Raw genomic sequence first — 115,343 nt, forward strand, 5'->3', positions numbered from 1 at the left:
TTATGGACAATGCAAGAATAGTACTAGAATTATTAACTACTGGTGATAAAGATAGAGCAGATCAGATTGTTAAATATTTATATAGTTCAAAGAAAAATGAACTTTTAAAATAAAAAGTTATTGAATCTAAAATAACATTTTTGGAGGAGTAAACATGGATTTAAAAGAAAAAATAAGAATAATTGATGGATTTCCTAAGGAAGGCATAAGCTTTAAAGATATAACTACATTAATAGGAGACGGTGAAGGTCTAAAAGTTTCAATCGATATGTTTGTAGAATATTTAAAAGATAAGAATATTGATTTAATCGTTGGGCCAGAAGCAAGAGGATTTATATTTGGCGTTCCAGTTGCATATGCATTAGGTGCTGGTTTTGTTCCAGTTAGAAAACCAGGTAAGCTACCAGGAGAAACTATATCTGTTAACTATGATTTAGAATATGGTAGTGACTCACTTCAAATTCACAAAGATTCTATAAAAAAAGGTCAAAGAGTTGCTATAGTAGATGATTTATTAGCAACTGGTGGAACAGTTGAAGGCGTTGCTAAATTAGTTGAACAAGCTGGGGGAGAAGTAGTTTCACTTGCATTTTTAATAGAATTAATTGATCTTAAAGGAAGAGATAAGTTAAAAGGATATGATGTAATGTCATTAACTAAATATGACATTTAATTTTATTGAAAATACTTATAAAATAATATATAATTAGAAGAAAAAGGCTGGTTACATAACCAGCCTTTGAATTTACAGAAATTTAGCAAAAGGAGAGAGCCATCCTTATGATTGATAATTTATTAAAAAAGATTCATACTAATTGTCATAATATAGATGTAGAAATGATAAAAAAAGCATATTTCTTTGCAGAAGATGCACATAAGGAGCAAAAAAGGGAATCGGGGGAGCCATATATAATTCATCCAATAGATGTAGCAGAAATTCTTGCAGAACTTGGAATGGATACAAGTACAATTGTAGCAGGTTTACTTCATGATGTTATTGAAGATACAACATGTTCTTATGAGAGTATGAAAACTATTTTTAATGAAGAAATAGCCAATTTAGTTAATGGGGTAACTAAACTTGGAAAAATACAATATAAAACAAAAGAAGAACAACAAGCCGATAATGTTAGAAAAATGTTACTTGCCATGGCTAAAGATATAAGAGTAATAATTATAAAATTAGCAGATAGGCTTCATAACATGAGAACACTTAAATTTATGCCTAAAGAGAAGCAAAAATTAAAAGCAAAGGAAACATTGGATATTTATGCCCCTTTAGCTCATAGACTTGGTATGTCTAAGATAAAATGGGAATTGGAAGATCTCTCTTTTAGGTATTTACATGAAGATGAATATTATAAATTAGTAGAAGAAATAGCGGAAAAAAGAGTAGAACGAGAAACATATATAAATGAAGTGGTATGTTATTTAAAAGAAAAATTAGATGAATCAGGAATAGATTCTGATATTGAAGGCAGACCAAAGCATTTTTATAGTATTTATAAAAAAATGACAAATAAAAATAAAAGCATAGAACAAATTTTTGATTTAACAGCTATCAGAATATTGGTAAACTCAGTAAAAGATTGTTATGGAGTTTTAGGGATAGTACATACAATATATAAACCAATACCAGGTAGATTTAAAGATTATATAGCTATGCCAAAACCTAATATGTATCAATCATTACATACAACAGTAATTGGAAATCAAGGAAAAACTTTTGAAATCCAAATAAGAACTTTTGAAATGCATAAGACAGCAGAATATGGAATCGCAGCTCACTGGAAATATAAAGAGGGCGATAAAAATGAAGAAGATAAAGCAAAAGAATTTGAAAAAAAATTGGTATGGCTTAGAGATATGCTAGAATGGCAAAAAGAAACTTCAGATGCAGAAGAATTTATAGAGGGATTTAAAATAGATCTATTTTCTGATGAGGTTTTTGTTTTTACACCAAAGGGTGTTGTAATAAACTTATGTGCCAAAGCAACACCAATAGATTTTGCTTATAGGATACATACTGATATTGGAAATAAATGTGTAGGTGCTAAAGTAAATGGAAGGATAGTACCACTTGACTATACTTTAAAAACTGGAGAAATAGTTGAAATATTAACATCATCTAATTCTAAAGGCCCTAATATGGATTGGTTAAATATCGCTAAGAGTAATCAATCAAAAAGTAAAATAAAACAGTGGTTTAAAAAAGCTAAAAAAGAAGAAAACATATTAAAAGGTAAAGATCTTCTAGAAAAAGAATTAAAAAAACAAGGGGTTAATTTTGCTGATATAGCTAAGGGTGAAAGTTATGATAAATTAATTAAGAGATATAATATTCACTCAATTGAAGATTTACATGTTTTAATTGGTGTTGGAGGAATTTCCCCATCTTCTTTTGTTTCAAGAATGAAAGAAGAAAATGAGCCACATAAAGATAAGGAAAATCAATATACATTAAATAAAACTATAGAAGAGCAGATAGCTAAAAATCATAGGGTAAAACTAGCTGATAGCTATGGAATAACAGTAAAAGGTGAAAGTAATCTTATGGTTAGATTTGCTAGATGTTGTAATCCAGTTCCAGGTGATGATATATTAGGATATGTAACTAAGGGAAGAGGAGTCTCTGTTCATAGAACTGATTGTAGTAATTTAAAAAATTTAATAAAAACAGATGCGGATAAAGTTGTAGATGTATCATGGGGAATAGCTAAGGGAAATGCATATTTTGCTGAAATACAAGTTAAATCAGAAGATAAGCTTGGAATTTTATCTGATATAATGAGTATTATAACTGATTTAAAAGTGAATTTAAGTGCATTAAATGCAAATCCAGCTAAAGATGGCGTAGCACTTATAAATATAAAGATAAAAATTACTTCTATTGATGAATTAAAAAATCTTATGAAAAAGATAAAATCATTAAAAGGTATAATGGATGTTTATAGAATGAATAGTTAGGAAGGATAATTATGAGAGCAGTAGTACAGAGAGTAACATCATCAAATGTTAAGGTTGATGGCAATATAGTTGGTTCAATAGGGGAAGGATTAAATGTATTAATTGGAATCTCTAAGAATGATACATTAGAAGATTTAAAATATATAAGAGATAAAGTAATTAATTTAAGAATTTTCCATGATGAAAATGATAAAATGAATTTATCTATATTAGATTTAAAAGGACAATTATTAGTTATTTCTCAATTTACATTGTATGGAGATTGTAGAAAGGGTAGAAGACCAAATTTCATGGAAGCTAAAGGTGGCGAAGAAGCAAAAGAACTTTATGAAGAATTTATAAAGCTTTTAAATGAATCAGGTTTAAAGGTTGAAACTGGTGAATTTGGAGCAGATATGAAAGTGGAAATTAATAATGATGGTCCTGTAACAATACTTTTAGATAGTACTAAAAGCTTTTAAATAAATTTTATTTTAGGTGGTGTATATAATGATTATAAAAACAATTCCAGCAGGAATGTATGAAGCAAATTGTTATTTAGTAATAGATGAAGATACAAAGGATTGTGGAATAATTGATCCAGGTGGAGATGGGAGCAGAATCAAAAGTATAATTAAATCTTTAGATATTAATGTGAAATATATTTTATTAACTCATGGTCATATGGATCATGTAGGTGCAGTGGTAGAATTAAGTGAAGAATTTAATATACCATTTTATATAAGCAAAATAGATGAAGAGTATATGGAAAAAGATAATTTCGTTTTTGGAACATTACCAAAAGCCTCAGGTTACTTGCAAGAAGGTGATAAAATAAAATTAGGAAATAAAGAATTTAAAGTAATAGAAACACCGGGACATACAAAAGGTGGACTTTGTTTTTTAATTGAAGACAAACTATTTACAGGAGATACGCTTTTCCAGGCATCTATTGGAAGAACTGATTTTGCAGGTGGTAATTTTGAAGAAATTATAAAAAGTATAAAAGAAAAACTATTAATACTTGGAGATGATATAGAAGTACATCCAGGGCATGGTCCAATGTCTACAATAGGATATGAAAAAAGAGGAAATAGTTTTTTAATATGCTAGGGAGAAGATATGGAGATCAAAATTAATTTAAATAATTTAAAGTATAGATATGATGTATACCAACTATTTAATATATATTTTCCTTTAAGTGAAATTAAATTTGTAGATGATGAATTTAACTATTCTTTTTATATTGATGAAAAAGTAATGAAATTTTCACATAAGGAATATATAAAAGAAGAATCTTTAGGAGAGAATGTTAAATATTCTCTCAGAAGATTCATTTTTTCCTGTCTAAAGGAAATAACAAAAGATGAATATCCATGGGGAACTTTAATTGGAATTAGGCCTTCTAAAATAGCATTAAAATTATTAAGAGAAGGAAAAAGCGAAAAAGAAATAATAGATATATTTAAAAAAGATTATTTAGCATATGAGGATAAGGCAAAGATATGTGTAGAGATTGCTAAATCAGAAGAAAGATTTGTAAATAATGAGCAAAATAAAATTTCTATTTATATAGGTATGGCTTTTTGTCCAACTAAATGTTTATATTGTTCATTTACATCAAATTCTATAGTAGGAAACAAGAAATTAGTTAATCCATACTTACAAGCGTTAATAAAGGAAATCAAAGGAATTAGCTCGTATGTAAATGAAAAAAACTTAGAAATAGAAACGGTTTATTTTGGTGGTGGAACACCAACCTCGGTAAATGATGAACAGTTTAAATCTGTTATGAATGAAATATATAATGGGTTTATAAAAGAAAAAGCTGTAAAAGAATTTACAGTTGAATGTGGAAGACCAGATACTATAACTTTAGATAAATTAAAAACCATGAAAGAATATGATGTTACTAGAATAAGTATAAATCCACAGACAATGAATGATAAGACCTTAAAATTAATAGGAAGAAATCATACTGTAGATGATATAAAAGAAAAGTTTAAAGTGGCTAGAAGTCTTGGGTTTGATGATATAAATATGGATATAATAATAGGGTTACCTGGAGAAGGTCATAAGGAACTTATAAAAACAAAAGATGATTTGATAGAATTAAATCCAGATAGCGTTACAGTTCATGGGCTATGTTTAAAAAGAGGCTCTAGAATGTATGAAAACTTTATTTTGAAAAAGGGACTTGACATTCCTAAACAAGAAGAGATAATGAAAATGTATGAAGAAAGTAGGAATTTAGCAAAACAACTAAAAATTTCACCATATTATATGTATAGGCAAAAAAATATGGTTGGAAATATGGAAAATGTGGGTTATGCTAGAAAAGGAAAAGAATGCATCTATAATATAGAAATGATTGAAGAAAAACAAACAGTTATTGCTTTAGGTGCAGATGCTGTTAGCAAAATAATTTTCTTAAATGAAAATAGAATAGAAAGATTTGCTAACTTAAAAGATATTAGAGAATATATTAACAGGGTAGATGAAATGATTGATAAAAAGATAAAATTATTAAATACATTATATTAGGTAGAATTTTATTTTAATGAATTAATAAAGTTATGATTTTATATCATGAAGTTTAGTTTATTCTTGTAAGGAGGAAGAATAATGGCAATGGAAATGCAAGCACCAAAGGGTACTAAAGACATGCTACCACAGGATGCGTATAAATGGCATTATGTAGAAAATACATTTAGAGATGTAGTAAAGACTTATGGAATAAGAGAAATTAGAACACCTATATTTGAACATACAGAGTTGTTTTTAAGAGGAGTTGGAGATACTACTGATATAGTTCAAAAAGAAATGTATACTTTTAATGATAAAGGAAATAGAAGTGTAACTTTAAAGCCAGAGGGAACTGCACCAGCAGTTAGAGCATTTATTGAAAATAGATTATTTAATGAAGCCCAACCTACAAAATTGTTTTACATAACTCCCACTTTTAGATATGAAAATGTTCAAAAAGGAAGACTTAGACAATTTCATCAATGTGGAATTGAAATTTTTGGATCTAAAGAACCTACAATGGATGTTGAAGCAATAAAAGTTGCTATGGATACATTAAGTAAATTAGGTTTAAAAAGTTTAAGTTTACACATTAATAATTTGGGATGTCCAACTTGTAGATCAAAATATAATGAAGCACTAAGAAAATTCTTAGAGGAAAATTATAATAATCTTTGCAATACTTGTAAGAGTAGATTTGAAAAAAATCCTATGAGAATTTTAGATTGTAAAGAAAGAAAATGTAAGGAAATTACTAAAAGTGCTCCAATAATATTAGATTATGTTTGTGAAGAGTGTAAAGATCATTTTGATAAAGTTAAAGAATATTTAGATATTTTAGGACTTCCTTATACAGTAGATCCAGGAATTGTTAGAGGATTAGATTATTATACAAAGACAATCTTTGAAATAATAAATGATGATTTCACTGTATGTGGTGGTGGAAGATATGATAAACTTATAGAGGAACTTGGTGGGCCAGAAATGCCAGCAGTAGGATTTGCTATAGGTGAAGAAAGAATAATAATGACTCTTGAAAATGAAGGTATTGAAATTCCTAATGAAAATATGGTTGATTTATACATAGGAGCAAGAGGAGACTCAGAAAAGAAATATGCTTTTAAGCTGGCTCATGACTTGAGATTTTTAGGAGTAAAATGTGAAATTAATCATATGGGAAGAAGCATAAAAGCAGAGATGAAATATGCTAATAAAATTGGAGCTAAGTTTACAACAATATTAGGTGAAGATGAATTACAAACTAATAAGATTAATCTAAAGAGAATGGAAGATGGAGAAATTTTTACTCTTGCATTAGATAATATAGAAGAAATACAAAAAATAGTTAAATAATTGCTATGTTTTAAAGGATTGTATTTATTGTAATGTAAGTAAGAAAATAAATTATAACCTTATATTACAATATGTACAGTTAATTGAAACAAAGCTTAAACATAATCTTTAATGAGATTTATATAAATATTGGCACAAGATAATTATGTGCAAAAAGAATATATACAATATATTTAGTTTTATATTGTATATTGGAAAAGTGTTAGGAGGAAAAGAAAATGGGTGAAGCTTTAAATGGCTTAAAGCGTACAATGATGTGTGGCGAACCTAGAGAAGAACATGTAGGTCAAAAGATTACATTAATGGGATGGGTTCAAAGAAATAGAAAACTTGGAGGACTTGATTTTATTGATTTAAGAGATAAAACAGGTATTATGCAAGTTGTTTTTGGTGAAGAAATAAATGTTGAAGCTTTTGAAAAAGCAAAAAGTGTAAGACCAGAATATTGTATAGCAGTAACTGGAGAAGTTGTAAAAAGAGAAAGTGTTAATGAAAATATGCCTACTGGTTTTGTGGAATTAAAATGTGAATCATTAAAAATTCTTTCAGAATCAGAAACACCACCAATATATATAAAAGAAAATTTAGATGCAGCTGAAAATATTAGATTAAAATATAGATATTTAGATTTAAGAAGACCAGATATGCACAGAATTTTTGAAATAAGAAGCAAAACTACTAAGGCTATTCGTGATTATTTAGAACAACATGATTTCTTAGATGTAGAAACTCCAATGCTTACAAAGAGTACACCAGAAGGAGCCAGAGATTATTTAGTACCTTCAAGAAATTATCCAGGTATGTTCTATGCACTTCCACAATCACCACAAATATTTAAACAATTATTAATGGTATCTGGATTTGATAAGTATTATCAAATAGCTAAATGTTTTAGAGATGAAGATTTAAGAGCTAATAGACAACCAGAATTTACTCAAGTTGATATGGAATTAAGCTTTGTAGAACAAGATGATATAATGGCATTAAATGAAGGTTTAATAGCTCACGTATTTAAAAAGGTAGCAGGAGTTGATGTTAAACTTCCAATTAAGAGAATGACATTTAAAGATGCTATGGAAAAATACGGTTCAGATAAGCCAGATTTAAGATTTGGGATGGAAATAACTAATATAACAGAAGATGTTAAAGATATGGATTTTGTAGTATTTAAATCTGCAATAGAAGCTGGCGGAAGCGTTAGAGCATTATGCTTAAAAGGTGGAGCTACATTAGGTAGAAAGCCACTTGATAAATTAGGTGAATTCGTTAAAACTTATAAGGCAAAAGGTCTTGCATGGATTCAACTTAAAGAAGATGGAGTTAAATCTTCAATAGCTAAATTCTTAACTGATGATGTTACAAACTCAATTATAAAAACTATGGGAGCAGAAACTGGAGATGCTATATTAATAGTAGCAGATAAAGATTCTGTAGCATTCCAAAGCTTAGGAGCTTTAAGATTAGAGCTTGCGAAGCAATTTGATTTAATAAAAGATAAAAATGAATTTAACTTTACATGGATTACTGAATTCCCATTATTTGAGTATAGTGAAGAAGAAGAAAGATATACAGCTTGCCATCATCCATTTACTGCACCAATGGAAGAAGATTTAGAATTCATTGAATCAGATCCAGGTATAGTAAGATCTAAAGCATATGATTTAGTATTAAATGGAGAAGAATTAGGTGGAGGTTCTATAAGAATTCATGATATGGAACTTCAACAAAGAATGTTTAAGGCATTAGGATTTACTGAAGAACAAGCTTGGGAAAGATTTGGATTCTTATTACAAGCATTTAAATTTGGACCACCACCACATGGCGGTTTAGCATTTGGTCTTGATAGAATGATAATGTTCTTAGCTGGAACAGAAAATATTAAAGATGTTATAGCATTCCCTAAAAATCAAAATGCTTATTGTTATTTAAGTGAAGCTCCTAATATAGCTGATGAAAAACAATTAACAGAACTTGGAATTTCAATACTTCCAAAAGAAGATAAAAAAGAAGAAGAATAAAATTCGTTAAATAAAAAAAGCTCAAAGTCTATCATAATAAAAAATATTATTATGATAGACTTTTTGTTATAAAGAAAATTTATAAATTTTGTTTAATAATCCAAAATTAAGGGAAAAATATAATATATACATATATATGAAGTGAGGAATAAATAATATGTCATTTAATTCAATACATTTTTTCGTATTTTTCCCTATAGTAACTATATTATATTTTCTTATTCCATTTAAGATAAGATGGATATGGTTATTATTTTCTAGTTATTATTTTTACATGTGTTGGAATCCTAAATATGCAATTTTAATAGGTATATCAACTATAGTTACATACTTAAGTGGAATATTAATTGAGAGAACAAATAATACAGTAAAAAATACAGAAAAAGCTAAAAATATAAAAAAATTATGGGTTATATTAAGTTTTATTATTAATTTAGGAATACTATTTTTATTTAAATATTATAATTTTTTTACCTATATAATAGTTAGATTAGGAGGCACCATTAATTTTACAATTAATTTTCCTAAATTTGATGCACTATTACCTGTTGGAATATCTTTTTATACTTTTCAAGCTTTAAGTTATACAATAGATGTATATAGAGGAGATGTTAAAGCAGAAAAAAATCTAGGTATATATGCATTATTTGTGTCATTTTTTCCTCAATTGGTAGCAGGTCCTATAGAGAAATCGAAAAAATTACTTCCACAGTTTAACAAAGAGTATAAATTTGATTATTATAGAGTGAAAAATGGTTTGATAAAAATGTTGTGGGGATTTTTTAAGAAAATATTTATTGCGGATAGATTATCAATTTTAGTTGATACAGTTTATAATTCACCAAAAGATTATTTTGGATTTGAAATTATATTTGCAACTTTATTTTTTACATTTGAAATATACTATGACTTTTCGTCTTATTCTGATATAGCAATAGGATCAGCACAGGTAATGGGATTTGAACTTTCAGAAAATTTTAGGCAACCATATTTAGCAAAATCCATAAAAGACTTTTGGAAAAGGTGGCATATAACTTTAAGTTCATGGTTTAGAGATTATTTATATATACCTCTAGGTGGAAATAGAAAAGGTAAGTTTAGAACATATTTAAATATTATGATTGTATTTTTGGCAAGTGGATTATGGCATGGAGCATCACTAAATTTTGTAATATGGGGTGGGCTACATGGTTTTTATCATGTTATAGGCGAAATAACTAAACCAATAAAAAATAAAATAATACATAAATATAAAATAAAAACAGATGTATTTAGTTTTAAATTATCACAAATAGTAACAACATTTATATTAGTAAGTTTTGCATGGATATTTTTTAGAGCTAATTCATTCAGTAATATAAAGATGATAATAAATAATCTATTTGTATATAATCCTTGGGTATTAAGTGATAAAAGTTTATATAATTTAGGTTTAAATTCATCGGAATTTATTATAGCTATTATAGGAATAGTTATAGTAATGTTTATAGATAATTTACAAAAAAAAGAAAATTTGATAGAGATTTTTAATACACAGAATTTTGTATTTAGATGGGCTGTATATGTTTTTACAATTATAATAATTTGTATATTTGGTATTTATGGTTCAGGTTATAGTGCACAGCAATTTATATATTTTCAATTCTAGGAGGTTAATATGATTAAAAAGTTTTTAGTAAAAGGATTTACATTAATTTTTATAATTGTTTTTATATTAAGTATATTATCTCCAATATTTAAACATCCTGGGCACTTAGAAAAATTAACAGAAGGATTGTATAATAAAGAGAAACAGTATGATGTATTATTACTTGGTTCTAGTCATATGAATGGATCTGTAGATCCAAAAGTTTTATATGATGAATGTGGTATAACTAGTTTCAATTATGCCACTGGAGGTCAACCAATAGATGTTACATATTATTTATTAAAAGAAGCATTAAAAACACAAAAAAATGTTGATATAGTAATACTAGATTTATATTATTTAGGATTAGAAAATGAGTATGGAGAAGAAGCATATATTAGAAATGTTTTAGATAATATGAAATTTTCTTATAATAAGTTACAAGCAATTTTCAATTGCACACCACCTCAAGAGTACATATATTATATATTTCCAATTTTTAAATACCATAATAGATGGGGAGATTTAAAAGAGTATGATTTTACAAAGTATAATATACAAGACAACTCTGATATAAATGGATTTGACGCAGGAAATAAAAAATATGGATATGATATAGAGGGAATACAAAAAAATAATATAATAGGAGAAATACCAGATAAAACTAAATATTATTTATATAAATTTATTGAATTATCAAAAGAAAAAAAATTTAGTCTTATATTTACCAATGCTCCTTATGATTATTCAAGCAATGATTTTAAGGGATGGTATAAGGATGATGCTGCTATGTTTAACAAAGTAGCTACTATAAGTAAAGAAAATAATATACCATTTATAAATTATTCTTTGCCAGAAAAAATGCATGAAATTAATTTTGATTTTAAAGAGGATATGAACAATATAGGTCACACCAATATATGGGGAGCTAATAAAGTTAGCTTACATTTAGCAAAATTTTTGAAAGAAAATTATAAGAATATAATAAAGAACAGAGATATTAGAAATAGCTCTTAATTTCTAATATCTCTATAGAAATATATTCCTTAAGGTATTAATGTTTTTGAGAATTATTTAACCAATAACTCCATTTTGTATCAAGATTTCCGTCGATATCTTTACAATATGTATAAAATTCATTTAGAAAATTAATTGTATCAGTTGATGAAAATTCATCGATTTTCTTCTCATTAAAATTAGTTAAAGCCAATTGTCTTTTTATAATTTCATCAGCACTAGCATTTTTATAATTTTTCATCATATCATACATACACATAAAAGTAGTTGTTCTTCCAAAACCATCTTTACAATGAAAGTGTAACCAGCTATCTTTTGAACATTCTTTTACTATATTAACAAAGTAATCGACAATTTCATTTGTAGGTAAGTTTTTATCCGTTACTGGTACTCTTGTATAATTTAAAGAATTAGATTTTATAAGTTGTTTTTCTGATAAAATTTTTTGGGGAGTTATACTTAGTTCGGGATTTTTGAAAAAAGTTAAAGGAGTATTTAAGTCTACACTTTTTAATTGTCTTTTTTCCTTAAAAAAAATAGCATTTTTGCTAAGACCTAAATTAGCATCGTTTTTTTCATTGGAAAAACTAATAGGATATTCATTAATAAATCCATGAGATTCTTGTCTTAAATCAACAATTAAGATAGGTAATTTAGTTTTTATAGATTCTATTAATATATTTAGATTATCTTTTGAAAATTGTTCACTTCCAGACATGTTTAATGTTTCTAATCCTTTTAAATTTAAAGAAGATTTTTTTTGTATATTGGTTAGATTTGAAGTTGTTCTGAAATTATTGGGTATTTTATCATTTTTAAAATTATCAACTATAATATTTACGTTGCTTTTAATATTTGATTCATTAAATGCTAAAGCTATATTAAAATTAAGAAAGAATGAAGAACAAATGGTAATTAATAATAACATAGGAATATAAAATTTGAGTTTTGCTTTTTTGTACATTAAAAAATCACCTCATCTTGTAATAAAAATTTCTGTATAAGTTTAATATGTCTCATAAAAATAATTTATATTCAAGATATTAGATTAGAAAAATCAATTATACTATGTAAACTCAATATTAAAATATAATTTTGTGATATAAGATTTTAATAAATTCATAAATATTAATGGGGGAGAGCTAGATATTTAGACTTTTTCCAAAATATATAGTATTATTAAATAATAATTATTGATTAGTAATACTATATATTTAATTATATTAATTTTGTGTTAACATAACTAAGACGTTAAGAAGGAGAAGATATTATGTTTGAAAATATTAATAAAAGAAGAACTACTATAGATGTAAGTGAAATAGATGATTTATTAGATAAGATAGAGTTGATAGATATAAGAGAACCTTTTGAATATAAAATGGGAAATATTAGAACGTCTAAAAATATACCCATGAATGATTTATTAGACAATGCAAATGAATATTTGAAAAAAAGTAAAGAGTATTACTTAATATGTAGATCAGGTTCTAGAACAGCTAGTGCATGTCTTGAGTTAAGGGAAAAGGGATTTAATGTTATAAATGTATATGGGGGAATGATTTCTTATGAAGGTAATCAGTTAAATAAATAGAATAAAAAATAAGTTGTTTCAAAAAATAAGTGAGATAACTTATTTTTTTATAGTTGAAAAATATTTACAATAGTTATACAATTTACAATAGTTATACAAATTAAATAAGTAGATGCTTAATTAATTTCTATAAGAGGTCATTATGAATAATTTTATAAATTTACTTAAATAAATAGCTGATGAAACAAGGGGCAATATTTAATATTGTTATTTTTTAAGCTTAGATGTTAGATATGCAGATTATAGACTGAGATCTTATATTTGTTTATTAAATTTTAAAAATAAAAAGATTATAAAAAGCATTAATTAAGGAGGAGTTAACAATGAAAGTATGTTTTCCAGCAAAATCAAATGAAGGTATAAATAGTATTCCATATAATCATTTTGGAACTGCACCCCTATTTATAATATGCAATACTGAAACTAATGAAGTAAAATCATTAAATAATGGAGATTTAGGTCATGAACATGGAAAGTGTCAACCAATAAAAGCATTATCAGGTGAAGTTGTAGATGCAGTAATAGTAGGTGGAATAGGAGCTGGAGCAATTACTAAACTTAATTCTATGGGAATTAAAGTTTATAGAGCGATAGAAGGAAATGTTAATGAAAATTTAGAAGCATATAAAAAAGGTGAATTGACAGAATTTCCATCAAATCATACATGTAGCCATGATGGTTGTAGTCACTAATAATATTTTAAATCAATAATATTAATTATAGTTTATTTAAAAGTGATTTTTAATAAAAAAGTATTGGTGAGTAAAATCATTAATACTTTTTTATTATATAAGTTTATGTATAAAAAAGTATATATAATTAAAACCTAAAAAGAACAAATGTAAGTTTATTATAGGATAAAAAAATTTTAATAATAGTATTATTAAATAGGAAAATTCCCTTATATATGATCTTTATAAATATAAAAATTATATATAAGTAAACTAAAAATAATATGGTAAAAGTTATATATAAACATTATAATGAAAGAGAATAATAATACTAGCAATTATTGCAATAAGGGGGAATATACATGAAAAAGGTTAGAATAGCACTACTAGGATTGGGGAATGTTGGACGTGGTGTTTGCATGATTTTAAATTCTAATAAAGAGGAAATAATAAAGCGTTCAGGATATGAAGTAGAAATTGCTAAAATTCTTGTAAGAGATAAGAACAAGTCTAGGGGTGTTGAGATTTCAGAAGATCTAATAACTACAGAGTTTAGTGACATATTAAATGATGATTCCATTAAGATAGTTCTTGAGGTTATGGGTGGAATAAATCCTGCTAAAGAATATATAATAAAATGTATGAATACAGGAAAACATATTGTAACAGCAAATAAAATGCTCATTGCAACACATGGAGATGAACTTTTCGAAAAAGCTGATAACAGCAATGTCATGTTTAAATATGAAGCAAGTGTTGCTGGAGGGATTCCGATAATAAATGGTATAGATGAAAGTTTAACTGCAAATAAGATAAAAGAACTATATGGAATCATAAATGGTACAACTAATTATATATTAACTAAAATGGAATGTGATGGATTAGGATTTGATGAAGTATTGAAAGAAGCACAAGATAAAGGCTATGCAGAAGCAGATCCTACATCTGACATAGAAGGATATGATGCTCAATATAAGCTAGCAATACTTTCATCATTAGCTTTTGGAACAAAGGTTGACGTAGATAATGTTTATAGAGAAGGAATAACTAATATAAATCCTATAGATATGGAATATGCAAAAGAGTTTGAAATGGTTATTAAGTTGCTTGCAATTGTAAAGGAAGTTAAAGGAAAACTTGAATTAAGAGTTCATCCAACTATGATACCAAAGAAGCATCCTTTAGCTAATGTATATGATTCATTTAATGCTGTTTTTGTAAAGGGAAATGCTGTTGGAGATTTAATGTTTTATGGTAGAGGTGCAGGAGATTTACCAACAGGTAGTGCTGTAGTTAGTGATGTTATCTCTATGTTAAGAAGTAATGTAGATTTGGAAAACTATAATTCCGTAGTAAAAAATAATTTATGGGATAGAGAAATATCAGATATTAAAGATGTAGAAAGTAAATTTTATATTAGAGCAACTGTATTAGATGAATCAGGAGTACTTGGAGAAATTACTGCTATTTTAGGAAAATATGATGTGAGCTTGAGATCAGTAATTCAAAAAGGTAAAGAAAATGAAAAAGGTCAAGTTACAATAGTCTTAATTACCCATAAAACAACACAAGCTCAAATATATGATTCTTGTAGTGAAATATCAAATTTAAATTCTGTAAGTAAAATAGATAATATAATACGAATAGAAGATTTTAAATAATAAATAAAAATTTTTATTATTTATTACTAAATATAAAAAATTAGACATATTAATAAATATAAAGAAATTAATAACAATATAGTTAAAATAATAACAATGTTGACAAGTTTATACAAGTATGCAATAATAAAAACATCAAAAAGAAAACGTTTATATAGAGGGTGGACAATGAATAATATTAAAGAATTACTAGAACAAAATCCAATCATAGCAGCAGTAAAAGATATGAACCAATTAGAAGTAGCATTAGAATCCTCAGCAGAAATAATTTTTGTATTATTTGGAGACGTAATGAATGTTAAATCACTTGGTGAGTTAATAGTTTCTAAAGGTAAGGTAGGCATAATTCATATTGATTTAGTTGAAGGATTTACAAATAAAGAAGTTGTAATAAAATTCTTAAAGCAAGAGACTAATTTTAGAGGTATAATTAGTACAAAACCTCAAGTTGTAAAAGCAGCAAAAAATTATGGCTTAGTGGCAATACAAAGGGTATTTATATTTGATACATTATCATTAAAAAATGCAGAAAATCATTTGGTATTAAATTGTGATGCATTAGAAGTATTACCAGGAGTTATTCCAAAAGTTATAAAAATTATCTCAAAAAAATCAAATATACCAGTTGTTGCAGGTGGTCTTATTGAAACTAAAGAAGATATTATGTTAGCATTAAGTTCAGGTGCAACATGTGTTTCAACAACTAAAAATCAAATATGGAATATGTAGGCTACAGATTTAGTTAATATAGCTATATAAATGAAAAAAAATTTATTTGGCTTTATTTATAAAATTTATTTATTTATTGAGAGGATTGGTGAACTAAATGGGTAAATATATTGTAGCGTTAGATCAAGGAACTACAAGTTCAAGAGCTATTATTTTTGATAAGGAGCAAAATATAATTGGTGTAAGTCAAAAGGAATTTACACAAATATATCCACATGAAGGATGGGTAGAACATAATCCATTAGAAATATGGTCAAGCCAATATGGAGTGCTTCAAGAAGTATTAGCAAAAACTAACATTACAGCTGATGAAATAGCAGCTATAGGTATAACAAATCAAAGAGAGACTACAATAGTATGGGATAAAAATACAGGGGAGCCAGTTTACAATGCTATAGTATGGCAATGTAGGAGAACTGCTGGAATAGTAGAAGAATTAAAGAAAGATAAAGAATTTGCTGAATATGTAAAAGCAAATACAGGATTGTTATTAGATGCTTACTTCTCAGGAACTAAGATTAAATGGATTTTAGATAATGTTGAAGGAGCAAGAGAAAGAGCTGAAAAAGGCGATTTATTGTTTGGTACAGTTGATACATGGTTAGTATGGAAGTTAACAAATGGTAAGGTTCATGTAACCGACTACACTAATGCTTCTAGAACTATGTTATACAATATAAAAGATTTAAAATGGGATGAAAAAATCATAAATAAATTAGGAATACCAACTTCGATGTTACCAGAAGTTAAAAATTCTTCAGAAGTTTATGGACATACTAACCTTGGCGGCGTTGGTGGCGTTAGAGTTCCAATAGCTGGTATGGCCGGAGACCAACAATGTGCATTATTTGGACAAACTTGTTTCGAAAAAGGTAGTGCTAAAAATACTTACGGAACAGGATGTTTCTTATTAATGAATACTGGAGAAGATATGGTTCTTAGTAAGAATGGTCTTGTAACTACAATTGCTGTTGGTATAGATAATAAAGTAGAATATGCCTTAGAAGGTTCAGTGTTTGTTGGTGGAGCTGTAATTCAATGGGTAAGAGATGAACTTAGATTTATTCATGATGCGGCTGATTCTGAATACTTTGCTAAAAAAGTAGATGATAATGGTGGAGTTTATGTAGTACCAGCATTTGTTGGACTAGGTGCACCGTATTGGGATATGTATGCTAGAGGAGCTATCTTTGGTTTAACTAGAGGAGCTAATAGAAATCATATAATTAGAGCAGCTTTAGAATCTATCGCTTATCAAACTAATGATTTATTAGTATCTATGGCAGAAGATGCTGGATGTAAATTAGCATCACTTAGAGTTGATGGTGGAGCTAGTAGAAATAATTTATTAATGCAATTCCAAGCTGATATTTCAAATACTCAAGTTCTTAGACCAATTATTACTGAAACTACAGCTTTAGGAGCAGCTTATTTAGCAGGTCTTGCAGTTGGATTTTGGGAATCAAAAGAAGAAATCGCAACTAAATGGGCTGTTAGTCAAAGCTATGATCCAACTTTTGATGATGCAAAAAGAGAAAAGCTATACAAGGGATGGAAAAATGCTGTTTCAAGAGTTGAAGGTTGGATAGAAGAGTAGACAAACTTAAACATTTATGTTATAATATAAATATAAAATAAATAAAAGTGCTTAGAGAATTAGAGTCAAGCACAAAGACAGGTTACTTAATTATTTTTTGTAATTTGTGTTTGTGATTGGCTCTTTTGTTATATAAAAGGAGGATAAAATATGTATGATGTAGCAATAATTGGAGCTGGTGTCATTGGAGCTTCTATATTTAGAGAATTAACTAAATATAACTTAAAAGTAGCTGTTTTAGAAAAAGAAAAGGATGTATCTATGGGTACTTCAAAAGCTAACTCAGCAATAGTACATGCTGGATATGATCCAAAAGAAGGTACTTTAATGGCTAAGTACAATGTAAGAGGAAATGAAATGTATGAAGATCTTTGCAAAGAGTTAGATGTTCCATTTAAGAGAAATGGTTCATTAGTTGTAGCTCATTCAGAAGAAGAAATGCAAACAGTAAGAGATCTTTGTGAAAATGGTACTAAAATAGGAGTTAAAAACCTAAGAGTTATAGATAAAGAAGAATTATTAAAAATGGAACCAAATCTTACAGATGAAGTTCGTGGAGCTTTATATGCACCAACTGGTGGTATTGTAGGACCATTTGAATTTACAATTGCACTATGTGAAAACGGTGTAACTAATGGTGGAGAGATTAAACTTAAAAAAGAAGTTGTTGGAATTAAGAAAGAAAATGGAATCTTTACAATAGAAACAGCTGATGGAGATAAAATAGAAACTAAATATATAGTTAATGCTTCAGGTTTATATGCAGATAAAATACACAATATGATTTGTAAAGAAAAATTCACTATTACACCAAGAACAGGCGAATATTATGTAATGGATAAATCACAAGGCAATATAGTATCTCATACAATTTTCCCTTGTCCTTCTAAAATGGGAAAAGGCATCTTAGTTAGTCCAACAGTACATGGAAATCTTATTGTAGGACCAGATGCTATAGATATAGAAGATAAAGAAGATTTAGGAACAAATGCAGAAGGATTAGAAAAAATAAGAGAATCTTCTATGCATACTACTACAAAAATTAATTTCAGAGAAAGTATAAGAAACTTTGCTGGATTAAGAGCAACTCCAAGTACAGGAGATTTTATAGTTGAAGAAAACGATGAAGTTAAAGGATTTGTTGATGCCGCAGGTATGAAATCACCAGGATTATCTTCTGCACCAGCTGTAGCTGAAGCTGTAGTGGAGATATTAGGAAATTCAGGTCTTGAATTAACTAAGAAAGATAATTTCATTTCCAAGAGACATCAAATTCACTTTATGGAATTATCAGCTGAAGAAAAAGCTGAAATGATCAAGAGAAATCCACAATATGGTAGAATGATTTGTAGATGTGAAAGCATTACTGAAGGAGAAATTGTTGATGCTATAAACAGATCATTTGGAACACTTTCTTTAGATGGTGTTAAGAAAAGATGTAGACCAGGAATGGGAAGATGTCAAGGTGGATTCTGTGGACCAAGAGTTCAAGAAATAATAGCAAGAGAATCTGGTGTTAAATTAGAAGAAGTAGTACAAGAAAAAGATGGTTCTTACATTTTAACAGGAAAAACTAAGTAGGAGGCTTTAATTATGAGTTATGAATTAATAGTAATTGGTGGAGGTCCAGCAGGACTTGCAGCAGCACACGAAGCATATACTAATGGAATTAAGAAGATATTAATATTAGAAAGAGATAAAGAACTTGGAGGAATCCTAAATCAATGCATACATAATGGTTTTGGACTTCATACTTTTAAAGAAGAACTAACAGGACCTGAGTATGCAAGCAGATTTATTGATATGTTAAAAGATACTAATGTAGAAGTTAAATTGGATACAATGGTATTAAATATAGATACAGATAAAACTGTTCATGCAATTAACTCAGAAGAAGGTTATATGACTTTAAAAACAGAAGCAGTAATTCTTGCAATGGGCTGTAGAGAAAGAACTAGAGGAGCTATTAATACTCCAGGAGATAGACCAGCAGGTGTATTTACAGCAGGTGCTGCTCAAAGATATATAAATATGGAAGGATATATGCCTGGTAAGGAAGTATTAATACTTGGATCTGGAGATATTGGATTAATAATGGCTAGAAGAATGACATTAGAAGGTGCTAAAGTTAAAGCTGTTGTTGAATTATGTCCATATTCTAATGGATTAAACAGAAACATTGTTCAATGTTTAAATGATTATGATATACCTCTATATTTATCACATACTATAATTGATATTATAGGAGATAAGAGAGTAGAAAAAGTTGTAATTGCTGAAGTAGGTCCAGATAGAAAACCAATTAAAGGAACTGAAAAAGAATTTGATGTTGATACATTATTATTATCAGTAGGTCTTATCCCTGAAAATGAATTATCAACAAATGCTGGTATTCAAAAGGATAACAGAACTAATGGATTAGTAGTAACTGAGAATATGGAAACTTCAATGGATGGAGTATTTGCTTGTGGTAATGTAGTACATGTTCATGACTTAGTTGATTTTGTTACCCAAGAATCAAAGCATGCGGGACAAGCGGCTGCTAAATATATCAAAAAACAACTTAAGAAAGGTGAATATGTAAATATAATCAACGGACAAAACGTTAATTATACAGTACCTCAAAAACTTGATATAGAAGCAGTAGATGATAAATTAACTATATTCATGAGAGTTAACAATATCTATCATAATAAGGCTTTAGTTGTAAGATGTAATGGTGAACAAATTGCTAAGTTTAAGAGAGCTCACTTAGCACCATCAGAAATGGAAAAGGTTATTTTAAGTAAGCCTTTATTAGAAAAAGTTAAAGGTGATATTACAATATCATTAGAGGATGGTGAATAAGATGATAAAAGAATTAATTTGTATAAGCTGCCCAATGGGTTGTCATTTAAAAGTAGATGTTGAAAATAATACTGTAACAGGTAACACTTGTAAAAGAGGTGCTGAATATGGTATAAATGAAGTTACTCATCCAGTTAGAGTTATAACTTCAACTGTTAAAATAAAAGGTGGACAACATTCAGTTATCCCTGTAAAGACTAATGGAGCAATTCCAAAGGATCTTAACTTCAAATGTATGGAAGTTTTAGCTGGAGTAGAATTACAAGCACCAGTTAAAATAGGAGATGTTGTAGTTAAAGATGTATTAGGAACAGGAATTGATATTATAGCAACTAGAAACATGGATGCAATTTAATATGTATATAAATAGTGCGCTAAGGTTTTAGCGTGCTATTTTAGTTGATGTACTTAAATTAGATTTATTTTTATTAAATTTTATAGAGTAGAAAATGGATTCGTGTAAATTGCGAATCCATTTTTTATAGATTTATTTTTAAATTTTTAGTATTACTTTTAAATACTCCATAATTGTAATGTTGCAAATATATATTCTAAATAACACTTAATACTAATTAAATGAATTATAAATTGCAGTTATAGCTTTTTCGAAATTATTATTTTCAATACCAACTAATATATTTATTTCACTAGAACCCTGATCAATCATTCTTATATTTACATCAGCTTCTGATAATGCAGTAAAAATTTTCGAAGCTACACCTTTTTGCTTAGCCATGCCTTTACCAACGGTGGCTATTAATGCCATGTTTGGATGAACTTCTATAGTATCTGGATTACAAGTTCTTTTAATTTCTTCTACAATTAAAGAAGTCTTATTTTTTAATTGAGAATCTGAAATTACTAAGCACACAGTATCTATGCCAGAAGGCATATTTTCAAATGAAATGTTATGTTGTTCAAGTATTGAAAGTATTTTTCTACAAAAACCTAATTCAGAATTCATTAAAGCTTTTGTAATTGAAATTACTGTGAAATTTTTTTTACCAGCTATACCAGTTATAGTTTGTGAATCATCATTTAAAGGATCTTTTATTATAAAAGTTCCTTTATCTTTAGGCCTATTTGTATTTCTTATATTTATTGGAATTCCAGCATTTCTTACTGGAAAAATTGCTTCTTCATGTAAAACAGAAGCTCCCATATAAGAAAGTTCTCTAAGTTCAGTATAAGTTATTGTACTTATAGGTTTAGGATTAGAAATAATTCTAGGATCAGCCATTAAAAATCCAGAAACATCAGTCCAATTTTCATAAAGATCAGCATTTAAACTTGCAGTAACTAAAGCGCCTGTAACATCAGAACCACCTCTTGAGAAAGTGATTATATTACCATCTTTATCAGAACCATAAAATCCTGGAATAACAACTCTGTCAAATGATGAGAGTTTTTCTTTTAATAATTTTAATGTTTCATCATAGTTTAAGCAACTATCATTATTAAATATTATCACATCCTTAGCATCAATAAATTCAAAACCTAAATAATTGCTAAGGATTATGGCATTTAAATATTCACCTCTACTAGCTGCATAATCACTAGAAGCCCCATTTTCCAAATCTCTTTTTATAGTATCTAAATATGGTCGTATATCAAGATTTAATTTTAAATCAGTTACAATATCAATATACCTGTTTTTAATGTGATCAAAAACATCATCTAATGATATTCCTGTATTGATATGAGCATAACAAAGATACAATAAATCTGTTATTTTAGAGTCTTTAGAAGTTCTTTTTCCAGGTGCTGAAGGTATAACATATTTTCTAGCATTATTAGATATAATTATATTTTTTACTTTTCTAAATTGTTCAGCATCAGCTAGTGAACTTCCACCAAATTTTGTTACAATAGTATTCATTTTTATAGCCCCCAAAAAAAATATATATTTTGATAAATTGTTTATTATACTACATATAATTACCAAAGATATATTTATTTATATAATTTTATACATAATAAATTGTAACAATATTTTATGTAATATTCAATTATTTATAGATGTATTTTTAAGTTTATTTTAATAAATATTAGTATTCTTAATTGAAGTAAGATTTTAATTAATATCATTATTTATTATATAACTAATAATCATATTTTCATAATAAATGATTGGCTTAATAATAAGTCTATAATTTTATGTGATTAATAGTTTTTAATTTATATTCAGTATAATTATATTTAAAATTGTTAAATATAATAGAGAAGAAGAGTTAAATGCAAAGGAAATATCCTCTAAAAGAAATAAAATTTCTGGTAAATGTCTAGTTCTTTAAATTAACTAATTACGAAAAAAATCAGAAAAAAAATAAAAAAAGCTCAAAAAAAACTTGAGTTGTATGAAAATATGATATATAATAATATCAATAAATTGGTTGGACAAAGGCGTTCAATGGATGTATGTATTATGTATATATCCATTGTGCGCCTTTTTTAGATTAAGGGGGAATTTGAAATGGCAAAGTACACTAGAGAAGACATCATAAATTTAGTAAAAGAAAATGGTGTTAGATTTATAAGATTACAGTTTACTGATATGTTTGGGACATTAAAAAATGTAGCAATAACTGATAGGCAATTAGAAAAAGCATTAAATAATGAATGTATGTTTGATGGATCATCTATTGATGGATTTGTTAGAATTGAAGAATCTGATATGAACTTAAGACCTAATTTAGATAGTTTTGTAATATTCCCATGGAGACCTCAACAAGGTAAAGTTGCAAGATTAATATGTGATGTGTATAAACCAGATGGTACACCGTTTGAAGGAGATCCAAGATATATTTTAAAGAGAGCTATTTCTGAAGCAGCTAAACTTGGATATGAGATGAATGTCGGTCCAGAATGTGAATTCTTTTTGTTTGAAACTGATGAGAATGGAAAGCCAACAACAAAAACACAAGATAGTGCAGGATATTTTGATTTAGCACCTACAGACTTAGGAGAGAATGCAAGAAGAGATATGACTTTAGTTTTAGAAGACATGGGATTTGAAATAGAGGCTTCTCATCATGAAGTTGCAGAAGGACAAAATGAAATAGATTTTAAATATGGAGATGCATTAAGTACTGCGGATAATATAATGACATTTAAATTAGTGGTTAAGGCAATCGCACAAAGGCATGGATTACATGCATCCTTTATGCCTAAACCTGTTTTCGGAATTAATGGTTCAGGAATGCACGTTAACATGTCATTATTTAAAGATGGTAAAAATGCATTTGTTGACGAGAACGATCCAAATGGATTAAGCAAAATAGCATATAATTTTATTGCTGGCCTATTAAAAAATATAAAAGGGCTTGCGGCAATAACAAATCCATTAGTTAATTCATATAAAAGATTAGTACCAGGATATGAAGCGCCTGTTTATTTAGCTTGGTCATGTAAAAATAGAACAGCATTGATTAGAGTTCCAGCGGCAAGGGGAGCAGGAACTAGAGTAGAATTAAGATGTCCAGACCCAAGTTCAAATCCATACTTAGTATTAGCATGTCTTTTACAAGCAGGATTAGATGGTATAAAGAATAATTTACAACCACCAGCAGGAATAGAAACAAACATCTTTGCTATGAATGAAGAGGAAAGAAAAACTGAAAAAATAGATAATTTACCAAATAATCTATATGAGGCTGTTAATTTTATGAAAGAAAGTAATCTTGCAAAAGAAGCTTTAGGAGAACATGTGTATAACAAATATATTTCAGCTAAAGCTGTTGAATGGAATGATTATAGAACTAAAGTTCATGATTGGGAAATAGAAAATTATCTTAATAAGTATTAGGAAAATTTAAGGTGGGGTTGCTATTATGGAATCTCGAGGCAAAATAATAATAGCATTAAGCAATAAGGATACTAATAATAAGTTAAAATCTCTATTGATACAAGAAGGATACGAAATTTTAGCTTTATGCACATCGGGAAACGAATTAATAAGAATGGTTATGCAATATTCACCAGATTTAGTTTTAGTAGGTTATAAATTTAAAGATATGAGTTTACTGGATGTATATGAGAAATTATATGATTTTACAAGCTTTTTGGCATTAGTTAATGATTCTTATCGTTCTTTTATAGAAGATAGTGATATATATTGTATAGGAACTAAAGTAACTGGTATTCTTTTGAAAAATTCTATTGATATTATATTTCAAGGTAAAAAGAGAATATTAAAATTACAACAACAAGTACAAAATCTAGAACACACATTAGAAGATAGAAAAATAATTGAAAAAGCTAAAGGTAAAATTATGGATGATAAGAATATCACTGAAGATGAGGCATTTAGATACATTCAAAAATTTAGTATGAATTTAGGAAAAAAGATGAGTGAAGTAGCTAAGCTAATATTATATGACAAATTATAAAAAAATTAGTTAAGATGCATAAAATCATTTTTTATAGTGAAATATACGAGTAATAATATCAAAAAGGTATTTTTACTCGTTATTTTGCTACTTATAAATCTATTATTTTAAGGGGGAATATGAATGAATAAAGTTATTCCAAAAAAACAAGGGCTTTATGATCCATGTTTTGAGCATGATGCTTGTGGAATTGGTACAATTGTAAATATTGACGGAGAGAAATCTCATGATGTTTTAAGTGATTGTTTAACAATATTAGAAAAATTAAAACACAGAGGTGGGACTGGTGCTGATGAAAATACTGGTGATGGTGCAGGTGTTTTATTAAATATACCACACAAATTTTTTACTGAAGAATTAAAATCAAAAGGGATTACTTTAGGCAATGAAGGTGATTACGCTGTTGGTATGATTTTTTTACCACAAGATGATAAGGCAAGAAAAGAAGCAGAAACGCTTGTTGAAGATATATGTAAAGAAGGTGGTTTGGAAATATTAGGATGGAGGCAAGTTCCCAATAATCCATCAATTTTAGGAAAGGCATCTTTAGAAGCAATGCCTATAATAAAACAAATTTTTGTAAGAAGAAGTGGAATAAAGAAGGGTATTGCTTTTGAAAGAAAGTTATATATTATTCGAAGAAATATAGAAAAAAGAGCTACATGGATAAGTAAATTTTTAAATGAAATATTTTACATTGCTTCTTTTTCATCAAAGACAATAGTATACAAGGGCATGCTACTTTCAACTCAATTAAGAGAATTTTATAAAGATTTAAAAGATGAGAGAGTAGAAACATCACTTGCATTAGTTCATTCTAGATATAGTACTAATACATTTCCAAGCTGGGAAAGAGCTCATCCAAATAGATTTATGATTCATAATGGTGAAATAAATACATTAAGAGGAAATGTAAATAAGGTATATTCAAGAGAGACTAATGTAAGGTCAAGAGTACTTGGAAAAGATTTAAACAGAGTATTACCAATTATAAATAAAGAAGGATCTGATTCAGCAATATTAGATAATAATTTAGAATTTCTATATATGAATGGAATAGATTTAACCAGAGCTGTAATGATGACTATTCCAGAACCATGGCAAAAAAGCAAAACTATGAGTAAGGAAAAAAGAGCATTTTATGAATACAATGCTACATTAATGGAACCGTGGGATGGACCAGCAGCAATAGTATTTACTGATGGTGAAAAAGTAGGAGCTGTATTAGATAGAAATGGATTAAGACCATCTAGATATTACATAACTAAGGATAGAAGATTAATTTTATCTTCAGAAGTTGGTGCTTTAGATATTCCAGCAGAAAATGTTGAGAAGAAAGATAGATTAAGACCGGGAAGAATGCTTATTGTTGATACTGTCAAAAAGGAAGTTATTGATGATGAAGAATTAAAACATAAATATGCTACAAAGTATCCTTATAAAAAATGGCTTGAGGAAAATTTGGTTACTCTAGACAAGATTAATGAAGGAAAGAGTTTTAAAATAGAATATGATAAATATACACGAAAAAGATTAGAAAAAACTTTTGGATATACATACGAAGAAATAAAAACAACTATTCTTCCTATGGCTGAAAAGGGTGTAGAGCCACTTGCAGCAATGGGAATAGATGTACCAATAGCACCTTTGTCTAAAGATGCACAATTATTATTTAATTATTTTAAACAATTATTTGCTCAAGTAACAAACCCACCTATAGATGCAATAAGAGAAGAAATCGTTACAGCATCTAATGTTTATTTAGGACCAGAAGGTAATATTTTGGAAGACAAAGCTTCAAATTGTGAACTATTAAAACTTGAAGCTCCAATAATAAATAATGAAGAATTATCTAAAATAAAATCACTTAATAAAGGAGAATTAAGATCAAAAATTATAGATATAGTTTTTGATAAGGGTACTTCTCTAGAAGATGCTTTAGAGGAAATGTTTGATAAGGCACAAGAAGCTTATGAAAAAGGATATACATTGCTTATATTATCTGATAGAAGTGTTTCAGCAAACAAAGTTCCAATACCATCATTACTTGCTGTTTCAGGACTTCATCAGTATCTAGTTCAAAAAGGAACTAGAACATCAGTAGGATTAATTCTTGAAAGTGGAGAACCAAGAGAAATTCATCATTTTGCAACGTTAATTGGATTCGGAGCATCAGCTATAAATCCTTATATGGCTTATGAATCATTAAGGGGTCTTATTGAAGAGGAACTACTAGAAATTTCATATGAAAAAGCCGTAGCAAATTATAATAAAGCAGTAATTAAGGGAATAATTAAAATACTTTCTAAAATGGGAATATCAACAATTCAATCATATCAGGGAGCACAAATTTTTGAAGCTATAGGAATTGGAAAGAAAGTTATAGATAAATATTTTACTAATACAATAAGTAGAATTGGTGGAATAGGATTATCAGAAATTCAAAGAGAAGCGGAAATAAATCATGAAAAAGGATTTAATGATAAAACGTATTCAGCAGATTTTGAATTAGACTCACCTGGATATGAAAAATTAAGATCAGGAGAAGAAAAGGAAGAACATTTATATAATCCACAAACAATTAATAAATTGCAACGAGCTACTAAAGATGGTAATTATGAGTTATTTAAGGAATATTCTTCTTTAATTAATTCAGAAGAGTCAGAAATAACATTAAGAGGATTATTAGACTTTAATTATAATTCAGCAGAAATTCCATTAGATGAAGTGGAACCAGTATCAGAAATAGTTAAAAGATTCAAAACTGGAGCTATGTCATATGGATCGATTTCTAAAGAAGCTCATGAAGCACTAGCTATTGCCATGAATAGAATTGGTGGAAAATCCAATTCAGGTGAAGGTGGAGAAAATAGAGAAAGATGGATTGTAAATGAAAATGGAGATTCACGAAGATCTTCAATAAAACAAGTTGCTTCAGGAAGATTTGGGGTTACTTCTGAATACTTAGTAAATGCAGATGAGCTTCAAATAAAACTTGCACAAGGAGCAAAACCAGGTGAAGGTGGTCAGCTTCCAGCAACTAAGGTTTATCCATGGATTGCAGAAACCAGACATTCAACAACTGGAGTTGGACTTATATCACCACCACCACATCATGATATATATTCAATAGAAGATTTAGCACAATTAATTTATGATTTAAAAAATGCAAATATGGATGCAAGAATATCTGTGAAATTAGTTTCAGAATGTGGTGTTGGAACTGTTGCAGCTGGAGTTGCTAAAGGTGGAGCAGATGTAATATTAATATCAGGATATGATGGAGGTACGGGGGCATCACCTAAAAATTCAATTAAAAATGCAGGATTGCCTTGGGAACTTGGCCTTGCAGAAGCTCATCAAACATTATTAATTAATGAGCTTCGAGAAAGAGTAAGATTGGAAGTTGATGGAAAACTTATGACAGGAAGGGATGTTGCAATTGCAGCACTTCTTGGAGCTGAAGAATTTGGGTTTGCAACAGCACCGTTAGTATCACTTGGTTGTGTTATGATGAGAGTATGTAACTTAGATACTTGTCCAGTAGGAATAGCCACTCAAAATGAAGAACTTAGAAAGAGATTTAAGGGAAAGCCAGAATATGTAGTTAATTTTATGTATTTTATTGCGAAAGAATTAAGAGAAATAATGGCTAAACTTGGATATAGAAAAATTGACGAGATGATTGGTAGAACTGATAGACTTAAGCAAAAGAAAAATATACATGGTTGGAAGACTAAAAATATTGATTTAAGCTCAGTACTTTATACTCCTGATAAATTTAAGGGAAGAGTTGTTAGATTTGATGAAACAAAAAAATATGATCATAAATTAAATGAAGTAATAGATGAACAAGTATTTATTAAAAAATGTAAAGATGCTATAAATGGTAAGGAAAAAATAAGATTAGAAGTAGATGTAACTAATATAAATAGAACTCTTGGAACAATACTAGGTTCAAAGATAACAAAAGTAAACGGAAATAATAGATTGCCAGAAGATTCTATTATTATTAAATGTAATGGTGGGGCAGGTCAAAGTTTTGGTTCATTTATTCCAAAGGGATTAACATTTGAAGTTGAAGGGGATGCTAATGACTACTTTGGTAAAGGGTTATCGGGTGGTAAGCTTATAGTGTATCCTCCAAAGAAATCTACTTTTGTAGCAGATGAAAATATACTTATTGGAAATGTAGCGTTATATGGTGCTACATCAGGTAAAGTATTTATAAATGGTATTGCAGGGGAAAGATTTTGTGTAAGAAATTCAGGTGCTACTGCTGTTGTCGAAGGTGTTGGGGCACATGGGTGTGAATATATGACAGGTGGAAAAGTTATTGTGTTAGGAAAGACTGGAATTAATTTTGCAGCTGGAATGAGTGGAGGAATAGCTTATCTTTATAAAGAAGATGATAGTTTTAAAGCAAATATAAATGATGAGATGGTATTTTTAGAAGAATTAAGTTTAGAAGATGAAGAAGAACTACAGACTTTAATAGAAGAACATGTTAAGGCAACTGAATCTGTTAAAGGAAATAAAATATTAAATGATTTTGAAAATGAAAAATATAATTTTATAAAGATAATTCCTAAAGATTATAAGAAGATATTAGAAACTGTTGAAAAATACACAAATCTTGGATTTGAAAAAGAAGAGGCATTAATTAGGACATTTCAAGAAATTAAGAGAAGATAGGGGGATTAAATAATGGGTAAACCAACTGGATTTTTAGAATATAAAAGAGAGATAGGCTTAAACAGATCTCCTAAAGAAAGAATAAAGGACTATAATGAGTTTCATAATAGCCTTTCATTAGAAAAACAATCTATTCAAGGTGCTAGGTGTATGGATTGTGGCGTGCCATTTTGTCAATCTGGTACAGTATTTTCAGGAATGGTTTCAGGATGTCCTCTTCACAATCTGATTCCTGAATGGAATGATCTTATATATAGAGGAAAATGGGATTTAGCATACAATAGATTAAATAAAACAAATCCTTTTCCAGAATTCACTGGTAGAGTTTGTCCAGCACCTTGCGAAGCAGGTTGTACAGTAGGATTAAATGGCCCATCGGTAAGTATTAAAGAAAATGAAAGAGCTATTATAGATACAGCTTTTAAAAATAATAAAGTTGTAGCTAATCCACCATTAAAAAGAACTGGTAAAAAAATAGCTATAATTGGATCAGGACCAGCAGGACTTGCTGCAGCTGATACTTTGAATAAATGTGGTCATAAGGTTACTGTATATGAAAGAAATGATAGACCAGGTGGATTATTAATGTATGGAATTCCTAATATGAAACTTGATAAAGAAATTATATTAAGAAGAATTAGACTTATGGCAGAAGAGGGCATAAAGTTTGTAACTAATGCTGATATTGGAAAAGACTATAAAGCTAGTGAGTTAATTGAAGAATATGATGCTATTATTTTAGCTACAGGAGCATCTAAACCTAGGGATTTAAGCATAGAGGGAAAAGAGAAGGCAAAGGGAATATATTTTGCAGTAGATTTTCTAAAATCTAATACAAAAAGTCTTCTAGATTCTAATCATGAAGATAATAATTATATATCAGCAAAAGATAAAAATGTAATTGTAATAGGTGGTGGGGATACTGGGACAGATTGTGTTGGAACTTGTCTTAGACATGGATGTAAGTCACTAGTTCAACTTGAAATAATGCCTAAACCTTTAGGTTATAGATCAGAGAATAATCCGTGGCCAGAATGGCCAAAAGTATTGAAAATTGACTATGGTCAAGAAGAATTTATTGATATATATGGTAAAGATCCAAGAGAATATCTAACTACAGTTACAGGAATAAATACAGATAATGAAGGAAATATAAAAAGTGTTGATACTGCAAAGGTAGAATGGAAAAAGAATAATGATGGTAGAATGGTTTCATTAAATGTAACTGGATCAGAAAAAACTTATGAAGCAGATCTAATTTTAATTGCTATGGGATTTGTAGGTTCACAATCTTACATAAAGGAAGGGTTTGGAATAGAATTTAATTCGAAAAATAATATTAATGCTAATTCATTAAATTTTAAAACTAATGTTCCTAAAGTATTTGCAACTGGAGATGCTAGAATAGGTCAATCATTGGTTGTTACAGCTATTAATGAAGGGATAAATTGTGGGTTAAGTGTAAATAAGTTTTTAAGAAAATAATTTGATGTATTAAAATTATAAGTGATATTAGTTTCATTTATTAAAACTAATATCACTTATAATATATTTTTTTATTTATGTTGATATTATAAGAGTAGAAATCTATTTATCTACATAAATATTTATACTTATTAATAATATAAATGATATACTTAGATTATTATGTCTTGATTTAATATTATCAAAGATATCAAGAAAGAAGAAATAAACATTAGCACATAATAAGTTTTTAAAAAACTTTTAATAAAATAAATAATATCTCTTATTGCATTGCATATATAGTTAATGTATTATATAATATAAATTAAATTAAAGCTTGCAAAGGAGTATACTATGAGAGGCGATTTTAGAAATATATTATATTTTATTGGTGGTACATGTATATTAGTATTAGTAATATCATTATTTTTAAGTATATTGCCATATATATTATTCGTTGGAGTAATTGCCTATCTTTTAATAAAATTAATATCATTTATTAAAAGAAAAAAAGGTAAATTAAATGAGAATATAAAACAAGATAAAAATGTATATGAGAATAATAATAATTTTACATATGACTCAAATGATGAATTCGTTGGTGAGATAATTGATGTTGATTATGAAGAAGTAGATAAAGATAAAGATAAAAATAATGCATAAAGTTGTTACATTAGTTAAAAAATAAATTTCATATTGAATATAAGAAAGAGATAATAAATCTTAAGTTATAGATTCTTTTTATCTCTTTTTATTTTTAGAAAAAGAATAAATGAAAGTAGTATTTAAAAACTTATTATGATATAATATTAACTACAATAAATAGTTGAGGTGAAGAAGTGATATGGAAAATAAGCAATCAATCAGTTTCTTAAAATTGTTATTAGGAGCATATTTATGTATAGGTTTAGTGCTTTTATTAACTAGTAATTTAATTTTTGATTTAAGTCTAAATTCAGTGTTAATTGCTGGAATATTTGTGTTGTGTGCAGTAATATATGGAATACTTAATAGAAAGAAAAAATATATTATGGTAGGTGGAACAGTAGCTGTAGCATATATTGTTTTATTAGTAGTATGCAGTCCGATAATTAATTATAGTTCTCATAGAAATTTAATAGGAAATATTAATGAAGTTGATTTTTCAAGTGAAATACAATACATAGATTTAAATCAATTACCAACTATAGATAAACAATTAGCCGAAAAATTAGCAGATAAAAAATTAGGAGAAATTGCAAGTCTTGGTAGTCAAGTTTATGTTGGAACATTAGATTTACAAAGTATAGATGGTGAATTATATTATGTAGCACCATTAGAGCATTCTTCATTATTTAAATGGTTTACTAACAGAAAGGGTACAGCAGGATATATAAAGGTAAGTGCAACAAATCAAAATGACGTTCAATTAGTAACACAATTAAATGGAAAAGATCTTAATATAAAATATTTAGATTCATCTTATTTATTTAGTAATTTAAAAAGAGCAGCATTTCTTAGAGATATGAAGGCTGGGCATACGGATTATACATTTGAATTAGATGATTCTGGAAAACCATACTGGGTTATAACTAGATATGATAATGCTATTGGAATAGCAGAAAAAAAGGCGGTAGGTGCTTTAGTAATGGATGCACAAACAGGAGAAGCACAAGCATACAATATAGATAATTTACCTAAATGGGTAGATAGGATTCAACCAGCGACATATATAAAGAGGTATATAGATAAATGGGGAGAGCTGGTTCATGGAATTCTAAATTTTAGTGATAAAGACAAATTAAAATCAACTTCTGGTATGAATGTTATTTATAATAATGATACATGTTATTATTATACAGGAATAACTTCTGTTGGTAATGATGAAAGTTTAGTTGGATTTACTTTAACTAATACAAGAAACGGAGAAACTAAACTATATAAAACAGCAGGAGCTACAGAATATGCAAGTATGGAATCGGCAGAAGGTAAAGTACAACAATATGGTTATACAGCAACATTTCCTTATTTAATAAATATTCAAAATGAGCCAACATATTTTATGACATTAAAGGATTCTAGTGGATTAGTAAAACAATATGCTATGGTTAATGTAAAAAATTATAATACAGTTGGTGTTGGAGATACCCTTCAATCAACTCTTAATAAATATTTAGAAGTATTAACTAATACTAATATTTCTTTAGAAGGTGGTAATAAGGAAGAAACTGTTTTAGGTGAGGTTGAAAGGATAGGTGTTGTTATTAAAGAAGGAGCAAGTATATATGATGTTAAATTAAAAGGCATAGATAACATATTTTCAATTTCTACTGAAACATCTAGAGAAGTAGCATTAACCAATATAGGTGATTCAGTATCAATAAAGTATATTAATGTTGGAAATAGTAACTATGTAATAACTAACAATTTTGAAAATGTATCATTAAATGGTACTAAAGTAAATAAAGAATCAGAAGCTAATTAAAAATTGAGCTATATTGCTAAGTTAAGCAATATAGCTTATTTATTACATGTAAGATATGAAATATTTTTATGTAATTTAATATTTACAAATAAAAATAATATAATTAATAAGTTGATAAAAATTATTTGTATAAGATTAATAAACAAAGATAGTTTAATTAATACTAGACTTTAATAGTTTAGTAGCTTCATTTTCGCTTATATCCTTAACAACTCTTATTTCATCTATAAGTAATTTGCGTGCTGTATTTAATATTTGTTTTTCTGTAGAATTAAGTGCTTTTATTTTATTTATAACAGTTAGATTATAAAAGACATCAACGCTATCTTGTAATAAACCTGATTTTATTTTATTTAAATTTATTTCATATCTTTGTTTAGATGGAAGATTTATCTCCTCAGGATTAGATGTGTCTTGGATATGGTTTAAGATATCTTCTAAAGTATTAATATTATTAACCATACGTAATTTAGAATTAGAAATTCTGTCTATAGGTATCATTATTTCTAAACTATTTTTTAACATTTGTATTATACAATATTTTTTTTTCTTACCACAGAAAAATTTTTCTTCTATTTTTTCCACTATTCCTATTCCTTGCATGGGATAAACAACTTTATCACCAACTTTAAACAAAAAAACACCTCCTAACATAAGTATATATATTTATAGTATAACACTTATTCAAAAATTTAATCCAAATTTGTAATAAATATGGAATAAGTTAAATTTAAATATTAATATAATAAGTTACCGTTATATTAATATTTTGTAATATATTAATATTTAATATGTATATATGTAGCAAATAAAAATAAATTTATTATTAAAAACAACAGATTAATAAATAAGGTATATTCTCTTGATTATTTTAAAGGTATAGTGTAAAATTAAGGTAAATAATTACAGAAATTTACATTTATTATTGGATTAAAGCCTGAAATATTATAGGGAAAAGGTGGCCATTAGAATGAGAATTAAATATAAAAAAATTTTTAGATTAGGAAAGAATATAAAAATTAAAATATCTACAAATGGTGATATAACTATTATAACAAAGTATAAAGACGATAATATCTCAGTAAATAAAAATAGATTAATAGTATATGGAAAAAATGGAATTATAAAAAAGCAAAAGAAGCTATGGTTGTTTAAGAAGAAAAAGTTAAATCTAAAATCTTTTATAATAGGGATTAAAGAAAGAAAAAATAAATTAATAAATAAACAAATAATAAGAAAAAAAATGATAGATTCAGATATAGAATTAAGTAAGGGCATAAAAAAATATAAAATTTCAAGATTATGTTTTTGGTGCTTTTTAATTTTAACTTTTATTTTGAGTAAGAAATTAGAATTTGCAATTCCTAGTATAATATTATCAATTTATTTTAGTATACAAGCTTTTAATAATATAAGGTATAAAAAAGCATATTTAGTAACCAATAGCATAAGTAAAGATTTATCATTTATGAATTTATATAATAAAGAAAAAGTAAACGAATTATTAAATATATTTAGAAAACATTATGGTAGTGATGCCAAAGAATATATTCAATTAAAAAATGCTATTAATAAGTTCCAAGAATATGGTATTAATTTAGCTAATGATTTAAGCAATCTAGAGATAGAAGATGTATCATATTATTTAAAAAACATTAATTTAAAAAAAGAAGAACTTAGAAATAAGGCATATGTAAAAAATAATGATGAGAATATAAAAAATAATTTAAAAATAAAAAGAGATAGAAATAGAACGATAAATTATATATCATCATTCGATAATAATTTTAGTAATAAGTTGGCAATTTTATGCAGAAAGAATGTACAAAATAATATAGATGTAAAATTAATAAATAGGGCAATAGAATTTTTTGAAGATGATGAAAATTTGAATCAAAAAAATAAGAAAAAGGCAGTTGTATCTAAAGAAAATAATAATTTAACTGTCTATTTTTATAAAAAATCTTCTATACTTTAAAATAATGTATTGATTTTAATTACTAATATAAAATTTTCAAAGAAAGTAGCTTTTACAATAAGCTGCTTTTCTTATTTAAGTAAAGAAATAATTTAATATAGATAAATAATAATAGCTATGCTATTATTATATAGGAAAAAAATATATATATAACAATAATTTATATTAAATATAAGTTAAACATAAGTGATATGGAGGAATTTATATTATGCAAGATATAATGGTAATAGGTATAGCTGGAGGAACAGGATCAGGGAAAACTACTCTATCATTAAATATTAAAGAAGAATTTGATGATGATGTGGTTATACTTTCCCATGATTATTACTATAAATCTAACGATAATATATCATTAGAAGAACGTAAAAAATTAAATTATGATCATCCTAATTCTTTTGAAACTGATCTTTTAATAGAGCATCTTAAAAAATTAAAAAATGGAGAGACTATTAATCATCCAGTATACTCTTTTGTTGAGCATACTAGAACAAATGAAACAGTAATGGTTAAACCAGCAAGAGTAATAATAGTTGAAGGTATATTAATTTTTGAAAATCAAGAATTATGTGACTTAATGGATATAAAAGTATTTGTAGATACAGATGCTGATGTTAGAATTATTAGAAGACTATTAAGAGATGTTCAAGAAAGAGGACGAGACCTTGATTCCGTTATTGATCAATATCTTACCACTGTAAAACCAATGCATGAAGAATTTGTAGATCCTAGTAAGAAAAGAGCTGATATTATAATTCCAGAAGGTGGATGCAATATAGTTGCACTTAGTATGTTATTAGAAAGAATACGTAGCTTTATATAAAAATATTAATTAAGTAATTTATAATACATATATTATGAGCAGATATCAATAATAAATTGATATCTGCTCTTTGAAATTAATTATTTAAAAAATGTTATGTATATCAAAATATATAATTTAATATTAGACTCAGTTTTATTTTATAAAAAGTATTATTATAGATTGAATTATTCCAATAAATCCACCTAAAATAAATCCTAGTATTTCAATATGTTTAAGTTCTTTTTTGGCAACAGATATTATTATACTTTCTAATTTATATAAATCAAGAAGATTGATTTTTTCTTCAATAATTTTTTCAATATCTATTCTTTCTTTAGCCTTTGTTAAAGTAATGTTATGTATATCATCTATTATAGGATCTAATTCATTATTAATCATTTCATCAACATAGTTTTTAATCATAGAATTAAAAGGAGCAGGAATAAAATTAAATTTTTCTGAAATTAAATTTCCTATTTTATTTTTTATGTATTCATTAAAGCTCTCTTTATCTTCTTCTTTTATTAATTCTGAAAATAAATCTTCGACAGACAATAATTCATTTGCAATAACTTGACCAATATTTTTAGCTATTTCTTTTTGTCTTTTTGGAATAAGTCCTATTATTTCTATATTAAATATAGGTATTTTTATAGGGTTTATTGGCCTAAATAATAATTTAATAGCTAATATATTAGTAATCCAACCTATAAGACCACCAATTAAAGTTAAAAATAATATTGTTAATAAAATATGTGTCATAGTTAAAAGAATTCCCCCTTATTTAATAATAAAAATACTTAAATAGTATATCATATTGTAAATAAAACTAAAAGAATATAAAAAGGGGAAAGTATCTTTATTAATATTTAAAGTACTCTTTCTGCAATATTAGTAGAATGATCACCAATTCGTTCAAGATTACTTATTAAATCTAAAAATATAGTACTAGAACTAGCTGAGCATTTCTTTTGATTCAATCTTTTTATATTGCTTTCCCTAAGTTTTTTTTCATATGCATCAACCTTTAATTCAATTTCTTTAACATGCTTAGCATTGTTATAATCACTATGTTCATAACATTTTAAAGCTAAAGTTAAAGCATTAAGAGTTTGCTCATACATACTCATGAGTTCTTCAACAGCATCTGATGGAATTGTTATACTATTATTAATTTTTTGACTAGCTAATTCTACTATGTTTTTTGCATGATCACCGATTCTCTCTATGTCATTAATTATATGAAAACTTGTACTTAAAATTTTACTATCAGGATCAGGCAATTCATAACTTGACAACAAAACTAAATAATCTGTTATTTCTTTTTCTAAAGTATTGATTATTTTTTCATTACTATATACTTGCTTTATGTATTCTTCATTTTCAATTAAAAAAGATTTCATAGCTAGTTCTATATTTTTTTGTGCAATTTTTCCCATTCTAACAGTTTCATTAAAAACTTGTCCAGTTGCAACAATTGGTGTATCCAATAAATTTTTATCTAAATATATTGCTCCTTCAGTCTCTAAACAATCATTACCTGGTAATATTTTGTTTGCTAATAAAACAAGGTGTTTTGATAAAGGTAATAAAATTATTGTACTAGTAATATTAAAAATAGTATGAGCGTTTGCAACTTGTCTAGCAACATCTGTAGGATTAATATATTTTATGAATGAAGTCAATGGATTTATAAAGGGAACAAATATTAATACGCCTATAACATTAAAAAAGAGATGTATTAACCCAGCTTTTTTTGCAGTTTTATTTCCACTAGCAGATGCTAAAAGTGCTGTAACGCATGTCCCAATATTGCATCCAAATATAACTGGTAATGCTACATTCATATCAATAGATCCAGTTGTAGCAAGTGCTATTAATATACCAGTTGTTGCTGAAGAACTTTGAACTAGTGCAGTCATTAAAAGTCCACAAAAAACACCTAAAAGTTTATTGTTTCCAACTAGGATTAAAGTTTGTGAGAAAATAGATGATTCAGTTAATGGCTTCATAGCATTAGACATAAAATTCATTCCTAAAAACAATATACCAAAACCTAATATTATAGAAGATATATCTCTATGCTTTTTTTTATTTGCGATTAATAGAGATATTGAACCTATACCCACAAATAAAGGTGCAATATTATCTAATTTGCAAGAAATTAATTGCGCTGTTATAGTTGTTCCAACATTTGCTCCCATAATAATACCAGCTGCTTGTATAAGATTTATAAGCCCAGCATTAACAAAGCTAACAACCATTACTGTTGTAGCTGAAGAACTTTGAATTAGAGCAGTTACGAGAGCTCCGATGAACACTCCCATATATTTATTATTAGTTACTTTTTCTAAAATACTTTTTAGTTTTTCACCTGCAACGTTTTCAAGTCCGTCTCCCATAAGCTTCATACCAAAGAGAAATAGCCCTAATCCCCCAATTAATTCGATAAGCATATTTATAGCATTCACACGTATCTCTCCTTTGAAATAAAAAAGTAATTAAGTTTTTATATTTACATATTATAACTTTTAATAAAGCAAAAGTAAAATTAAAAGTTATAATATGTAAATTTATAAATTATTTATTTAAACCTAATCTATAAATTTTAAGTTTTTTATTAAACCATCATAACCTATTTTAGTATTAGTTAAAATATTAGTTGCATTTTCTAGGAAAATTTCAGGATTAGCTAATGCTGGACTAAAATGAGTCAAAATTAACTCTTTACATTCACTTTTTTTAGCTAATGTAGCACTTTCTCTAAATGTCATATGTTTATTTTTTATAGCTTTTTCTATATCATCATCACTACCATAAGTACCTTCACAAATAAATAAATCACTATATTTGATAAACTCTGGAATAGCTTCAGTAGGTCTTGTATCAGTTACATAAGATAGTTTAATGCCTTTACGCAGATTGTCTAAAACTAAATCAGGAGTATATATTTTATTATCATAATTTACAATTTCCCCATTTTGTAGTCTATTCCATAAAGATTTAGGGACGTTATTTTTAGAAGCTTTATCTACAGAAAATCTTGGACGCCTTTTTATATAAAAACTATAACTTAAACATGTAGCAGAATGGTCAACTTCTAATGATGATAAAACAAGATTACATTTATCTTCATTTTTACATAAAGAAATATTATTTTTATTTACTAATAAGTTTAACTTGTTGTTTTCTAATTCTATAACTTCTAATTCATATGGAAGATATGGATTTATAACATTTAATCCAGTAACAACTTCATTTATTCCCTTTGGTCCAACTATTGTGACTTTTTCAGTTCTTCCAGAATTACCCATTGTAGAAAGTAGACCAGGTAACCCTATTATATGATCGCCATGTGAATGGGTTATACAAATTAAATCTAAGGATTTAAATCCCCAGCCTATTTTTCTCATAGCAACTTGTGTTCCTTCACCACAATCAATCAAAATTTTTCTTCCATTTATATTTATTAAGGTTGAAGATAAAAATTTATCAACCATTGGCATACCACCAGTTGTACCTAAAATACATAAATCAATCATAAAAAGTCTCCTATCTATACTATGATAAAATTTGTCTATATTATTATAATAAGGATAAAATATAAATAATTCTAGTTTTATTTTGTGTTATTAATAAAATTTTTATATAATATTTTTAGATAAAGTATTGCTTTTAGGGGATGGCTTTGAATAAAAAATATGAATATATTTTTATGGATTTATATGGTGCAATAACTACTTCAATGATTGGAATAACCAAATCAATATAATATTTGCTAAAACATTTTGGGATCAATATTTAAGATATTAATTAGTTTAATAAGAATTTTATTGAAAGCTATCTATAAAGAATTTATAATAAGTAATAATAGTATTATTTAAATAACTATTGTAAAGAGAGGTAAAAATGAAAATCAATTGGAATGAGAAATATAACACAATATCAATGTATACATTTATAGTTGTAAGCGCTATTATTGTATTTTATTTATCTATATCTGAATTTGGAATATTATTAGGTAAAATAAGTGGAATAATAGTTATATTGCAACCATTTATAATAGGTTTTTCAATGGCGTATATATTAAATTTTATTTTAAAATTTTATGAGAAAAGATTAAATAGATATAATAAATTAAAATCTCTTAGTTTTAGAGCTAAGAGAGGATTAGGATTATTTATTACATATGTTACAGCTATATTATTAATTGGTGTTTTTATGCAATTTGTATTACCGCAACTAATAGAAAGTATAATAGGTTTAGTAAATGATGTTCCAAAATTTATTAGTGAATCAACAAAGTTTATTAATAATTTAATGTTAGATTTAAATATTTCAGAACAGTATCTGCCATTAATAAATAATAATTTTAATAAATTTATTGATTACATAATAGAAATTGCAACAAATTTATTACCTGTTTTAGGAAGCTTAGTTACTAAAATAGCATCTAGTATTTGGAATATCGCATTAGGAATGATAATATCAATTTATTTATTAATAGATAAAGAAAAATTCTGTGCTATGAGCAAAAAAATAACATATGCTATTTTTCGTAAAAATGCTGCTGAGAAAGTTATAGAGATAACTCACAGAAGTAATGATACTTTTGGAAAATTTTTAATTGGAAAAATATTGGATTCTTTTATTATAGGGGTATTAACATTTATAATATTAACTATATGTAAGATGCCGTATGTTATATTGATATCAGTAATCGTTGGTATAACTAATATTATTCCATTTTTTGGACCTTTCATTGGAGCTGTTCCGTCGGTAATAATAATTTTATTTCTATCTCCAGTAAAGGCATTATGGTTTTTAATTATAATATTAGTAATTCAACAGATTGATGGAAATATTATTGGACCTAAAATATTAGGAGATTCTATTGGAATATCTGCTTTTTGGATATTATTTTCAATATTATTTGCAGGAAAATTCCTTGGACTAATAGGAATGATTATAGGAGTGCCTTTATTTGCAGTAGTATATTCTATTATAAAAGAGATAATAGAAGCAAATCTAAAGAAAAAGGGTTTAAAAATAAAAACTAAGGACTACATATAGAATTAAAATGTAAAACCTTGATTTTAAAATGAAAATGTTGATGTATAAATAATATTGAGTTAAAAAAATATAGGATATATTCTAATATATCCTATATTTTTTTATTATTAATAATTTAGAGGATTTATTATATATAATGTATAATATGTTTGGAATATTATAATTATGATTTGAGAGAAAGGTAAAGATTCACATATATTAAACAGTTAACGATGATTTAAAGATAAATTTATAGAGGTTTTAGATGGCGAAATTAATAACTTATATAATGGACTTGTAGTAGTTGATACATGAATAGGTGATAAAAATTATAGGCAAGTATTATCCACTAAAAGTAATTTTTAAGATTTTGTTTTTAATATATAATTTACTTAACATATAAATTAAAGTAAAATTAAAATTCAACTATGTAAAATTAGGAATTAAAATTTTGTTGTATGTAAAGTTTTTCAATATAATAACGAGTATTTTTATAATAGATTAATTTAAATAATATGCATAACTTATTTTTTATAAAATTTATTATATAAAAATATATTATCTAGGAGGAAATATGAAAAAAATATCAGCAAAGATAATCACAGCTATTTTATTTTTCTGTTTAATAACATCAGTTATAATAACTACATTTAATGCAATATTAAGTAAAAAAACTTTAAGAGTAGAAGCAGAAAACACTTTGATGGAAATGTCAAAAAATAATGCACAAAATGTAAATGAAGGACTTATTTCAACTAAGAATTATACAGAAAATATAGCTGATTTAGTATCTACAACTTTCAATAGTGATGTACTTTATGCAGATGATAATTATGTAGATAATTATATGAATATGCTTAATCCATTTGTACAAAAGCTAATGTCAAATAATGATAAAATATTAGGTGTCGCACTTATAATAAATCCGGAACTTACACAAAATATGCATCAATTAATTTTAGAAAGAAAAATAGGGGAAAAGGATATAACTAAAATTGATAAATTCAAAAAAGAAGAGTTTTATAGTTCTAATCCTGATATGAAATGGTACTATGACCCAGTAAATGCAAAAGAAGCTGTGTGGAGTGATCCACATACTGATAGAAGCTCAGATAGCATGAGAATTGCATATACAAAACCAATATACATAAATAATAAATTAATAGGTGTTATAGCATTAGATTTATTTTTTGATAATTATAAGAATATGATTAATGATGTTACTGTATATAATAATGGACATGCATTTTTACTTAATAAAGATGGGAATTATTTGGTAGATAAAAATTATACAGAAAATGATAATATAAAATCTACTTTAGGGAATAATATAGATATTGCTTCTAAAACAAGTGGGATACAGTATTATAAAAAAGGCAATAAGGATTCAATAATGGCATATTCAAAGTTGCTTAATGGAAATATAATGGTGATAACTGCTGATGAGCATGATATATTTATGAAAATAAATAATAGTATCAGATTATCAACATTAATTACTTTTATAGTATGTATTATAATTTCAGGAATAGCATTAATTATTGGTAGAAGAATAAGTAATCCTATAATTTTTATAACAAAACTAGTAAATATTACATCTACACTTGATTTTAGTGATGATAATAAATTTTCAAAAATTGATAAATTTAAAGATGAAACTGGAATAATAGGTAAAGCGGTGTTGAATTTACGTAAAATAATAAAAAATACTTTAATTGATATAAAATCTTGTTCAGATGATACATCTATTCAATCCAATAATTTAAGAATGATTACAGAAAAATTAGAAGAATCAGTTAGTTCTATAAATGAAACTGTATTAGAATTATCAAAGGGTGCAGAAGAACAAGCTATGGAAGCTCAAGTGGGATCAGAAAAGTTAGGTGAGTTATCTCAAAAAGTAGAGAATATAATTGAAATAACAAAAGAATTTAATAAACATTTCTTTAAATCAAAAGATTATAATGATAAAGCAGTTAATTCAATTGACAAATTAATAGAAAAAATAGAAGTAACAACTGAAATAGGTAATAAAACTAATGAAAATGTTAATGAATTATCAAATAAATCATTACTTATAGGTGAGATTGTTTCAACTATAGATAACATATCTGAACAAACTAATTTATTAGCTTTAAATGCTGCTATAGAAGCTGCAAGAGCAGGAGAAGCTGGAAAAGGATTTGGAGTAGTTGCAGAGGAGATAAGAAAATTATCTGAGAAAACAGCAGAGGCAACAAAGAAGATAGAAAGTATAATTAATGAAATTAGATTTGAGATTGAAAGTACTAAAGATAATATAAATAAATCTACGGAAAATATTTTTGAAGTAAATGAGTTTATGAATGATTCTAAAAAATCTTTTAATGATATAAAAGTATCATTTGAAGTTATGACAGAACAAACAAATAAACTAATAGAAAATATTAACAATGTTGATGAAAGTAAAGAAACAGTGGTTAATGCTATACAAGGAATAACAGCTATATGTGAAGAATCAGCTGCATCGACAGAAGAAGTTTCAGCTACAATACATGATCAATTAAGTTCAGTAAATCATGTTAAGGATGCTTCAGAAGATTTAAATAAGTTAGTAGAAAAACTTGAAACTATGGTATCAAAATTTAAGATATAATTTAGAATTAGATTTTTTAAAAAGAATATTTATAATTTTTATAAAAAACCGTGTATTTAATAAGAGATATTTCTTTTATAATACATGGTTTTATATTTAATGTTTATAAATTATGTGTTGTTATTTTATTTGATAAATTAGATATATATGTTCAATTCTCAATGATTAATCAATAAAGAAGTTTCAATGAAGTTTTTAATACTATGAATATTAATTATTAGAACTTATATATTAAATTATTTTTTATGAATTAATTTTAAAACTAATATAAAAAGAATAATAAGATATTTATAAAGTATAATTAAGAATTGGTAATTAAATAAAAAAATTGAAAATCAAAATAGAAGTTAAAATTAAATTATTATTAATGTAAGCTAACAACTAACATGATACAATGGTAGTTGAAATTTTAGAGTGAATTTGTATATTTAGTTTATATTGATAGTGTAAAATACGCTATGAAAAAATATCTTTGAAAATTAAATAAAGAAATAATCAATATAAGCTAAAATTTATGAAATTATGTTTATATTAAAAGGGAGATTTTTATGAAAAAAGATATATTTACTATAACTGAAGTAATAGCAATTGTTATGGATTTAGCAGATAAGCTAAAAGTTTATGAATTATATGGATTTGAAGATGAAAGCGAACTACATATTACTAGACATTTAAATGATAAATTGGAAAGTTTATATTCTGTTGAATATGATGATTTTTTATGTAGGTGTTCTGAAATTGCAGAAGATATTTTATCTATAAAAACAGGAGAATTAAATGAATTAAATCAATGTCATGAAGAAATAGGATTTTTAGCGAAGAAAAAGCTTAAAGAGTTTTTAATTGATATTTAATATTCTTGTAATAAAATTAGGTTTATTAATAAAGAATTTAATTATTGAATTTTACATCAATTAATATAAAAGTATAATATATATTATACTAAAAGTTTATACTATATTTAACTATATTTAACTATAAAATAATAGTAGGTTATTTTGTATATATACTATACTAAATAACCTACTATAACTATACTCTATTTAATAATATAAAAGATTATCCTATATCTTATATCTTTTATAAAATATTGTTAATGAAAGTAAAAAAGATTATTATAAAATGATCTAGCTTTTGGAATTACTTATTGTATTCTTTGGTATTGTTATTTGAATTTTTCTAATGTTATCATATTTTATATAGCCGTCTTTTTTATGTAAAATTACAAAACATGGTATTTGATATTTTTATAATAACATTCAATAATTTGATATTAAGTGAAAAAAAAATTACTTTTTTATTAATATAATAATAAAAAAAGTATATTTAATTTTAAATTATATAAAATTAAATATACAAAAATATAAGTATTGTAATTTAAATATTTACTTATATCATGAGAAAATACTTTATGTTATAATACTTTCAACAGTTAATTTTTAAAAAGAATAAATATAATTTACTAGATTTAAATGGGTATAATAGAATGTATAATAATTTTTATAAGAGGGTATAAAAATGGATTTAAATAAAGTACTTCAAGTATCTACATTTGCAGGAAAAATAATGTTAGAAAGTGGAGCAGAAACCTATAGGGTTGAAGAAACCATTTGTAAAATTTGTACTTCTTTTGGAGCAGAACAAGCAGATAGTTTTGTTATTCCAACAGGAATTATGGTATCTATTTCAAACGAAGATGAAGCTGTTTCATTAGTTAAAAGGGTTACATCTAGAGGTGTAGATTTAAATAAGATAGATAAAATTAATGATTTAGCCAGAAAGACGCAAATGGAATCTTTAAGTATAAATGATTTTTATAAACAACTTGTAGAAATATCTAAAGGAGAAAGATATTCAGATTTATACACTCTTTTTTGGGCTGCTATTTCTGGAGGATCTTTTGCATTATTATTTGGAGCTGATGGGAAAGATTTTATATCTGCTACTTTAATTGGTTTAGCCATAAAGATAGTAGGTATTATTTGTAGAAGATTTAATATTAATGAATTTTTTATAAATTCATTATGTGGTGCTATATGTGCGTTTTTGGCAATAATATTTATTAAAATTGATATAGGATCTAATTTAGATAAAATAATAATAGGTTCGATCATGTTACTTGTACCGGGATTAACTATTACTAATGCTATTAGAGACACAATTGCAGGTGATTTACTGTCTGGTATGACAAAAGCTCTTGAGGCATTTTTAGTAGCTGTTTCTATAGCTATTGGAACAGGTGGTATTTTAAGTATTTTTATAAATGCATTGGGAGGAGTGTAGATGATTAAAGAAATTATAATTTCTTTCATAGCTTCATTTGGTTTTGGAATTATGTTTAATATAAAAGGTAAGAAATTATTTTTTGCAGCAGTTGGTGGAGGAATAAGTTGGTTTGTTTATTCTTTATTATTAAAACTAAATTTAAGTAATGTTTTATCATTATTTGTTTCATCAGTTGTTTTTAGTATATATTCTGAAATATGTGCAAGAATATTAAAAACTCCTGTCACAACTATAGTTGTTTGTGCTTTAATCCCATTAGTTCCAGGTGCAGGAATGTATTATACAATGTATGAGATAATTACAGGCAATATTCTTCGTTCATTAGAAGTTGGAATGAATACTTTAGCTAGTGCAGGAATGTTAGCACTAGGAGTAATTTTTGTATCGACTATAACACGTCAAATTACTAACTTTAGAAGAATAAAAAAATTGCGTTTAGAAAATAAAAAAATAATTAAAAATTCTTAAGTTATTTAATATTTAGTCTATGGAGAAGTAAGATTAATATAATTAATGTCATAACTATTAAAAATATTTATATAAGAGTATAAGTTAATTAATCTAAAAATATAAATAATTCGTCAAAACAAAATATGGCAGGAATTAATGGTATTGAAAATATGATAGTATTAATTCTTGTCATGTTTTATTTCTTTTAATTATTAAAATGTGATTGTGCTATTGATTATCAATTGATAATTAATTAATTACTTAGATAAATAATTAACATTTGCATATATTTTAGCGTACTATATATTAATTCGAATAAATAAGACATTTATTTTATTTTCAATTGAAAATATTGGAGGATTTTTTATGAAAGAAGTAAATAGTGAAGAACGCTTAAAAATAGGGTATAGAGTAAGTATAATTACCATAATTGCAAATTTATTTTTATCTATTATTAAGATAGTAATTGGAATAGTGGCCTATAGTAAGGCTATATTGGCAGATGGTGTACATTCTTTATCTGATGTGTTTAGCACAATTGGAGTTATAATAGGATTAAAGTTATCAAGTAAAAAGGCTGATAAAGAGCATCCTTATGGACATGAAAAATTTGAAAGTTTAACTTCTGTTTTTTTAGGAATAATGCTTTTATTAGTTTCATTAGGAATTGGATTTTCAGGCGTAAAAAACTTGATATATGGTACTTATTCTATTCCAGGAAGTTTAGCGATATTTGCAGCGATAATATCTATTTTATTTAAAGAAGCAATGTACTGGTATACATTAAAATATGCAGAAAAAATAAATAGTACATCATTAAAAGCAGATGCTTGGCATCATAGAAGTGATTCATTATCTTCAATTGGTGCTTTAATAGGTATAATAGGGGCAAGAATGGGATTCACTATGTTAGATCCACTAATTGCAATAGTAATAAGTATTATAATAATAAAGGTAAGTTATGATATTTTAAAACAAAGTATAAACCAACTTATGGACACATCAGTTAATGATGACATGATAAGAGAAATGAGAGAAGCTATATATTCTATTTATGGAGTAAAAAATATAGATAATTTAAAAACAAGACTACATGCTAATAAAATATATGTAGATGTTGAAATTTCTGTAGAATCTGAAATTTCAGTTGAAGAAGGACATAATATTGCAATGAATGTTCATAACATAATTGAAGAAAATAAAGACGTAAAACACTGTATGGTTCATGTTAATCCTTTTATAAAAAAGAAAGTTTTATAAAAAACTATTTTAGTAGTGTGTTGATATATGCTACTTTGATTATATTAACATATATTAAAAACAGAGTTTATAAAAAAATAAAGTTCATGATTTTAATGTAATATTTAGAAATCATGAACTTTTTACTTTAATTTCTTATTATTATGTACGCCATATAACCTATGTATAATCCGATTAATAAAAACCCTTCAAGTCGAGTTAATGTCTTTTCTTTTGATTTGTTAAAGAAAACCAGTCCTACCATTAATATATTGACAAATATCAAATAAATAAAGTCTGTCAGTAGAGTTTGTGAAACTGATATCGGATTTATTAAAGAAGATAATCCTAATATAAGTAGTATGTTAAATATATTTGAACCTAAAACATTACCTAATGCTATATCATTTTCTCCTTTTAATGCAGCAACAATAGAAGTAACAAGTTCAGGAAGGGATGTACCAATAGCTACAATGGTTAATCCAACTAATTTTTCACTCATTCCAAGTGAGAAAGCAATATTAGTAGCTGAATCTACTACTAAATTTCCACCAATTATTATTCCAGCCACACCTATTATCATAAGTATTACTTTATGTAGAATATTAATTTTATTATTAGAATTATCTAGTTCATTACTTATTTCTAAATCATCTTTATTAGAAATATTTTTGCTTTTCTTTATTAAAAATATTATGTAAGCAACACATATTAATACTAGTATAAAACCATCTAATCTTGATATAATATTACTATTAAACATAAATAAACTATCAAATGTAAATATGAACAATAATAAAGTTACTAAAGTATTTACGAAAAAATCACTTTTTACTGTTGATTTTTTTATCATAAGTGGTAAGACTACAGAAGTAGTTCCAAGGACCATAAGAGTATTAAAAATGTTAGAGCCCATAACATTTCCTATTGTAATTTCATTACTTCCATTAATACCTGAAATTAAGCTTATTGCAAGTTCAGGAGCGCTTGTTCCTAAAGAAACAATTGTAAGTCCAACTATAACAGCTGGTATTCCAAGTTTTTTAGCTATTGTCGATGCTCCATCTACAAAAATATCAGCACCTTTTATTAATAATATAAAACCAATTAATAATATAAAATAATTCATTTTTTTTGTTCCTTCCTTTTTATATAAGTATTTATATTGTAATACAGATATTATAATATAAATATTTTAATATCAAAATTTTCAAGTTTATTTTCTTTAAAATAGGAATTAGGAATTTAGATATTTAATCATCATAAATTTCATAGTATTTCTTAATAATCTACAAAGGAATATATAAAGATACATAAAATAGTATACTAATTTTTACTTACATACACAATTATACTTATAGAATTAAATATAATTTCCTTTGACATAAAGGGTTTGTATCACTTAAACTATTTAAAGATATTAAATTGAACAACTAAAAAGATAACGTAGGTTACATCGTTAAGTATAAATGAATATTTAGTAAATAAGAAAGGAGAAAATTGCTGAAAATAGGTAACATTATAAAAATATAAATTAGATATTATGTCTTAATTATATCTTACATATTTTATGTTTTAATATATATTAGAAGCATAGTAAAGAAATTTTATAAGTTTTTAGCAATTAAATACAAATGAGCGTACTTATTGTAAAAGATATGAATCATGGCTTTGGAGACAGAGCCATATTTGAAGATGTATCATTTAGATTATTAAAAGGAGAGCATGTTGGCCTTATTGGTGCTAATGGTGAGGGTAAATCAACTTTCATGAACATAGTAACAGGAAAACTTCAACCAGATGAAGGTAAAGTAAGTTGGTCAAATAATGTTAGAGTAGGATACATGGATCAACATGCAGCATTAACTAAAGGTCAAACTATAAGAGATGCTTTAAGAGATGCATTCAAATATCTTTTTGACTTAGAAGCAGAAATGAATTCATTATATGAAAAAATGGGTGATTGTACTGAAGATGAATTAAATAAAATGCTTGAAAGAACTGCAGTAATACAAGATATGCTTGATCATAATGGTTTTTATGTTATTGATCCAAAAGTTGAAGAAGTTGCAAAGGGGCTTGGTCTTTTAGATTTAGGTCTTGATAGAGATGTAGATGATTTATCAGGAGGACAAAGAACTAAGATACTTCTAGGTAAATTATTATTACAAACTCCAGATATACTACTTTTAGATGAGCCTACTAACTATCTTGATGAAGAACATATAGAGTGGCTTAAAAGATACCTTCAATCATATGAAAATGCTTTTATATTAATTTCACATGATATTCCATTTTTAAACTCTGTAGTTAATTTAATTTATCATGTAGAAGATAGAAAATTAACTAGATATGTTGGAGACTATAATGAATTCCAAAGACTTTATGAAGAAAATAAGAGAAAATTAGAAGCAGCATACGAAAAACAACAAAAAGAAATAGCAAGACTAGAGGATTTTGTTGCTAGAAATAAGGCTAATGTTGCTACTGCTAATATGGCTAAATCTAGACAAAAGAAATTAGATAAGATGGAAAAGATTGAACTTTCAGCAGAAAAGCCAAAACCAGAATTTAATTTTAAAGCTGCTAGAGCTTCTGGTAAAGCTATTTTTGAAACTAAGGATTTAGTTATAGGATATGATTCACCTCTTACAAAACCATTAAATATATATATGGAAAGGGGACAAAAAGTTGCTTTAGTAGGAGCTAACGGGCTTGGTAAATCAACATTATTAAAAAGCTTACTAGGAAAAATAAAACCTTTAAGTGGTGAAGTTCACCTTGGTGATTATCAATACATAGGGTATTTTGAACAAGAAGATAGAAGTGATAATAAAAATACATGTATAGATGAAGTATGGCAAGAATTCCCTGGCTTTACACAATACCAAATAAGAGCAGCACTTGCTAAATGTGGACTTACAACAAAGCAGCTTGAATCTCAAATAAGAGTATTGTCAGGTGGAGAAGCTGCAAAAGTTAGACTTTGTAAAATAATAAATAATGAAACAAATATATTAATATTAGATGAGCCTACTAACCACTTAGATGTGGATGCTAAAGATGAATTAAAGAGAGCATTAAAAGAGTATAAAGGTTCAATATTACTAGTATCCCATGAACCAGAATTTTATAGAGATGTTGTAACAGAAATATGGAATTGTGAAGATTGGACAACGAAAATATGTGGTTCCACAAAAAAAGATTACTAAGAATTAAAATAGCTCAAGCTAAAGTTCCTGTTTATGGGAGCAACACTATTAATGCCATTAATGTGACCAATAGAATAACTAAAATTAGAAATGTTCATCCATATAGTATAATAGTGGCTATTGATGCTGCTATTTGCGACAAGGATAAAATAGGAAAGACTAATATAAGAAAAGGATAATTGAGGCCAGGTAGTGGTGATGATAAAAAATTACCAGAGACAGGTGATATTTCTATCATAACTTTTGTCGCACCTGAAGGAATTAGAGTGGTAGAATATCAGGCGGATTTAAATTTTATTAGTTATATGGCATATGCTATTGCTAAAGGGCTAAAAGAAGCTTTAAGATAAAAGTTCTCTTCTAGAATACATTAAAAACCTGTAGTTGTTAAAATTACAGGTTTTTAGCATTTGTTAAGAGAGTAATGCTATGTGTTTTCAAACTCTTCAAAATAAGAAAAAGTACCTCACCACAGATACTTTTAGCAGAACTTTGCAGTGTTATTTATGGATTAGAACATGTTAGAGAATCTATTTATGGGAATGAAGAAGTAAGAAGTGACTTACAGCAAATAGTAGAATTTATAAATGATAGAATATATGATGAATGGGACAAGGTAGCTTGGAGAAAAGGTAGAAAACCAATAAGAAGGATACTGAACACTGGTATAAGCTTATGCTTCTTATTAAATTTTTTTTTGTGAAGATAATATAACAGCTGCAAAAGTAAAAACAAAAGAAGACAAAGTACATAGAATTGTAGATAAGGTAGCTCATTTTATGTTAGATGCAAACTGCATAAAGGCCAGACATTTTTACAAATTACCTGTCAAAGATACTATAAGTTTACACATTCTAGTTAAAAAATCTGAAAAAATTACAATTCCTGAATTTGGCTTAGATATATCTAAATCTAAAATGCTTTGGTGTATAAAACAGAAAAAGAGAGAAAAAACAGAAAAAAGAAATGATTTTATGGCCTAATAATATAAACATAAATGATAATGTTATAAATATACCAACAAAAGATATTGTATTAGAAGAAGAAATACATTTAAGCTGCACTAAAATTAACTTTAATGGAAAACTAAAAGTATATTATGAACAAAGAAAGATAGAAACACCAATAGCTGTTATAAAAGTATCTGATAGTAAATATGTTCTAGTTGTGGGTGTACAGATGCAGGAACTAATTAATAGGTAGGAAAGAAAATGAAAGAAAAGAGAGTAGCTCAGCACAGACACCCTTTGAATAAATAACTATATAAACAACTAAGCCCGAAAGCTTCTTACCTTTGTTATATTACAAAGTAAAAAATTAGACAGAAGTAATCCTGTCTTTTTATATACCTTCATCGAGCGAATCGATGGAAAATATAACAATAATAGCACTATCCAGTGTAGCACAAATTTTAAAAAATTAATACTCTTATAAGCAATTATTATACAAGAATTTACATGTATTATTTGCTTCTCTTGTATTATAGAATTCGACCATTAAAGCATTAAATTTCAACTTGTCTTTTGCTTTTATATTTAGGATTCCTTGGCCATTGGATATTAAGATTACATTAGCTACCAGCCTAGAAGTCCTGTTATTTCCGTCATAATAAAATTTATTTAATGAGCCCCAAAGAAATATTTCGAATACTAACTCTGTTTTACTGTGGCATCTCTCTATTAGTATAGGCAATTCGCTTTCAAATATTTTTTAAATAATGATTTTCAGTAACATTTTTAATGTGATATAAAGAATAAATAAGATTTCAATTTATGTAAAAAAGGATATAACGAGGAATTAAAGAATACATAATAGATATTATAGTTTTTGACGTACATAGGAGATTGACATATTTTTTTAGAGGACTTTATAGATTGTCATAAGGGATTGCTTTGTGAAAGTATGATACCGACATTATAAGACATTGTCGTATTAAGTGTGATTTATTTATGGATAAATCAGTATAAAGTTGTTTACTTGAATAAAATAAATTAACACATACTTAACGGTAAAGAGGTGTAAGAATGAAGAAGATATTAATAGTTGAGGATAATAAAGAGTTAAACATATTACTTTCAAATATAATAAAAGAAGCGGGATATCTTACCAAATCGTTATATGATGGATTAGATGTAATTAAAGAATTCAAAGAAAATAAATATGATATGATTATTTTGGATATAATGCTTCCATATAAAAGTGGAGATATGATTTTAAAAGAAATTAGAAAAGATTACGATGTTCCTGTTATTATTATTTCAGCTAAGGATTTGACGGGAACAAAAGTATATATGTTAAAGAATGGTGCTGATGATTATATTACTAAACCATTTAATATTGATGAAGTTATCGCAAGAATAGAGACAAATCTTAGAAGATATAAAAATAGTAAAACAGTAAATGAAATGTTATATTATAAAGATATAAAACTTGATACCAGATTAAAAAGAGTAATAGTTGATAAGAATGAAGTTAATCTTACAGTTAAAGAATATCACATTCTTGAATTATTGATGAAAAATCAGGAGAGAGTATATTCAAAAGCAAATTTATATGAAATTATATGGGAAAGTGAGTTTTTAGGTGATGATAAAACTATTAAAACCCATATAAGTAGATTGAGAAATAAATTAAAAGAAGCAAATAAAGATGAAGAGTATATTGAAACTGTATGGGGAATAGGATATAGGTTAATTAAACAATAAAGGATTATTGCTTTGAGTATAATCTTAATAGCTGAGATAGATAAGTATTTTTATTATCTCAGCTTATTTTATTAGTATACATGTAATTTATGATACTTAGGTCTATTTTTTATCTCTTTTGTAACATTTTATTACTTAATTGTTACTTTTATGTAACCTTCTAAATTTATAATTTATTATGATGAAAGGGGAAGAAAAATGAATAATAAAATTTTAGAAATTATCAAAGTAACAAAAGTATATAAAACTAACAGTATCATAAGAAAAATAACAAATAAAAATAGCAATGGAATTGTTTTAGAAAATGTGAACTTTTCTTTAGAGAAGGGAAAAATTTATGGACTTATTGGAAGAAATGGCTCTGGAAAAAGTACTCTTATTAAAATAATATCTGGTCTATCTAATACTACAGAAGGAAAAATAAGAATCTTTGGAGAAGACGATGAAGATAATTTAAGACAAGCAAGAAAAACTATAGGATTTTTAGTTGAAGAACCAGCGTTACATTTAGGAATGACAGCGAAAGAAAATATGCAATTATTTCAAAAGATAAAAGGTATATCTGACAATAGCAGTATTGATGAAATATTAAAAATGGTAAATTTACATGATTGTAATAAAAAGAAAGTACGTAATTTTTCATTAGGAATGAAGCAAAGATTGGGAGTTGCGTTAGCACTTGTAGGTAATCCGGAAATTTTAATATTAGATGAGCCTATGAATAGTATTGATCCTTATGGAGTTGTAGAAATAAGAAATATTCTAAAAAAAATATGTTCAGAAAGAAATATTACTATGCTTGTAACTGAACATGATTTAAATAATTTGTATTTATTAGCAACGGATTATATTATTATAGATAAAGGACATATAAAGGATGAAATTACTTTAGAACAATTAAAGGAAAAGTGTAAAAAATATATATTATTACATACAGATGAACCAGAGAGAATGGCTTGTATTTTAGAGGATGTTTTAAAAACAACAAATTATAGAGTCATGCCAGATAAGTCGATTAGATTATATGATTATATTGATGATGCTAAATTGTTAGCAAGAACTTTTTTAGATAAGAAGATTTTAGTTACAAATTTATCATATGAGTGTGGTACTTTAGAAGATTATTTTCTTAGTGTTGTAAGGAGGGCGTAATGTATAATTTATTAATCGCAGAATGTATGAAAATAAAAAAGAATATTGCTCTAAAAATGTTAATTATAGGAATATGTGTTATAAGCGTTACATTATCATTAAATAATATTTATTCAATAAAATTATGTTATGAAGATTTATCTCAAATTGAAAGTTATTCAGGAGCAGGCCAATTTTGCGCTGCTCTAGCAATGAGGCATAATTTTATAAATATTAGTATACTCCTTAGTGTGTTTGGAGCAATATATATATGTTATGATTTTGAAAGAAAGTTATGTCAAAGTGCTGTTTATGCAGGATGTAATAAATTGGATATATTTTTTAGCAAAACGATTATATATTTTATTATATCAGCGGTATTATTATTAATATATTCAGTTATTTCTACATTAATACCAAGTATTATTTTCTCTGATTATATTAAATATAATAGTAGTATGATTTTACAAATGATAAAAATATATTTTGTAAGTATTATATATCATTTTGCTCGGTTATCACCTATAATTTTAATAGCATATTTTATGAGAAAAACAGGAATCACAATAATATTATGGGGGATAGTTTATATAGCGGTTGATAAATTCTGGCAAGGAAGCGTTGAATTATTTCCTGTAATAGATAAAGTATATGTTAATACTATTTGGCAAATTAATAAATGTATAACTCCAAATATGACATATTTAAGCGCATTTAGAGTTGTTGGGGTTAGTTTAATGTATATAATCGCTTTTGTTGGTATAGCTTATATGCTTTTTAAAAGAGAAGAATTAAAATAATTTATTTACAATATATATAATTCTGATAAATATAATTTAGGTAGTTGAGGTATTAGAAAGGAGGTATTCATAAAATTATTACATTAATTATAGTTATAAGTTCTATAACAATATTAATATTAATTTTATATATTTATTTTTTAAATAGAACAATAAAAGATATTAATAAGCAGATTGCTTTTAGAATAAATAAAAAAATAGAATCATTTATTAGCATATCTATGTTCAATAAAAATTTAACTGATCTTACTGGAAATTTAAATAAGCTACTAATTTTTGAAGAAAAATCAAGAATTCAGAGTGCTCGTCAGGAAAAAAAGATTAAAGAAATGATTACTAATATATCTCATGATTTAAGAACTCCACTTACTGCTGTCAAAGGATATATGGAACTCTTAGTTAGGAATTTACAAGAAGAAAAACAAAAGAAAACTGCTGAAACTATAATAAAACATATAGATCAATTGAACAAGCTTATAAATTGTTTTTTCGAACTTTCGTACCTTGAAATATCTGATGATAATATTGAACTTTCTAAAGTTAATTTAACCAATACTTTATGTAATAGTATTGTGAATTATATATATGAATTTGAAAAGAAAGATATAAAGGTTGAAATAAATACTGAACAGCCTCTTTATGTTGTTGGGAATGAAGAAATGATAAAACGTATAATTGAAAATCTTATAAAGAACTGCTTAGTTCATTCGTATGGAAATGTAAAAGTTAATATTAGTGAAGAAGATGAAAATATAGTATTATCATTTGCAAATAAAGTGAAAGAAACAGAAAAAATAGATACGGATAATTTATTTGATAAATTTTATGTGGCTGATAAGTCTAGAAATAAAATAACAACTGGACTTGGATTGTCTATAGTAAAAAAACTTTGTGAGAAAATGAATGGTAGTGTTAAAGCTATGCTTAATGGAAGTATATTGGATATCAAGGTTATATTATTAAAATCAGATAAATGAAGTAATCTAGCAAATTAAGAAGTTCTTTAATGGGCTTAAATATTGTAAACCTACTAAATAAAATTAAGTAAAAATTTAATAAAAATAATTATATTTTTTATTTAAAAATGGGTATAACAAATAGAGGTTAGGAGACCTAATCTCTATTTGTAAAAAAATATGTAAAATATACTTATTTTCTATGATAGTGCATTTTAACTTGAATAATTTTACAGTTAAATAACCAAATAGATCTCTAAGCTATTAGAATACAATTTACAATAGGTATAATTGTAAGATATCTGTTGATGCTCTTTTCACTTCTTACTTGATATCCATTAAGACCTAAATAAGATTTACAACCTCTAAAAAATGGCTCAATCGCCCATCGGTCAGTATATTGAGTTAAGATATCTAAAGGATTTAGTGGTGTATCTAAAGAAATAATGTTTTTAATGCTCCTTCTTTTTAAAATGAATCTTTAGGATAGCTAAGAACAATTGAAACATTTTGTCTATCTTTTAAATCACCAAAATAGTTATAAATATAGTATTGTTTATTTTTAACGGTGACAAGGTTAAAATCATCTATATTTAAAGTTGTTGCAAATTTGTGAAGTTTGATTCCTAATCTTTTATGTCCTTCAGGATAAATAACTATATTAGTTTTTAAAGCTCCTATATGGCTGTAATCAGCTTTTAAGGAACTATTAAAATAGCTTTACAACTATAACCAGCTATCGCACAAAATATAACCTTTATTTTCAGGTTTAGGTAGTGATTCAACTAAATTTTCAGCCAATTCTATTTTACTCATAGAATTTTTATCATAAATATATATTGAATAAGGAAGTATTAACCTATCACAAGAAAGTAATGAAACTAAAATTTTATGACCATATACTGTTTTACCTTTTAAATGAGAATTATGAACTGAACACTTTTCAATAATATTTTTAGCCTTTGACGAGGGCTTAGTTTTCTCTGAAATAGTATCATCAATAATAAAATATATTGGTTTCTTAGTTTCTTTTGATTTATTCCATATTAGTTCTAAAACTAGTGATTTCAATGATTTGCAGTTCTAGATTCTAATTATAATATTATTAGGAAAAAGAATTAAATAAAGAATAAAGTGGGCATTTGGGAATTGAAATAAATTGTAATGATAAGTATATTACAGAATATAAAGATTTTGGGGTTAGATAAATTGTATATATTAAAATTTTTAATATAGATTTTAAATAGGAGTGTGTTATAAAAAGTGATTAGTAAATTAAGAATTTCAGGAGTTATATTACTAACAATAGTTATTTGTTACTCAGGATTGTTTATGGCAAAAAAATTTGGAATAACTGAAGGGATAATTACAAATATAATATTATATGGTTCTATGCTTATAAGCACATTTATATTTTTAAAAATAATAGATAAAAAAAGTTTTGAAAGTATAGGTTTAAGAAGCCAAAAAGGATTAAAAAAATATTGTATAGCATTAGCTATTATTGCAATAATACCTATAGGAATTAGTTTTTTATTTAATGGTACAATTAATTTTAAGAAAATGTTTCCTTTAGAACTAATAAAAATTGCTTTATTTAACTTTATGGTAGGTTTTTCAGAAGAGTTTTTTGTTAGGGGATATATATATTCAGCTATAAATAATGAAAAGTTAAAAATTCCACTTTCAGCAGCATTATTTTCATTACTTCATATAATAAGTCCTGAGTTTAATTTTATGTTATTTATACTTTTATTTTTAATAGGAATTTTTTTTGCATTAGCCTTTTATTTTATTAAAAATTTATGGCCATTAATAATTTTTCATTCAGTTTGGAATATTTTCACCAATATAACAGATTCTTATCAAAATATATTAATATCATTAACAACATATATTATTATGATAGGTGTAATAATAATTTTGAATAAAAAAGATTTTATTATAAAATCTCTTTAGCGGAAAAAGTAATAATAATTATAATAAAAATAAACTCTTACAAATGTAAGAGTTTATTTTTTATGGTTGCGGGAGCAGGACTTGAACCTACGACCTTTGGGTTATGAGCCCAACGAGCTACCAGCTGCTCCATCCCGCGATATTATGTTTTACAAGCAATTCAATTAACTTATGTATTTAGTATAATTCTATTAATAAATAATGTCAAAATATAATTATGCTAAATTCAGTCATATAAGTTAATGAAGTCTTTTAGAATATAGTATATTATTAAATGCTAAATAATTCTCTCGATATAGAAATAAAATATAAAATTTTAATTTATGTAAAAATAAGGGTATAATAATGTTTAATAATTTAGATAGATTTGGGGGAGAATTATGAGTAATGAACACAGTAGTGTTAAGAAAATGTGGAGAGATTATTTAAATTTAATTGGAGAAGATGAGGGTATTACAAATTTAAAATATAATTTATGGAGTTTCGGTGACAATGAAATTTTAGCTAATGAATTGGTAGAATTGGTTATAAAAGGAGAAAAAACGGCTACTACATCACTTTATTATTTATATGAAGTAGAAAATGAGGAGTTACCTAAAAAAGGACAATTAAATATTATTACAGATTTTCATGGTAGTGCAAAGTGTATAACAAAGACTAAATCTGTTAATGTATTACCTTTTTGTGGTGTTAAAGCTGAGTTTGCTTTTAAGGAAGGGGAAGGAGATAAATCTTTAGAATATTGGAAAACAGGACATATAGATTTTTTTAATAGAAGTTTGCAAAAATATACTAAAGAATTTTCAGAAGATATGATGGTAGTATGTGAAGAATTTGAAGTGATTTATAATTAAAAGAAAAAATAGTTGATAAATTTGGTGAGAGAACTTATAATTTAATATAATAATAATCAACCATATTAAAATGTGTTAGATTATAAGAAAACTTTGCAAAAAAATATTGGGGTGATAAAATGAACTTTGAACACATAAGCAGAGAAGATAATGAAATTTATGCTTTAATTGAAAAGGAATTAGAAAGACAACAAAATGGAATTGAGCTAATAGCTTCAGAAAATGTCGCAAGTGAAGCAGTAATGGAGGCTATGGGTTCCTATTTAACAAATAAATATGCTGAAGGATATCCAGGAAAAAGATATTATGGAGGATGTCACGTAGTAGATGGTGTTGAAGAAATAGCACGTGAGAGAGCTAAGAAATTATTTGGAGCAGAGCATGCAAATGTTCAACCACATTCTGGTTCACAAGCCAATATGGCTGTTTATTTTACAGTATTAGAACATGGTGACACTGTATTAGGTATGAATTTAAGCCATGGAGGTCATTTAACTCATGGTTCACCAGTTAATTTCTCAGGAAAATTATTTAACTTTGTATCATATGGAGTAGATAAAGAAACAGAAGAAATAAATTACGATACGGTAAGAGAATTAGCTATAAAACATAAACCTAAGCTAATAGTTGCAGGTGCAAGTGCATATTCAAGAGTAATAAATTTTGAAAAGTTTAGACAAATTGCTGATGAAGTTGGAGCATATTTAATGGTTGATATGGCTCATATTGCTGGTCTTGTAGCAGCAGGATTACATCCATCACCAGTACCATATGCAGATTTTGTTACATCTACAACTCACAAAACATTAAGAGGACCAAGAGGTGGATTAATACTTTGTAAAGAAGAGTATGCTAAAAATTTAGATAAAAACATATTCCCAGGAATGCAAGGTGGTCCATTAATGCATATTATAGCAGCAAAAGCAGTATGTTTTAAAGAAGCTTTAGATCCAAGTTTCAAAGAATATATGATAAAAGTTGTTGAAAACTGTAAAGAATTAGGAGAACAACTAGTTAAGAGAGGTTTTAAATTAGTATCTAATGGAACTGATAATCATTTAATTCTTGTAGATTTAAATAATAAAGATATTACAGGAAAAGATGCTGAAAAATTATTAGATGAAGTTGGAATAACTCTTAATAAAAATACTGTACCAAATGAAACTAGGAGTCCTTTTGTAACTTCAGGAGTTAGAATAGGTACAGCAGCTATTACAACTAGAGGATTTGCAAAAGAAGATATGGAAGAAATAGCAGATATAATCAATGAAACTATTGTTAATAGAGACAAAGATTTAGCACCGTATAAGCAAAGAGTAGAAACTTTATGCAAAAAGTATCCTTTATATAAATAGTATAATCTAATTATTTAAAAAGCTGTTTAAAATAGAAATACATTTTCTATTTTGAGCAGCTTTATTTATTTGCATGAAATTATAGAATTCTTAAAGTTTAAAAGCTTGATGAAATCTAGTTTTAGGTAAATATTGATTGAGAATTAATGAAAAAATCCGTAATTGAATTAAAAATAATAATATGCTGCACTATTATTCCTGTACTATGTTTGGAAAGGATATATGGCTAAAAAAATCGACGCTATATAGTGGCTTAGCGATTTTTTTATTATGATAATTTGTAAAAATATAATACTCATAAATTCATAGAAAATATTTATAGTTACAAGTTAATAGATGTTTAATTTTTAGGTATGTAATTAACCAGGTCTTAAATAAATGCATATAATAGATAGAATTAATTTAAAATAGGGTTTTATAATGATTAGTAAGTTTATTGAGAGAATATCAAAAGAAAGTCCAGCACTAGAATTTGATAAAGATTCAAAAATAGTATTTATAAGTGATATGCATAGAGGTGATGGGGGAAATGCAGATTCATTAAGACCTAATAAAAATATATATAAAGCAGCTCTTGGATACTATTTAAAAGATGGTTTTACTTTAGTTGAGATAGGAGATGGGGATGAGTTATGGAAGAATAAAAATTGCGTAGATATAGCTTATAATTATAAAGATATATTTAAAATATTAAATAAATTTAATGCAAAAAAAAGGTTATATTTGCTTTATGGTAATCATGATATGATAAAATCTAAACCGAAATTCATACCTAAGCAAGAAAAACTCCTTGCTCAAATAGGATATGGATTTGGTAAAGAATTAATACATCTTTATAATAATATAAAGTTTCATGAAGGACTTATTTTAAGATATACTCCTATGAAGAAAGATATATTAGTTTTTCATGGTCATCAAGTTGATTTAATGAATTGTGAATTATGGAAAGTAAGTAGGTTTTTGGTTAGATATGTTTGGAGAATATTGGAGGGATTTGCAGGTTTTAAAGCACCAGTAAGTCCAGCTAATAATTATGGTAAAGGAAGTAAGATTGATGAAATTTTAGAAAGAACTGCAAGAAAAGAAAAAAGAATGCTTATTTGCGGACATACTCATAATGATGTTTTTCCAGAAGCAGGTAAGGGGTTGTATTTTAATGATGGTTGTTGTGTATTTCCATCATCAATAACTACAATTGAAATAGCAAATGCTGAAATATACTTAATTAAATGGAGTGTGGAAGTTGATGATAAAAATAGTTTATATATAAAAAGGAGTATAATAGGGGGACCAGAGAAAATAGAAAAATATTTAGACTATGCAAAGAGATTATAAATATATGCTCATATATTTTGTTGTTGAAATGATTTGGAGGAAAAATTAATGAATTTTATTGACTTACATTGTGATACTGCAAGTAAAATATACTATGATAAATTAAGATTAAAAAATAATGTTTGCAAGGTTAATATAGACAAATTGAAAAAAGGAGAAGCATTAGGGCAAGTATTTGCTTTTTTTATAGATCAAGACATAACAAAGACTCCTTTTGAAGAATTTCTAAAGCTTTATAATAATTTTAAGAAAGAGCTTTATAATAATTTAAGTGAAATAGAGATTGTAACTAATATAAAACAATTAGAAGTATGCAATAAAAATAATAAAATAGGTGCGTTTTTATCAATAGAAGAAGGGGAGGTGATAGAAGGTAGTATTGAAAAATTAAGAGAAGTTTATAAATTAGAAATCAGAATAATTACTCTTACTTGGAATTATGAAAATAAATTAGGATTTCCAAATGCAAATTATATTTTTAAGGAGAATGGCTTAACTACATTAGGAAAAGAGTTATTAGGAGAAATAGAAAATTTGGGAATTATACCAGATGCGTCACATTTATCTGATGGTGGATTTTATGATTTAGTTAAATTGTGTAAAAAACCTTTTATAGCATCACATTCTAATGCACGACAAGTAACTAATCATCCTAGAAATCTTACTGATGAAATGATTAAATTATTATCAGACAAAGGTGGAGTAATGGGAATAAATTTTTGTTCTAGCTTTTTAGGAAATAAGGAAATATCATGTATAGACGATATATTAGCACATATAAAACATATAAGAAATGTTGGTGGAATTGATGTTATAGCCTTTGGAAGTGATTTTGATGGAATAGATAATGAAGTTGAAATAGAAAATTGTTCAGAGTTTTATAAATTATATGATGCTCTTAAGAAAAATGGATTTACAGAGTATGAGATAGAAAAAATATTTTATAAAAATGTTAAGAGGGTTTTTAGTGATGTGTTAAAATAAATTTACATTATGTTGGATTTTAAGATGAGGATTTGGAGTAGAAAATTGAGAATTAGTGAAAAAGTTTGCGATAGAATTTAAGAAAATATATTATTATAAAGTTTTTAGTATTTTAATAAAAACTTTTAATTCTCATCTTTTTAGGTTTAATTAAAAAGAAAACAGATAAGGAGAAAATAAAGTGGGAAAATTAGTTGGAAAAATAGCAATTGTAACAGGAGCTTCAAGAGGTATTGGAAAAAGTATTGCTGTAGAGTTAGCAAAAGAAGGGGCAAGTGTTATTGTAAATTACTCTAAAGATGATGCTGGTGCAAATAAAACACTAGAAGAAATAAAATCTTTAGGGGGATATGCTATATCTTATAAATGTGATATAGCTTCTTATGAAGAAAGTGAAAAATTAGTTCAATTTACAATAAATAAGTTTGGAAAAATAGATATTTTAGTTAATAATGCAGGAAAAAGCAATATAGGATTATTTATGGATTTAACTAAGGAGGATATGGATAATTTATTAAATACAAATTTAATTGGGGCTATGTATTTAACTAAACATATTGTTAAATATATGATATCAAGACAATGTGGCTCAATAGTAAATATTTCATCTATATGGGGTGAAGTAGGAGCTTCATGTGAAGTTGTTTATTCTACTACAAAAGGAGGGATAAATTTATTTACAAAATCTTTAGCGAAGGAATTAGCAGCATCTAATATAAGGGTAAATTGTGTTGCACCTGGTGTTATAGATACTAAAATGAATGCATTTTTACAAGGGGATGATAAAAAAGCTTTAGAAGAAGAAATACCAATGATGAGGTTTGGCAATCCAGATGAAATTGGTAAAATAGTTTCTTTTTTATGTAGTGAAGATGCTTCTTATGTAACTGGTCAAATTATAAGAGCTGATGGTGGATATATTTAATTAGATAAAATAGTATGTTCACACAAGTATGAGAAAAAATTAATGGACTAATTTTAATATATAAACATACTAAAAAAATAATCATTTATTAAATAAAAATATGATAAGTTTTATAACCATTAATATTTAGATAATATAAATTAAATATCATAAAAAGCAAGACAGTTAAAATACTAATTAAGCTGCCTTGCTTTTTGCTTTATACTTATACATAAGTTAATTTATTAAAAATAAGATCTACTTAACTTCGTATATCCATCCTTTAGGAGCTTCAACATCACCCGTTTGAATTCCTGAAAGTAGTTCGTATAATTTTTTGATTGTAGGTCCGACTTCAGTTTCACTGTGCAATACAAATCTCTTTTCGTTATAATCAATGGCTCCTATTGGAGTAATAACAGCAGCAGTACCACAAGCACCTGCTTCTGCAAATTCATCTAATTTTTCAACAAAAACTTCTCTTTCATATACTGGCATATTTAAGTAATGTTCAGCTATATAAAGTAAAGAATATTTTGTGATACTAGGTAAAATAGATGAAGATTTAGGTGTTACAAATTCACCTTTTTTAGTTATTCCTATAAAGTTTGCAGCTCCAACTTCATCGATTTTTGTATGAGTAGCAGGATCTAAATAAATACAATCTGCATATCCAGCCTCAACAGCTTTTTTATGAGCTTCAAGAGATGCAGCATAATTTCCACCAACTTTTTGTTTACCAGTACCGTATGGTGCAGCTCTATCAAATTCATCTTGAACTATAAAGTTACAAGGTTTTAATCCACCAGAGAAATAAGGTCCTACTGGCATACAAAATACTGTAAAAATATATTCAGATGCAGGTTTTACTCCTATATTATCACCAACACCCATTACAACAGGTCTAATGTATAAAGTAGCACCAGTTCCATATGGTGGAACAAAATGTTCATTAGCTTTTACTACTTGCATACATGCATCTATAAATTTTTCTTCAGGTATATTTGGCATAAGAAGTTTATCACAACTTTCGTTCATACGAGCAGCATTTCTATCTGGTCTGAATAATTGTATTTTTCCTTCTTTTGTTGTGTAAGCTTTTAATCCTTCAAAACAACTTTGACCATAATGAAGAACAGTAGAGGCTTCGCTCATTTTAAGCATATTATCTTCAGTTAATTTTCCCTCATCCCATTTTCCATCTTTCCAAATTGAAATATAACGATAATCTGTTTTTATGTAATTAAAACCTAGCTTACCCCAATCAATATCAACTTTTTTCCCCATTTTACATTCCTCCATATCTGTAGGCTTATTGTCTTTACTAATAACTCTAATTTTAGCACTACTAAGTTTATATTTCTATAGTTAAGCACAAAAAGTTTTAATTTATTACTAAATTAATAATAAAATATTCAAAATGATACCAAATTTATAATTATTTCCAAGGTTGAGCATCAGAAGGCATTCTCCAGTCTCCTCTAGGACTTAAGGAAATACTTCCTACTTTAGGTCCATCAGGCAAAGCACTTCTTTTGAATTGTTGAGTAAAGAATCTCCACATAAATTTATTAAGCCACTTTTCAATTTCTTCATAAGTATAATCATCTTTAAAAGCTTCTTTAGCTAAAAATAGAATTCTATCTTTTGATGATCCATGTTTTATAAAATGATATAAGAAAAAATCATGAAGTTCATAAGGGCCTACGATATCTTCAGTTTTTTGTGAAATTTCTCCATTTGAATCTTTAGGAAGCAATTCTGGACTTACAGGAGTATCTAAGATATCAATAAGTGTTTTACTAACTTCTGCATTAGATTCTTTATCAGCAACGTATTTAACTAAATATCTAACAAGTGTTTTTGGAATAGATGGATTTACTGCATACATTGACATATGATCTCCGTTATAAGTGCACCATCCAAGAGCTAATTCAGATAAATCTCCAGTACCGATTAAAAGTCCTTGTTCTTTATTAGCTATATCCATTAAAATTTGAGTTCTTTCTCTTGCTTGAACATTTTCATAAGTAACATCGTGAATATTTTTATCGTGCCCTATATCCTTAAAATGTTGAAGGGCAGCATCTACGATATTTATTTCTCTTAAGTCGCAACCTAATTCTTTACATAAAGTTAAGGCATTATTATAAGTTCTATCAGTAGTACCAAATCCAGGCATTGTTATTGTAACTATATTATGCTTATCTAAGTTAAGCAATTCAAAAGTTTTAACTATAACAAGAAGAGCAAGAGTAGAATCTAAGCCACCAGAAATTCCTATTATAGCTTTTTTAGCTCCTGTATGTTCAAATCTTTTAGCTAAAGCAGAACTTTGAATATTGAAAATTTCTTTACATCTCTCTTCACGTTCTAATTTAGATGAAGGAACAAAAGGATGTTTATCAATAAATCTATCAAAATTATTTATATCCGTGCAGTTAAATTTGAAGTTTATTATATAAGGTTTTCTACCTGTAAATTTACTTAAATCTCTAAAACTGAGATTTTTTAGTCTTTCAGATTTAAGTTTAAAAATATCAACACAAGAATAAATTACTTCGTTTTCTCTTTGGAATCTTTCATTTTCATTTAATATAGAACCATTTTCACTTATTAATAGATGTCCACTAAATAATAAGTCTGTAGATGATTCATGTACTCCAGCAGAAGAATATATATAACTACAAAGACATCTAGCACTTTGATTTGATACAAGACTTTTTCTGTAATTTTTTTTACTTACTAATTCATTTGAAGCAGATAAGTTACCTATTATATGTGCTCCTAACAAAGAAAGATAAGAGCTAGGAGGAATTGTTACCCATAAATCTTCACATATTTCAACTCCAAAATTAGCTATTTGAGAAGAAAAAATAAGATTTGTTCCAAAAGGTACATTCTTTTGAATAGGTAAATCAATTTCTTGCGTTTCTAAAGAAAGTCCTTCTGTAAACCATCTTTTTTCATAAAATTCACTGTAGTTAGGTATATATGATTTAGGGACTATACCTAATATTTTACCTTTGAAAAGTAAATAAGCACAATTGTAAAGCACGCTGTTTATAAGAAGTGGTGCTCCCATTGCAATTAACATATCACAATCTTCTGTAGCATTTAATATTTGATTTATTCCAGTTAATGATTTATTTAATAAAGTGTCATTTAAAAATAAGTCACCACATGTATATGAAGTTATACAAAGTTCTGGAAAAACTATAAATTTACTATCATTATTTTTAGCATTATTTATACATTCTAGAATATTAGATATATTATAATTAATATCTCCTACTTTAGTTTTTGGGCATGCAGATGCAACTTTTATAAAATCCATATTAGATCAACTCCAATTTTTTAGTATATGCTCTTAGTATAACCAAACAGCATTTGTATATATAATCATAATATGCTGAAATTTATATAAAATCAATTGAAATATGTTCGATAATAGTATATATGGTATAATCAAGAAAAATAAATGATATAATATATTTTATTAAATGATAAAAAATATATTGTAATATAGTATACGATACTGTATAATAAAGCTATATTAAATAATAAATTCATTATACATTAATTAGTGATATACTAATATTAATGAATTTGGAAAATAAAAGAAGAAGGGGGAATGGTGATGGGGAGTATAGTCTTCTGGATTATAATTGCAGTTGCAGCATTTGTAATGGATATTTTTACTAGCAGTTTTTTGTTTGTGTGGTTTTCTATAGGAGCAATTGCATCAATTTTTGCAGCTGGATTAAAAGTTAGCTTTTTATTTCAGGTAATAATATTCTTAGTAATAGGAATAATATCAATATCAATTGGATATCCTTGGATAAGAAAGAAATATAAGAATTCTGAACATAGGATACCACTTATGGAAGAAACATATATAGGAAAAATCATAACTGCAGAAGAGAATATATACCAAAAGGCGACCTTGAAAATTAATGGAATATACTGGACGGTGATTAATGAAGGAGAAACTATTCATATGGGAGAAAAGTTTAGTATTACAAGTATCAATGGAACAAAATTTAAAATTAAGAAATTAAAGGAGGAAAATAAAAATGCTTAAATTTATAGGAACACCATTAATATTAATATTTATAATTTTCACAATATTTTCATCAGTAAAAGTGGTGAATACAGGTTATTTATATGTTGTTGAGAGATTTGGACAATTTAGTAGAATATTAGAACCGGGATGGCATTTCTTAATACCTTTTGTAGATTTTGTTAGAAAAAAAGTATCAACAAAACAACAAATTTTAGATGTACCACCACAATCAGTTATAACTAAGGATAATGTAAAAATTTCAGTTGATAATGTAATATTTTATAAAATGTTAAATGCAAAAGATGCGGTATATAATATCGAAGATTACAAATCAGGTATAGTTTATTCAGCTACAACAAATATAAGAAATATTTTAGGAAATATGAGTTTAGATGAAATTTTAAGTGGTAGAGATTCAATAAATCAAAACCTTTTAAGTATAATAGATGAAGTAACAGATGCTTATGGTATAAAAATTTTAAGTGTTGAAATAAAAAATATTATACCACCAGCTGAAATTCAACAAGCTATGGAAAAACAAATGAAAGCTGAAAGAGATAAGAGAGCTATGATACTTCAAGCAGAAGGTCTTAGACAATCTGAAATAGAAAAGGCTGAAGGAGAAAAACAATCACAAATACTTAGAGCAGAAGCAGAAAAGGAATCTAATATTAGAAGAGCAGAAGGACTTAAGGAATCTCAATTACTTGAAGCAGAAGGTAAAGGTAAAGCAATAGAACAAATAGCTAAAGCAGAAGCAGAAGCTATAAGAAAAGTAAATCAAGCTATTATTGAATCAGGTACTGATGAAAGAGTTATTGCTTTAAAACAAGTTGAGGCTCTTAAGGAGATGGCATTGAATCCTGCTAATAAGCTTATACTACCAAATGAAACTTTATCATCATTAGGAAGTATAGCTGCTATAGCTGATACATTAAAAAATGTTTCAAAAAAATAAGAATGAGTAAATTTTATAAAAAATTAGATGCATTAGAGTTAATTCTCTAATGCATTTTTTCTTTATAAAAATATATTAGAGAATAATTTAGATGATTGGTGTAATAAAAGGTTAAAACAATGTTTATTAGATATATTCAAAGAACCAGTTGGTAGAAATATTGTTTAAAATACTTTGCAATTTACATAATAAATGAATTGGGTTGTATTATAAAATTCAATTGTGCTAAAAATATGTAAAATGAATAAGAATGGATAAGTTTATTCATAAAAATATATATAAAAACTTAAATGATATTATAAAAAAATATATAAAGTAAGTAAGTATAAGCAAATACTATAGACAAATAATAAAAAGTAGAATATAATAAAAATATGATAAATGCAAGAAGTGATATAAATAAATTCATTTTATAATAACTGGGGGGATCGTATGAAAGGAAAATTAGGATTAACAACTAAAGTATTTATTGCATTAATTCTTGGAGCAATCTTCGGGATAATTTTATATAACTTTGTTCCATCAGGTACATTTAGAGATGTGTTCTTAATTGATGGTGTATTTAAGATAGTGGGAAAAGGATTTTTAAGAGCAATGCAAATGCTTGTAGTACCTTTAGTATTTTGTTCGTTAGTTTGTGGAAGTTTAGCAATAGGAGATACTAAAAAACTTGGAAAAGTTGGTATAAAAACAATGGGATTTTACGTAGTTACTACGGCTATTGCCATAACAGTAGCTATTGGAATCGGCAAAGTTATAAATCCTGGAATAGGACTTGATATGTCTAGTGTTAAAATATCAGAACCAACTATAGCAGAGAGCAAAGCATTTTCTGATGTGATTTTAGATATAATACCTACAAATCCTATAAATGCATTATCACAAGGTAATATGCTTCAAATAATATTTTTTGCAATGTTAGTAGGTATTATTTTAGCAAGTTTAGGAAAGAAAACTGAAGTAGTAGCAGATTTCTTTAAAGCAGGCAATGAAATAATGATGAAAATGACAATGATAGTTATGGAAGTTGCGCCTATAGGAGTTTTTTGTTTAATATCAACTACATTTGCAACTCTTGGATGGGATGCTTTTACACCTATGCTAAAGTATATGGGAGCAGTTTTCTTAGCTTTAGCAATCCAATGTTTAGGAACTTACATGGTTATGCTTAAAGGATTTTCAGGTCTTAGTCCTATAAAATTCTTAAAAAAATTTGCGCCAGTAATGAGTTTTGCTTTTTCGACAGCAACATCTAATGCAACTATTCCTTTATCAGTAGATACATTAGATAAAAAAATTGGAGTATCTAAGAAAATATCATCATTTACTGTGCCTTTAGGAGCCACAATAAACATGGATGGAACTGCAATAATGCAAGGAGTTGCAGTTGTGTTTGTAGCTCAAGCTTTTGGAATAAATCTTGGAGTAAATGATTATATTACAGTAATACTTACTGCAACATTAGCATCCATAGGAACAGCAGGGGTTCCTGGGGTAGGTCTTATTACTTTATCAATGGTATTTAATTCAGTAAATTTACCTGTTGAAGGAATAGCACTAATAATGGGTATAGATAGAATACTAGATATGACTAGAACAGCTGTAAATATTACAGGTGATGCTGTTTGTACAACTATAGTTGCTAAACAAGAAGGGGAATTTGATAAAGAAATATTTGAATGTGAAGAAGAAAGTATAGATGAAAATATTGTAGAAGCCCTATAAATAGGATTTGAAAAAGTACCTCGAAATAATTATGGGATTATTTTGGGGTATTTAATTTTTATATAAGTTGAATTTTGCTTAGTTATTAAATCATAACACAGGTAATCCACTATAGATTTTTTTATTAGTTCAATTTTATTTTACAATAAGTAAACATTTTTAATTACTAATATTTAAGATAAATTTAATACTTAAGATAAATTTAAAATATAATTTTTAATACTGATTAGTCTAAAAATGTTGAATAAAATATGTAAAAGTATTAAAATATTATACATAAAGCATATGAAAATAAATAACAAGTTAAAGATGCCACTGATATTTTGTGAAATACAATGAATTGTATTCTACTAATAGCTTAACTATTAGTAGTTTCTAAGGAATAAGTAGTTTACAAAATAAACTAGTATATTGAATAGTTATTTATTTGAATGTGTCCAAACAATATACAGATTTAAAATTCTATTTTTGTAATTGAAAATTGTTATTTGAGGTGAATAAATGAGAAAAAAGAATTTAATGATAGCTATAGGATTAATTTTAATTTTAGGGTTTAGTTTATTAGGATGCAATTTACAAGATGATTATGTTTTAACTGTAAAGCAATCTGAAGATGAAACTCCATCATCAGAAAAAGTTGATGAAATATTTGATTCAGAAGATATACAAGAGTTAAAGGATAAATTAAGAGATACACCATCTGAAATAGCGGACAAGATGGATGAATTTGATGAAGATAAAGAAAGGTTAATGAAAGAATTTGCTGATAAAGCAGATGAATTAACAGATAAATTAAATCAAGCTGATTTAAAAGGAAAAAGTGAAGATTTAAAAGATAAGTTTGATGAAATAATGGATAAATTAGATGAGATTAGAGATGATGTTGATGAAACTAAAGATAAAATAGAAGATAAAAAAGATGAGGATATTGTTGATAAAACTGAGATAACAGATTTAAAAGACCAATTTGAATTACAAGTTGAAAATTTACAAAATGCTTTGGATAGACTTGGAAAGAAATAAAAAATAATAAAAATTGTATTATAATAATATTTTTCTATTGTATGTATAAATACATATTTAAAATAGAGATAACAATAATAAAAAAAGGTTTATGGAAAAACAAATTTCCATAAACCTTTTTTATTGATTAACAAGTAAATAGTAATAACTTAAGAAACTGATTTTTATATATAAATAAGGATTAACTATAGTATGTTCTGATTTGTTGATTTTATACATGTTTTATAGATACTAAATTAGAAAAAGAAGTTGAATTCATCGCTTTATTATGATAAAGTAATAAACAAGAGAAGCGACGAAGGGGGATTCAATAATGATAAATAAATTTATAAAAAAGGTATTAATAGTATCGTGTATTGCTACTATAGGGGTGAATTTAGTAGCGTGCAAAAGCAATAAGCAAGAAAGTGTTTCTAACAAAGATGAGATAGTAATAGGAATGGATGATACATTTATTCCTATGGGATTTAAAGATGCAAATGGAGAAACAGTTGGGTTTGATGTTGATCTTGCTAAGGCTGTTGGTGAAAAACTTAATAAAAAAATTAAATTTCAATCAATTGATTGGAGTATGAAAGAGTCAGAACTTAATAATGGGAACATAGATTTAATTTGGAATGGATATTCAGTAACTGATGAAAGAAAACAAAATGTAGAATTTTCTAAAGTTTATTTAAATAATAGACAAGTTATTATAACATTAGTAGATTCAAAAATTAACACCAAGAATGATTTGGTTAATGCTAAAGTTGGAGCTCAAAATCAATCAAGCGCAGTGGATGCTATAGAAGCTGATGGAGATATTATGAGTAAATTTGATGGGGGAAATGTAATTACATTTGAAACTAATAATGATGCATTAATGGATTTAGAAGCGGGAAGAATAGATGCAGTTGTAGCTGATGAAATATTAGCGAAATATTACATTAATGAAAGAGGAAAAGAAAAATATAAAATACTAAAGGATGATTTTGGAGTAGAAGATTATGCAGTAGGAATGAGAAAAGGAGATACCAAATTTGTTGAAGAATTTAATAAAGCTTTAGATTCTGTAATTGATGATGGAACAGGAGCAAAAATCTCAGAAAAATGGTTTGGAGAAAATATAGTAGCTAAATAAAAGGAGGAGTTATCTTGAATTATATATTATCACTAATGCCTCAAATATTAGAAGGCTTAAAAGTTACATTAGAAGTTTTTATATTAACATTAATATTATCTATACCTTTTGGAGTTATTATAGCTTTAGCTAGAACATCAAAATTTCTAATATTAAGAAATTTAACAGGCATTTATGTACTTATAATGAGAGGAACTCCATTGTTATTACAAATAGTAGTAATATTTTTTGGATTACCAACTATGGGTATAACCTTTGATAGATTTACAGCAGCTATATTAGCATTTGTTTTAAATTATGCTGCATACTTTGGAGAAATATTTAGGGCAGGAATAATATCTATAGATAAGGGGCAATATGAAGCTGCAGAAATGCTTGGACTAACACCTAAAGATACTTTTTTTAGAATAATATTACCACAAGCTATTAAAAGAGTTATTCCACCAGTAGTAAATGAAATTACAACATTAGTGAAAGATACATCTTTAGTTTATATAATAGGATTAGATGAATTATTAAAAATAGCTAAAATAGCATCAAATAGGGATGTTACATTGATTCCGTTGATATTGGCAGGAATTGTATATTTATTAGTAATAGGAATACTTAGTAAGATATTAGGAAGAATAGAAAAAAAATATGAGTATTATAACTAGAGAGGGGCTGAGGATATGTTGAGAATTAGTGGAATAAAAAAGAACTTTGGAAATATAGAAGTGTTAAAAGATATTAATCTTAATATTAAAGCTGGAGAAATATTAGTTATTGTTGGTCCATCAGGAGGTGGAAAAACAACCCTTCTTAGATGTGTTAATGCTTTAGAAAAATGTGATAAAGGTAAAATTGAAATTAATGGGCGAGCAATTTGTGAAAATGGAAAATACGTTAATAAAAAAACTATGCATGATATAAGAAAAGATATTGGACTTGTATTTCAAAACTTTAATTTATTTCCACATATGACCGTACTAGAGAATTTAATAGAAGCACCTCAAAGGGTTTTAGGGTTAAACAAGAATGAAGCCATAGAGAAGGCAGAAGAAATATTAGGTTTCTTAGGTTTAAAAGAAAAAGCACAAAGTTATCCTTTTGAATTATCTGGAGGTCAAAAACAAAGAGTTGCTATTGGTAGAGCGTTGGCTTTGGAACCAAAGGTAATGTGTTTTGATGAGCCAACTTCTGCATTAGATCCTGGACTTACAGAAGAGATAGCAAACTTAATAAAAAAATTAGGTAAAAGTGGAATGGCAATGATGATAATAACTCATGATATGGATTTTGCTAAAAAGGTATCAGATAGAATAGTTTCAATGAAATCTGGCAAACTTATAGATGGATTAATATTTGAAGAATAAAATAATTTTACTTGAATTATTGAAGTCTATATGATATGATTAAGTAGTAATATAATTCAAGATTTAATCAGTACTATACATTACCTCTTTTTCAGAGATTGGTCTAGTATTAAGGTTATAATCTATGAAGAGGAGGATTTTATAATGGAAGATAAGAAAATAATGTGTAAAGATTGCGGTAAGGAATTTGTTTTCACAGTTGGAGAACAAGAATTCTACAAAGAAAAAGGATTTGATAATGATCCAGTAAGATGCCCTGATTGTAGAAGAGCAAGAAAGCAACAAAGAAACAACAGAAACTTCGATAGATAGTAGAAATTAACAGCTGCTAAAAAATGATTAAAAGCATTTTTTAGTAGCTTTTTTGATACTTATTTAAATAAATAAAATGGGGAGATTGATTTGGATATAGTTGCTTTAAAATTAACGATTATAAAGAAATATGTAATTACATTCTTTAAATGGGTTATGGTTGCAGGAATTACAGGACTAATAGGTGGCTTAGTGGGGAGTGCTTTTCATATTAGTGTTGAATATGCCACAAATCTTAGAATGAAAAATGATTGGATAATATTTATATTACCTTTAGGTGGAATTGCTATAATATATTTATATAAATTATTTAAATTGGGTAATAATATGGGAACAAATTTAGTTATAGATTCTATTCGTACTGATGGGAAAGTTCCATTTGTCATGTCACCTCTTATATTTATAAGTACTGTAATAACTCATCTTTTTGGAGGGTCAGCTGGTAGAGAAGGAGCAGCATTGCAGTTAGGTGGTAGTATTGGTTCCCAGGTAGGAAAAGTTTTACGTCTAGATGAAAAAGATATGCATTTAATTACCTTATGTGGAATGAGTGGTGTTTTTTCAGCATTATTTGGGACACCTTTAACAGCTACTTTTTTTTCTATGGAAGTTATAAGTGTTGGAATTATTTATTATTCTAGTTTTATTCCTTGTATTGTTTCGTCGATTGTAGCTTATGAAGTATCTTTGTTTTTTGGACTTGAACCAGTTCGTTTTAACATAAATATTATTCCAAGTTTTTCAATTGAAAACATGATAAGAGTTGCTGCTTTAGGTGCTTTATGTGCTTTAGTAAGTATTTTATTCTGTGAAACATTACATAAAACTAATAAACTTTTAATTAAATTAATAAAAAATAATTATATTAGAATATTTTGTGGTGGTTTAGCTATAGTTGCCTTTACGTTTTTGGTAGGATGTAGAGATTATAATGGTGCAGGAATGGACATTATAACTAATGCTATGAATGGGCATGCAAAGCCGGAAGCATTTATTTTAAAAATTATATTTACAGTTATTACTATAAGCGTTGGATATAAGGGTGGAGAAATTGTTCCTACATTTTTTATAGGGGCTACCTTTGGGTGCGTTGTAGGAAATTTAATTGGCTTGGATCCAGGATTTGGAGCAGCAATAGGCGTTGTAGCATTGTTTTGTGGTGTAGTTAATACACTTATTACTTCTGTAATATTAAGCATAGAACTTTTCGGGTCAGGTGCTGTTATTTTATTCGCTATTGCTTGTGGTGTTAGTTATATGCTATCAGGATATTATAGTCTTTATAGTAGTCAAAAAATTGTATATTCAAAGCTTAAAGCTGAATTTATAAATCGAAGTGCAATGTAATAGATTTATAAATGTTTAAATATCACTATATTTATTTATATTTTATTATAAATAAATATAGTGATATTTTTTTGTGTTTTTGAAGGTAAATGTATTATAAAGATAAAAAAAATAATTATATGAATCAATATTAGAGAAGGATATATAAGTAAAAATCTACATTTGAAAGTTGTTTAGCGATTTTTATATATGATTAAAAGTAAATGTATGAAAAATAAATTTATAACAATAATAGTATAGTAGATAAGTATTATTGATATGATTTTAATGTTAAGGAAGAATGATTTTAGAAACATATAATACGAATGATTATATTATGAATATAAATTAAAGTTCGGTAAAAATGCGTTTTTTAAAATAAATAACAGTGAGTTGGTTGACAACATACGTATTTGATGCTAATCTTAAAATACAAACACGAAAATTATTATTAAAATAAATCATAAAGTTCGCTAAACTGTTAAGTTAAAACCAAATTAATAATTTTTGGAGGAATGAATTATAATGTTAAATATTAAAAGCATATTTGTTGAAAAAAAGAGTGGATTTGATGTAGAAGCTCAAGGGTTATTAAGAGATTTTAAAGAAAATTTAGGTGTAAATAACTTAATAAGTGTAAGGCTTATAAATAAATATATTATTTCAGATATAAGTGAAAAATATTATAAGAAAGCATTACATACTATTTTTTCAGAGTTAACAGTTGATAATGTGTATGAGTCAGAATTAAAAATCAATGATGATGAAGTAGCATTTGCTGTTGAATTTTTACCAGGTCAATATGATCAAAGAGCAGATTCGGCTTCAGAATGTATATCATTGTTAACTGAGAAAGATAAGGTGGATGTAAAGTCAGCTAAAATAATTATATTAAAGGGAAATATTACAAAAGAAGAAATTGATAATATAAAATCATATTATATAAATCCAGTAGATTCTAGAGAAGTAGATATAAACAGTAAAGAGATTATATCCATTTCAAACTTACCTAAAGATGTTCTTATATTAAATGAATTTAGAGAAAAAAATTTAGAAGAATTGAAAAAATTCCATTCAGATTATGGTCTTGCTATGAGTATTGAAGATCTTATTATGATAAGAGATTATTTTATAAAAGAAAATAGAGACCCATCAATTACAGAAATTAAAGTCATTGATACTTATTGGTCAGATCACTGTAGACACACTACTTTTTCTACAATACTAGAAAATATAGAATTTGAACATAATAAATATACTTTACCAATTAAAAAAAGTTATGAAAATTATATAAAATCTAGAGAATATGTATATGGAGAAAAAGATAAAGATCAAACTCTTATGGATATTGCCGTTATAGCAATGAAGGAACTTAGAAAAAGAGGAAAACTTAATGATTTAGATATATCAGAAGAAATAAATGCATGCTCAATAAATGTAAAAATTGACACAGATAAAGGTTTAGAAGATTATTTAGTAATGTTTAAGAATGAAACACATAATCATCCAACTGAAATTGAACCTTTTGGTGGAGCGGCAACTTGCTTAGGAGGTGCCATAAGAGATCCACTATCAGGTAGAACTTATGTATATCAAGCCATGAGAGTTACAGGTTCAGGTGATCCAACAGTTGCTGTAGAAAAAACTTTAAAAGGAAAGCTTCCTCAAAGAACTATAACTTTAGGAGCAGCTCATGGATATAGTTCTTATGGAAATCAAATAGGACTTGCAACAGGTGAAGTTCAAGAAATTTATCATCCGAATTATATAGCTAAGAGAATGGAAATAGGAGCAGTTATTGCAGCAGCACCAAAAGAAAATGTTGTTCGTGAAGAACCTAAATTAGGTGATGTAATTATTTTACTTGGTGGAAGAACAGGTAGAGATGGTGTAGGTGGAGCTACAGGATCATCAAAAGAACATACAGTGGATTCATTAAATGAATGTGGTGCAGAAGTTCAAAAAGGAAATGCACCTACAGAAAGAAAAATTCAAAGATTATTTAGAAATTCAAAAGTAGCAAAAATGATAAAAAGATGCAATGATTTTGGAGCCGGTGGAGTATCAGTTGCTATTGGAGAGTTATGCAGAGGATTAGATATAGATTTAGATAAAGTTACAAAGAAATATGATGGATTAGATGGAACAGAACTTGCAGTTTCAGAATCACAAGAAAGAATGGCAGTAGTTGTATCTAAAGAAAATGCAGAAGAGTTTATAAAGCTTTCAAATAAAGAAAATTTAGAAGCAACATTAGTGGCTAATGTTACAGATACTGATAAACTTAGATTGTTTTGGAGAGGCAAAAAAATAGTAGATTTAGATAGAAGGTTTTTAGATACAAATGGAGCAAAACAAAAAGTATCTGTAGAGGTTAGTGGTCCAACTGAGTATCCATATGAAGTTTCAAATGTTAATGTAAAAGATACATGGATTAGTAAATTAAAAGATTTAAATATAGCGTCTCAAAAAGGATTAGTTGAAAGATTTGATTCAACTATTGGTGCAGGAACAGTGATTATGCCTTTTGGTGGGAAATATGCAAGTACTCCAGCAGAAGGAATGGCAGCTAAGATACCTGTACTTGGAGGAGAAAGTAAAGATGCTACAATAATGACATTTGGATTTAATCCATATTTAGGTACTTGGAGTCAATATCATATGGCTTATTATTCAGTAATAGAATCAATAACTAAACTTTCAGCTATGGGTGGAGATTATAGAAAAGCAAGATTAACTTTCCAAGAATATTTTGAAAAGTTAGGTAAGGATAAAACAAGATGGGGTAAACCTTTTTCAGCATTACTTGGAGCTTATGAAGCTCAAATGCAACTTGGAATTGCAGCAATTGGAGGAAAAGATTCGATGTCAGGAAGTTTTGGAGATTTAGATGTACCACCTACATTAGTTTCATTTGCAGTAGGGGTTGAGAAAGCTAATAAAATAATTTCTCCAGAATTTAAAAATACAAACTCAAAGTTAATATTACTTAAAACTGAAAAATTAGAAGACGGCACTATAGATATGAATAAATTTAAGAAAAATTTAGAAGTGCTTTATAAATTAATAGTTGATGAAAAAGTTATATCAGCATCAGCAGTTAAGTTTGGAGGAGTTTCAGAGTGCTTAACAAAGATGTCTCTTGGAAATAGAATTGGTGCTGAATTTAGTAATTTAACTAAAGATGAACTTTTTGGATTTAATTATGGAAGTTTATTATTAGAAGTTAAAAATGAAGTTGATGTAAATAAAGAATTTAAAGATTGTTTATACAAAGAAATAGGTAAAACTATTTGTTCTCAAACATTAATATGTAAGGAATATGATTTAGATTTAGAAATTGAGAATTTAGAAAAAATATACGAAGAAAAATTAAGTACTGTATTTAAGATAAAAACTGAAGATGTTTCAGAAAAGATAAAAACTGTTTTATATGATAAAAAAGAAGTTTTATCACCAGCTATTAAATTAGCTAAGCCAAGAGTTGTGATTCCAGTATTCCCAGGAAATAATTGTGAATATGATTGTAGAAGAGCTTTTGAAAAAGAAGGTGCAGAAGTATCAGAAGTAATATTTAGAAATATAACTAAAGAAGCATTAGTAGATTCAATAGAAAGACTTAAATCTGAAATTGATAAGTCACAAATAATAATGATTCCAGGAGGATTTTCAGCAGGGGATGAACCAGATGGATCGGGAAAATTCATAGCAACTGTATTTAGAAATGAGAAAATTAAAGAGTCAGTAATGGAATTATTAAAGAATAGAGATGGGTTAACATTAGGAATTTGTAATGGCTTCCAGGCTTTAATAAAGTTAGGGTTAGTACCATATGGAGAAATTATAGATATAAAAGAAGATATGCCTACGTTAACTTACAATAGTATAAATAGACATATGTCTTCCATAGTTAGAACAAAAATAGTTTCAAATAAGTCACCTTGGTTTAATGAAGCAAATTTAGGAGATATACATTCAATAGCAATTTCCCATGGAGAAGGAAGATTTGTTGCCCCAGAAAGCTTAATAAAGAAACTAATAAACAATGGGCAGGTGGCTACTCAATACGTTGATTTTGAAGGAGAAGTAGCACTTAATATGCCATATAACCCTAATGGCTCTATGTATGGAATTGAAGGGATAACAAGTCCTGATGGAAGAGTTCTTGGTAAAATGGCTCATTCAGAAAGAATAGGTGAAAATTTATATAGAAATATTCCAGGAGATTTTGACCAAAAGATATTTAAATCAGGAGTTAACTATTTTAAATAAGAATTGGTTTAAATTTAAATAGAATAATTTTTAAAATTTAAGCATTATGTCAATGAAAAATTATAAAATGCCCAGAATTTAAGAATTTAAGAATTTAAGAATTTAGGAGGATTAACTATGAAAGTAGCAATATTTTTTGGAAGTAAATCAGATACAGAAGTTATGAGAGGAGCAGCAAATGCTTTAAAAGAATTTAATGTTGATTATAAAGCATTTATTCTTTCAGCTCATAGAGTTCCTGAAAAATTAGAAGAAACTATAGAAATGGTTGAAAAAGAAGGTTGTGAAGTAATAATTGCTGGTGCAGGACTTGCAGCACATTTACCAGGAGTTATTGCATCAAAAACAATACTTCCAGTAATAGGAGTGCCTATTAATGCAGCACTTAATGGATTAGATTCATTATATTCAATAGTGCAAATGCCTAAATCAATTCCAGTTGCAACTGTTGGAATAAATAATAGTTATAATGCAGGAATGTTAGCATTACAAATGTTAGCGTTAAAAGATAAGGAATTAAGAGGAAGATTGATCGAATTCAGAAATAATATGAAAAAGAATTTTATAGATGAAAATGGGGAAGGTGTAGAACTATAATGGAAAAACTAGAAATGTTATATGAGGGAAAAGCCAAAAAAATATATGCAACAGATAATGCTGATGAAGTAATAATTTATTATAAAGATGATGCAACAGCTTTTAATGGAGAAAAAAAGGGGCAGATTGCAGATAAAGGTGTATTAAATAATAAGATTACATCAATATTATTTGAACAATTAGAGAAACAAGGAATAAAAACTCATTTTATTAAAAAACTAAATGATAGAGAGCAGTTATGTAAAAAGGTTGAAATAGTTCCGTTAGAAGTAATAGTAAGAAATGTAGCAGCAGGTAGTATGGCTAAAAGATTAGGACTTAAAGAAGGAACAGAGCTTAAAACTACTGTATTTGAATTTTCTTATAAAGATGATGAATTAGGTGATCCATTAATTAACAGTTATCATGCAGTAGCAATTGGGGCTGCTACTTTTGAACAAATTAATACTATTTTAGATATGACAGCTAAGATTAATAATATATTGAAAGAAGCATTTGCAAAAGAAAACATAAATTTAATTGATTTTAAAATAGAATTTGGTAAGTGTTCAGATGGAACTATAGTTTTAGCTGATGAAATTTCACCTGATACTTGTAGATTTTGGGATGCTACTACAGGAGAAAAGTTAGATAAAGATAGATTTAGAAGAGATTTAGGAAATGTAGAAGATGCTTATATTGAAATATTAAAAAGAATATCTAAATAATAACCATACAATTAGAAATCTAAAATAATGAGAATGCTTTAAAAAAGTGTTGATACATTTAATATAAATCTATATTTTATGTATCAACACAAATATCGAATATGATTATAAGAATGAATTATAAATGGAATATAATTTTTATATTACAAGCCTTAAATTAAGTTAAGAAAGGGATATATAGATGACAAATTCAGAGTTTGAATTAATTATAGATCCAAGTTTGGACAAATTTAAAGATGAATGTGGAGTCTTTGGAGTTTATACTAATAAGCCGTTAGATGTTGCTTCAATGACTTATTATGGACTTTATGCACTACAACATAGAGGTCAAGAAAGTGCAGGGATTGCAGTAGCTGATGGAGAAAAAATAGAAATGCATAAGGGGCTAGGACTAATTACAGATGCATTTAAACAAGAGGATTTGATGAATTTAAAAGGTAATATAGCTATAGGGCATGTTAGGTACTCTACAGCTGGTGGCAAAGGAATAGAAAATGCTCAACCAATACTTACTACTTCTAAAATAGGCTCAATTGCAATGGCTCATAATGGCAATTTAGTTAATGATGATGTTATAAAAGAATTGCTTGAAGATGCTGGCCAAATTTTTCATACATCAAGTGATTCTGAGGTAATAGCATGTCTTATAGCAAGAAGTGCAAAAAAAGGGCTTACAAAAGCTGTAGTTGATGCAATATCGGCTATAAGAGGTTCATTTGCATTAACAATTATGTCAAAAGATAAATTAATTGGGGCTAGAGATCCTCATGGAATCAGACCACTTTCACTTGGAAAGATTGATGAAGGATATGTGTTAACATCAGAAAGTTGTGCTTTAGATGCAATAGGCGCTGAACTTGTAAGAGATATTGAACCTGGAGAAATTGTTATTATAGATGATAAAGGCGTTAATTCTTATAGATATTCTGAAAATACGTTGTGTCAAACATGTGCTTTTGAATATATATATTTTGCAAGGCCTGATTCTAAAATTGATGGATTAGATGTTCATACTTCAAGAGTTAGAGCAGGAGAACAATTATATAAAGAACATAAGTTAGAGGCAGATTTAGTGATTGCAGTTCCTGATTCAGGTATACCAGCGGCTATAGGATATGCTAAGGCATCAGGTATTCCTTATGATACTGGATTTATTAAGAATAGATATGTAGGTAGAACATTTATATCTCCATCTCAAGAAATAAGAGAAAGATCAGTTGCTGTTAAGTTAAATCCATTAAAAACAAATTTAGAGGGTAAAAGGGTAGTTTTAATTGATGATTCAATTGTAAGGGGAACAACTTCAAAATATTTAATAGAATCACTTAAACGTGCTGGAGTTAAAGAAATAAGCTTTTTAATTGCATCTCCAAGTGTTAAATATCCTTGTCATTTTGGTATTGATACACCATATAGAAGTGAACTTATTGCTGCAAATAATTCGGTAGAAGAAATAAGAAAAATGATTGGAGCAGATTATTTAGGATATTTAAGTGAAAATGGTGTAAAAGAAAGTTGCAAGGGAAAAGAAGGATTCTGTATGGGTTGTTTTAATGGAGTTTATCCAGTTGCTACACCAGTTGAAGAAGAATAATAACAATTGACAATGAAAAATTCACAGTGATTAGATAAAAATTAAAGTTAACTACCTAGTATATTAGAAAATTATCATTAGTTGTAAAACATCAACTGTTAACTGAATAAGGAGTGTTATAATGATTACTTACAAAGAAGCAGGCGTTAATATAGAAGAAGGTTATAGATCAGTAAAGTTAATAAAAGAATATGCAGCTAAAACAATGAGCAAATATGTTTTAAATGGTCTTGGAAGTTTTGGAGGAATGGTTGAACTTCCATCAGGATATGAAAAACCAGTATTAGTTTCTGGTACTGATGGAGTTGGAACAAAATTAGAAATAGCTTTTAAAAATAAGAAATATGATACTGTTGGAATTGACTGTGTTGCTATGTGTGTAAATGATATTTTATGTCATGGAGCTAAACCATTATTTTTCTTAGATTATATTGCTTGTGGGAAACTTGAAGCAGAAGTTGCATCTGATTTGGTTAAAGGAATTTCAGATGGATGTATTCAATCTGAATGTGCATTAATTGGTGGAGAAACAGCAGAAATGCCAGGATTCTACGATGAAGGTGAATATGATATGGCAGGTTTTGCAGTAGGCATAGTTGATAAAGATAAAATAATAAATGGAAGTAATATTAAAGAAGGAGATAAATTAATAGGAATTGCTTCTTCTGGAATACATTCTAATGGTTATTCATTAGTGAGAAAAGTCTTTAAAGATTTAAATGAAGAGTTTAATGGAGAAGGAGTTTGGAAAACATTAATTACTCCTACTAAAATTTATGTTAAACCTATACTGAAATTATTGGATGAGTTTGAAATTAAGGGAATGGCTCATGTTACTGGTGGTGGATTTATAGAAAATGTGCCAAGAATGTTTAATGGAAGAGAATTAACTGCGGTAATTAATAAAAATTCATATCCACTTCCAGGTATATTTGAAAGAATTATTGAAAAAGGCGTAGATAAAGAACATATGTATAATACATTTAATATGGGAATTGGATTTGTTCTTGCTGTAGATGAAAAAGATGTTGATTCTATAATAAAAGCTTTAATTGCAATGGGTGAAAAAGCTTATGAAATAGGTTATGTAACATCTGGAGGTGAAGGTGTTTGTTTAAAATAGCAGTTTTAGTCTCAGGTGGTGGAACGGATCTTCAATCTATTATAGATGCTGTAGAAAATAAAGAAATAGAGTGTAGCATTGAAATGGTAATTGGCAGTAAAGAGGGAATATATGCATTAGAAAGAGCTAAAAATCACAATATACCTACTTATGTTGTTAGTAAAAAAGAGTATAAAGATAAATCTTCAGATAAAGTTTTAGAACTTATAAGAGGTAAAGTTGACCTAATTGTTCTTGCTGGATATTTATCTATATTAGATGGGAAAATATTAAAAGAATTTAATAATAGAATAATTAATATTCATCCATCATTAATTCCAGCTTTTTGTGGTCCAGGAATGTATGGGTTAAATGTTCATAAAGCAGTTATAAAAAGTGGAGTTAAATATTCAGGATGTACAGTTCATTTTGTGAATTCTGAAGTAGATGGCGGAGCAATAATTCTTCAAGATGTTGTTAAAGTTTATTTTGAAGATGATGCTGAAAGTCTTCAAAAAAGAATATTAGAAAGAGAACATATAGTATTGCCAAGAGCAATTAAACTGATTAGTGAAGACAAAGTAAAAATTTTTAATGGTAGAACAAAAATAGTTGAGAACTGAGGGTGGTTTTTATGAAAAAAAGAGCTTTAATAAGTGTTTTTAATAAAGATGGAGTTTTAGATTTTGCTAAGTTTTTAGTTTCTAAGGATGTTGAAATAGTATCAACTGGTGGCACTTATAAATATTTAAAAGAAAATGGTATTGATGTAATTGAAATTAATGAAGTTACTAATTTCCCAGAAATGTTAGATGGTAGAGTTAAAACTCTTCATCCATTAGTTCATGCAGGAATTTTAGCTATAAGAGATAATAAAGAACATATGGAAGTTTTAGAAGAAAGAAAAATTCATACAATAGATTATGTTGTAGTTAATCTCTATCCATTTTTTGAAAAGGTAAAAGAAGATTTATCTTTTGAAGAAAAAGTTGAATTTATAGATATTGGTGGACCTACAATGCTTAGAGCAGCAGCTAAAAATTTTCAAGATGTAGTTGTAATTTCAAATATAACTGATTATGAAGTTGTTAAAAATGAGATAGAAAATAATGGAAAAGTATCATTAAACACAAAGAAGAAATTAGCAGGTAAAGTATTTAATCTTATGAGTGCGTATGATGGAGCTATTGCAAACTTTATGCTAGCTGATGAAGATGAATATCCTGAATATCTTTCAGTTTCATATAAGAAAATGCAAAACTTAAGATATGGTGAAAATTCTCATCAAAGTGCAGCTGTTTATTCTTCAACAATGTTAGATGGAGCTATGAATACTTTTGAAACTTTAAATGGAAAAGAATTATCTTACAATAACTTTAAAGATGTTGATATAGCTTGGAGATGTGCTAATGAATTTGATGAACCAGCATGTTGCGCGTTAAAGCATAATACACCTTGTGGAGTTGCAGTAGGAAAAGATTCATATGAAGCTTATATGAAGGCTTATGAAGTTGATCCTACATCAATATTTGGTGGAATTATTGGATTTAATAGAAAAGTAGACAAAAAAACAGCAGAAGAAATGGTTAAAATATTTTTAGAAGTTATAGCAGCTCCTGATTATGATGAAGATGCGTTAGAAGTATTAAAAACTAAAAAGAATTTAAGAGTTCTTAAATTTAATAATACTCCAAAGTCAGAGAAATATATGGTAAGTGTTGATGGTGCAATACTTATACAAGATGAAGATAACAAACTTATTGATGAAATAAAAGTAGTAACTGAAAAGAAGCCAACAGAAGATGAAATGAAAGATTTATTATTTGGAATGAAGGTAGTTAAATATGTTAAATCTAATGCGATTGTTGTTGCACATAATGGAATAGCATTAGGTATTGGAGGCGGTCAAGTAAATAGAATTTGGCCAACAGAAGATGCCTTAAAGAGAGGAAAAGGAGCTACTATATTAGCTTCAGATGCATTCTTCCCATTTAGAGATGTTGTTGATCAGGCAGCTGAAAATGGAATAAAAGCAATAATTCAACCAGGTGGCTCTATGAGAGATCAAGAATCAATAGATGCATGTAATGAACATGGAATAGTAATGGTGTTTACAGGATTTAGACATTTTAAACATTAGCCTAAGCTTTTAAACAGCATTGATATTGTAGTATAAAACTCATGGACTGAGAAATTTGCTTTAAGAGATCTAAAATAAAGCTTAGTCCAATTAATGTATACGCTCAATCAAAGATTGTGATAAGTAGATAATTTGACAAATCTTTATTAAGAATTCTAAAAAGCAAATTTCAATGACAATTCGCAATTATACTAAAATATCAATTGTTATAAATCATATTCAAATAGTTTAGTTATCTATTGGAGTTTAGGAGGAAGATTATATGAAACTACTTTTAATTGGATCTGGTGGAAGAGAACATGCTTTAGCTTGGAAACTAGGAAAAAGTAAAAAGGTTGAAAAAATATTTGTAGCTCCAGGTAATGGTGGTACTGCTATTCACAACAAATGTGAAAATATAAATATAACTGATATAGATGAATTAATAAGTTTTGCGAAAAAAGAATCTATCGATATAACAATAGTAGGTCCAGAAGATCCTTTAACAAAAGGTATAGTTGATAAATTTAAGAAAGAAAATTTAAAGATTTTTGGACCATCTAAAGATGGAGCAATACTTGAAGGAAGTAAGAGTTTTTCTAAGGATTTCATGAAAAAGTATGGTGTTAAAACAGCTGAATATGCTACATTTACAAATGTTAATGAAGCTTTAACATATTTAGAAAATTGTACTTATCCAATAGTTGTAAAAGCAGATGGTCTTGCAGCAGGGAAAGGTGTTATAATTTGTGAAAATAAAGATCAGGCTCAAAATGCTGTTAATACATGTATGGTAGATGATGTGTTTAATGGGGCAGGACAAAAAATTGTTGTTGAAGAATTTTTGGAAGGAGTTGAAGCTTCTATACTTTCAATAACTGATGGAAAAACAATAATTCCATTTATATCAGCTAAAGATCATAAACAAATTTTCGATGGTGGAAAAGGTCCTAATACTGGTGGTATGGGAGTTTTAGCACCTAATCCATATGTAACAGAAGAAGTTTTAAATGATTTTAAAGAAAATATAATGGATAAAACATTAGTTGGAATAAAAGAAGAAGGCTTTGATTTTAAGGGAATTATATTCTTTGGTCTTATGATAACTAAAAAAGGAACATATCTTTTAGAATACAATGTTAGAATGGGTGATCCAGAGACTCAATCAGTTTTATATTTAATGGAAAGTGATCTTTTAGAAATTATTGAAGCAGCATTAAATGAAAAGTTAAATAAAGTAGAAATTAAATGGAATAAAGGTGTATGTATAAATGTAGTTTTAGCATCTAATGGATATCCAAATAAATTTAATAAAGGATATGAAATAAAGATAGATGAAAAAGTAAAAGATAAGGTATTTTTAGCAGGAGCCAAATATGAAGATGGAACTTTAAAGACAAATGGTGGAAGAGTTTTATCAGTTATAGGATGTGGTAATAATATAGAAGAAGCTAGAAATGAAGCTTATTCCAATATTGAAAGTATACAATTTCAAGGGGCTTATTTTAGAAAAGATATAGGACTTTAGTATTAATTTTGAATAGTTTTATACTTATGATATGTTTTTTTATAAATGTAAACAATTTTAAGTTTTATAATTAAATTAAAATATAAAAATTTTTATACAAGAATATAATTAAAATTTAAAAAGTATTTTGAAATAAATAGACTATTTAAAGTATTATAATACAAGGGTTTTGGAATGATTAAACTGTATTACTATTAAAAACAAAATAATGAAAATAATTAAAGCAAGCTTTATTTTTAATTACACACTGGTCAGACCAGTGTGTTTTTTTATATTATTTTTTATTTTCTTTAAATTGCTTAATTATAATACCCAAAATGTTAATTGACCATTTAGTGTTAAGTAATTACTATATGTATGTAAATAAATGTTTTGGCTAGCCTTTGCAAAATTACTTAGAGGAGATTAAATATGGAAAAATTATTTTTAAAGAAATTTTTAAAAGGTATATTCTCAGACACATTTGAAGTACAGTTTTGGGATGGAACTACTGAAAAATTTGGTGAAGGAGATATAAAGTTTAAAATAATAATAAATGAACGTCTACCAAAAAGTAATATTTTAAAAGATCCATTTTTAACCTTTGGCGAAGCATATATGAATAATATTATAGACTTCAAAGGAAATATTCAAGAAATTATAGAATCTGCATATAAAAATAAAGATAGTTTTTTAAATAAGTCATCATTATTTGAAAAATTATATAAAGTTAAGCCAAACTCTATAAAAAATAGTAAAGAAGACATACAATATCATTATGACTTAGGTAATGATTTTTATAAATTATGGTTAGATAAAACTATGAGTTATTCTTGTGCTTATTTTAAATCTTCTAAAGATTCTTTATATGAAGCACAATTAAATAAGGTTGATCATATATTAAAAAAATTAAATTTACATTCAGGAGAAAAATTATTAGATATAGGTTGTGGTTGGGGAGAACTTATAATAACTGCTGCCAAAAAATATGGTGTTAAGGCCCTTGGAATAACTTTAAGTGAAGAACAATTTGCTAAAGTAAATGAACGAATAAAAGAAAATAATCTTGAAAATCAAGTAGAAGTTAGATTGATAGATTATAGAGAATTATTAAAAACAGGTGAAAAATTTAATAGGATTTGTAGTGTAGGTATGCTAGAGCATGTTGGTAGAAAAAACATACCTGTTTATATGGAAACTATAAATAATTTATTAGAAGAAAACGGGATATCTTTACTTCACTGTATAACTACTCAAACTGAAAGTGAAGCAAATCAATGGATAAAAAAATACATATTTCCAGGAGGATACATACCATCAATTAGAGAGCTAGTTTATAATATGGCAGAAGAAGATTTACATTTAGTAGATTTAGAAAGTTTAAGATTACATTATGGTAAAACATTAGAATGTTGGGCTGAAAGTTTTGAAGACAATTTAGATAAAGTTAAGGAAATGGGGTTTGATGATAAATTTATTAGAATGTGGAGATTATATTTAAATTCTTGTGCAGCTTCATTTAATTATGGAGTAATAGATTTACATCAATTTTTATTTACAAAAGGATTAAATAACGAATTACCTATGACAAGAAAATATTTATATACTGAATAATTAGAAAAAGATTGCTATCTTAAAATTATATTTTAGATAGTAATCTTTTTTATTTTTATGGAAAATAACAGTAAAAATTTATCAAAAGATGATATAATAATCCCAAGAAAAAATATTATATTTCAATATATTAGGTATAGAAAGGAAGTGGTATAAATGGACATGATTAAAATATTAGAAGATCTTCAAAGTGCTATGAATCTAGAATTTGAAGAAAGAGTTATAATTTTTGAAAAGTATAAAAGTATATTGGAGTTAGAAGTTTTTAATAATCCATCTAATGTTTATGCATTTTCGCTTATAGCAATGATATCATTAGAGTTACGAAATGATGTAGAATTTTCAATTAAAATATTAGAAGAATATTATGGCAGAAATAAAGATATTATATCAGATGATGATTTTTCTTTATGGGCCACTAATATGGCATATTTTATAAGTGAAGAATATGAAGATTATGATAGAGCAATTAAATTACTTACAGAAGCTGTTAAACGTAGCTCAAAGTATGCTAATACATATTATGCTTTAGGAAAATTACATTTTATGAAAAAAGATTTTAATGGAGCAAAAAAATTATTTAATAAGGCTTTTAAAATATCTTTTAATAATATATACAGATATTGTGAAGCTATTAGTTTAATTAAGTTAAATAAAAAAGAAGAGAGTATTTCTAAGTTAAAGTCAATTTATACAGTTCCTTTTATAGATGAAGAAATTGATGGAAAAATTGCATTAATGCTTGGAATAGAATTAGCGTTGAATGGTAAAGAAGAAGAGTCTAAAAAAATAGTACAATGTATATTAAACAGTGACTATGAAAGGTTTAATATAGAAACTGACGATTTAGGGGAATTAATGTATATACTTAATGATTATCATAAATGTGTAGAATTTTATGATAAAGCTAATCTTTATGTGGATGATAGCTGGATTGGTCAATACTTTTTTGCTCTTAAGAAAATAGGAAATATAAACAAAGCATATGAAAAACTAAAGAAGATTGAATTAAATATAGAAAAGAATATTTATGAGGAAGAGTTTAATTCGGAAGATTGGGAATGTGAAGATGATTATAAAGATTATATTGACTCAGAAAAAAGAAGGTTAGATAGTATTAAAAAATGTTATGTAAAAGTTGTAGAGGAGAACTTTAAACCGATTCCTAATATTTATTATGATATATTTTATAAATGTTATTATATAAATTGTCCACGTCATTATATTAAATAAGTATTTTAAAATTAATAAAAAGAAAGAGTTTTGAGGAAGAATATGTAATAATATTAGGAGAAATAATATTAAAAATATATTAATTATAACGAGGGGAATTATATATGTATTATAAAAAGATTTATGAATTTATTGAGGGATTAAATAAAGATAACATTGAAGAATTAAAACCTCAGCTTAGTAAATATGTAGGTGAATTAATTTTATCTATAAAAGATGAAGAAAATAATTTATCTTTAGAAGATATAGATGGAATGATGAGCATTGCATTGATGAGAGAGGAAATTCAATATGGTGTAGAAGAAGAATTAAAAGAAGAAAATAGTAAATTTGGATTATTGACAGATGAATTTATGAATAGTTATAGAGAGTTTACTAATGAAATGGCTGAAAGAGAGTATGTTCAAGATGCTATAAATTTAACAAGAAGTGTTTTAAAAGCATTAGGATGCATACATAGAGAAATATTTCTTGTTGATAAACTTAAGGGCTCATCAATAGAAAAACACCAATACATGATATCAACAAAATACTTAGAGGATTTACAAAAACAACTTCATGAGCATTTAAATCAATATACAAAAGAAATTTCAAGAGAGTATTTACTTATATTAGGGTTGGTTAATTATATAAAGAATGAATTAAAAGAAAATATTGATGAGATTGGAAGAATAATTTTATCAGAATTAAAGAACAAGTCTTTGGAAGATTTTAATAAAGAAGAGCATATTCATGAATATAAATCTATGATTAATAAAGATTATATAAAAGAACTGCAAAAAAGAGAATATTTATGGAATATTTTAAGCTCAAAATTACAAGAAGTATATTATAGAGACGAATTGTATGAAGATTTAGAATAGAGTATTATATTTGATTATTTAATAAGGGTTAATTTGTTAAATTGGATATTAAGCTGTATTGACATTCATCTAAGGCTAAAGTTTAAAATAATATGAGACAAGATATTATTTAGGAGATGAATATATGGAAAATAAATATACAATTAGTGAAATAGCTAAAATGTTTAATATAACTACTAATAAAGTGCGATTTTATGAAAAAAAGGGATTGTTAGAACCTTTAAGAAATGAAAACAATGATTATAGAACATTTACTAAACAAGATATAATAAAATTACAATCAATTTTACTTTATAGATCAATAGGCATACCTATTAAAGATATAAAAAATATATTAAATAATAGTAGAAAAGAGAATTGTTTAACTTACTTTAATGATCAATGGAAGTTAGTTAATAATGAAATTGATAAACTTAATATAATAAGAAAATCTTTAGAAAGTATATTGGATGAGCTTTATGAAGAAACAAAGGAATATAAGATAGATAGTAAAGTATTAAATATAATAAATGAAAGTAATGAATTATATAATATTAAAAATAATTGGCAAGATAAATGGAATTTTAATAATTGGGCTAAAGCATATGATAGAGATATTATTGAGGATAAGGGAACATTAAAAATATATAAAAATTATAGTTTAATATTGCAAAATGTATATGATACAGTTAAAAGTTTTCATATTATAAATCCTAATATATTAGAAATTGGGGTAGGGACAGGCAACTTAGCTAGTAAATTTTTAAATGATAGTTGCAGTATAATAGGGATAGATCAATCTAGAGAAATGTTAACAGTAGCAAAAGAAAAACACCCTAATTTAAAGGTAAGAATAGGTGAGTTTTTAAGGATACCTTATTATAATAAATGCTTTGATGTTATCATATCAACATATGCATTTCATCATTTAAATACAGAGGAAAAATCTATAGCAATAGAAGAGATGTTTAGAGTATTAAAAGATAATGGAATTATAGTCATTAGTGATTTAATGTTTAAAAGCATAAAGGATGAAGAAGATATTTTAAGGAATTTATCAATAGGACAAGTAGAAGAAATAAGAGATGAATATTATTCTTATATTGATTTTTTGATAAGTGAATTTAAAAAATATAACAAAAAATTGCAGTATAAAAGAATAGATAAATTTAATTATATAATTTCAGTCTTTTAGTAAATGGCATTATTAATATTTAATGTTTACTTTGTTAGGTTTGGCAACTTTTATAGATAATTACGAATATATTAATTATTGAAAAATTAACATATTTAAATTTTGAAGAAATCTGGTATTAAATAAATACAGATTTCTTTTTTGCATTATATAAAAAATTTGAAACTTTATTACCTTCTTCTAAGTCTAATATGTGTAACGTTCATGTTATTAGAAAATATTAGTGATTATAAGGGGAAATATGAAAGGCGTGGCTACTATGAAATTTAAAATACTTAATTTTAAAATCCTGATCATATTATCTATGGCATAAAAGTAATTACTGATAATAATGGGGAACTTCCTATGGATGGTAGCCATATTTTTGATAATAATAATCAAATAAATTATTTTAGTGCTTTACCTAAAGATTGTAATAGTTTAAGAGTTATAATATATAAAGACATATTAAAGAAAAAAGAAACAATCAATCATCCTGATGGAAGTTCAGAAACTGATTATGAAGATAATGGTGAAGATGAAGTTTTCATTGATAAAACTATAAATATAGAGTAAATTATATTATGAAATATATTCCAAGATAATGCTTAATATAAATGTTATCTTGGAATTTTTAAATTATATATTTCTATACATATTTTAAATTTAGATTTACTAAATATGATTATTATAGTATGCACCTTAAACATATATTTACATTAATGCATATTATTTAAAAATTAAATATTTTGTGTTATAGTTTATTTAGAGAAGTTAAGGGGGTATAAGGATGCTAATGGATAATTATGTAGTAGTCATAGGTGGAATGAATTTAGATATAGCAGGTTTGTCAGGAGATTTATACAAAGAAAAAGATTCAAATATTGGAAAAATTCAGATGACGGTTGGTGGAGTAGGACAAAATATTGCTCAAAATTTAGTGAAATTAGATGTTCCGACATACTTGATAACAGTCTATGGAGATGATTATTTTGGAGAATTTCTAGCTGCCCAGTGTAAAAAGAATAATATTCATTTAGATTATGCTCAGTGTATTTTTAATACCAGAAGCTCTACTTATTTATATGTAACAGATGACAAAGGTGATATGGTTACAGCTGTTAATGATATGAATATTACAGAAAATATTACTCCAAAATTCTTGGAAAAACGTATAAACTTTATTAATGGAGCATCAATCTGTGTAATTGATGGAAATACCCCCAAAAAGTCTATTGAATGGCTTGCAAATCATTGTACTGTACCAATTTTTGTAGATCCAGTTTCTATTGCTAAAGTAAACAGATTTAAAAATATCTTAGATAAAATTGATACTTTTAAGCCAAATGCATTAGAAGCAAGTGCTTTATCAGGAGTGAAAATTGTTGATATAGAAAGCGCTAAAGAAGCAGCTAAAGTTTTATACAAAAAAGGGGTAAAGAATGTATTTATATCATTAGGAGCAAAGGGAATTTTATGTTCAACAGAAGGAGAAATGGATTTTATTCCTATTTTACCAACACATGTAGTTAGTGTAAATGGAGCCGGAGATTGTAATATGGCAACAATTGTATGGGCACGTTTTCAATATGGCCCTAAAATATCATTAAAAAAAGTAGGGATGTTAACTCAGGCAGCAGCTAGTTTAACAGTAGAAGTTGCACAATCAGTATGTCCGAATTTAAATATTAAAAATATAATAGAAAGATCAAAGAAATTTTCAAAAGAGGTGTAAAAATATGAAAAAACAAATTTATTCTTTAGTAAACTATAATGAAAGTGTTGCAACAATGGATGCTGGTGCAGACCATATTGGTTTGGTACCTATGCAAAGCGGTGGGGTACCAGCTCATCGTGTTCCATTTGATGTTGTGGATCGTATATTCAGTGAGGCGAAAAAGCGTGGTGTTAAATGTGTAGCTATTATGTTAAATACAGATCCAGATGAAATGATTTTTATTGCAAATAGAGTAAAACCTGATATTTTGCATATTGCAGGCATGGAATTTACAGCTGATGCAGCATTTGCTGAAAGACTACATAAAGAATGTCCAGGTGTTGAATTGATGCAAGCTGTTCTTGTGGATGGATCAGGAGCTATAGAACGTGCAAAAGAATACGCAAAATTTTGCGATTATATCTTAACTGATTCAGGACTTGCACCAGATACAGGTATTGGGGCAAGTGGAATGACTCATGACTGGAATATTGATGCAGAAATTGTGAGAAGCGTAAATATACCAGTAATTATTGCAGGGGGGTTAGGAACGGATAATGTAGAAGAGTGTATAAAACAAGTAAAACCTTATGGTGTAGATTCTTTAACTAAGACAAGCTATAAATACAATGATGGTGTTATGGAAAAAGATATTCCAAAAGTAAAGGAATTTTGTGAAAGAGCAGATAAGATTTCTGAAGAATTAGGTTTATAAAAGGAATTTTATTAGTGAAAACCTAACCTTGTGTGGATATATCACCAAGATTAGGTTTTTTTATTATTTTAGAGTAACAGGCTAATTTAAATCAAATCATCTAATCCATTAACTGCAGTTTGTTCATTTTCATTAATTGGAATAACTATGCATTTTTGGCCATCTATTATTTGTGATTTTATTTCAGGTACTTTTTCAGGTTTTACATGAAGTATAACATCATAGTTATTTTCAGATTTATTATCTTCTAAATTTGTATCGTTAGTTTCTTCTAAATTAGTTTTTAAATCTTCTTCTGGAGCTATATTGTCATCATTAATATCTTCAGAAGTAGAAATTTCATTATCTATAGCAGTTTCTTGTTTAGTTTGTTCCAGTTTGTTTTGTAGAATTTCTACTTGTTTTTTAAGGTGTTCTTCTTTTTTTATTTGAGCATTTGCCTTAAGTATTTTTGAATCAATTAAATTTTCTGCCATAGGAAGATCATCACCGAATTTTTCAATATAAGATTTTTCAATTTTATTAGTAGCTTCTTCAGGTACTCCACTTTCTATTAGAAGGTTTTGTATATCTTTTTTTGCTAATGTTATAGGCTCACAATCTGTATCATCATACATGGAATTATGTTCATCTACCATAGCATTTAGATTTTCTTGTATTTCCATAAAAATTTTATCAGCTTTTTTTTCATCAACTCCTATAGAATCTTTAATAATTGTTTGAAAAGCTTCTTTTTGTATAGTAGCAGTTTGTTTTGAAGAACAACCTAAAGAATTTTCCATTAATTCAGGATGTGTATCTTTGGCATTTTTTGTATAATACATAATAGAGTTAACATCTGAACTACGATCAATAAAAGCAGGAAATACAAAGCCGTTAATTGGAGCATCAACTACCCAATCTCTTAGTCTGGCTTTAATCTTATTTTCTTCTTCAAAGTATCTAAGACCTGGTTTTGAAAGTGAAACAGGACATATTGCGCATAGTAAATATTCATAAACTTCTTCAGATTCATCTAGCTTTGCATTATCAGTAGTTTTAGTAATAACATCATAAGCATCATGAAAAATAAGTATTAAAAAGTTGCCAGTATAATCATAATTATCTATGATAGATTGATAAAAAGTATCAAGAAGAGAATCATCTTTTAATTGACTTTTTTTTAGTTGCATAAGAGAGATTTGTTTCTCATTTATAAAATTTTCATTAACTGGAAAGTTTAATTCTAAAATATTATTTCCAATGGTTCCAGAGAGTACTTTTTTAGCAATTTCTAGATATTTAAAGTATTCATCTTCATCTAAATTTAGAAAGGTTTCTCTAAATTTTAAGATAAGATGCTTTTCTCCATTAACATAGCAACCACACATTTTAGTGAAGGTGCAATGATCTTTTTTAAAACGTCTTTTTAACTCAAGTATATCTTTTTTTCTCATATATAAACCCCTTAATCTAGTCTTTAATTAATTTATTATCAATATTAAGTATAGTATTTTTTCTTGATTAATTAAAGATTTTTAATTCCTTTTATTATTTCAAGAAAAATTGATGATAAATATTATAAAGCTAAAAAATTCACATAACAACAAAAATAATGCTCACTAAAGATTGGTACATTTATTATTTAATGTAAAATAAATGTATACATATTTATACTTCAAACGTTATAACAACAGAAGTATTAAAATCTAAGCTAATAACTAAATTGTTTTATGGAAGGAGGAAATGATGAACAATGAATTAATAAAGGAGATGTTTCAGAAAAAGATGATTATTATATATAAGTATTTAGTTAAGCTTGGTTGTAGTAAAGATAATGCTGAAGATATAGTGCAAGATACTTTTTATAAGGCACTAAAATACATTGATGGGATACAGACTAATAAGGTTTCATCATGGCTTTTTAAGGTAGCAATTAATAAATACTATGATTTATGTAGAAAAAATAATAGATACATTTATTTAAGTATTGATGAAGAAGTTTTTAAAGAAAGCTTGATAGAGAATAATTTAGTTGAAGAGTTTATATTGGATTTAGAAAGAAAGGAAGAAATTAATGAAATTTTAAATTCTATTAGTGATGTTTATAAGAATTTATTGTTTTTTAAATATGACATGGGTTTATCTTATAAAGAGATAGCGGAACTTTTAGGTATAAACGAAAATACAGTTAAAACTTATCTTTTTAGAGCAAGAGAAAAATTTAAAAAGTTATGGAGGGACAAGTATGGATATAAAGAGTGATGAAGAAAAATTAAAAGAACTGTTTGAAGTGGAAGAAAAACCTAATTTTAATAAAGCAGTTAAAAGAGCTAAGATATTTTCAATAATAAGGACTACAATAATAAGTTTAATGATGTTTATTATTGTAAGTTTTGTATTATTTATATCTAATGACTTTATATTAAATGTTATGAATAATAAGGAAGAGGATAATTTAAGAACTTTATTTGATATAGCTATGCCAAATGCTTATATAGGAAGCATACAAATTGATGATAGGATTATGGTTGGTGAAATAGATTATGTTAGATATAGATTTTTAGAAAATAAGCCTATAACTGATGGGAATTATAAGGAGGGATATACTTATATGCCTTTGATAAATGGAGCTTATGGTGATATGGGGCAATATCTATTTAATAGACATGGCAAATCATCGAGAGATTTGAATGAAGCTTTAAATTATAATAAAGCAGGTAAAAAAGTTATGAAATTTTATCATCCATCAATAAAATATGAAAATTATATAAATAATTTAGAAAATATTGATAAAATAGGTAGTGATAAATTAATGGAGATATCATTATCTTTTGATAAAGGTTATAGTCTTGAAGAAGTAAAGACTATGATTCCTAGTGATATCACTTTAAATTGGTATTGGGTAGATACTTTTACTAAAAATGATTACTATTTTTCAGAAAAGTTAATATTTGATGAATATAATGTATATGGTATAAAAGCTTTAGATAACCAAGGAGATTCAATTGATAATCCTGAGGAAAATTTTATAGATGCTATTAATGAAGGAAAAGACAATAATTATAGTAATAAATATAAAGAATTATTTAATAATTTAAGTAATGGAAAAGGTGAGATTAATAAAGAAGATTTAAAGATAATAGGCGTAGTTATAAGTGGTGATAGTAAATCATTAAAAGCATTAAAAGATAAAACTTATATTAAAGCAGCTACCCTAGGCGCAGTAGCAGATAAATATTAATAAAGGAGATATATATATGAACACATATTTAAAATTAGAATTTAAAAAGAATATATTCTCTTGGAGAACAATAATATCTATTCTAATAATTTTATCAGTATTTATGATACCTTATTTACAAGAAATAAGATTCCCATATGAAGGGTTAGATGGAATAGATTATTTTATAAGACTTAATGAATTTTCATATATAGGATTTATAGGACCGATTATAGCAGGGATAATTTATTCTACATCAATAATTAATGATAAAGAGTCTGGATTTATAAATAAATTATTAGAAATTATAGATATAAAAACTTATTTTAAAGTTAAATTAATAGTAAATATCTTAATAAATTTTATAATATTTGCAATGAGCTATGGTATTTTTATTTTGTATCTTATTATAAAATATGGATTAAATAATATTAGAGATGGAATGACAAATGGTGCTTTTGTAATAAGTGGATTTATAGATGTGTATGAAAGCTCAAAAATGTTATATATTATTATAATATTTTTAGGAACATTAATATCTTCAGTTGCTTTTTCAACATTTGTCTTTGGAATTACAACAATAACTGGGACAAAACTTGTAGCATATATATTCCCTATATTTTATGTAATACTCACTGGAATCTTTTTTGAGATGTGGTTTTTAAATGGTGTGATTGATTTCAATGTGATAAAATTATTCAATTTGACAGAAAGCAATACCCAAAATGGAATTGATATAATATTGTATAATTTAATATTAATGATAATAGGAGTGGGGCTATTACATAAATCATGTTATAAGAAAATGTCATATTTGTCTTAGAAAACTTAATTTTACTTATTAAAGAGAATTTATAAAGTACAAAAAGCAGAATAAATAAAAGTATAATTTTATTGTAGTTTAGAATTATACCATTATAATATGTAGAAGAACAAAGAACTAACTTTTAATAATAAGTAGTTCTTTGTTTTTTTATTTTCTATAATAAATAGAGGAGTATAAAAGAGATATAATGAATAAGTAGAAGATTGTAATGTAATAGAATTAAAATATGAAAAATAATGTAATAAAGTTGAAATATGAAAAATAAAATGATAACATTTTGATTTAGTACAGAATTTAATAAATAATTATCAAGAAAATATCATTTAAACAATTATTAAAGGTGGTTATTTTATGAGAATATTAATAGTGGATGATGAAAGAAGTATAGTGAATTTAATTAGACTAAATTTAGAGGTGGAGGGATATGAACCTATTATAAGTATGAATGGAGCAGAAGCAATCTCAAAATTTGAAACAGAAAGACCGGATTTAGTTATATTAGATTTAATGTTACCAGATATAAGTGGACATGAAGCTATAAAGAGATTTCAGGAAATAGATAGTGAAGTTCCAGTTATAATGCTTACTGCAAAAAGTCAAATAAATGATAAACTTTTAGGTCTTCAATTAGGAGCAGATGATTATATAATAAAACCATTTAATAGTACAGAACTTATTTTGAGAATAAAAGCAGTAACAAAGAGAGTTAGAAAAAAGCCAAGATTAGAAAATAATAATGAAATAAGAATTGAAAAATTAAAGATTTTAAAAGATGAGAGAAAAGTTTTTATAGATGAAGATGAGATTTTTATGACCTATAAGGAATTTAATACACTATTACTTATGATGGAAAATCACAATAAAGTTTTTACTAGAGAAAACCTTTTAGAAAGAGTATGGGGAGATGAGTATGATGTTAATACTAGAGCAGTTGATATTTTGATACAAAGAGTTAGAAAAAAGATGGGCAAGTATTCAAATAAATTGAAAACTGTTTATGGAGTAGGATATAAATTAGAATTTAAGGATGACACTATTTAGTTTTACAAATAAAGTACTAGGAGGATGCAGTTTTAATGCGACTGAATTTTAGCATAAAAACAAAAATAATTCTCATGAATATGGGAATATTAATTCCAATTATAATTTTTATATATGTAACAATAACAAATAATTTATATAGTAATGTAATAAAAAGTAATATCGATTTATTAACAAAAGAAAGCTATAATACTCAGGTATATATATCAAATTATATTGAAAAAGATAAGGGGGTAGATATTGAAACTAATTTTGTACATAAAGCTCCTTTAATTAATACATATTTATCTAAAAAGTTGAATTATAGAATTCAAATTTATGATAAAAATGGTGACATAATGACTGATTCCGTTGCTAATAGGGTTACTCTTTTTGACAAGGATATAACTAATGCTATAAAGGGAAATAAAGCTTATGTGGTTAAAAAAATTGACGGGAATATTTACATATTATTTTCAAGTCCTATATATTTAAAAGATGCAACGTTAGGATGTGTAAGATATATATATACTTTAGATATTGAAGAAAAATTTATAAATAATATGTTTATAATTATGGGAATATTAGCATTTATGTCAATTCTTATATCCTGGCTTTTAAGTAAGCTTCTTTCAGAAAAAATAGTAGGACCAATAAAAAAATTAAAAACAGTTTCTCAAAAAGTTACAAAAGGAGAATACGATAATAGAATAAAAATTAGAAGTGGGGATGAAATTGAAGATTTAGCTGAAACTTTTAATGTAATGTCTGAAAGCATAAAAGATTATGTTGAAAGTTTAAAAGAAGAAAGACAAAAACAAAAAAAGTTTTTAGATAATGTAACACATGAATTTAAGACCCCTTTAACAGCTATAATAGGATATTCTGAGATTATACCTAAGTTAAAAAAACAAAGTGATATAGATGAAAGTTTAGTTTTTGTAAAAGAAGAGGGAATAAGACTTTTAAAGTTAGTAGAAGAACTTCTTGATTTATCAAAATTAGGGAAAAGTGAATTTAAAATAGATAGAAAGAAAAATAATTTAAAAGAAATTATAGAAGAAGTTTTAATAATCATAAATCCTAGATTAAAAAAATATGAAATAGAAATAATTAAAGATTTATGTGATATTGAGGTTTTAATAGATAAGGACAAGATTAAGCAGGTTATCTTAAATGTACTGGATAATGCTATAAAATATAGTGAATGTACAAATATAAATATAAAATTGCAAATTGAAAATGAAAAAGTAATTTTAAATATAATAGATGATGGTATAGGAATAGCAAAAGAAAATATATCTAGACTTTTTGAACCTACGTATAGAGTTAATAATTTAAATTCTATTAACAATAATGGAAACGGGTTAGGACTTTGTATATGCAAAGAAATAATGAAAAAACAAAATGGAGATATAAAAATTAAAAGTAATTTACAAGAAGGTACTTCTATAGAAATTATATTTGAAGGTAATTAATATTATAAAAAATAATAAATGTTACATTTACGAAACATAAGTGAAATGTTTATGAGATGTTAAATTTTTATTATATAGGAGGAAACATAAGTGAAGAAAATTAGCTTAAAGGCTAAAATTATAGGCATATATACAACTATAATAATTATTTGTATTATAATGACAAGCTTAAATTATAGGCTTTTATATAATAGAGTTCAAATAATAAGTGATAAAGATGATGTTGTGAATAAGATAAATATGTCTATACCTATTAAAATTGAAATTTCTAATGAAAAATGGGGTGATTATGTTTTTGAAGATGAGAGTTCTATACAAATGATATGGAATTCAATAAGTGATATCATGAATGATTTTTCAGAGGAGGAAAACTATATTACAGAAGGAAGCAATATAAGCATTGATGCAAATGTTTACTATTTAAATGGTATGAAAGATAAATTTAAAATAAGTGATGTTCTTATTTTGAATAATCATATGTATCATGATAATAATAAATTACCATTAATAAATAGATTAAAAAATGATTTGCTAGGTTATTTATATTCAACTTCTAATATAGCTAATCTCATAAATACTAGAAATAGAATAGTTATTAGTGATTCTAATAACTATGTAAAGGAATTAAATGAATTAGATAAAGAAAGTTTAAAAAAAATAATAATTAATTCAACTAAACTTCATAGTGATGATGGAATTAAAGCTTTAAAAAAACAAAATAAAAAAGCTTTATCACATATAAAAATTTATATTTATGATAAAGATGATACTTTTATAAAAGTTAAAAGTTGTAATGTTGTAAATATTGATGTATATGATAATGGAATATTTGTTGTTCAATATATGGGAGATGAAAATGGACAACATACATATTTCAAGGGACATCTTAAAGATATATGTGAAAATATATTAGGAAAAAATCTTTAAAAATCATCAGTGCTAGAGAGGATAGTTGGTAATGAATATTAAAAAAATTATTTGTTTTATTATAATAATATGTTTATCTTTTAATATTATTTCTTGTAATAAAAAAAGCACAAAATTAATCTATAAAGATGGATATTTAAATCTGGAAGGGAAGCATATAGTTGTTTATGTAGCATCTAGAGATGAAGTTGGAAGAACACTTTTAGAAATGTTTAAGGAAAAGACAGGATGTACATACGAATACATAAGAATGTCTACCCAAGAAGCTTTAGAGAGAATTAGATCAGAGAAGAAATATCCTAAAGCAGATATATTTATAGGCGGAACTTGTGATGCTCATAATATAATGAAGAAAGAAAAACTGTCAGAAAAATATATATGCTCTAATTATGATTTTATACAAAATAGGTATAAAGATAAAGATGGATATTGGACAGGTTTAGAGGTTAATTCTTTATCTATTATTATTAATAAGGACAGATGGGATAAAGAATTTGCAAATAAGGGATTAAAAATTCCAGATAAGTATGAAGATTTAATTAATCCAATATATAAAGGGAAACTTATAATACCAGATCCTAATATATCAGGTACTGGATATACTATTATAGCATCTATTGTACAAAATATGGGTAAGGAAAAAGCTATAAAATTTTTGAAAGATTTGAAATCAATTGCAGGAGAGTTTACACCTAATGGTTATATTCCAGCACAGAAGGTTGCAACAGGAGAATATTTAATAGGTATAAATTTTATAGCAGATCAATTATTAGTTAAAAATTCTGGATTTAATGTATTAACTAATATTCCTGAAAAGACTGGTTGGAATATAGATGCAATTTCAAAAATAAAAAATGGTCCCAATGAAGATATAGGTAAATACTTTATAGACTTTTGTACAACAAGAGAGAGTGAGGAAACAATAATAAATATCTCTCAGGGTAAATCTACAAGAAAAGATATAAAAGATGATAATTATAAGGATAATTGTGAAACAAGTATATATGATAATTATGATTTCAAAAAAGCTAGTGAAGATAGAGAATGGTTAATTAAGATGTGGAATAGTTTTAAAGCGTGATTTTATAAATAAGGGAATATTTAGAATGTAGACTTTTTGAAATAATATAATAATTGATACTTTAACTTTTTTTAATTAATAATTTATAAATAATCAATTTCTAGTATTTGGAATCTAAAATATTAAAATTTATTATTTGGGAGATAAATTTTGATGTAAATAAAATTAAAAGATAAATATTTTTAAGAAGACATTTATTATATTAAGGTAATTGGGAGGATAGATATGAATAAATTGACAAGTTTTTTTAGTGTTAGTAAAAAAGAAGTTACAGTATCAATTGAAGATCAAAGAAAGATGTGGTTAAAAGAATTTTTAAAAGCATTTTTAGTTGTATTTTCTGTTTATGCTTCTATGTATTTAATTAGAAATAATCTTAAAGCTGGACAACCACTTTTAAAAACTCAACTTGGGTTTACAACATCTGAGCTTGGATATATAGGATTTGGATTTTCTATAACCTATGCTATTGGTAAAACATTATTAGGATATTTTATTGATGGCAAAAATGCAAAGCGTATAGTTTCATTTTTGCTTATGATGTCTGCAACAATGGTTTTTGTAATCGGTATTATATTATTATCAGGAAATAAATGTGTTGGAGTAATTTTATTACTATGGGGATTAAGTGGATTTTTCCAAGCACCAGGTGGACCAAGTGCTTATTCAACAATTACTAGATGGACTCCTACTAATAAAAGAGGTAGATATTTAGGATTTTGGAACATGTCTCACAATATCGGTGGAGCGTTAGCAGGAATATTAGCATTATGGGGAGCAAATAAGTTTTTTCATGGTAATGTAGCAGGAATGTTTATAGTTCCAGCAATACTAACAGTTTTTGTTGGTTTTGTAATGTTATTTGTAGGAAAAGATGAACCAGAAGAATTAGGTTGGAACTCAGCAGAAGAAATATTTGGTGAAGTTAAATCTAAAGATAGTGCTGAATTAGATAATATGAGTAAATTTGAAATATTTAAAAAATATGTTTTAAAAAATCCTTGGATTTGGATTTTATGCGTAGCTAATGTTTTTGTTTATATAGTTCGTATAGGAATAGATAACTGGGCACCTTTATATGTTACAGAACAATTACATTTTGCAATGGGCGATGCAGTTAATACAATATTCTATTTTGAAACAGGAGCTCTTATAGGTAGTCTTAGTTGGGGTTTTATATCTGATCTATTAAAAGGAAGAAGAGCAATAGTTGCAGTATTTTGTTTAATACTTACTGGATTTGCAGTTTTAGGATATAGATATGCTACAAGTGTTACCATGGTAAACATCTCATTATGTGCTCTTGGTGCTTTAATATTTGGACCTCAATTATTGATAGGTGTATCTCTTGTTGGATTTGCTCCTAAAAAAGCAATTGCAGTTGCAAATGGTTTAAGTGGTACTTTTGGATATTTATTTGGAGACTCTACAGCAAAGGTGATGTTAGCTAAAATAGCAGATCCTAAATCATCTGGTATAAATATTGCAGGTATATCTTTTCATGGATGGAATGATGTATTTATTATATTCTATGGTGCACTTATAATTGGAATTTGTCTTTTATTAATGGTTGCCTATGGGGAAGAAAAGAAGATAAGAAGATTAAATAAGAGTGAAAATGAAACTGAAGGATTAGTAGCATAATATATATATATATAATAGAAGATAAATTATACGAAATATATTGCATTAATAAACAAGAAAGAAAAATTTAAGTATTATAAAGATTATTAATATGTATTAAGATAAATGCTTTTCTAAGGACAAAATAAGTTATTAGAAAAGTATTTTTTTGAGATTTTTTATATAAATATAAAATTTTATTGTTGATTTATTAATATTTATTTATAAAAATATGATAATATTATTGATTTATATGAAAAAATGTTGAAATTTGTTTTTAGCTATGATATATTTACTCTCGAAAATTAGTTGTATATACAAATGAGAAATTAGCTATTAAAAGTTAAGTTAATATAACTAATTTTCAATGGACTACTAGTAATTTGTATAATGTATAACTTTAAAAAGTGAAATGATAAAAAATTAATATTAGTACCTATTATTACAAATGATATATTAAGTGAAATAGTACATTTGTTATTAAATGGTTCTATAGAAAAGTTATATATTTATATGATTAAAAATCTTTATAAATATTTTTAATTTTTAATAGATTCAAAAGAGGAGTGAATTAATATGAAAATTGCAATTGTTGGAGCAGGAGCTATGGGATCTCGTTATGGATATATGTTACATGAATGTGGAAATGAAGTTTTCTTAATAGATGCTTGGAAGGATCATGTAGACATTATAAATAAAGATGGATTAACAATTGAAGAAGATGGAAAACTTAAGAAAGCAAAAATACCAGCAATGTTACCAAAAGATGCTGTAGAAGTTCCAGATTTGATGATTTTATTTACTAAATCAATGGGATTAGAAGATATGCTAAAATCTGTAGAAAATATTATAGGAAATAATACAAGAGTGTTATGCCTATTAAATGGATTGGGTCATAATGAAACTATTGAAAAATATGTTGATAGTAAAAATATACTTATGGGTGTAACTTTATGGACAGCTGCATTAGCTGGTCCAGGTCATGTTGTATTAACTGGAGATGGAAGTTTAGAAGTTCAAAATATTGATCCCAATATGGAAGTAGAAGCAAGAGGAATTTGTGGCATACTAAATGAAGCAGGATTAAAAGCACATTACAGTGAAGACGTTATATTTTCAATATGGCGTAAAGCTTGTGTAAATGGAACTTTAAATAGTTGTTGCACAATTTTAGATTGTAATATCAAGGAATTTGGAGAATTAAAAGAGGCATCTGAGCTTATTCGTAATATTATAAAAGAGTTTGCAGATATTGCTCAAAAATATGGAATAGAATTAAATGTTGAGGAAGTTGCAAAAGCAATAGAAAAGATATATGATCCAAGTCAAGCAGGAGAGCATTATCCATCAATGCATCAAGATTTAATTCAAAAGCATCGCCTTACAGAAATTGATTATATAAATGGATATGTATCTAGAAAAGGTAAAGAATTCAACATAAATACACCATATAATGATTTATTAACAACTATGGTTCATGCAAAAGAACAATTACTTATTAAATAAATAAACTATTAAATGGGGCTGTATCAGATTAGAGTTTTTCAAACTCAATCTCATACAGCTCCTTTTTATAATAATATTAATAACTTTAGATTTATCAAACTGTTTTTTTATTTAAATTATTAAGCAATTATATTTCTAGTATCACTAAATTTTTCATAAAATAGTCTATTATCTTTCTTTATCATACATAGTAGAAAATGAATAAAAATTAATAAGTTAATTGTTATTCCTATAATTGCAATTATAACAATATAATTAGTATATTCAATTTTATTTAAATCACCGGTAGTGAATAAGAGTTTATTTATACCAAAAAATCCGTAGTAAAGAAGTCCATATCGTTTAAAAACTTCTTTAAATGATAGCTTTTCATGTTTTCCTTTAATTTTTATTTTAAATAAGGCTTTTCCTATAGTTTTACCATTAGTAAAATAAACAAGAACAATAAAATAAAGAAAAATAATTATTGCTTGCATAATTAAATCAGAATCTTTATAAGGAATAAAACCTAATATAAACCAATCAACATAAAAAGCAAAAAATCTTCTTATATAACTTACTTTGAGATTTTGTAAGTCTACTTTATCATCCAATGTATTTGTTTCTGGAAGATAATATGTAAATAGTGGAGCTATTAGATATCCTAAAAATCCACCAAATGTATTTAATATTAAATCATCTACATCAAAAAGTCTATAAGGAGCATTGTATATACCATATAAACCAGTTAGTTGTGTAAGTTCAAAAAATAAAGAAACACAAAAAGTTATTATTATAGTTTTCTTCAAATCCTTTTTAAAATAGTATCTTAAATAAATTCCAAGTGGCGTAAGTAAAATTCCATTAAAGGCAACCTGTAAAAAAGCTCTTTCTTTAAGTATATTTATATATGTAGAAGGTTTTGAAATTACAACAGTAGATTCTTTTAAAATATCAATAATGAAATTAAAGGGAATTAGCTGTGTATATTGAGTCCCTTCTGCTTGTAAGCTTCTTACATCAGTAACACTAGGTAATGGTAATATTATAAAATAATAAGAACATATTAAATATAGTAAAAATGAATATAGAATGAAATTTCTAAATATATTTATATAGCCATATTTTCTATATTGATATAAGCTAAAAGGAATTGTAATAAAAATAGCTAAAATAGGGAATGTTATCATAGCTGTTTTAATAGGAAAAATATAACTTGACATATTTCATTATCCTCCATCTTTAGTAAATTTTAATAAAGATTTATTTAGTTAAATAAAAATTTATTACTTATGAAGTATATCATTAATAATAAGATATTTACAACTAGAAGATATATTAAATAAATTATTTTATTTTTGATTTTTTTAGTGATATACTGATTTAGTTATTAGAAAACTTTTAGCAAGGATGAATTTTAGAATGGAAAATAAAAATTATTTATACCATAATTATTTAAATATGGCTAGAAACTTAAAAACTGAGGGGAATTTATTAAAGGCATTAAGATTTTATAAGAAAGCTTATGCTTTAAACATAGGTAAAAAGGACATAGAGTTTTTATTTGATATGGCATTATTATATGATGAAATTGGTTTAAGGAAAGAAGCTAAAGAAAAGTATTTAGAGATAATAAATTTGGATAAAGATGAGCCAAGGGCTTATTATGGTTTAGGTATTATATATGATGAATTAGGTGATTTAGCAAAAGCAAAGGAATATTATAAAATATCAATAGAGAAAAATCCGAGTTATGATAAGGCATATTTCTTTTTAGCTAATATATATGATGAATTAGAGGAAAAAGAAGAGGCAATTCTAAATTATAAAAAAACTATTGAATTAAATAATAATGATTTATGGGCAAATGCTAATTTGGCTTGTATTTTTGAAGAATTAGATAGAAATGAAGAAGCTTTAAAATATATAAATAGATCTATAGAAATAAATCCTAAGCATTATAAGATATTATTTAATAAAGCTGTAATATTAAACAAATTAAATAAAAAACAAGAAGCCATAGAGTATTATAAAAAATCTATAAAAGCAAACCCTACATACACATATAGTTTTTTAAATTTAGCTGTAATATATAGAGAAGATAATGATTTTGAAACTGCAATAAATATAATAAATAAAGGAATAGAAATAAATCCTAAAGAAGGATTTTTATATTACAATAGAGCATGTTTCTATGTTAATGTAGGGGAATGTTTAAGGGCTTTAAAAGATATAGAAAAAAGCATAAGATTAAATGATTTATTTTTAGATTATATGAAAAAAGACAAAGAACTTGATCCTATACGAGATTTAAAGGAATATAAAGAATTTATAAATAACATTATATAGGAGAATATGATATTATTTTATATAATGATAAAAAATAATATATTTTCAAAGAAAGGGGAGAAAGTTTATGAAAGAAACTTTTACAGAAAGTTTAGAAATTTCAATGGATAATCTTTATAAATCAGGAGCATTTTTAACATGTGGAAATGAAAATCAGGCTAATACTATGACAATTAGCTGGGGAAGTGTAGGTTATATTTGGAGAAAACCTATATTTATGGCATTGGTTAGAGAAACAAGATATACTAAAGAATTTTTAGATTCTAGTGATAATTATACAATTAGTATACCATTTGGTGGAGATATGAAATCAGCCTTAACTATATGTGGAACAAAATCAGGAAGAGATATAGATAAAGAAAAAGAAGCTAATATAAAATTTATAAATAGTAAAAATGTTAGTAGTCCTATAGTTGATGGATGCAATAAGTATTATGAGTGTAAAATAATGTTTAAGCAAGAAATGAATTTAGAGAACATTGATACAGAAATAAAGGATAAGTTTTATGGTGAAGGTGAATCAAAACATGTCTTATACTTTGGAGAAATTTTAGAAAGTTATGATAAATAATATTTGATATATGCATAAGTAAAGTAAGATTAAGTAATTTTTCCTATTGCATAAATTAAATATGCTACTAAATAGAGTCTTTTATTCTGATAATAAAAAGCTATTACTTAAGTTGAATCAAATTAAGTAATAGCTTTATTGTTATTTCAAGTAATTATTTTCTGTATTTAATTTCTGATAAATTAGGTGTATGTTCAAATTCAATTGGTTCATCTTTATATAAGAATTTTACTCCATCAATCCATTCACCTTTGTATTTTTCTTGAAGAAAAGTTTCAAATAAACTATTTTCTGTTATTTCTCCACCAGTAGAACCTTGTAATTTATTTACAGCCCAATTTGGTTTCTTTAAATCAGCGTTGTTAGTTACGTTTTTATTAGCTTCACTTTCATTTAAGTTTATAACAGCAATTTTTTTGCCATCTACATTATCTATAGATTTTACTTCTATTGGTAAGTTATTGAATACTTTTTCAGAAAGAGCCTTTGATAATTCTTTTAATTTATCTTCTAAACTTAAATTTTTGTCTAGTTGAATAGTTGAAATTTCTTTAATTTCCATATTGTTTGCATCTTCAGTATAAATGAAAAATGCTTCAGTTTGTTTTTTAGTATCATTTTTTTCATCTTTAGAACTTCCAGCAGGGTTGTCCTTTTTTATATCAGCTTCATTATCTGTTTTTGGATTTTCTACTACAGTATTGTCTTTAGGGTTATTATTAGTAGCTGAATTTGAAGAACAACCTACTAAACCAATGCTTAACATTAGAACTGCAGCTAAAATCAATTTTTTTACCATTATTCTTTCCTCCCTACTTAAAAATAAGTAATACTTTAAAATATCATTAACAATTATAGCATATGTGATTAATAATTAAAAGTTTGGGTATATTAAGAAAATGATGGTAAAGATAAAAATATATTCTTAAAATAATTGACAATTTATTTTGAATGTAGTATATTTTGATTGTCAAAATATTTGATTGCAGAAATTAAATTTAACTATTAAATCAAATATTTAATGTTTTATCTGAAGGAGATAAATAAAAATGAGTCAATCAAAAAAGATAGTTAATGAGATATTAGTAGAATTATTTAATGATATTTTACAAATAGAAGAACAAACAATAAAAGAAGGGGTAATTTCAGATCTTTCAATTACTGAGATTCATACTATTGAAGAAATTGGAATGTATACAAAAAGAACAATGTCTGAGGTGGCTCAAGATTTAAAGATAACAGTTGGAACCTTAACAACTGCAATTAATAAGCTTATAAAAAAAGGTTATGTAGAAAGAAGTAGAATAGAAGAGGACAGAAGAGTAGTTTTAATTGGTTTAACTAAAAAGGGAAAGTTAGCTTATAGATTACATGAAAAATTTCATGATGATATGGTTAGTAACTCAATAGAAACTTTAACAGATGAAGAAGAAAAAATACTTATTTCAGCATTGAATAAAATTAATAAGTTTTTAAGAAAAAAATATAAATTGGAATAATTAAGGAGAAAAGTATGAACATTAAAATAGGTGGGGTAGGAGGATATCTACCATCACTTGCTGTTACAAATAATAAAATTAGTGAATTTGTTGATACAAATGATGAATGGATAGTTGAAAGAACAGGTATAGAAGAACGTAGAATTTCAGAAGGTGAAAATACTTCAGAAATTGCTGTAAAGGCTGCTAGGATTGCTCTTGAAAGAGCAAAGATTGATTCAAAAGATTTAGATCTAATAATAGTCGCAACTATCACTCCTGATATGTTTATGCCATCTGTAGCATGTTTAGTTCAAAAAGAATTAAATGCTGATGATGCCGCGGCATTTGATATAAGCGTTGCTTGCTCAGGATTTGTATTTGCTTTAGAAACTGCAAATTCATTGATGAAATCACTAAATTATAAAAATGCTCTTGTTATAGGTGCAGAAACACTTTCTAAAGTTGTTGACTGGAGCGATAGGGGAACATGTATATTATTTGGTGATGGTGGTGGAGCAGCAGTACTTGTAAAAGATGAAAAAAATGGAATAATTAATTCGTATTTAAAAACAGAAGGGAAAAAAGGAGATTGCCTTACCATAGGTGCTTTAGATTTTAATACACCTTTTACTAAGGAAATTTCTAAATACAATAAGTATGTAGAAATGAATGGAAGAGAAGTATTCAAATTTGCAACTTCAGCTATTATTAAAGCAATCGATGGTGCCTTAGAAGGTACTGGAGTTTGTTTAGATGATATAAAATATATAGTACCACATCAAGCTAATATAAGAATATTAGATTATGTTGCTAAAAAATTAAAGATAGATACAGATAAGTTTTATACAAACTTAGATAAAACAGGAAACACATCATCAGCTTCAGTTCCATTAGCTTTAAACGAAATTTATGAAAAAGGCCTTTTGAAAGAAGGAGATAAATTACTTTTAGTAGCTTTTGGTGGAGGATTAAGCTATGGAGCTACATTGTTAGAATGGTAAAATATATTATTTTAAGTGTTTAAAGTATTATTTGATAAATATAAAAAAGGAATATTTAGGAGGAAATAAATTATGTTATTTGAAGAAATTAGAGAAATTATATGTGAACAATTAGGTGTGGAAAAGGATGAAATAACTTTAGAAACTACATTTGAAGATTTAGGAGCAGATTCTTTAGACTTATTCCAAGTTGTAATTGAATTAGAAGAAAAATTCGACATTCAAATAGAAGAAGTTGAAAAGTTAAAGAGTTTAAAAGATGCAGTTGAATATGTAAAGAGCAAAACTGCTAACTAAAATTTTCTAATATAAACATCTAAGTTAAGTCGGGTATGCCTTAATAAGTATTCCCGATTTAATTATATTTTAATTATGTAGAATGTAAGTATTTTTAAGAACGCTATTAGGAGGAATTATTTGTGGCAAATAATAGAGTATGTGATCTACTTGGTATAAAGTATCCTATATTTCAAGGAGGTATGGCTTGGATAGCAGATGCTTCTTTAGCAGCGTCAGTAAGTGAAGCTGGTGGAATAGGAATAATAACAGGAGCAGCACCAACAGAATGGGTAAGAAAACAAATTAGAGAAGTTAAAAAATTAACAGATAAACCTTTTGGTGTAAATATAATGTTAATGTCTGAAAATGCAGAAGAAATAGCAGAATTAGTATGTGAAGAAAATGTGGCTATAGTTACAACAGGTGCAGGAAGTCCAGGTAAATACATGGAAAAATGGAAAGCAAATAATATAAAAGTAATACCAGTTGTTGCATCAGTAGCTCTTGCTAAAAGAATGGAAAAAGCAGGTGCAGATGCAATTATAGCAGAAGGTACAGAATCAGGTGGCCATGTAGGTCAACTTACGACAATGGCATTAATTCCACAAGTTGTAGATGCAGTAAGCATACCAGTAATAGCGGCAGGTGGAATTGGAGATGGAAGAGGAATTGCAGCATCTTTTATGCTAGGAGCAGAGGGAGTTCAAGTTGGAACTAGATTTTTAGTTGCAAAAGAATGTACTGTAAATCAAAATTATAAAGATAAAATATTAAAAGCTAAAGATATTGATACAGAAGTTACTGGCAGATCTACTGGTCACCCTGTAAGAGTTATAAAAAATAAATTATCAAGAATGTACACTAAGTTAGAAAAAGAGGGTGTAAGTTCTGAAAAATTAGAAGAACTAGGAGCAGGTACTTTAAGAAAAGCAGTTGTAGAAGGTGATATTGAAAATGGCTCTATAATGTCTGGACAAATTGCAGGCTTAGTTACAAAAGAACAAACTTCAAAAGAAATAATCGAAGAGATGTTTGAAGAAACAAAGCAAAGATTTATGTTATTTGGAGGAAATAATGAATAGTAAAAATATTGCATTCCTTTTTCCAGGTCAAGGTGCTCAATATGTAGGCATGGCAAAGGAATTTTATGATGAAATACCAGAATGTAGAGAAATAATAGATAAGGCTGAAGAAATACTTAATATGCCAATAAAAGATATGCTATTTAATGGGCCAGAAGAAGCATTAATGCAAACAGAAAATGCACAACCAACAATAGTGGTAGCTTCATTAGTAGCATTAAAAGCTTTAGAGATAAATAATATCAGAGCAAAGTATACAGCAGGGTTAAGTCTTGGGGAATATGCTTCATTAATATTCTCAGGAGCACTTTCTTTAGAAGATGGATTACGTCTTGTTAAAGAAAGAGGAAGAATAATGGGAAGTTCTCTTCCAAAAGGTCTTGGAAAAATGGCTGCAATTTTAAAACTTGATAATGAAAAGTTAGAAGAATTGTTAAAAAGAGCAAGTGAATTTGGTGTTGTAGAAGCAGCAAATTATAATTGCCCAAAACAAGTTGCAATAGCTGGTGAAAATAAAGCTATTGATGAGGCAATAAAAATTGCTAAAGAGCTTGGAGGTTTAGGAATTCCATTAAAGGTCAGTGGGCCATTCCATAGTTCTTTATTAAAAGGTGCAAGTGAAGAATTTTATGAAACATTAAAAAATGTAAATATAAATAAATTAGACAAAGTAGTATACTCAAATGCTAAGGGATTACCTTACGATGAAAAAGATGATGTTAAGGATATACTAAAGAGACACATAAGTTCATCAGTGTTTTTTGATAAAACTATTGAGCATATGATAGAAAATGGGGTTGATACATTTATTGAAGTAGGCCCAGGTAAGGTTCTTAGTGGATTTGTTAAAAAAATTAATAGAAGCGTTAAAGTATTAAATGTAGAAAATATGGAATCATTAAATAAAGTATTATTAACATTAAAAGAGATTTAGCTTAAGGAGGATTTTTATTTATGCTAAAGGGAAAATGCGCAATTATTACAGGAGCAGCAAGAGGTATAGGTAAGGCAATTGCTTTAAAATTAGCATCTCTTGGAGCTAATATAGTATTAAATTACAGAAGTAGTGAAGAAGAAGCCAAAATAGTTGCTTCTGAAATAGAAGATATGGGAGTAGAAGTTTTAACTGTAAAGGGCGATATAAGTAAATCAGAAGATGTAGAAAATCTTATAAATGAAGCAAAAAATAAATTTGGAATTATAGATATTATTGTAAACAATGCAGGAATAACAAAAGATACACTTATACTTAGAATGAAAGAAAAAGATTTCGATGATGTTATAGATGTAAATTTAAAAGGAGTTTTTAATTGTTTAAAAGCTATTACTCCTGTTATGGTTAAACAAAAACATGGAAAGATAATAAATGTTTCATCAGTAGTTGGTGTTGTAGGAAATGCAGGGCAAGTAAACTATTCAGCTTCTAAAGCTGGAGTTATAGGAATGACAAAATCTTTAGCAAAAGAACTTGGAACGAGAGGAATAAATGTAAATGCAGTTGCACCAGGATTTATTGAAACAGATATGACAAGCGTTTTAAATGAAAAAGTTAAAGAAGAAGCTAAAAAGAATATACCATTAAGAAAATTTGGAACTCCGGAAGATGTAGCAGGTGTTGTAGCTTTCCTT

The 115,343-nt window shown here is 26.5% G+C and carries 101 protein-coding genes, 1 tRNA gene and 1 pseudogene (2 of these 103 only partly in view); 89 read left to right on the plus strand and 14 right to left on the minus strand.

Annotated elements, in window-relative coordinates; all coding sequences use genetic code 11:
- The 10 genes from BGI42_RS04770 to BGI42_RS04815 form a co-directional block, all read left to right on the plus strand.
- Positions 1-113 carry the final stretch of a DHH family phosphoesterase gene (locus BGI42_RS04770; RefSeq protein ID WP_069679226.1) on the plus strand. Its footprint begins 751 nt before the window's first position, so only the last 113 of its 864 coding nucleotides appear in the window; the start codon falls outside the window, past its left edge; the stop codon is at positions 111-113.
- A gap of 41 nt (positions 114-154) precedes the next feature.
- Positions 155-673, plus strand: coding sequence for an adenine phosphoribosyltransferase (locus BGI42_RS04775; protein WP_069679227.1), 519 nt, complete (start codon positions 155-157; stop codon positions 671-673).
- A 107-nt stretch (positions 674-780) separates the two neighbouring features.
- The gene (locus BGI42_RS04780; RefSeq protein ID WP_069679228.1) at positions 781-2,967 is read left to right on the plus strand and encodes a RelA/SpoT family protein; all 2,187 of its coding nucleotides are present in this window, start codon (positions 781-783) and stop codon (positions 2,965-2,967) included.
- An 11-nt stretch (positions 2,968-2,978) separates the two neighbouring features.
- Positions 2,979-3,428 carry a D-aminoacyl-tRNA deacylase gene (dtd, locus tag BGI42_RS04785; protein ID WP_069679229.1) on the plus strand — a complete coding sequence of 150 codons (450 nt, stop codon included), beginning with the start codon at positions 2,979-2,981 and terminating at the stop codon, positions 3,426-3,428.
- Between the two features lie 28 nt (positions 3,429-3,456).
- Complete coding sequence (locus BGI42_RS04790) at positions 3,457-4,059, plus strand: MBL fold metallo-hydrolase (RefSeq protein ID WP_069679230.1); 603 nt, start codon at positions 3,457-3,459, stop codon at positions 4,057-4,059.
- A 9-nt stretch (positions 4,060-4,068) separates the two neighbouring features.
- Positions 4,069-5,490 (plus strand): coproporphyrinogen III oxidase, encoded by a 1,422-nt coding sequence (locus BGI42_RS04795; protein ID WP_069679231.1) that lies wholly within the window; start codon positions 4,069-4,071, stop codon positions 5,488-5,490.
- 81 nt (positions 5,491-5,571) lie between these two features.
- Positions 5,572-6,825, plus strand: coding sequence for a histidine--tRNA ligase (gene hisS / locus BGI42_RS04800; protein ID WP_069679232.1), 1,254 nt, complete (start codon positions 5,572-5,574; stop codon positions 6,823-6,825).
- 218 nt (positions 6,826-7,043) lie between these two features.
- On the plus strand, positions 7,044-8,843 hold the full coding sequence (aspS, locus tag BGI42_RS04805; protein WP_069679233.1) for an aspartate--tRNA ligase: 1,800 nt from the start codon (positions 7,044-7,046) through the stop codon (positions 8,841-8,843).
- Positions 8,844-9,000: 157 nt separating this feature from the next.
- The gene (locus BGI42_RS04810; protein ID WP_069679234.1) at positions 9,001-10,491 is read left to right on the plus strand and encodes an MBOAT family O-acyltransferase; all 1,491 of its coding nucleotides are present in this window, start codon (positions 9,001-9,003) and stop codon (positions 10,489-10,491) included.
- Positions 10,492-10,500: 9 nt separating this feature from the next.
- Positions 10,501-11,487: a hypothetical protein gene (locus BGI42_RS04815; RefSeq protein ID WP_069679235.1), complete on the plus strand. Its 987-nt coding sequence runs from the start codon at positions 10,501-10,503 to the stop codon at positions 11,485-11,487.
- Between the two features lie 37 nt (positions 11,488-11,524).
- Here BGI42_RS04815 and BGI42_RS04820 read toward each other — a convergent pair whose 3' ends face one another.
- Positions 11,525-12,451, minus strand: coding sequence for a fused DSP-PTPase phosphatase/NAD kinase-like protein (locus tag BGI42_RS04820; RefSeq protein WP_069679236.1), 927 nt, complete (start codon positions 12,449-12,451; stop codon positions 11,525-11,527).
- A gap of 306 nt (positions 12,452-12,757) precedes the next feature.
- Here BGI42_RS04820 and BGI42_RS04825 point away from each other — a divergent pair, with 306 nt between their 5' ends.
- From BGI42_RS04825 to BGI42_RS04860, 8 genes are all read left to right on the plus strand, one after another.
- Positions 12,758-13,078: a rhodanese-like domain-containing protein gene (locus BGI42_RS04825; RefSeq protein WP_069679237.1), complete on the plus strand. Its 321-nt coding sequence runs from the start codon at positions 12,758-12,760 to the stop codon at positions 13,076-13,078.
- Positions 13,079-13,401: 323 nt separating this feature from the next.
- Positions 13,402-13,770: a NifB/NifX family molybdenum-iron cluster-binding protein gene (locus BGI42_RS04830; RefSeq protein ID WP_069679238.1), complete on the plus strand. Its 369-nt coding sequence runs from the start codon at positions 13,402-13,404 to the stop codon at positions 13,768-13,770.
- Positions 13,771-14,111: 341 nt separating this feature from the next.
- Positions 14,112-15,410 (plus strand): homoserine dehydrogenase, encoded by a 1,299-nt coding sequence (locus BGI42_RS04835; RefSeq protein WP_069679239.1) that lies wholly within the window; start codon positions 14,112-14,114, stop codon positions 15,408-15,410.
- Positions 15,411-15,578: 168 nt separating this feature from the next.
- Complete coding sequence (locus BGI42_RS04840; RefSeq protein ID WP_069679240.1) at positions 15,579-16,139, plus strand: glycerol-3-phosphate responsive antiterminator; 561 nt, start codon at positions 15,579-15,581, stop codon at positions 16,137-16,139.
- A gap of 97 nt (positions 16,140-16,236) precedes the next feature.
- The gene (glpK, locus tag BGI42_RS04845) at positions 16,237-17,736 is read left to right on the plus strand and encodes a glycerol kinase GlpK (RefSeq protein ID WP_069679241.1); all 1,500 of its coding nucleotides are present in this window, start codon (positions 16,237-16,239) and stop codon (positions 17,734-17,736) included.
- A gap of 150 nt (positions 17,737-17,886) precedes the next feature.
- On the plus strand, positions 17,887-19,317 hold the full coding sequence (locus tag BGI42_RS04850; RefSeq protein WP_069679242.1) for an NAD(P)/FAD-dependent oxidoreductase: 1,431 nt from the start codon (positions 17,887-17,889) through the stop codon (positions 19,315-19,317).
- 12 nt (positions 19,318-19,329) lie between these two features.
- Complete coding sequence (locus BGI42_RS04855) at positions 19,330-20,583, plus strand: NAD(P)/FAD-dependent oxidoreductase (protein ID WP_069679243.1); 1,254 nt, start codon at positions 19,330-19,332, stop codon at positions 20,581-20,583.
- A gap of 1 nt (position 20,584) precedes the next feature.
- Positions 20,585-20,938: a DUF1667 domain-containing protein gene (locus BGI42_RS04860; RefSeq protein WP_069679244.1), complete on the plus strand. Its 354-nt coding sequence runs from the start codon at positions 20,585-20,587 to the stop codon at positions 20,936-20,938.
- 213 nt (positions 20,939-21,151) lie between these two features.
- Here BGI42_RS04860 and BGI42_RS04865 read toward each other — a convergent pair whose 3' ends face one another.
- A complete protein-coding gene (locus BGI42_RS04865) occupies positions 21,152-22,462 on the minus strand; it encodes an aspartate kinase (protein WP_069679245.1) in 1,311 nt (436 codons plus the stop codon).
- A gap of 594 nt (positions 22,463-23,056) precedes the next feature.
- Between BGI42_RS04865 and glnA the strand changes: the two genes are divergently transcribed.
- The 6 genes from glnA (at position 23,057) to BGI42_RS04895 (ending at position 33,594) form a co-directional block, all read left to right on the plus strand.
- Positions 23,057-24,388, plus strand: a complete 1,332-nt coding sequence (gene glnA, locus BGI42_RS04870) for a type I glutamate--ammonia ligase (protein WP_069679246.1) — start codon at positions 23,057-23,059, stop codon at positions 24,386-24,388.
- Between the two features lie 25 nt (positions 24,389-24,413).
- Entirely contained in the window at positions 24,414-24,971 is a 558-nt protein-coding gene (locus BGI42_RS04875) for an ANTAR domain-containing response regulator (RefSeq protein WP_069679247.1), read from the plus strand.
- Positions 24,972-25,094: 123 nt separating this feature from the next.
- Complete coding sequence (gene gltB, locus BGI42_RS04880; RefSeq protein WP_069679248.1) at positions 25,095-29,666, plus strand: glutamate synthase large subunit; 4,572 nt, start codon at positions 25,095-25,097, stop codon at positions 29,664-29,666.
- Between the two features lie 12 nt (positions 29,667-29,678).
- Entirely contained in the window at positions 29,679-31,151 is a 1,473-nt protein-coding gene (locus tag BGI42_RS04885; protein WP_069679249.1) for a glutamate synthase subunit beta, read from the plus strand.
- A 333-nt stretch (positions 31,152-31,484) separates the two neighbouring features.
- Positions 31,485-31,793 (plus strand): hypothetical protein, encoded by a 309-nt coding sequence (locus BGI42_RS04890; RefSeq protein ID WP_069679250.1) that lies wholly within the window; start codon positions 31,485-31,487, stop codon positions 31,791-31,793.
- Between the two features lie 181 nt (positions 31,794-31,974).
- The gene (locus tag BGI42_RS04895) at positions 31,975-33,594 is read left to right on the plus strand and encodes a YrzE family protein (RefSeq protein WP_069679251.1); all 1,620 of its coding nucleotides are present in this window, start codon (positions 31,975-31,977) and stop codon (positions 33,592-33,594) included.
- Positions 33,595-33,747: 153 nt separating this feature from the next.
- On the opposite strand, the gene BGI42_RS04900 is transcribed toward BGI42_RS04895, so the two are convergent.
- Positions 33,748-34,230: a CarD family transcriptional regulator gene (locus BGI42_RS04900; RefSeq protein WP_069679252.1), complete on the minus strand. Its 483-nt coding sequence runs from the start codon at positions 34,228-34,230 to the stop codon at positions 33,748-33,750.
- 334 nt (positions 34,231-34,564) lie between these two features.
- Here BGI42_RS04900 and BGI42_RS04905 point away from each other — a divergent pair, with 334 nt between their 5' ends.
- Together BGI42_RS04905 and udk are read left to right on the plus strand one after the other, a co-directional pair.
- Positions 34,565-35,572 (plus strand): hypothetical protein, encoded by a 1,008-nt coding sequence (locus tag BGI42_RS04905; protein ID WP_069679253.1) that lies wholly within the window; start codon positions 34,565-34,567, stop codon positions 35,570-35,572.
- Positions 35,573-35,780: 208 nt separating this feature from the next.
- On the plus strand, positions 35,781-36,392 hold the full coding sequence (udk, locus tag BGI42_RS04910) for a uridine kinase (protein ID WP_069679254.1): 612 nt from the start codon (positions 35,781-35,783) through the stop codon (positions 36,390-36,392).
- A 135-nt stretch (positions 36,393-36,527) separates the two neighbouring features.
- Here the strand turns inward: udk and BGI42_RS04915 are convergent, their stop codons facing one another.
- The 3 genes from BGI42_RS04915 to BGI42_RS04925 form a co-directional block, all read right to left on the minus strand.
- Positions 36,528-37,136: a DUF445 domain-containing protein gene (locus BGI42_RS04915; protein WP_069679255.1), complete on the minus strand. Its 609-nt coding sequence runs from the start codon at positions 37,134-37,136 to the stop codon at positions 36,528-36,530.
- Positions 37,137-37,243: 107 nt separating this feature from the next.
- On the minus strand, positions 37,244-38,845 hold the full coding sequence (locus tag BGI42_RS04920) for a Na/Pi cotransporter family protein (protein ID WP_069679256.1): 1,602 nt from the start codon (positions 38,843-38,845) through the stop codon (positions 37,244-37,246).
- Positions 38,846-38,968: 123 nt separating this feature from the next.
- Entirely contained in the window at positions 38,969-39,916 is a 948-nt protein-coding gene (locus tag BGI42_RS04925) for a ribonuclease Z (protein WP_069679257.1), read from the minus strand.
- Between the two features lie 367 nt (positions 39,917-40,283).
- Between BGI42_RS04925 and BGI42_RS04935 the strand changes: the two genes are divergently transcribed.
- The 6 genes from BGI42_RS04935 to BGI42_RS04960 all read left to right on the plus strand — a co-directional run bounded on the left by BGI42_RS04935 (position 40,284) and on the right by BGI42_RS04960 (position 48,057).
- Positions 40,284-41,447: an AI-2E family transporter gene (locus tag BGI42_RS04935; protein WP_069679258.1), complete on the plus strand. Its 1,164-nt coding sequence runs from the start codon at positions 40,284-40,286 to the stop codon at positions 41,445-41,447.
- 553 nt (positions 41,448-42,000) lie between these two features.
- A complete protein-coding gene (locus BGI42_RS04940; RefSeq protein WP_069679259.1) occupies positions 42,001-44,061 on the plus strand; it encodes a methyl-accepting chemotaxis protein in 2,061 nt (686 codons plus the stop codon).
- A 548-nt stretch (positions 44,062-44,609) separates the two neighbouring features.
- Positions 44,610-44,915 (plus strand): hypothetical protein, encoded by a 306-nt coding sequence (locus BGI42_RS04945; RefSeq protein WP_069679260.1) that lies wholly within the window; start codon positions 44,610-44,612, stop codon positions 44,913-44,915.
- A 664-nt stretch (positions 44,916-45,579) separates the two neighbouring features.
- Positions 45,580-46,344 (plus strand): threonine/serine exporter family protein, encoded by a 765-nt coding sequence (locus BGI42_RS04950; RefSeq protein ID WP_069679261.1) that lies wholly within the window; start codon positions 45,580-45,582, stop codon positions 46,342-46,344.
- On the plus strand, positions 46,345-46,815 hold the full coding sequence (locus tag BGI42_RS04955) for a threonine/serine exporter family protein (RefSeq protein ID WP_069679262.1): 471 nt from the start codon (positions 46,345-46,347) through the stop codon (positions 46,813-46,815). It abuts the gene before it with no gap.
- 348 nt (positions 46,816-47,163) lie between these two features.
- Entirely contained in the window at positions 47,164-48,057 is an 894-nt protein-coding gene (locus tag BGI42_RS04960; protein ID WP_069679263.1) for a cation diffusion facilitator family transporter, read from the plus strand.
- Between the two features lie 127 nt (positions 48,058-48,184).
- Here the strand turns inward: BGI42_RS04960 and BGI42_RS04965 are convergent, their stop codons facing one another.
- Positions 48,185-49,165: a calcium/sodium antiporter gene (locus BGI42_RS04965; protein ID WP_069679264.1), complete on the minus strand. Its 981-nt coding sequence runs from the start codon at positions 49,163-49,165 to the stop codon at positions 48,185-48,187.
- Positions 49,166-49,670: 505 nt separating this feature from the next.
- On the opposite strand from BGI42_RS04965, the gene BGI42_RS04970 reads away from it, so the two are divergent.
- From BGI42_RS04970 to BGI42_RS05015, 10 genes are all read left to right on the plus strand, one after another.
- Positions 49,671-51,248, plus strand: coding sequence for an ABC-F family ATP-binding cassette domain-containing protein (locus tag BGI42_RS04970; RefSeq protein ID WP_069679265.1), 1,578 nt, complete (start codon positions 49,671-49,673; stop codon positions 51,246-51,248).
- On the plus strand, positions 51,221-51,427 hold the full coding sequence (locus BGI42_RS04975; RefSeq protein WP_069679266.1) for a DUF1256 domain-containing protein: 207 nt from the start codon (positions 51,221-51,223) through the stop codon (positions 51,425-51,427). Before BGI42_RS04970 ends, BGI42_RS04975 begins: the two co-directional genes overlap by 28 nt.
- Entirely contained in the window at positions 51,428-51,598 is a 171-nt protein-coding gene (locus BGI42_RS16030; RefSeq protein ID WP_158523391.1) for a hypothetical protein, read from the plus strand. It abuts the gene before it with no gap.
- Between the two features lie 74 nt (positions 51,599-51,672).
- Complete coding sequence (locus BGI42_RS04980; protein WP_069679267.1) at positions 51,673-51,951, plus strand: ribonuclease H family protein; 279 nt, start codon at positions 51,673-51,675, stop codon at positions 51,949-51,951.
- 76 nt (positions 51,952-52,027) lie between these two features.
- Entirely contained in the window at positions 52,028-52,231 is a 204-nt protein-coding gene (locus BGI42_RS04985) for a hypothetical protein (protein WP_069679268.1), read from the plus strand.
- A complete protein-coding gene (locus tag BGI42_RS04990; protein ID WP_069679269.1) occupies positions 52,215-52,451 on the plus strand; it encodes a hypothetical protein in 237 nt (78 codons plus the stop codon). Before BGI42_RS04985 ends, BGI42_RS04990 begins: the two co-directional genes overlap by 17 nt.
- 821 nt (positions 52,452-53,272) lie before the next feature.
- Complete coding sequence (locus tag BGI42_RS05000) at positions 53,273-53,953, plus strand: response regulator transcription factor (RefSeq protein ID WP_069679270.1); 681 nt, start codon at positions 53,273-53,275, stop codon at positions 53,951-53,953.
- Positions 53,954-54,151: 198 nt separating this feature from the next.
- Entirely contained in the window at positions 54,152-55,105 is a 954-nt protein-coding gene (locus BGI42_RS05005) for an ABC transporter ATP-binding protein (RefSeq protein WP_069679271.1), read from the plus strand.
- Positions 55,105-55,884, plus strand: coding sequence for an ABC transporter permease (locus tag BGI42_RS05010; RefSeq protein ID WP_069679272.1), 780 nt, complete (start codon positions 55,105-55,107; stop codon positions 55,882-55,884). Before BGI42_RS05005 ends, BGI42_RS05010 begins: the two co-directional genes overlap by 1 nt.
- Before the next feature lie 221 nt (positions 55,885-56,105).
- Positions 56,106-56,861 (plus strand): sensor histidine kinase, encoded by a 756-nt coding sequence (locus tag BGI42_RS05015; protein ID WP_242984748.1) that lies wholly within the window; start codon positions 56,106-56,108, stop codon positions 56,859-56,861.
- 239 nt (positions 56,862-57,100) lie between these two features.
- Here the strand turns inward: BGI42_RS05015 and BGI42_RS16605 are convergent.
- Positions 57,101-57,917 (minus strand): annotated as a pseudogene (locus tag BGI42_RS16605) (transposase); the annotation flags it as partial.
- Positions 57,918-58,103: 186 nt separating this feature from the next.
- Here BGI42_RS16605 and BGI42_RS05025 point away from each other — a divergent pair.
- Positions 58,104-58,799 carry a CPBP family intramembrane glutamic endopeptidase gene (locus tag BGI42_RS05025; RefSeq protein ID WP_069679275.1) on the plus strand — a complete coding sequence of 232 codons (696 nt, stop codon included), beginning with the start codon at positions 58,104-58,106 and terminating at the stop codon, positions 58,797-58,799.
- A gap of 63 nt (positions 58,800-58,862) precedes the next feature.
- On the opposite strand, the gene BGI42_RS05030 is transcribed toward BGI42_RS05025, so the two are convergent.
- A tRNA-Met gene (locus BGI42_RS05030) sits at positions 58,863-58,938 on the minus strand.
- A gap of 241 nt (positions 58,939-59,179) precedes the next feature.
- Between BGI42_RS05030 and BGI42_RS05035 the strand changes: the two genes are divergently transcribed.
- From BGI42_RS05035 to ymfI, 5 genes are all read left to right on the plus strand, one after another.
- Positions 59,180-59,653 (plus strand): ASCH domain-containing protein, encoded by a 474-nt coding sequence (locus BGI42_RS05035; RefSeq protein WP_069679276.1) that lies wholly within the window; start codon positions 59,180-59,182, stop codon positions 59,651-59,653.
- A gap of 119 nt (positions 59,654-59,772) precedes the next feature.
- Positions 59,773-61,008 carry a serine hydroxymethyltransferase gene (gene glyA, locus BGI42_RS05040; RefSeq protein ID WP_069679277.1) on the plus strand — a complete coding sequence of 412 codons (1,236 nt, stop codon included), beginning with the start codon at positions 59,773-59,775 and terminating at the stop codon, positions 61,006-61,008.
- Between the two features lie 420 nt (positions 61,009-61,428).
- Complete coding sequence (locus BGI42_RS05045) at positions 61,429-62,343, plus strand: metallophosphoesterase (RefSeq protein ID WP_069679278.1); 915 nt, start codon at positions 61,429-61,431, stop codon at positions 62,341-62,343.
- Positions 62,344-62,391: 48 nt separating this feature from the next.
- On the plus strand, positions 62,392-63,327 hold the full coding sequence (locus BGI42_RS05050) for a dipeptidase (protein ID WP_069679279.1): 936 nt from the start codon (positions 62,392-62,394) through the stop codon (positions 63,325-63,327).
- 181 nt (positions 63,328-63,508) lie between these two features.
- On the plus strand, positions 63,509-64,252 hold the full coding sequence (gene ymfI / locus BGI42_RS05055) for an elongation factor P 5-aminopentanone reductase (protein WP_069679280.1): 744 nt from the start codon (positions 63,509-63,511) through the stop codon (positions 64,250-64,252).
- Between the two features lie 237 nt (positions 64,253-64,489).
- Here ymfI and BGI42_RS05060 read toward each other — a convergent pair whose 3' ends face one another.
- A complete protein-coding gene (locus tag BGI42_RS05060; protein ID WP_069679281.1) occupies positions 64,490-65,518 on the minus strand; it encodes a branched-chain amino acid aminotransferase in 1,029 nt (342 codons plus the stop codon).
- A gap of 151 nt (positions 65,519-65,669) precedes the next feature.
- Positions 65,670-67,568 (minus strand): NAD(+) synthase, encoded by a 1,899-nt coding sequence (locus BGI42_RS05065; protein ID WP_069679282.1) that lies wholly within the window; start codon positions 67,566-67,568, stop codon positions 65,670-65,672.
- Positions 67,569-67,871: 303 nt separating this feature from the next.
- On the opposite strand from BGI42_RS05065, the gene BGI42_RS05070 reads away from it, so the two are divergent.
- The 24 genes from BGI42_RS05070 to BGI42_RS05185 all read left to right on the plus strand — a co-directional run bounded on the left by BGI42_RS05070 (position 67,872) and on the right by BGI42_RS05185 (position 95,309).
- Entirely contained in the window at positions 67,872-68,315 is a 444-nt protein-coding gene (locus BGI42_RS05070; RefSeq protein ID WP_069679283.1) for an NfeD family protein, read from the plus strand.
- A complete protein-coding gene (locus BGI42_RS05075; RefSeq protein ID WP_069679284.1) occupies positions 68,308-69,255 on the plus strand; it encodes an SPFH domain-containing protein in 948 nt (315 codons plus the stop codon). Before BGI42_RS05070 ends, BGI42_RS05075 begins: the two co-directional genes overlap by 8 nt.
- Before the next feature lie 432 nt (positions 69,256-69,687).
- Entirely contained in the window at positions 69,688-70,980 is a 1,293-nt protein-coding gene (locus BGI42_RS05080; RefSeq protein WP_069679285.1) for a dicarboxylate/amino acid:cation symporter, read from the plus strand.
- Positions 70,981-71,481: 501 nt separating this feature from the next.
- The gene (locus tag BGI42_RS05085) at positions 71,482-72,003 is read left to right on the plus strand and encodes a coiled-coil domain-containing protein (RefSeq protein WP_069679286.1); all 522 of its coding nucleotides are present in this window, start codon (positions 71,482-71,484) and stop codon (positions 72,001-72,003) included.
- Between the two features lie 313 nt (positions 72,004-72,316).
- The gene (locus BGI42_RS05090) at positions 72,317-73,123 is read left to right on the plus strand and encodes an amino acid ABC transporter substrate-binding protein (protein ID WP_084023842.1); all 807 of its coding nucleotides are present in this window, start codon (positions 72,317-72,319) and stop codon (positions 73,121-73,123) included.
- A gap of 14 nt (positions 73,124-73,137) precedes the next feature.
- A complete protein-coding gene (locus BGI42_RS05095) occupies positions 73,138-73,779 on the plus strand; it encodes an amino acid ABC transporter permease (RefSeq protein WP_069679288.1) in 642 nt (213 codons plus the stop codon).
- A gap of 15 nt (positions 73,780-73,794) precedes the next feature.
- A complete protein-coding gene (locus tag BGI42_RS05100) occupies positions 73,795-74,478 on the plus strand; it encodes an amino acid ABC transporter ATP-binding protein (protein WP_069679289.1) in 684 nt (227 codons plus the stop codon).
- Positions 74,479-74,622: 144 nt separating this feature from the next.
- The gene (locus BGI42_RS05105) at positions 74,623-74,790 is read left to right on the plus strand and encodes a zinc-ribbon domain-containing protein (RefSeq protein WP_069679290.1); all 168 of its coding nucleotides are present in this window, start codon (positions 74,623-74,625) and stop codon (positions 74,788-74,790) included.
- Between the two features lie 156 nt (positions 74,791-74,946).
- Positions 74,947-76,137: a chloride channel protein gene (locus tag BGI42_RS05110; RefSeq protein ID WP_420825938.1), complete on the plus strand. Its 1,191-nt coding sequence runs from the start codon at positions 74,947-74,949 to the stop codon at positions 76,135-76,137.
- Positions 76,138-76,641: 504 nt separating this feature from the next.
- The gene (locus tag BGI42_RS05115) at positions 76,642-80,388 is read left to right on the plus strand and encodes a phosphoribosylformylglycinamidine synthase (protein WP_069679292.1); all 3,747 of its coding nucleotides are present in this window, start codon (positions 76,642-76,644) and stop codon (positions 80,386-80,388) included.
- A 117-nt stretch (positions 80,389-80,505) separates the two neighbouring features.
- Positions 80,506-80,985: a 5-(carboxyamino)imidazole ribonucleotide mutase gene (gene purE, locus BGI42_RS05120; protein WP_069679293.1), complete on the plus strand. Its 480-nt coding sequence runs from the start codon at positions 80,506-80,508 to the stop codon at positions 80,983-80,985.
- Positions 80,985-81,692: a phosphoribosylaminoimidazolesuccinocarboxamide synthase gene (gene purC, locus BGI42_RS05125; protein WP_069679294.1), complete on the plus strand. Its 708-nt coding sequence runs from the start codon at positions 80,985-80,987 to the stop codon at positions 81,690-81,692. Before purE ends, purC begins: the two co-directional genes overlap by 1 nt.
- 181 nt (positions 81,693-81,873) lie before the next feature.
- Positions 81,874-83,286, plus strand: a complete 1,413-nt coding sequence (gene purF, locus BGI42_RS05130; RefSeq protein WP_069679295.1) for an amidophosphoribosyltransferase — start codon at positions 81,874-81,876, stop codon at positions 83,284-83,286.
- A 121-nt stretch (positions 83,287-83,407) separates the two neighbouring features.
- Positions 83,408-84,409: a phosphoribosylformylglycinamidine cyclo-ligase gene (gene purM / locus BGI42_RS05135; protein ID WP_069679296.1), complete on the plus strand. Its 1,002-nt coding sequence runs from the start codon at positions 83,408-83,410 to the stop codon at positions 84,407-84,409.
- The gene (gene purN / locus BGI42_RS05140; RefSeq protein ID WP_069679297.1) at positions 84,397-85,011 is read left to right on the plus strand and encodes a phosphoribosylglycinamide formyltransferase; all 615 of its coding nucleotides are present in this window, start codon (positions 84,397-84,399) and stop codon (positions 85,009-85,011) included. The genes purM and purN overlap by 13 nt, the downstream gene beginning before the upstream one ends.
- 11 nt (positions 85,012-85,022) lie before the next feature.
- Complete coding sequence (purH, locus tag BGI42_RS05145; protein WP_069679298.1) at positions 85,023-86,528, plus strand: bifunctional phosphoribosylaminoimidazolecarboxamide formyltransferase/IMP cyclohydrolase; 1,506 nt, start codon at positions 85,023-85,025, stop codon at positions 86,526-86,528.
- A 262-nt stretch (positions 86,529-86,790) separates the two neighbouring features.
- A complete protein-coding gene (gene purD / locus BGI42_RS05150) occupies positions 86,791-88,035 on the plus strand; it encodes a phosphoribosylamine--glycine ligase (RefSeq protein ID WP_069679299.1) in 1,245 nt (414 codons plus the stop codon).
- A 411-nt stretch (positions 88,036-88,446) separates the two neighbouring features.
- On the plus strand, positions 88,447-89,628 hold the full coding sequence (locus tag BGI42_RS05155; RefSeq protein ID WP_069679300.1) for an SAM-dependent methyltransferase: 1,182 nt from the start codon (positions 88,447-88,449) through the stop codon (positions 89,626-89,628).
- 156 nt (positions 89,629-89,784) lie between these two features.
- Complete coding sequence (locus BGI42_RS05160; protein WP_069679301.1) at positions 89,785-90,861, plus strand: tetratricopeptide repeat protein; 1,077 nt, start codon at positions 89,785-89,787, stop codon at positions 90,859-90,861.
- Between the two features lie 104 nt (positions 90,862-90,965).
- On the plus strand, positions 90,966-91,724 hold the full coding sequence (locus BGI42_RS05165; RefSeq protein WP_069679302.1) for a hypothetical protein: 759 nt from the start codon (positions 90,966-90,968) through the stop codon (positions 91,722-91,724).
- Positions 91,725-91,848: 124 nt separating this feature from the next.
- On the plus strand, positions 91,849-92,898 hold the full coding sequence (locus tag BGI42_RS05170) for a MerR family transcriptional regulator (protein WP_069679303.1): 1,050 nt from the start codon (positions 91,849-91,851) through the stop codon (positions 92,896-92,898).
- A 345-nt stretch (positions 92,899-93,243) separates the two neighbouring features.
- On the plus strand, positions 93,244-93,453 hold the full coding sequence (locus tag BGI42_RS05175) for a hypothetical protein (protein WP_069679304.1): 210 nt from the start codon (positions 93,244-93,246) through the stop codon (positions 93,451-93,453).
- Between the two features lie 214 nt (positions 93,454-93,667).
- Positions 93,668-94,612, plus strand: coding sequence for a PfkB family carbohydrate kinase (locus BGI42_RS05180; RefSeq protein WP_069679305.1), 945 nt, complete (start codon positions 93,668-93,670; stop codon positions 94,610-94,612).
- 4 nt (positions 94,613-94,616) lie between these two features.
- Positions 94,617-95,309: a phosphoribosylanthranilate isomerase gene (locus tag BGI42_RS05185; RefSeq protein ID WP_069679306.1), complete on the plus strand. Its 693-nt coding sequence runs from the start codon at positions 94,617-94,619 to the stop codon at positions 95,307-95,309.
- A gap of 86 nt (positions 95,310-95,395) precedes the next feature.
- Here BGI42_RS05185 and BGI42_RS05190 read toward each other — a convergent pair whose 3' ends face one another.
- A complete protein-coding gene (locus BGI42_RS05190) occupies positions 95,396-96,745 on the minus strand; it encodes a DUF4317 domain-containing protein (RefSeq protein ID WP_069679307.1) in 1,350 nt (449 codons plus the stop codon).
- A gap of 292 nt (positions 96,746-97,037) precedes the next feature.
- Here BGI42_RS05190 and BGI42_RS05195 point away from each other — a divergent pair, with 292 nt between their 5' ends.
- From BGI42_RS05195 to BGI42_RS05235, 9 genes are all read left to right on the plus strand, one after another.
- A complete protein-coding gene (locus BGI42_RS05195) occupies positions 97,038-97,553 on the plus strand; it encodes an RNA polymerase sigma factor (protein WP_069679308.1) in 516 nt (171 codons plus the stop codon).
- A complete protein-coding gene (locus tag BGI42_RS05200; RefSeq protein WP_069679309.1) occupies positions 97,537-98,532 on the plus strand; it encodes an anti sigma factor C-terminal domain-containing protein in 996 nt (331 codons plus the stop codon). Before BGI42_RS05195 ends, BGI42_RS05200 begins: the two co-directional genes overlap by 17 nt.
- A gap of 16 nt (positions 98,533-98,548) precedes the next feature.
- Positions 98,549-99,334: a hypothetical protein gene (locus BGI42_RS05205; protein ID WP_069679310.1), complete on the plus strand. Its 786-nt coding sequence runs from the start codon at positions 98,549-98,551 to the stop codon at positions 99,332-99,334.
- Positions 99,335-99,688: 354 nt separating this feature from the next.
- On the plus strand, positions 99,689-100,378 hold the full coding sequence (locus BGI42_RS05210; RefSeq protein ID WP_069679311.1) for a response regulator transcription factor: 690 nt from the start codon (positions 99,689-99,691) through the stop codon (positions 100,376-100,378).
- A gap of 35 nt (positions 100,379-100,413) precedes the next feature.
- Complete coding sequence (locus BGI42_RS05215; protein ID WP_069679312.1) at positions 100,414-101,835, plus strand: sensor histidine kinase; 1,422 nt, start codon at positions 100,414-100,416, stop codon at positions 101,833-101,835.
- 90 nt (positions 101,836-101,925) lie between these two features.
- Entirely contained in the window at positions 101,926-102,762 is an 837-nt protein-coding gene (locus BGI42_RS05220; RefSeq protein WP_069679313.1) for a DUF3919 family protein, read from the plus strand.
- 31 nt (positions 102,763-102,793) lie between these two features.
- Positions 102,794-103,843, plus strand: coding sequence for an ABC transporter substrate-binding protein (locus tag BGI42_RS05225; RefSeq protein WP_069679314.1), 1,050 nt, complete (start codon positions 102,794-102,796; stop codon positions 103,841-103,843).
- 225 nt (positions 103,844-104,068) lie between these two features.
- On the plus strand, positions 104,069-105,487 hold the full coding sequence (gene uhpT / locus BGI42_RS05230) for a hexose-6-phosphate:phosphate antiporter (protein ID WP_069679315.1): 1,419 nt from the start codon (positions 104,069-104,071) through the stop codon (positions 105,485-105,487).
- A 555-nt stretch (positions 105,488-106,042) separates the two neighbouring features.
- The gene (locus BGI42_RS05235) at positions 106,043-106,972 is read left to right on the plus strand and encodes a 2-dehydropantoate 2-reductase (RefSeq protein ID WP_069679316.1); all 930 of its coding nucleotides are present in this window, start codon (positions 106,043-106,045) and stop codon (positions 106,970-106,972) included.
- 119 nt (positions 106,973-107,091) lie between these two features.
- On the opposite strand, the gene BGI42_RS05240 is transcribed toward BGI42_RS05235, so the two are convergent.
- Entirely contained in the window at positions 107,092-108,174 is a 1,083-nt protein-coding gene (locus BGI42_RS05240) for a VanZ family protein (protein ID WP_069679317.1), read from the minus strand.
- A gap of 199 nt (positions 108,175-108,373) precedes the next feature.
- Here BGI42_RS05240 and BGI42_RS05245 point away from each other — a divergent pair, with 199 nt between their 5' ends.
- Entirely contained in the window at positions 108,374-109,300 is a 927-nt protein-coding gene (locus tag BGI42_RS05245) for a tetratricopeptide repeat protein (RefSeq protein ID WP_069679318.1), read from the plus strand.
- Between the two features lie 67 nt (positions 109,301-109,367).
- A complete protein-coding gene (locus tag BGI42_RS05250; RefSeq protein WP_069679319.1) occupies positions 109,368-109,871 on the plus strand; it encodes a flavin reductase in 504 nt (167 codons plus the stop codon).
- Positions 109,872-110,025: 154 nt separating this feature from the next.
- On the opposite strand, the gene BGI42_RS05255 is transcribed toward BGI42_RS05250, so the two are convergent.
- Positions 110,026-110,670 (minus strand): hypothetical protein, encoded by a 645-nt coding sequence (locus BGI42_RS05255; protein WP_069679320.1) that lies wholly within the window; start codon positions 110,668-110,670, stop codon positions 110,026-110,028.
- Positions 110,671-110,920: 250 nt separating this feature from the next.
- Between BGI42_RS05255 and BGI42_RS05260 the strand changes: the two genes are divergently transcribed.
- From BGI42_RS05260 to fabG, 6 genes are all read left to right on the plus strand, one after another.
- Positions 110,921-111,370 (plus strand): MarR family winged helix-turn-helix transcriptional regulator, encoded by a 450-nt coding sequence (locus BGI42_RS05260; RefSeq protein ID WP_069679321.1) that lies wholly within the window; start codon positions 110,921-110,923, stop codon positions 111,368-111,370.
- A 14-nt stretch (positions 111,371-111,384) separates the two neighbouring features.
- Complete coding sequence (locus BGI42_RS05265) at positions 111,385-112,353, plus strand: beta-ketoacyl-ACP synthase III (protein WP_069679322.1); 969 nt, start codon at positions 111,385-111,387, stop codon at positions 112,351-112,353.
- Positions 112,354-112,425: 72 nt separating this feature from the next.
- Positions 112,426-112,650, plus strand: coding sequence for an acyl carrier protein (gene acpP, locus BGI42_RS05270; RefSeq protein WP_069679323.1), 225 nt, complete (start codon positions 112,426-112,428; stop codon positions 112,648-112,650).
- Between the two features lie 122 nt (positions 112,651-112,772).
- Positions 112,773-113,714 (plus strand): enoyl-[acyl-carrier-protein] reductase FabK, encoded by a 942-nt coding sequence (gene fabK, locus BGI42_RS05275; RefSeq protein WP_084023843.1) that lies wholly within the window; start codon positions 112,773-112,775, stop codon positions 113,712-113,714.
- Positions 113,707-114,648, plus strand: a complete 942-nt coding sequence (fabD, locus tag BGI42_RS05280) for an ACP S-malonyltransferase (protein ID WP_069679324.1) — start codon at positions 113,707-113,709, stop codon at positions 114,646-114,648. The genes fabK and fabD overlap by 8 nt, the downstream gene beginning before the upstream one ends.
- A 20-nt stretch (positions 114,649-114,668) precedes the next feature.
- Positions 114,669-115,343 carry the 5' portion of a 3-oxoacyl-[acyl-carrier-protein] reductase gene (fabG, locus tag BGI42_RS05285; RefSeq protein ID WP_069679325.1) on the plus strand. It continues 66 nt past the right edge of the window, so only the first 675 of its 741 coding nucleotides appear in the window; it begins with the start codon at positions 114,669-114,671; the stop codon falls past the right edge of the window.

Source organism: Clostridium taeniosporum (assembly GCF_001735765.2).
GTDB lineage: Bacteria > Bacillota > Clostridia > Clostridiales > Clostridiaceae > Clostridium > Clostridium taeniosporum.

Excerpts from the sequence above, each read along its gene's own strand:
- acpP (WP_069679323.1), top strand. The coding sequence starts at position 112,426 with ATGTTATTTGAAGAAATTAGAGAAATTATATGTGAACAATTAGGTGTG.
- BGI42_RS04980 (WP_069679267.1), top strand. The coding sequence starts at position 51,673 with ATGCTATGTGTTTTCAAACTCTTCAAAATAAGAAAAAGTACCTCACCA.
- BGI42_RS05045 (WP_069679278.1), top strand. The coding sequence starts at position 61,429 with ATGATTAGTAAGTTTATTGAGAGAATATCAAAAGAAAGTCCAGCACTA.
- BGI42_RS04825 (WP_069679237.1), top strand. The coding sequence starts at position 12,758 with ATGTTTGAAAATATTAATAAAAGAAGAACTACTATAGATGTAAGTGAA.
- BGI42_RS04775 (WP_069679227.1), top strand. The coding sequence starts at position 155 with ATGGATTTAAAAGAAAAAATAAGAATAATTGATGGATTTCCTAAGGAA.
- BGI42_RS05000 (WP_069679270.1), top strand. The coding sequence starts at position 53,273 with ATGAAGAAGATATTAATAGTTGAGGATAATAAAGAGTTAAACATATTA.
- BGI42_RS05075 (WP_069679284.1), top strand. The coding sequence starts at position 68,308 with ATGCTTAAATTTATAGGAACACCATTAATATTAATATTTATAATTTTC.
- BGI42_RS05190 (WP_069679307.1), bottom strand. The coding sequence starts at position 96,745 with ATGAGAAAAAAAGATATACTTGAGTTAAAAAGACGTTTTAAAAAAGAT.
- aspS (WP_069679233.1), top strand. The coding sequence starts at position 7,044 with ATGGGTGAAGCTTTAAATGGCTTAAAGCGTACAATGATGTGTGGCGAA.
- hisS (WP_069679232.1), top strand. The coding sequence starts at position 5,572 with ATGGCAATGGAAATGCAAGCACCAAAGGGTACTAAAGACATGCTACCA.
- BGI42_RS05105 (WP_069679290.1), top strand. The coding sequence starts at position 74,623 with ATGGAAGATAAGAAAATAATGTGTAAAGATTGCGGTAAGGAATTTGTT.
- purD (WP_069679299.1), top strand. The coding sequence starts at position 86,791 with ATGAAACTACTTTTAATTGGATCTGGTGGAAGAGAACATGCTTTAGCT.
- BGI42_RS04975 (WP_069679266.1), top strand. The coding sequence starts at position 51,221 with ATGTGGTTCCACAAAAAAAGATTACTAAGAATTAAAATAGCTCAAGCT.
- BGI42_RS04950 (WP_069679261.1), top strand. The coding sequence starts at position 45,580 with ATGGATTTAAATAAAGTACTTCAAGTATCTACATTTGCAGGAAAAATA.
- BGI42_RS05010 (WP_069679272.1), top strand. The coding sequence starts at position 55,105 with ATGTATAATTTATTAATCGCAGAATGTATGAAAATAAAAAAGAATATT.
- fabD (WP_069679324.1), top strand. The coding sequence starts at position 113,707 with ATGAATAGTAAAAATATTGCATTCCTTTTTCCAGGTCAAGGTGCTCAA.
- BGI42_RS04970 (WP_069679265.1), top strand. The coding sequence starts at position 49,671 with ATGAGCGTACTTATTGTAAAAGATATGAATCATGGCTTTGGAGACAGA.
- glpK (WP_069679241.1), top strand. The coding sequence starts at position 16,237 with ATGGGTAAATATATTGTAGCGTTAGATCAAGGAACTACAAGTTCAAGA.
- BGI42_RS05225 (WP_069679314.1), top strand. The coding sequence starts at position 102,794 with ATGAATATTAAAAAAATTATTTGTTTTATTATAATAATATGTTTATCT.
- BGI42_RS04905 (WP_069679253.1), top strand. The coding sequence starts at position 34,565 with ATGAGAATTAAATATAAAAAAATTTTTAGATTAGGAAAGAATATAAAA.
- gltB (WP_069679248.1), top strand. The coding sequence starts at position 25,095 with ATGAATAAAGTTATTCCAAAAAAACAAGGGCTTTATGATCCATGTTTT.
- purC (WP_069679294.1), top strand. The coding sequence starts at position 80,985 with ATGGAAAAACTAGAAATGTTATATGAGGGAAAAGCCAAAAAAATATAT.
- BGI42_RS05110 (WP_420825938.1), top strand. The coding sequence starts at position 74,947 with ATGGTTGCAGGAATTACAGGACTAATAGGTGGCTTAGTGGGGAGTGCT.
- BGI42_RS05015 (WP_242984748.1), top strand. The coding sequence starts at position 56,106 with ATGTTCAATAAAAATTTAACTGATCTTACTGGAAATTTAAATAAGCTA.
- BGI42_RS05215 (WP_069679312.1), top strand. The coding sequence starts at position 100,414 with ATGCGACTGAATTTTAGCATAAAAACAAAAATAATTCTCATGAATATG.
- BGI42_RS04895 (WP_069679251.1), top strand. The coding sequence starts at position 31,975 with ATGGAAAATAAGCAATCAATCAGTTTCTTAAAATTGTTATTAGGAGCA.
- BGI42_RS04940 (WP_069679259.1), top strand. The coding sequence starts at position 42,001 with ATGAAAAAAATATCAGCAAAGATAATCACAGCTATTTTATTTTTCTGT.
- BGI42_RS05090 (WP_084023842.1), top strand. The coding sequence starts at position 72,317 with ATGATAAATAAATTTATAAAAAAGGTATTAATAGTATCGTGTATTGCT.
- BGI42_RS05085 (WP_069679286.1), top strand. The coding sequence starts at position 71,482 with ATGAGAAAAAAGAATTTAATGATAGCTATAGGATTAATTTTAATTTTA.
- BGI42_RS04925 (WP_069679257.1), bottom strand. The coding sequence starts at position 39,916 with ATGATTGATTTATGTATTTTAGGTACAACTGGTGGTATGCCAATGGTT.
- BGI42_RS04885 (WP_069679249.1), top strand. The coding sequence starts at position 29,679 with ATGGGTAAACCAACTGGATTTTTAGAATATAAAAGAGAGATAGGCTTA.
- BGI42_RS05050 (WP_069679279.1), top strand. The coding sequence starts at position 62,392 with ATGAATTTTATTGACTTACATTGTGATACTGCAAGTAAAATATACTAT.
- BGI42_RS05160 (WP_069679301.1), top strand. The coding sequence starts at position 89,785 with ATGGACATGATTAAAATATTAGAAGATCTTCAAAGTGCTATGAATCTA.
- BGI42_RS05180 (WP_069679305.1), top strand. The coding sequence starts at position 93,668 with ATGCTAATGGATAATTATGTAGTAGTCATAGGTGGAATGAATTTAGAT.
- BGI42_RS05250 (WP_069679319.1), top strand. The coding sequence starts at position 109,368 with ATGAAAGAAACTTTTACAGAAAGTTTAGAAATTTCAATGGATAATCTT.
- BGI42_RS05185 (WP_069679306.1), top strand. The coding sequence starts at position 94,617 with ATGAAAAAACAAATTTATTCTTTAGTAAACTATAATGAAAGTGTTGCA.
- BGI42_RS05205 (WP_069679310.1), top strand. The coding sequence starts at position 98,549 with ATGAACACATATTTAAAATTAGAATTTAAAAAGAATATATTCTCTTGG.
- dtd (WP_069679229.1), top strand. The coding sequence starts at position 2,979 with ATGAGAGCAGTAGTACAGAGAGTAACATCATCAAATGTTAAGGTTGAT.
- udk (WP_069679254.1), top strand. The coding sequence starts at position 35,781 with ATGCAAGATATAATGGTAATAGGTATAGCTGGAGGAACAGGATCAGGG.
- purE (WP_069679293.1), top strand. The coding sequence starts at position 80,506 with ATGAAAGTAGCAATATTTTTTGGAAGTAAATCAGATACAGAAGTTATG.
- BGI42_RS05245 (WP_069679318.1), top strand. The coding sequence starts at position 108,374 with ATGGAAAATAAAAATTATTTATACCATAATTATTTAAATATGGCTAGA.
- BGI42_RS04840 (WP_069679240.1), top strand. The coding sequence starts at position 15,579 with ATGAATAATATTAAAGAATTACTAGAACAAAATCCAATCATAGCAGCA.
- BGI42_RS05115 (WP_069679292.1), top strand. The coding sequence starts at position 76,642 with ATGTTAAATATTAAAAGCATATTTGTTGAAAAAAAGAGTGGATTTGAT.
- BGI42_RS05175 (WP_069679304.1), top strand. The coding sequence starts at position 93,244 with ATGGATGGTAGCCATATTTTTGATAATAATAATCAAATAAATTATTTT.
- BGI42_RS05060 (WP_069679281.1), bottom strand. The coding sequence starts at position 65,518 with ATGGGGAAAAAAGTTGATATTGATTGGGGTAAGCTAGGTTTTAATTAC.
- uhpT (WP_069679315.1), top strand. The coding sequence starts at position 104,069 with ATGAATAAATTGACAAGTTTTTTTAGTGTTAGTAAAAAAGAAGTTACA.
- BGI42_RS05195 (WP_069679308.1), top strand. The coding sequence starts at position 97,038 with ATGAACAATGAATTAATAAAGGAGATGTTTCAGAAAAAGATGATTATT.
- BGI42_RS05165 (WP_069679302.1), top strand. The coding sequence starts at position 90,966 with ATGTATTATAAAAAGATTTATGAATTTATTGAGGGATTAAATAAAGAT.
- glyA (WP_069679277.1), top strand. The coding sequence starts at position 59,773 with ATGAACTTTGAACACATAAGCAGAGAAGATAATGAAATTTATGCTTTA.
- BGI42_RS04865 (WP_069679245.1), bottom strand. The coding sequence starts at position 22,462 with ATGAATACTATTGTAACAAAATTTGGTGGAAGTTCACTAGCTGATGCT.
- BGI42_RS04890 (WP_069679250.1), top strand. The coding sequence starts at position 31,485 with ATGAGAGGCGATTTTAGAAATATATTATATTTTATTGGTGGTACATGT.
- BGI42_RS04790 (WP_069679230.1), top strand. The coding sequence starts at position 3,457 with ATGATTATAAAAACAATTCCAGCAGGAATGTATGAAGCAAATTGTTAT.
- BGI42_RS05005 (WP_069679271.1), top strand. The coding sequence starts at position 54,152 with ATGAATAATAAAATTTTAGAAATTATCAAAGTAACAAAAGTATATAAA.
- BGI42_RS04835 (WP_069679239.1), top strand. The coding sequence starts at position 14,112 with ATGAAAAAGGTTAGAATAGCACTACTAGGATTGGGGAATGTTGGACGT.
- BGI42_RS05240 (WP_069679317.1), bottom strand. The coding sequence starts at position 108,174 with ATGTCAAGTTATATTTTTCCTATTAAAACAGCTATGATAACATTCCCT.
- BGI42_RS04985 (WP_069679268.1), top strand. The coding sequence starts at position 52,028 with ATGTTAGATGCAAACTGCATAAAGGCCAGACATTTTTACAAATTACCT.
- BGI42_RS04810 (WP_069679234.1), top strand. The coding sequence starts at position 9,001 with ATGTCATTTAATTCAATACATTTTTTCGTATTTTTCCCTATAGTAACT.
- BGI42_RS04860 (WP_069679244.1), top strand. The coding sequence starts at position 20,585 with ATGATAAAAGAATTAATTTGTATAAGCTGCCCAATGGGTTGTCATTTA.
- BGI42_RS04955 (WP_069679262.1), top strand. The coding sequence starts at position 46,345 with ATGATTAAAGAAATTATAATTTCTTTCATAGCTTCATTTGGTTTTGGA.
- BGI42_RS05255 (WP_069679320.1), bottom strand. The coding sequence starts at position 110,670 with ATGGTAAAAAAATTGATTTTAGCTGCAGTTCTAATGTTAAGCATTGGT.
- BGI42_RS04815 (WP_069679235.1), top strand. The coding sequence starts at position 10,501 with ATGATTAAAAAGTTTTTAGTAAAAGGATTTACATTAATTTTTATAATT.
- BGI42_RS05210 (WP_069679311.1), top strand. The coding sequence starts at position 99,689 with ATGAGAATATTAATAGTGGATGATGAAAGAAGTATAGTGAATTTAATT.
- BGI42_RS04850 (WP_069679242.1), top strand. The coding sequence starts at position 17,887 with ATGTATGATGTAGCAATAATTGGAGCTGGTGTCATTGGAGCTTCTATA.
- purM (WP_069679296.1), top strand. The coding sequence starts at position 83,408 with ATGATTACTTACAAAGAAGCAGGCGTTAATATAGAAGAAGGTTATAGA.
- BGI42_RS04990 (WP_069679269.1), top strand. The coding sequence starts at position 52,215 with ATGATTTTATGGCCTAATAATATAAACATAAATGATAATGTTATAAAT.
- BGI42_RS05100 (WP_069679289.1), top strand. The coding sequence starts at position 73,795 with ATGTTGAGAATTAGTGGAATAAAAAAGAACTTTGGAAATATAGAAGTG.
- BGI42_RS04915 (WP_069679255.1), bottom strand. The coding sequence starts at position 37,136 with ATGACACATATTTTATTAACAATATTATTTTTAACTTTAATTGGTGGT.
- BGI42_RS04780 (WP_069679228.1), top strand. The coding sequence starts at position 781 with ATGATTGATAATTTATTAAAAAAGATTCATACTAATTGTCATAATATA.
- BGI42_RS05235 (WP_069679316.1), top strand. The coding sequence starts at position 106,043 with ATGAAAATTGCAATTGTTGGAGCAGGAGCTATGGGATCTCGTTATGGA.
- BGI42_RS05065 (WP_069679282.1), bottom strand. The coding sequence starts at position 67,568 with ATGGATTTTATAAAAGTTGCATCTGCATGCCCAAAAACTAAAGTAGGA.
- BGI42_RS05080 (WP_069679285.1), top strand. The coding sequence starts at position 69,688 with ATGAAAGGAAAATTAGGATTAACAACTAAAGTATTTATTGCATTAATT.
- BGI42_RS04935 (WP_069679258.1), top strand. The coding sequence starts at position 40,284 with ATGAAAATCAATTGGAATGAGAAATATAACACAATATCAATGTATACA.
- glnA (WP_069679246.1), top strand. The coding sequence starts at position 23,057 with ATGGCAAAGTACACTAGAGAAGACATCATAAATTTAGTAAAAGAAAAT.
- BGI42_RS04875 (WP_069679247.1), top strand. The coding sequence starts at position 24,414 with ATGGAATCTCGAGGCAAAATAATAATAGCATTAAGCAATAAGGATACT.
- BGI42_RS04960 (WP_069679263.1), top strand. The coding sequence starts at position 47,164 with ATGAAAGAAGTAAATAGTGAAGAACGCTTAAAAATAGGGTATAGAGTA.
- BGI42_RS05200 (WP_069679309.1), top strand. The coding sequence starts at position 97,537 with ATGGATATAAAGAGTGATGAAGAAAAATTAAAAGAACTGTTTGAAGTG.
- purH (WP_069679298.1), top strand. The coding sequence starts at position 85,023 with ATGAAAAAAAGAGCTTTAATAAGTGTTTTTAATAAAGATGGAGTTTTA.
- BGI42_RS04945 (WP_069679260.1), top strand. The coding sequence starts at position 44,610 with ATGAAAAAAGATATATTTACTATAACTGAAGTAATAGCAATTGTTATG.
- BGI42_RS05070 (WP_069679283.1), top strand. The coding sequence starts at position 67,872 with ATGGGGAGTATAGTCTTCTGGATTATAATTGCAGTTGCAGCATTTGTA.
- BGI42_RS05035 (WP_069679276.1), top strand. The coding sequence starts at position 59,180 with ATGAGTAATGAACACAGTAGTGTTAAGAAAATGTGGAGAGATTATTTA.
- BGI42_RS05155 (WP_069679300.1), top strand. The coding sequence starts at position 88,447 with ATGGAAAAATTATTTTTAAAGAAATTTTTAAAAGGTATATTCTCAGAC.
- BGI42_RS04830 (WP_069679238.1), top strand. The coding sequence starts at position 13,402 with ATGAAAGTATGTTTTCCAGCAAAATCAAATGAAGGTATAAATAGTATT.
- BGI42_RS04795 (WP_069679231.1), top strand. The coding sequence starts at position 4,069 with ATGGAGATCAAAATTAATTTAAATAATTTAAAGTATAGATATGATGTA.
- BGI42_RS04965 (WP_069679264.1), bottom strand. The coding sequence starts at position 49,165 with ATGAATTATTTTATATTATTAATTGGTTTTATATTATTAATAAAAGGT.
- BGI42_RS05170 (WP_069679303.1), top strand. The coding sequence starts at position 91,849 with ATGGAAAATAAATATACAATTAGTGAAATAGCTAAAATGTTTAATATA.
- BGI42_RS04820 (WP_069679236.1), bottom strand. The coding sequence starts at position 12,451 with ATGTACAAAAAAGCAAAACTCAAATTTTATATTCCTATGTTATTATTA.
- purF (WP_069679295.1), top strand. The coding sequence starts at position 81,874 with ATGACAAATTCAGAGTTTGAATTAATTATAGATCCAAGTTTGGACAAA.
- BGI42_RS05260 (WP_069679321.1), top strand. The coding sequence starts at position 110,921 with ATGAGTCAATCAAAAAAGATAGTTAATGAGATATTAGTAGAATTATTT.
- BGI42_RS04855 (WP_069679243.1), top strand. The coding sequence starts at position 19,330 with ATGAGTTATGAATTAATAGTAATTGGTGGAGGTCCAGCAGGACTTGCA.
- BGI42_RS05265 (WP_069679322.1), top strand. The coding sequence starts at position 111,385 with ATGAACATTAAAATAGGTGGGGTAGGAGGATATCTACCATCACTTGCT.